The following is a 115,343-nucleotide window of genomic DNA, read 5'->3' on the forward strand; positions in this document are numbered from 1 at the left end:
CACGCTCTGCTCGACATGCTCGCGGGCGCGATGAAGATGGCGACCTACGGGCCGGTGCTGCGGGTGGGCAGGCTGGCAGGCCAGTTCGGTAAGCCCCGTTCCAACGCGACGGAGCTGGTCGGCGGCATCGAGCTCCCGGTCTATCGCGGCCACATGGTCAACGCCCCTGACCCGGATGCCGAGAGCAGGAGAGCGGACCCGCTGCGGCTGCTGACCGGGTATATGGCAGCCAACGACATCGTGGAGCACCTGGGATGGCGGCGTACCGCCGCGCGGCGATGTATGGAGCCGCCCGTGTGGACGAGCCACGAGGCCCTGCTGCTGGATTACGAGATCCCCATGATCCGCACCGACGGCAACGGGAGCAGGCTGCTGACCTCGACGCACTGGCCGTGGGTCGGTGAGCGTACACGCGAGGTCGACGGAGCGCACGTGTCGCTGCTCGCGGGCATCGACAACCCGGTCGCCTGCAAGCTCGGCCCGAAGGCCGAGGTCGACGACGTGCTCGGGCTGTGCGAGCGGCTGGATCCGGATCGCGATCCCGGCCGCCTGACCTTCATCGTTCGGATGGGCGCCCGCAGTGTCGCCGAACGGTTGCCGGATCTGGTGAGCGCCGTACGGCAGGCGGGCCATCCGGTGATCTGGCTGTGCGATCCGATGCACGGCAACACCGTCACGACGACCAGCGGCTGGAAGACCCGCTATGTGACCGAGATGGTGCTCGAGGTTGAGGCCTTCCTGGACGCGGTCCGATCGTCGGGCGGCGTGGCAGGCGGCATGCACCTGGAGACGACGCCCGACCCGGTGACGGAATGCGTCGCCGACGAGTCGGAGACCGACCGGGTCGGCACGTACTACACGAGCTTCTGCGATCCGCGACTGAACCCGGACCAGGCCGTGCGCGTGGTGTCGGCCTGGCGGAGGTGACCGGACGAGGCGTGCCCGCGAGCGCGGCCGGGCCGCGCGTACCAGCACGACAAGGGAGGGCCTGACCCATGGACAATACGGTTGCGCTGGTGACGGGTGCCGCAGGGGGGATCGGCATCGCGATCTCCAGGGCACTCGGGCAGCGCGGTTCGACCGTAGCCGCGGTCGACAGGGAACCCGGCGCGCTCAGGGACGCGGTCGACAAGCTGAACGCGGACGGGTTGCACGTCGAGGCGTTCCCTACCGACGTGTCCAACTCCGCCGAGGTCGAGGGAACCGTAGCGGCGGTAGAGCACGGCATGGGCCCGCTCGACTTCCTGGTCAACGCCGCCGGTGTGCTTCGCCTCGGGGAGGCGAGGAGCCTGACGGACGAGGACTGGGAGACGACGTTCGCGGTGAACGTCAACGGTGTGTTCCACATGTCGCGGGCGGCGGTCAATCGCATGATCCCGAGAGAGCGGGGAGCGATCGTGACGGTCACGTCCAATGCGGCCGGAACGCCTCGCACGGAGATGGCCGCCTACGGAGCATCCAAGGCAGCAGCAACCATGTTCACCAAGAGCCTCGGCCTCGAGGTTGCCAGGTACGGCATCCGCTGCAATGTGGTAGCACCGGGATCGACGGCGACCCCGATGCTGCGTTCCATGTGGCAGGACGAGTCCGGCGAGCAGGCAACGATCAAGGGAATCCCGGAGGCGTACAAAGTCGGGATCCCACTTGGGAAGATCGCCCGTCCGTCCGATGTGGCAGAAGCCGTGGTCTTCCTGCTTTCCAGTGAGGCCGGTCATATCACGCTCCACGCACTCACGGTTGATGGTGGGGCGAGCCTCGGTAGTTAATCGGCAGCCGAACCGTATCGAGAGGAAGGCAATCCATGTCGTCGATCCCGCAGATCGAGCAGTACGCGATGCCGACCGCAGCCGAGCTGCCGGGCAACGTTGCCCGGTGGGAGCTCGACCCGGACAGGGCGGTGCTGCTCATCCACGACATGCAGGAGTACTTCCTGCGCCCGTTCGATCCGGTGCCGCCGTTGCGTGACGCGCTGGTGCGGCACATCGCACGGTTGCGGGCGCGGTGCGCCGCGCTCGGGGTGCCGATCGCCTACACCGTCCAGCCCGGTGGCATGACCCGTACCCAGCGGGGGCTCCTGCACGACTTCTGGGGCCCCGGCATGGGCGTGAGCAGCGAGGACAGGAGGGTGATCGACGCGCTGACGCCGGGCCCCGATGACTGGATCTTCACGAAGTGGCGGTACAGCGCGTTCTACCACTCGGACCTGGCGCGACGGATCCGCGAGGAAGATAGGGATCAGATCGTTGTCTGCGGCGTGTACGCGCACGTCGGCGTGCTCATGACCACCCTCGATGCGTTCACCAGGGACATCCAGCCGTTTCTCGCTGCCGACGGGATCGCCGACTTCACCGCCGAGTACCACCGCTTGGCGCTGTGGTACGCGGCGCAGCGCTGCGCCGTGGTGGGCACCACCGACGGGCTGCTCGGCCAGCTCGCCGCGGTCGGCACGGCAGACAACGCGGCCACGGCTGGTATGGCAGGCAGGATCGAGGAGCACCGCAGTGCGGGAAGGATCGCGGTATGAGGGCGGCCGGGAGTAACGCAGCGAGTCGCGAGGACCTGCTCGAACGTGTCGCGGGCGGGCACGTGCCCGCGTTTGCCGTACTCCACCGTCCGGAAACCGTGGGCACCACTGCGGTGGAGGTGCTGGTCTGCGAGACCCTCGAGGTGGCGAGCCTGGCCGACATCCCGGTGCCCGAGGACCTCCGGCCGACCGGGCAGGCCAGGCACGACGTGCTCGCCATCCTGCCGTATCACCAGATCGCCGAGCGCGGCTTCGCCTGCGTCGACGACGGTACCCCGTTGCTGGCGCTGCCCGTGACCGAGCAGCGGACGGTGCCGCTGGCTACTGCGCTGGCTGCGCTGCCGGACGAGCCGATCGCGCTGTCCGGCGGACACTTCGACATCGACGACGACGGCTACGCCGGGATCGTGCGCAGCGTGCTCGCCGACGCGATCGGCGAGGGGGACGGGGCTAACTTCGTCATCAAGCGGTCGTTCGTCGCCGACATCGGCAACTACGGACCGCGCACCGCCCTGGCGCTGTTCCGGCGGCTGCTGCAGCAGGAGACGGGCGCCTACTGGACCTTCATCGTGCACACCGGCGAGCGCACCCTGGTAGGGGCGAGCCCGGAACGGCACATCAGCCTGCACCGGTCGGTCGCGGTGATGAACCCGATCAGCGGCACTTACCGGTATCCCGCTTGTGGACCCAGCCTCGACGAGATCATGGATTTCCTCGCCGACCGGAAGGAGGCCGAGGAACTCTACATGGTGTTGGACGAGGAACTCAAGATGATGGCCAGGGTGTGCGAGGGTGGCGGCCGGGTGGTCGGGCCCTACCTGAAGGAGATGGCGCGCCTTGCCCACACCGAGTACTTCATCGAAGGCCGCAGTACCCGCGATCCCAGGGAGATCCTGCGCGAGACGATGTTCGCCCCCACCGTGACCGGGAGTCCCCTGGAGAGCGCCTCGCGGGTGATCGCGCGGTACGAGCCAGCGGGGCGCGGGTACTACAGCGGTGCGCTCGCCACGATCGGCAGGGATGAGCTGGGCAGACGCACCATGGATTCCGCGATCCTGATCCGTACCGCGGATATCGACCGCTCGGGCAAGCTGACTCTCGGCGTTGGTGCCACGCTGGTCCGTCATTCGGATCCTACGTCCGAAGTGGAGGAAACTCGTGCGAAGGCCGCGGGTATGCTTGCGGCGCTGGGTTCTGGCGGGGGCAGCCGCTTCGCGGAGCATCCGAGCGTGCGCGAGGCGCTCGAGCAGCGCAATGTGCCGATCGCGGACTTCTGGCTGTCCGGAGCCGGGCGTTCCGGGCCCGATCCGGCCCTGGCGGGTCGGGGCGTGCTGGTCATCGACGCCGAGGACACCTTCACCGCGATGCTGGACCAGCAGCTCCGGTCGCTGGGACTGGCGGTGACGGTGCGGCGGTTCGACGAGAGCTACACCCTGGTTGGCGACGACCTGGTGGTGCTCGGCCCCGGCCCAGGGGATCCGCGTGAGGATGCGCATCCCAAGATAGCTCACCTGCGCCAGGCGGTGCGCTCGCTGCTTGTCGAGCAACGGCCGTTCCTCGCGGTGTGCCTGAGCCACCAGGTGCTCGCCAGGGAGCTCGGGCTGGAGGTGGTGCGCAGGACGGTGCCCAACCAGGGGATTCAGCGAGAAGTCGAGGTGTTCGGTAGGCGGGAGCGGGTGGGTTTCTACAACACGTTCGCCGCGCGCTGCGACACCGGCTCCTTCCACCACGATGTCGCGGGACCCATTGAGGTGAGCAGGGATCCCGCCACCGGGGAAGTGCACGCCCTGCGCGGCAGGAACGTCGCGTCCTTCCAGTTCCACGCCGAGTCCGTGCTGTCGCTGGACGGTGTCCGCATCCTCGGCACGGCGCTGCGGGGGCTGCTGGACGGCTCGACGTACCGGGAGCTGCCGAGGGCGTCCTGACACGACATCACGCCCAGCGGGCGGTTCCGGGTGGCGCGCCGGGCCACGGCGTCGCGTCCGCCGTGGCCCGGCGGCTCGTTCAGTGCCCGGCCTCCGGGGCGTGCCGGGTAGCGGTGGCCTCGGTTGCGGGGGTGCGGAGCACGACGCGGGTGCCGTGCAGCTCACCGCGTTCCATCCGGTCGTGCGTCTCCCGCGCGGCGCTCAGCGGGCGCTGCTCGACCGCGCGAGGCCGCAGGGTGCCGTCGGCGAGCAGCTGGTTGATCACGCGAGCCGCTGCGGCAAGCTCCGCGGTGGTGGCGTGCGAGATGACGAATCCCCGGATGGAGCTGTCGTTCATGTAGAGCCTGCCAACCGGCAGCACCGGCTCCGCGCGCACGCCTGCGAGCAACACGATCCTGCCGCGCGGCGCGAGCAGCGTGATCGCCCGGTCCAGGTCGTTGTTGCCAGACGTGTCGAGGTAGAGGTCCGCCCCTCGCGGACAGGCGGCGCCGAGTAGCCGGGCGGAGTCCGGGTCGCGGTAGTCGATGACCTCGTCGGCGCCGAGCGCCTTGCAGTAGAGGTGATCGGCAGCGCTCGCGGTTGCGACCACGCGGGCGCCCGCCCGCAGCGCCATCGTGACGATGGCGCTGCCCACGTTGCCAGCGGCGCCCTCGACGACCACGGTCTCGCCCGCCGACAGCCCGCCGTGCGGGAACAGCGCCAGGTACGCGGTGCCCGCGGGGTGGGCCACGGCCACCGCGTCCTCGGCCGTGGCCCCGGCAGGCAGGTGGTACAGCCGGTCGGCTGGCACCACGGCGCGTTCGGCCGCCGCTCCCTGGCGGCCGCCGTGGCCGAGGCTGTTGCACCAGACCGCGTCCCCTTCGCGGAAACCGGCCGCTCCCGGCCCGGCTTCGGCCACGGTGCCCACCAGGTCCCGTCCGATGACGAACGGGAACTCGACCGGTGTGCGGTACAGGCCGGAACGCACGAACGTGTCGACCGGGTTGACGGTGGTGGCGGCCACGTCGACGAGGACATCGGTGGGACCAGGCCGGGGATCCGGCACCGGCCCGTACTGGATGTTCTCCGGTGGGCCGAGCTGTTCGATGTAGGCTGCGCGCATCATGACACCTTTTCGTCGCTGACTCGCGGCTGACTCGCAGCGGATCGGTGGTGGCGCGATCGCGAGGCGTGCCGCGATCGGAAAGCGCCGTCGCTCACGCGAATAATGTACCGTGACCGTGCGGTCTCGTGGTGTTCTCTCCAGAATGATTCGACCGTCGTTCGAGCGGTTCTCGGAGTGGCATTCGAGCGCTTCTCCAACCTGACATATCCTGGATTTTCTCGTTGACCTCCAGAATTGCTCGGTGCGATGGTTCCGGTATGACCGAATCAGTACTCACCAAGAGCCCGATTTTTGCAATGAGCGCCGACATCTACATTTCAGCCACCCCGCGCGAGGTGTATTCGGTGGTCAGCGACCTGCCGCGTAGCGGGGAGTGGAGCCCGGAAACCATGGGCGGCGAGTGGGTCTCCGGCGAGCCCGCGGAGGTCGGGTCCGTCTTCCGTGGCGAGAACCTGCGTAGCGAGGACGTGGTGGCCTGGGCCCCGCTCGTGCGCGGCACCTGGTACACCGAGGCACGGGTGATCGCCGCGGAGCCCGGACGGACGTTCCGCTGGGCCATGCTCACCCACGCAGGCGAGAATCAGAACAGCGTGTGGGGATTCGACATGACGCCGTCGGGGTCGGGATGCGTGCTCACTCACCATTTCCGGATGGACACCCCGACCGAAGGGATCCACAAGATCGTATCCGGGATGGACGAGGCGGAGAAGCAGCGATTCTTCGACGAGTGGGGCGAGAAGTTGCGGGGTGACCTCGACGTCACGCTGCAACGAATCAAGAAGGTCATCGAGGGCCGTTGAGGGAGGGCGACCGACCGTGTTTCTGCAACGGATAGGAAATCGGGGTATCCGGTTGGGTACCTTGCTCGACCGGGCCGCGGCACGGCACCCAGGCAACACGATCACCCTCGACCACGATCTGGACGTCGCGCCCGAGCTCGGTAGGCAGCTGCGGGTGACAGACGCCGCCGAACTCGTGGCCGAGCTGGCCTCGCGGCTATGGGCATGCGGGGTCCGGCCGAGGCAGCGGGTGCTGGTGCACAAGAGCGACGGCTTCGACATCACGCTGCTCGCCTGCGCCGTTGTTCGTATCGGCGCGGTCCCCGCGTTGCTGTCGCCGAAGCTGGACGGCGAGACGGTGGCAGAGCTACTGCGCCGCGTGGACCGGCCGTACCTGCTCACCGACGGTGCCAAGCTGGAGACGAGCCTGCCCGCGACGGTGTTCGACCTGGCCGAGCGGGTGGTGCTGGCATCGGGCAGCCACCCGGACGCCGTCTCGCTCGACTCGTTGCGCGGGGTGGAGCGCGTGTCCCCGGTGACTATGCCTGCCGACCACCCCACGCTGATCACCCACACCTCGGGCACCACCGGCACGCCGAAGTTGGCGGTGCACACCGGGTTCACCCTGCAGGCCCGCTACCGTCCGCAGGCCGCGCTGTTCCGCCTTGTCCGCAAGCGGCAGACCGTCGCGGTCCACGTGTCCTTCGTGCACTCCAGGATGTTCACCGCACTGAGCGTGCCGGTACTGCGCGGATTCCCGCTGCTGGTGCTGGCCGATTCGGACCCGGAGAACGTCGCGAGTACGTTCGAGTCGGCCAGGCCCGGCTTCATCGAAGCCCACCCCAACTCGTTCATGGAGTGGGAAGAGCTGGCCGACGACCCGCGTGAGCCGATGGCGAACGTGGGCTGTTTCAGCAGCACTTTCGACGCCATCCATCCCAGGACGGTGCAGCGGTTGCTGCGGTCCTCGCGCAGGCGCTTCCCCGTTTTCTGGCAGATCTACGGCCAGAGCGAGTGCGGACCGCTCATCGGCCGCGGCTACACCAGGCCGCGGGCGCACAAGATGAACGGGCGCTGCGTCGGCTACCCGTTCCCCGGCATGACCGGGATGCGGGTGGTCAGCAGGGACGGTAAGCGACCGACGGAGGATTCGCCCGGCTACATCGAAGTACGCACCGATGGCCGTATCGTGACCTACCTCGGCGAGCAGGAACGCTACGACAAGCAGCGCAACGGTGGCTGGTGGCGTATGGGCGACCTCGGCTACCGCACCCGCTGGGGATGCCTGCACCTGCTGGACCGCGAGGTGGACGAGATCCCCGGCTTCGGCAGCACACTCGCGGTCGAGGACGCGCTGTTCGTGCGGCTCGACGAGCTCGCCGAGGTCATCATCGTGCCTGCCACCGACGGTCCGCCCATCCCGGTGGTGTGCACCAAGGACGACCGCCCACTGGATCGGGACGCCTGGCGGGCAGCCGTGGCCGACCTGCCCGCGATGGCCGACCCGGTGCAGTGGCGCAACGGCCGGTTGCCGCAAACCGCCACGACCAAGATCAAGCGGCTCGAGCTCGCGCGGCGGATCGAGCGGGGTGAGCGGGAGACGGTGAGCGGTTGATCGGAACCGGCTCTGCCCGTTGACGGGGCGCGCCGACCGGCGGTGATGTACCGCATCGAGCTGGTCGGCGCGCCGCTGTCGCGCGTGGCCTCCAGGTACCGCAGCGGAGGACAGCGGGGATCTCGAAACGCGGTGTTGCCACGCCGCCCGTACGGAAGGGGTTGCCGAGGGTGAAGCCACGGACGCGCGTACCGTGCCGCTGGGTGCGGGAGTGGGATCCGGAGGACGGTGAGTTCTGGGACCGCAGCGGCAAGCTGATCGCGCGGCGGAACCTCGTCGTGTCGATCGTGACCGAGCACGTCGGCTTCTCGATCTGGAGCATTTGGTCGGTCCTGGTGTTGTTCCTGTCGCCGGAGATCGGGTTCGACTTCACCGCAGGGGAGAAGTTCCTCCTCGTGCTGGTACCCACCCTGGTGGGCGCGGTACTGCGGCTGCCGTACAGCTACGCGGTGATCCGCTGGGGCGGGCGCACGTGGACCGTGTTCAGCACCGCGATCCTCCTCGTCCCGACCTTGCTCGCCTGGTATTTCGTGCAACAGCCCGGCACACCGATGTGGGTGTTCGTACTCATCGGCGCGCTGACCGGTCTCGGCGGGGGGTGTTTCGCCTCCTCGATGACAAACGTCGCGCACCTTTACCCGCGGCGGCACCAGGGATGGGCGCTTGGCCTCAACGCGGGCGGCGGCAACATCGGGGTAGCGGTCGTACACGTGGTGGGGCTGCTGGTGATCGCCACAGTAGGCGACACCCATCCCGCGTACGTGGCGGGGATCTACCTGCCGGTCATCGTGCTCGCCACGGTGCTGGCAGCGCTGTTCATGGACAACGTCGACCCGGTCGACCGGTCCGCGGGTGGTCGAGGTGCACTCCGTGAGGCGCTGGCCTACCGCCACACCTGGCTGATCTCCGCGCTCTACGTCGGCACGTTCGGCTCGTTCATCGGCTACAGCTTCGCGTTCGGCCTGGTTCTGCAGCACCAGCTCGGCGCGACGGCGTTCGAGGCAGCCTCGTACACCTTTCTCGGACCGCTGTTGGGCTCGCTGGCACGCCCCGTCGGGGGGCGGCTGGCCGACCGGCTGGGTGGCGCGGTGGTCACGTCCTGGGTGTTCCTCGGCATGGCGGCCAGCGTCGCCCTGCTGGTGCTGGTGACGCCGCTGGATTCGCTGGGGCTGTTCGTCACCGGGTTCGTGCTGCTGTTCGTACTCAGCGGGCTGGGGAACGGCTCGACATACAAGATGATCCCCACCGCCTTCGCCGACCAGGTCGGCACACCCCGGCACGGCGCGGTCGCGGCGCGGGTGCGGCGGTTGACCGGCGCCACCGTGGCCATCGCGGGCGCGATCGGCGCGCTCGGCGGTGTGCTGATCAACCTCGCCTTCCGCGCATCCTTCGACGGGGCAGGTAGCAGCGGGGTGGCGGCCTTCGCCGGGTTCCTGGCGTACTACCTGCTGTGCCTGCTGATCCTGCACCGCGGGTACCTGCGTACTACCGAGGTACGCGCGGAGCAAGCGAGCCGGAGCCAACGGGAGGGCGTTCGTGTCTGAGGTCGCGAGTGGACAGCACGAGGTAGCCACCCACTGCCCGTACTGCGCGCTGCAATGCGGTATGCGGCTACGCTCGGCGGACAGCCGGGTGTCGGTGCGCCCATCGGACTTCTCCGTCAACGAGGGCGGCCTCTGCCGCAAGGGGTGGACCGCGCCGGCGCTGCTCGACGGGGACCGGCTGCGCACCCCGCTGCTGCGGACCGCTCGCGGCGACCTGGTCCCCGCGAGCTGGGAAGCGGCGCTCGACCGCGTGGCCAGCGGGATCGACCGCGTGCGGCGCCGGTACGGGCGTGACGCTGTCGGAGTGTTCGGTGGTGGCGGGTTGACCAACGAGAAGGCCTACATGCTTGGCAAGTTCGCCCGCGTCGCGCTGGGCACCAGCCGGGTGGATTACAACGGGCGGTTCTGCATGTCGTCCGCCGCGGCGGCGGGAATCGCCGCGTTCGGCGTCGACCGGGGGTTGCCGTTCCCGGTGACCGACCTCGCTGGCGCGGACGTGGTGCTGCTCGCGGGCAGCAACGTGGCCGAGACGATGCCCCCGCTGCTGCGGCACCTCTCCGGCGCCGAGCTGGTGGTGATCGATCCACGCCGTTCGGAGACCGCGGAGCTGGCCGGGCTGCACCTGCAGCCACGGCCCGGCACGGACCTGGCGCTGGTGCTCGGCCTGCTGCATCTGTGCGTCGTGGACGGTTGGTGCGATGACGACTACATCCGTACCCGCACCAGCGGCTTCGCCGAGGCCCGGCGAGCGGCGATGGCGTGGTGGCCGGAGCGTGTCGAGCGGGTCACCGGCGTTCCGGTGAGCGAGCAGCGTGCCGCGGTGCGCCTGCTGGCCACCGCACGCAGCGCCTACGTGCTGACCGGGCGGGGGGTGGAGCAGCACAGCACGGGCACCGACACCGCGTCGGGCTTCATCAACCTCGCGCTCGCGCTCGGGTTGCCTGGCAGACGCGGCAGCGGGTACGGGTGCCTGACCGGGCAGGGCAACGGGCAGGGCGGTCGCGAGCACGGCCAGAAGGCCGATCAGCTGCCCGGCTACCGCATGATCACCGACCCGGCGGCGCGCGAGCACCTCGCCGGGGTGTGGCAGGTCGCCGTCGACGACATCCCCGGTCCCGGTCCCAGCGCCTACGAGCTGCTCGACGGGCTCGGCACCCCGGCGGGCGCCAGGGCGCTGCTGGTGTTCGGCTCGAATCCCGCCGTGTCGGCGCCGAGGGCGCGGCACGTGACCGACCGGCTCGCGGAGCTGGACCTGCTCGTCGTGTCGGACTTCGTGCTGTCGGAGACGGCGCGGCTGGCGGATGTGGTGCTGCCGGTCACCCAGTGGGCGGAGGAGGAAGGGACGGTGACCAACCTGGAGGGCCGGGTGCTGCGGCGCAGGCGGCTGCGCGAACCACCACCGGGCACGCGCGGCGACCTGGAGGTGCTGCGGGGCATCGCCACGCGGCTTGGTGAACCGGCGTGGCGCTACCCGACAGCGGCCCGCGCGGTGTTCGATGAGCTGCGCCACGCCTCGCGCGGCGGGATCGCCGACTACTCCGGAATCTCCTACGAGCGGCTCGACGCGGGGCAGGCGCTGCACTGGCCGTGCCCGGCAGCGGACCCGCCGCACCCGGGCACGCCGCGGCTGTTCCTCGACGGCTTCGCACACGACGACGGCAGGGCGCGGTTCCGTGCCGTCGATTACACCGAGGGTGGCGAGGCGGTGAGCGGCTCGTTCCCGCTGCACGCCACGACGGGCAGGGTACTGGTGCAGTACCAGTCGGGGGCGCAGACGCGCCGGATCGGCGAGCTCAACGACATCGATCCCGAGGCGTTCGTGCAGATCCACCCCGATACCGCCCACCGATTGGGCCTCGCGGACGGCGAGCTAGCCAGGGTAATGTCCGCGCGCGGGACGGCGGTCGCGCGGGTGCGGGTGAGCGGAGCGATCCGCACCGACACCGTGTTCCTGCCGTTCCACTTCCCCGGAGACGGTAGCGCGAACCGGATCACGAGCGCCGAGCTCGACCCGCGCAGTAAGATGCCCGCCTTCAAGCTGTGCGCGGTGCGGGTCGAGCCGTTGCCCTCGACCTCGCAGGGAGTGGCCGCATGAGTGACGTGGTGATCGTCGGGTACGGACCCGCCGCGCAGTATCTCGTCGAGCGGCTGCGCCACGAAGGCTACGGCGGCGAGATCACCGTGATCGACGCCGACGGGCGGGCTGGCTACCACCGCGCGCTGCTGACCTCGGTCCTCGGTGGTGAACTGGAGCCGGAGGCGATCACGGTGCCGCGTGCCGGGCCAGGGGTGCGGCTGCGGCCCGGTGTGATGGTCGAGCGCATCGACACGCGGCGGCGGCTGGTTCATACCCGGACCACCGGGACGGGCACGCCTGAGCGTGGCACGCTCGGCTACGGACACCTGGTGCTGGCCACCGGCGCGCGGCCGCGCGTGCCCGCGATCCCCGGGTTACGCGCGGCGACGGGAGAGCTCGCGAGCGGCGTGACCACGCTGCGCACCCTCGACGACTGCCTGCGCGTCCGAGGCGAGCGGGTGGCGTTGCTCGGCGCGGGCGTGCTCGGTGTCGAGTCGGCGCTCGCGCTGGCCCGGCGAGGCTGCCGGGTGAGCCTGGTGCACCGCCACCCGTACCCGATGAACCGGCAGCTCGATCCGGCCGCGGGCGAGCTGCTCGCGGATCGGCTGCGCGAGTGCGGCATCGAGCTGCTGGCCGACCGGCAGGCGGTGGCCTACCGGGACGGGCACCTCGTCCTGGACGGTGGTACCCGGGTGCCTGCTGCTTTTCTGGTGCTGTGCACGGGCGTGGTGCCCGTGACGGATCCGGCGCGGCAGGCGGGCCTGGCCACCCGTGGCGGCGTGCTCGTCGACGACCGTCTCCGGACCAGTGACCCGCACATCTCGGCGCTCGGCGACTGCGCGGAACACGCCTCCGGTATGCCGGCGCAGCTCGGCCCGGCGCGGGACCAGGCGGCGTCGCTGGCGGCGGTGTTGGCGGGCCGCCACGCGCGGTACCGCGGATCCCGGGTGCTCACCAGGCTCAAGGCTCGCGAGGTCGACGTGGCCTGCCTGGGAGCGGGCACGGCTGCGGTGGATCCCGTCGCGGTCCCCGGGTGTGGTGCGGGTGGGGAGTTGGTGACCCTGGCCGACCGCGCCCGCCGCCGGTACGCCTCGATGACGTTGCGCGACGACCGGGTGGCAGGCGCGGTGCTGCTCGGGCTGCCGCGGGCCATCGCGACGGTCACCCAGCTCTATGACGACCGGCGGCCGGTGCCGTCCGACCGGCTGGGGGTGCTGCTCGGCACCGGTACGGCCGACACGGAGTCCACGGTGGACCTACCGGACGACGCGGTGGTGTGCCGATGCAGTGTGGTGACCAAGCGGGCGCTGATCGAGGCGTGGCACGAAGGGGCGCGAACCGTGCCCGAGCTCGCCGAGGCCACCCGCGCCACCTCCGGATGCGGCAGCTGCACCGACGAGGTACGGCGGATCTGTGAGGCGCAGCAGGGCACCGACGTGGCCGTCGCGCGGCCACCGGCGGGATCCGCGCAGCAGCGTCACGCGGGGGTGTAGGGAGATGGCGCGCACCGTGGTGGTCGTCGGGCACGGCATGGTCGGCCACCGGCTGGCCGAGGAGATCAGCTCGCGCGACCGGGACGGGACCTGGCGCACGGTACTGCTGACCGACGAAGCCAGACCCGCCTACGACCGGGTGACGCTGTCGTCCTACCTGCACGGCAGCAGCGCCGACGAGCTCCGGCTCGCCGGTGAGCGGTTCAGCGCCAACCCGAACGTGGAGGTGCGGCGGCGCACCAGGGTGGCAGGCATCGACCGCGACGCGTGCCGGGTGATCACCGAGGGCGGCGAGCGCATCGGCTACGACGCGCTGGTGCTGGCCACCGGTGCCCGGCCGATCGTGCCGCCGGTCGCCGGAGCCGGTGCGGGAGGGTGTTTCGTGTACCGCACCCTCGACGACCTCGAAGCCATACGGCAGACGGCCACACCCGGCGGTGCCGGGGTGGTGGTCGGTGGCGGGCTGCTCGGTCTGGAGGCCGCGAACGCGCTGCGCATCCTCGGCATGCGGGTCAGCGTGGTTGAGCGCGCGCCGTGGCTGTTGCCGTTGCAGGTTGACCGGCGTGGTGGCGCGCTGCTGCGGCGGCTGGTGGCCGAGCGTGGTATCGAGGCGCACTGCGGGACCGAGCTCGCCGCGATCGAGGCAGGTGACGACGGCCGGGTACGCGGTGTGGTGACCACGGCGGGCGAGTGCCTGCCCGCGGAGCTGGTCATCTTCTCGGTGGGGGTGTCGCCCCGTGACGAGCTCGCCCGTGCCGCGGGCCTCGCCGTCGCCGAGGGCGGCGGGATCCTGGTCGACGACCGCTGCCGCACCGGGGATCCGCGTATCTGGGCGGTGGGCGATTGCGCCGCGGTCAACGGCCGCTGCTACCCGCTGGTGGCGCCCGGCTACCGCATGGCCGAGACGGTGGCCCAGCAGCTGCTCGGCGACCGTGGCCGGGCGTTTCCCGGTGCGGACACCTCGACCAGGCTCAAGATGCTTGGCGTCGAGGTCGCCAGTTTCGGTGACGCGCACGCAGAGACGGACGGGGCGGTCGAGCTGTCGTATGCCACCGAGGGTAGCTACGCCAAGCTGGTCCTCGGCCCGGATACCAGGACCCTGCTCGGCGGCGTGCTCGCCGGGGACGCCAGTGCCTACCCGGTGCTCCATCCGCTGGTCGGGCACGAGTTGCCCGCCCAGCCGGAACGGTTACTGGCAAGCCGGTGACCCCCGTGCCAGCAACCCAGTCACCGGGTCCAGTCATCTGACCGAAGCCATCAGGGGTGGCCGAACCGTAACGTCTGTGCCATGGCGGAGAACGAGGTACGAGGGGCGAGCGGAACGGCCGGACCGGCCGGTGACGGTGATGCGGCGCCGCTGAAGGCAGGCAGGCGGGAATGGATCGGGTTGGCGGTGCTGGCGCTGCCGACCCTGCTGCTGGCGCTGGATATCAGCGTGCTGTTTCTTGCGCTGCCACAGCTGGGAGCCGACCTGCAGCCGAGCGGCACACAGCAACTGTGGATTATGGACATCTACGGCTTCATGATCGCCGGATTCCTGGTCACCATGGGCACGCTCGGCGATCGCGTCGGAAGGCGCAAGCTGCTGATGATCGGCGCCTTCGCTTTCGGGCTCGCGTCGGTGTTCGCGGCGTTTTCCACATCGGCCGAGATGCTGATCGTGGCGCGCGCCCTGCTCGGTATCGCCGGCGCGACGCTGATGCCGTCCACCCTGTCCCTGATCAGCAACATGTTCCGCGACCCACGGCAGCGCGCCGTGGGGATCGGGGTCTGGATGACCTGCTTCTCGGTCGGCACCGCGATCGGGCCGGTCGTCGGCGGCATCATGCTGGAGTTCTTCTGGTGGGGTTCGGTCTTCCTGCTCGGCGTGCCGGTGATGGTGATCCTGCTGGTGCTGGCGCCGGTGTTGCTTCCCGAGTACCGCAACCCGAACGCGGGCAGGCTGGACTTCACCAGCGTCGGGCTGTCGCTGGCGGCCGCGCTGCCGGTGGTCTACGGGCTGAAGCAGCTCGCCAAGTACGGGCTGGACGCGACGCCCCTGCTGGCGGTGCTGATCGGGTTCGCTTTCGGTGTGGCGTTCGTGCGCAGGCAGCGGCGGCTTACCGACCCGTTGCTCGACCTGCAGCTGTTCTCCAACCGGGCGTTCAGCGGGGCGCTGTGCGTGCTCATGCTCGGCGCGATGACGCTGGGCGGCGCCAACCTGCTCGTACCGCAGTACCTCCAATCGGTGTTGGGGATGTCGCCGCTGCAGGCCGCGTTCTGGATCGTGCCCTCGGCGTTGGGCATCGTCACCGGGTCCATGCTGGCCCCTGCTATCGCGCGCCGCGTGCGGCCGGGGTTCGTGGTCGGTGCCGGACTGTTGATCTCGGCCAGCGGCTACCTGATGTTCACCCAGGTCGCGGCCACTGGCGGGCTCGCCGTGCTGGTCACCGGGTTCACCGTCGCCTTCTTCGGGTTGAGCCCGATGCTGGTGCTGTCCACGGACCTGATCGTCGGTTCGGCCCCCAAGGAGAAGGCGGGATCGGCCTCGGCGATGTCGGAAACCAGCGGCGAGTTCGGTGTCGCGCTCGGTGTGGCGACGATGGGCAGCGTCGCCACTGCGGTGTACCGCACCGAGGTGACGGGTTCGGTGCCCGACGCGGTGCCCGGTGAGGTGAGCCGCGCGGTGAGCGACACGTTGCCCGGCGCGATCTCGGCGGTGGAGGCGCTGCCCGCGCAGCTGGCGGCCGAGGTGCTCGAACCGGCACGGGAGTCGTTCACCCAGGGGCTGAACGCGGTCGGGCTGGTGAGCGCGCTGCTGGCTGCGGGGCTGGCGGTCACGGCGGCCGTGCTGCTGCGTCACGTGCGGCCGAGCGCGGAGCGGGCCGCCGAGCAGGCCGCGGCCGAGACCGAGCCGGTCGCGAGCGGAGCGGGGCAGCGCTGATGGTGATCACACGAGGCAGCGACGGCCCCGGCGACTCAGTCGGCCGTTCAGTCGGCCAGGTCGAGCTGGCCGAGCTCCACACGCGAGCTGACGCCGAGTTTGGGGTAGGCGTTGTACAGGTGGTAGCCGACGGTGCGCGGGCTGAGGAACAGCTGGGCGGCGATCTCCCTGTTGCTCAGCCCCGTCGCGGCCAGCCGCACCACCTGCAGCTCCTGGGGAGTGAGCTTGTCGAGAAGGTCACGGCCGTTGCCTCGGGAGTTGACGGTCTCGCCGGTAGCGCGCAGCTCGGAGGTGGTGCGCTCGATCCACGGGGCCGCGCCGAGGCGCTGGAAGATCGCCAGCGCGGAACGCAGCTGTTCCCGAGCCTCGCCGCGGGCGCGGTTGCGGCGCAGCCACTCGCCGAAGAGCAGCTCGGTCCGTGCCCGCTCGAACGGCCGCCCCGGCGACTGCCGGTGCAGTTCCGTCGCGGTGGTGAAGTGCTCCCTCGCGCCGTCGGAGTCACCGGCCAGCAGCGCCTGGCAGCGGGCGGCGACGGCACACGCCCAGCTGTTTCCACTGTGCTCGGCCCACGCGCGGTACCAAGCGAGGGGTTCGGTGGCGCGTTCCGGCTGTTCCGCGCGCACCGCCGCCTCGATCAGGTACGGCAGATAGAACTGCGAGAAGGTGCGGTTGAGCCCGGTGCCGAGCTCGGCCAGCCTGCCGAGGATCGCCTCGTACCGGCCGAGACCGAGGTCGAGCACGCTCAGCGAGCAGGCAACGAGCACGTTGTCTGGCTGCTGCCCCCGGGCAACCGACTCCGCTGTCAGCGAGGTGACCAGCTCCCCGTCACCCTGGATCGCGGCGAGGTCGGCCAGCGCGCTGGTCAGGTAGCTGCCGCTGAGGGACTGCCCGGTGTCCTCGGCGATGCGCAGCCCTTCCATGCCGCTGGCGAGCGCGTCGTGGTGATGACCGAGGTAGAGCTGGGCGCGGGTGAGCACGGACAGCGCCAGCGGCAGTACCCCGATCGCGCCCTCGTCGCGGCATCGCTGGGTGAGTTCTCCCGCCACGGTGAGGGCGTCCTCGTCGTCGCCGAGCATCAGCTGCCAGCCGGGAACCAGCGGGGCGTCGCGCAGTGGCAGCTCGTGCAGCCGGGGACGCTCCGCCGAGACCAGCTCGCGCAGCGCGGCCACGCCCTGCCCCACGGTGCCCGCGTCGGTGCTGTGGAAACCGGCCGCGACGGTGGCCATGGCGGCGGCGCGGCTGGGGTGATCGAGCGGCAGCGGGGCGGAGCGGCGGGCGACGTCGGTGACCGCGTCGATGTCGCAGGCGGCCATCGCCGAGTCCACCGACCGGTACAGCAGGGCGTCGGCTGCTTTCGGGTCGTGTCGTGCGACGGCGACCCCGGCGGTGGCGAGCAGCTGGTGCGCCCGGTCCGGCTGGTGGCGCTCCTCGGCGATGGTAGCGCGGATGGACGCCAGCCGTGCCCCGGCGACCGGGTCGTCGAGATGTTCGGATGCCTGGCTCGCCAGCGTGTCGGCGCGTTCCAGCTGCCCGGCGTCGGCGGCTGCGGCGGCCGCGGCAAGCAGCCTGTTGGCCCGCTGGTGAGCGTCGGTGCTGAGCATGGCGGCGCGTTCGTAGGCTGCGGCGACCGCGCCGTAGCCCGCGCGGGCCCGTGCGTGCTCGGCGGTGGCGTCCAGCTCGGCGGCGACTTCCTCGTCGGGTCCGGTGCTCACCGCGGCCCGGTGCCACGCCCGCCGGTCGGCCTGCTCCGGCTGACGCAGCGCGTCGGCAAGCGCCCGGTGCGCCTCCAATCTGCGCCGCAACGGGGCGTGCTGATAGGCGGCGGTGCGGATCAGCGGGTGCCGGAATGCGAGGGAGCCGTCGACGTAGTGCATGAGATGCTTGCGCTCGGCCGGTTCGAGGTCCTCGAGCGACGCGCCGAACGCTGCGGCGGCGGGCAGGATCACCGACGGGTCGCCGGTGTCGTCGGCTGCGGCGACGGTCAGCAGCGCCTGGGTGGCCTCGGGCAGCGACCGGATCCGCTCCGCGAAGGTGTGCTGGATCCGGCTGCGCGGTGCCTGCGGGCGCACCGCGGGGGAGTACGGCGTGAGCTGTCCCTCCCGCTGCGCGGCAGGCAGTTCCAGCAACGCGAGCGGGTTGCCGTGGGCCTCCTGCAGGATGTGGCTGCGCGCGTGGTGCGGCAGGTCGCCCGCGCACTCGTCCAGCAGCGCCGAGGCCGCGTCCCCGTCCAGTTCGGTGAGCCGGAGTTCGGGCAGCCCGTGCGCGGGGAACGCGGGGGCGTGGAGGTCTCGCGCGGCGAACAGCAGCACGATGCCGTCGGCGTGCAGCCGTCGCGCGGTGAACATCAACGCCTCGGCGGAGGCGTGGTCGAGCCAGTGCGCGTCGTCGATCAGGCACAGCAGCGGTTGTTCCTCTGCGATGTCGGCCAGCAGCGTGAGCACCGCCAGACCGATGAGGAACCGGTCGCTGCCTGCGACCGGCGCCATGCCGAGCGCGCCCCGCAGAGCCTGTGCTTGCTTGTCGGGGAGGGCGTCGAGCCGGTCGAGGTGGCCGCTCAGTAGCAGATGCAGCCCGGCGAACGGCAGCTCGCTCTCGGACTCGACCCCGGCGCCGCGCAGCACCCGCATGTCGCTGGCGGTGTGGGCGGCGTAGTCGAGGAGGGCGGATTTGCCGATCCCGGCGTCGCCTCGGATGACGAGCGTGGCGCTGTGCCCGTTGCGGGCGCTGGTCAGCATCGCGTCGATCGTGGCCTGTTCCCGGGAACGTCCGTGGAGCATGGTGGACAGGGTATCGAGGATGATGTCCCGGTACGGGTCGTTCAGCGGATTCGTCTCGGTGTGGACGTCGGCGAGCATGTCTCGGGTCACCTCGTGTTCTCGGTAGGGTTGCGGTCCCGGTCGATGCGGTTGTGGCACGCGGCGCGCCACCGGGGTCAGCGGGTGGTCAGCAGCGGCGCGCGGGTGCGCTGCCACCAGTCGCGGTTCTCGCGGTACCAGGCGACGGTCTCGGCGAGGCCACGAGTGAACGGCACGCGAGGGGCGTATCCGAGCTCGGTGCGGATCTTGGTGGTGTCGACGGCGTAGCGGCGGTCGTGGCCCGGGCGGTCCGGCACCGGGGTCACCATGGACCAGTCCGCGCCGACGCTGTGCAGGATGTGTTCGGTGAGTTCCCGGTTGCTCAACTCGGTGCCGCCGCCGATGTTGTACACCTCGCCCGGCCTGCCGCGCTCGACGACGAGCTGGATCCCCGCGCAGTGGTCGTCCACATGGAGCCAGTCGCGGATGTTGCCGCCGTCGCCGTACAGCGGGACCGGGTGCCCGTCCAGCAGGTTGGTGATGAACAGCGGGATGATCTTTTCGGGGTACTGGTACGGCCCGTAGTTGTTGGAGCAGCGGGTGATGCACACCGGGAGCCCATGGGTGCGGTGGAAGGCGCGGGCGAGCAGGTCGGAGCTGGCTTTGGAGGCCGAGTAGGGGGAGTTCGGCTCCAGCGGGTGGTCCTCTGGCCAATGCCCCTCGTCGAGGCTGCCGTAGACTTCGTCGGTGGAGACGTGGACGAACTTGCTCACCCCGGAATCGAGCGCGGCGCTGAGTAACGTGTGCGTACCGACGACGTTGGTCGTCACGAAATCCGCCGACCCGGTGATGGATCGGTCTACATGGGACTCGGCGGCGAAGTGGACGACGATGTCAGCCTCGCGCACCAGCGGCGCCACGGTGCCCGGGTCGCGGATGTCGCCGTGTACGAAGCGCAGCCGCCCGTCACCGGCCACCGGGTCGAGGTTGGCGGGGTTACCCGCGTAGGTCAGCGCGTCCAACACGGTGACGGTCGCGCCGGACGCGGCTGGGTAGGCACCGCTGAGCAGCTGCCGCACGTAGTGCGATCCGATGAATCCCGCGGCTCCGGTGACGAGTAGGTGCATGCGACGGTGTCCTCCTCAGCTGGCCAGGCGTAGTTCCGGTTGGGCGGACAGCTCCATGACGTAGCGTCCGTATCCCGACTTGGCGAGCCGCTCGCCGAGTCGGTAGCACTGCTCGTTGTCGATGAAGCCCATGCGCAGCGCGATCTCTTCGAGGCAGGCGATCCGCACCCCCTGACGGTGTTCGAGGATCTGCACGAACTGGGTGGCTTCCACCAGCGAGTCGTGGGTTCCGGTGTCCAGCCAGGCGAAGCCGCGGCCGAGGTCGACGAGCCGCGCCTTGCCACGCTCCAGGTAGGTCCGGTTGATGTCGGTGATTTCCAGCTCGCCGCGCGCCGATGGCCGGAGGTGGCGGGCGATGTCGACCACGTCGTTGTCGTAGAAGTACAGCCCGGTGATCGCGCGGTTGGAGCGCGGCCGTGACGGTTTCTCGTCCAGCGCGATGAGCCGTCCGCTGTCGTCGGTCACCCCCACGCCGTACCGCTCGGGGTCGGGTACCGGGTAGCCGAACAGCACGCAGCCGTCGAGGTCGCGGGCGCTGTCGAGCAGCAGCGAGGAGAACCCGTGGCCGTGGAAGATGTTGTCGCCCAGCACCAGCGCGACAGGGTCGGATCCGATGTGGTCGGCGCCGATGCGGAACGCGTCGGCCAGCCCGCGCGGCTCGTCCTGCTCGGCGTAGTCGATGGAGAGGCCGAGCCATGCGCCGTCGCCGAGCAGCCTGCGGTAGCCGGGCAGGTCGTCGGGGGAGGAGATCACCAGGATGTCGCGGATCCCGGTCAGCATCAGCACCGACAGCGGGTAGTAGATCATCGGCTTGTCGTACACCGGAAGGAGCTGCTTGGACACGCCGAGCGTGATCGGGTGCAGCCGCGTGCCGTTACCCCCGGCCAGGATGATGCCCTTCATGGCGGTTCCTCCAGCCATAACGAAAGGAAGTGCTGGCAGCAGACTCGTGGGGGGCGATCGAGTCGCGGTCGAGCCCGGCTGTGGCGTGGGGAACCGGTGGGGCTCGTCGATCAGCACGTCGTGATCACTCGTTGGTATGACTTCGGCTGTCCCGGTGCTGTGCCCGGAATACGCTGATCTTCGTGCGATGATCACCGGTCTCGCTGGGCGCTCGCGCGTGCGGCCGAGGGGACCGCCACCTGGGGTGGCGTCTGATGAGGAGGTACAGCGATGACAACTCCGACCACATCGACGTCCCCGCCACCGGCTGGCGAGGGCACGAGCACGACGCGGGTCGCACGGTCCGGGCGGGTGGTGGCGGGCAGTGTCCTGGCCGGGCTCGTGCTGGCCGTGCTGTGGTCCCATGTGTTCGTCGACCAGGTGATCGCGGGCGGTATCGCGAACCCGGTGTTCGGCGGTGACATCGCCGAGATCGCGATCACCGGCACGGGCATGGCGGTGGCTTTCGCGTTCATGACCGGGGTGGCTGGCATGTTCACCGCGTGCAACATCGCGGTGTTCAGCGCGCTGGCGCCGATGAGCGCGTCGCGGCAATCCGCAGCGCACCGCGTCGCGGTGCTGTTGCGACCGATGGGCTGGCTGCTGCTCGGCGCGGTGCTCGTCGCAGGGCTGTACGGCGCGGTCGGTGTGTTCGTCGGTGACGTTTCGCCGCAGCTGTCCGAGGCCAGGCTCGGCGATCCGGAGACCGGGCTGCCGGTGCGCCTGGTGCAGGCCGCGGTCGTGTTCGGGCTGATCGGCGCGATCATGGTGTGGCGGGGGCTCGCCTATGTCGGCAGGGCACCGAACCCGCTGGCCGGGGTGTTCGCCAGGCGCCCGGCTGCCGAGATGCTCTTCCTCGGCGGGCTGATCGGCGCGTTCCTGATCGGCAGGCCGTTCCCGCCGTTTCGCACCTTGTACGCCTACGCGGCCGAGACCAGTAACCCGTTGCTGGGTTTCGTGACGTTCGCGTTGCAGTCGGCGGGCAACGTCCTCGGCGTGGCGGTGATCTTCCTGCTCGTGGTGGTGGCGTCCCGGGGGCGGTTCCAGAACTGGCTGATGGCGACGCCAGGGCGTGCCGAGCGCTTCGCGGCGGCTGCGTTCCTGGTGGTCGGTACCTTCTTCCTCGCCTACTGGGTGCTCAAGATGGGCTACCGCGCGGATGTGATGTGGTGGCCCACGTTGCCGTACCACTGAGTGTGTCCGTCCGGCGGCGCGGTGGCGTGCTAGTCGATCAGCACGCCGGGGTTGAGCACCCCGCGCGGGTCGAGCGCGTGCTTGGCCGAGCGGAGCGCGGAGGCGAACGGTTCGGGGCGCTGCCGGTCGTACCACCGCCGGTGGTCCCTGCCGACGGCGTGGTGGTGGGTGATGGTGGCACGGTGGGCGTGCAGGATGTCGCCAGCGGCGGCCTTGATCTCGTCCCACATGGCGACCTCGGATCCCCGGCGGCCAGCGGCGATCACTGTGAAGTACGGGGCGGGGCCGTCCGGGTAGACGTGGGTGAGCCGGCAGGTGATCAGCCCGTCGGCGCCGGTGACGTCCCGGATCGCCGCGCCCAGCTGGGAGCGCACGGCCTCGTAGAGCGGCAGCGCGGCGTTCCAGGTGCAGGCCGTTTCGAAGGTCTCCACGATGGCGCTCATCCTGGCCAGCCCGTCCCGCAGGTAGGGCATGCGCAGGAACGCCGAGCGCCACGACCGCACGGCGGCGTCACCGTCCTCGCCGTCGCTGGACTGTCGCCCGGTCCCGCCTGCCGGGTGGGGTGTCCCGCCGTGCTCAGTGGCCAGTGCCACGGCGGCCGCCAGCGTGTCGTCCACCGGGTAGTGGGCGGATTCGCAGCCGAGCACCAGCACGCTGGCCGAGCCGTCGGATGCGCTGGACAGCTGGGCTTCTGCGGGGTCGAGCAGCCGGCAGTTGCTGGGGTGTAATCCGGATTGGGCGATGGCGCGCACCGCCCGCAGCGCGCGGTCGAACTCGCCGAACATCACCGACGTCGACGCCGTATACTGTGGACGGTCCTGGATGCGCATCCAAGCTTCGGTGATCACGCCGAGCGCGCCCTCCGAGCCAAGGAACAACCGGTCAGGGGAAGGGCCCGCGCCGGAGGCGGGCAACCGCCACGACTCCCCGGTCCCCGAGGGCGTGACCACCCGCATCGACTGGACGAAGTCGTCGATGTGCGTGTGCAGCGTGGCGTAGTGCCCGCCTGCGCGGGTGGCCAGCCAGCCGCCGAGGGTGGAGAACTCGAAGCTCTGCGGGAAGTGGCGCAGCGTGTAGCCGTGGGGGCGCAGCTGGTCCTCCAGCTCGGGGCCGAACGCCCCGCCCTGGATGCGGGCGGCGCGGCTGACCGGGTCGATCTCCAGCACCCGGTCGAGCGCGGAGGTGTCCAGCGAGATCACCGCGCTGTGCCCCCGGTCGCGGTACTCCACACCGCCGACCACCGAGGTGCCGCCGCCGTAGGGGATGACCGCGTAGCCGTTGGACATGGCCCAGTCCAGCAGCTCGACGACATCGAACTCGGTGCGGGGGAACGCCACCAGGTCGGGTGGGTGGTCGAGGCGGCGGTGCAGCGCCCGCATCACGTCCCGGTAGGCCTGCCCGTAGGTGTGGGCGGCACGCGCCTCCGGATCGGCCGAGCACAGGTGTTCCAGCGAGGTGGGTGGCCGGATCCGGCTCGGCGGCAGCTGCAGTTCGGCGACCTCCGGCACTGGGATGGGAGATTCCGGCAGGCCCGGGACCAGGGAGGCCAGCTCGACACACTCGACGTTCGACAGCGCCTCGTCGCGCCAGCCCCAGCCCCACCAGGTTCGTTCGCGTGCGCTCACCCGGGCAACGGTATCGCGTGTCGGCGCTCGGCACAGCTCGCTCGCGCCGTCACCGTAGCCGCTGCGCGGGCCCGGCAGGCTCGGCAAGCAGGAACCGCGGCCGGTGCCAGTCGCGCGCGGTGAACGCCTCGTCGACGGCCACCGCCACATCCGACAGGTGATCGTCGTCGACCAGCGCGATCGCCGACCCGCCGAACCCGCCGCCGGTCATGCGCGCGCCGTCGGCGCCTGCCTCGCGCGCGGCGGCCACGGCGGTGTCGAGCTCGGCGCAGGACACGGCGAAGTCCTCGCGCAGCGAGGTGTGCGAGGCGTCCAGCAGCTCCCCGAGGGTGAACCAGTCGCCGGTGACCAGCACCTGCCGGGCCTGGTCGGTGCGGTGCTGCTCGGTGGCCACGTGCCGCAGCCTGCCGCGCAGGCCGGTGTCACCGAGGGTGGGCAACGCCGTGCCAAGATCGGTGACCTCCCGCAGGCGGGTGACGCCGAGCTCAGCCGCGACGGCGTCGCACTCCTCCCGCCTGCTGCTATACCGCCCGTCGATCAGCGCGTGCCGCACTCGCGTGTCGATCACCAGTAGCCTGCGGTCGCCGGGCGGCCACGGCAGCGGCGTGGCGGTGCCCGACGCGCAATCCAGGTGCAGCACCGAGCCCGCCTCGGCCAACAACGCCACCGTCTGGTCCATCCCCCCGGTCGGCGCGCCCGCCACCTCCTGCTCGGCGCGGACGCACGCCTGGGCCAGCCGCCGCCTGCCGTCGCTGTCGGTGGGAAGGTGCAACACCTCGGCCAGCGCCAGCGCGAGAGCGGTTTCCAGCGCGGCCGAGCTGGCCAGACCCGCGCCGGTGGGCACCCGGCTGTCGATGAGGACGTCGACGCCGGGCACATCGTTGGCCTCCGCGCCCAGCGCCCACAGCACACCGGCGGCGTAGGCGGGCCAGCCCCGCACCTCACCAGGGCGGCAGTGGTCCAGCGTGCCGAACCACGGCTCCGGCCGCTGCTTGCTGGACAGCTGCACCGTGTCGTCGTCACGCGGGCGCAACGCGACGAACGTGCGGTGCGGCAACGCCAGCGGCAGACAACACCCGCCGTTGTAATCCAGGTGCTCACCGATGAGGTTCACCCGGCCAGGAGCGGCGTGCACCGACACGGGCGGATCGCCGAACCGGCTGGTGAAGTCGTCAACCAGCTCGGCAGCCAAGGTGTCGGGATCGCCCGGCGCGAGCCACGAGACCGCGGCAGCAGTCGCAGGAGGTGGGCGTTGCTGCTCAGCGGTCATGGCGGACAGTGTCGCAGGGATCATGCGAAAGGGGGAGGGGTGAGCGAGCGGCGGAGGAATCGGTGGTGCGGCGCGGCGGGCGACACGACTGAGCATCGCCTGTAGTCGAGTACCGTGGTGCTACGCCGTATGGATGGGGTCGAGGTCATGCGCAACACCGAAGGAATCGATTCAGCACCGTGCTTGCCGTATGCGAGCGGTGAAGTTCAGGCTCTCACCCCGGGGAGCGCTCGCATGCAGGTCACAGCCATACGCGCCGGTGTGCGCAGGGTGGAGAAGCGGACTCGGCACCGGCGGCATGGCCACCGCTCGCAGGATGCTGTATTCTTGCAGGTCACACGGCCCGCATTTGGCGAGCCGTGACTCCCGCCTTCCCGGCGGGACTCCATTGCGGCTGTTTGAACGCCGCGAACCACTGCGCGATCACTCGATTGTGACTCCCGCCTTCCCGGCGGGACTCCATTGCGGCCAGCGCGACAGAGGTTGCAAGGCAACGCTGGAGAATCGTGACTCCCGCCTTCCCGGCGGGACTCCATTGCGGCACCTCCGAGTCCGAGGCGTCGTCGTCGCCGGTCGGGGTGACTCCCGCCTTCCCGGCGGGACTCCATTGCGGCCTTCGGTGGGCGGAGGACTACAGCCCCCAACTGGCTGAGGTGACTCCCGCCTTCCCGGCGGGACTCCATTGCGGCTCCGGTACCATCCGCAGGCTCCGGACGGTCTGGACTAGTGACTCCCGCCTTCCCGGCGGGACTCCATTGCGGCATCCCGCTCGATCGCCGCTAAGAGCAGGTCCCGGTAGGTGACTCCCGCCTTCCCGGCGGGACTCCATTGCGGCGTCACAGCTGACCTGTAGGCATCCACATCCGCCTCGTGACTCCCGCCTTCCCGGCGGGACTCCATTGCGGCGGTAGAACCCTGAAAGGGTTCACGATTTTCCCGGAAAGTGACTCCCGCCTTCCCGGCGGGACTCCATTGCGGCCAATTGGCGGTCTACGCGGAGGGGGTCAGGGATAACCTTGTGACTCCCGCCTTCCCGGCGGGACTCCATTGCGGCCTTTTCTTCTAGACGTACCTGGAGCTGACGCCACTCCTCGTGACTCCCGCCTTCCCGGCGGGACTCCATTGCGGCCGCGAGACAGCACGTTTCTTATTTGCTCAAGGTGCTCTTGTGACTCCCGCCTTCCCGGCGGGACTCCATTGCGGCCGGCCATCAGGCCCTGGAGCTGACAGAGGATGAGGCCACGTGACTCCCGCCTTCCCGGCGGGACTCCATTGCGGCCCCGGACACGTGCTTACTCGGGCAGGTATACGGCGACGTGACTCCCGCCTTCCCGGCGGGACTCCATTGCGGCCGGGAGACAGCGGACGTGGTGCAGGCCGCCGAGGCTGTCGGGTGACTCCCGCCTTCCCGGCGGGACTCCATTGCGGCCTTTGAGTCTCGTACCGAGCGCACGCGCTTTCGGAGCCGTGACTCCCGCCTTCCCGGCGGGACTCCATTGCGGCGCGCCGTCCAGCCACGCTTCCTCAGCCTCACCGATCGGTGACTCCCGCCTTCCCGGCGGGACTCCATTGCGGCAGCAACGGCACCGAGGGGTACGCGTGGATGGCGAACGTGACTCCCGCCTTCCCGGCGGGACTCCATTGCGGCATGTTTAATGTAGACTCACGCGCTCGGAGCAGAAAACGTGACTCCCGCCTTCCCGGCGGGACTCCATTGCGGCATGTTGGATCAGGGTCACCCACCTGTACATCTTCAAGTGACTCCCGCCTTCCCGGCGGGACTCCATTGCGGCAATCTCGCTGTCGATCCCGAGCACGCGAGCGATGCGTGTGACTCCCGCCTTCCCGGCGGGACTCCATTGCGGCCGTAGCGCGCTGTGGGTGACGCGGTAGCCGCTGTCGTGGAGGTGACTCCCGCCTTCCCGGCGGGACTCCATTGCGGCATCTGCCACATGACCTGGCACCGGTAGTAGACGGGGTGACTCCCGCCTTCCCGGCGGGACTCCATTGTGGCCGCCACAGTTGCTGCACACAGTTCGTCCGGTGGGTTCTTGTAATTCCCGTCATCCCGGTGTGAGTCGAGTCCGGCAAGTCGCCTAGGATGCCTTATCGGGATCGCAGTGGTCTACGCGACGACTGCGTAATGGCGGAAGCACCACTAGGGGTTCGGCCTGCTGCGAATGGTCGATCGTGTTCGACCCGAAGTGAAGCGACTAGAGGCTTCTCGGAGTGGTCTCCGATTGAGATTCTAGACTATCCGATTGCGCTGTGGTTTTATTTCTGTGGATCGAATCAATGTTTCACGGCTGGTTCGATAGGATAGCTGATGGGGAGTGCTATTCCCTCGGGCGAAATAATACGGGCGCCAAGACCATACCGTGTCGTCTCTGTCACTGTTGTCGTTCAGGTCTGAAGAGTGTCAGGTTGATTCGCGCGGACGCGTAGCGGTATGTAGCGACCCTTTTCCTGGTCGTAGTGCATCAGGTGGGTGCGCTCGAACAGTTTGACGTTGTGTTGGATGAGGATCCAGCCGATTGCCAGCGCAACCACTTTGGGCATCATGGCAAAAATGATAAATTGCTTTGACGGATTGTCGCGTGCCAGGCTTATGAGCGTGTCTGCCACCTGTAGTGCCTGCGCTCGTAGCTGCGTGTCGCAGTAATCGAGGTTCGGATCGGAGAGAGGACTGTGTTTCGTGTCAACTGGCTTGATTTTATAAATCTCTCCGACAGAAAAACTATTTATGTGGTCGATAGTAAGTTTGTCTGAGTTCCTCGTGAGGGCGATGTGTACCGCTATGTCGTCGTGTGAAGGATCCTCGAATTCCTTATTGATCGTCAATTTGCACGGATCGATGTCTCGAGAAGATAGGTTAATACTGTCGCCGCTATCGTACTGCGGGAGCGTGAGTAGAGCGTTCTTCTTGGGGGAATCGGGATGTAGCTCGAGGGCGTGCAACTTACGGCTTGCCGGAAGGTTCGCGCCTAGGGCCACGGTGGCTGGCCAGAACATGTTTGGCGCGATGGTGTGCCCTGTGTCGTCCGGGCCTGAGTTGATCATCTGTTCGAGTGCTGTGCTGACGCTCTCACAGGAATCGACGAGGTGTATAATTCCGTTCTCCTGGTAATGTTCGAGGTCAACCCAGCGCGTGATGGATCGTACAGAGATGCTGCGACGGATGGCTTCTTTGCGAGACGCTGTCCGCCAATCCCGCATGCCTTCGTCGAGGAGCTGGACACAATAGAGGGTTCCCGGTTGCTGTTTGACGCGACTACGAAGCCAGAGCAAGACTCCCAGCAGAATCGCCGCCACAGCGGTCGCTGCCACAAGGACCCGCCACGAGGAGACGAACAGCGCGTCAAGGGTCACCGCGAGCATGGCTGTTGTCAAAGCGACAGCGATGCCGATGCCCCATTCGAGCCACGTAATGCGGTTCGAACCTGCAAACATGATTCCGCGCAGGTCGCGCCAGCGGGGCTTGTTCATCGACGGGGACCTTCCTTGTGCCTGTCGGTGCCGCTGTGTAACGTAACGCAACGCTGTCGAGACGTACAGACACGAGTGGGAAGTGGTCCAGACGGCTCCGGGAGGTCGGCCGTGCCGGAGAAGTTTATCAACCCGTATACGTTCGTCCCGCTGCCAGGGGCGTCACCTCGACGGGGGCGGCCGCACGGACATTGCGGGGATCCCGCGCTGTTGTCGGGAATCCTGCGTGTGAAGATCAGTGCCGTGATGCCGCTGCTCATTCGTTCTGTTACGGCGAGCGGCGAGGGTGAGGGGCCAACGGGTCTTCCGGCGCGCCCGGACGGCACGACGATCATTCCGGGATCGACGCTCAAGGGAGCGCTGCGCTCACTGCACGAGACTGTGGCGGGTGGGTGCTTCCGGGTCTTCGACGACGGTTTCGTTCCTGTGTACCGCCAGTTGACGAGCGCGGGTTCGGGCAAGAGGTTACGGCTTGCCGTGGTGACGCGTCACAACGATGTGAACGAGCCACCCGCTGTGCAGTTGTGCGACTCAAATGGCCGGAAGGTGCCACAGCACCTCCTCATGTCGCATCATGGTCCGCCCGGCATGCCGTGGCGTTCGGGGCACCGCGTGAGACCGAGCTTCGGCAAGAAGGGGAAGGTCACCGCGATCCAATATGATCCGAACGGCGAATGGGTTCTGTATCTAAGTGATCCAGGTGGGCGAAACCGCGACAGCGAGAAACCGGCGCCGTACCGAGGCTATATTGCCAAGCTCACGGGCCAATCCGCCGACGTCCCGGCTCATGTGTGGGAACAGTACCGAGCTGCTCTCAGGGGCGCCGACGACCTCCGGCCCGGAAAGCAACCGGACGATACCGAAGACAAACGGTTCGTCGACGTCATGATCCCAGCGATCTCGCAGGGCGGAGACAAAAGTCCGATCCGGATCGGCCAACGGTACCGGGCCAGCGAAGAGCTCGACATCGGACAACCGGTCTGGGTGCGCACGGATGAGCACGATCAGATCCGGGAGTTGCGACTCGCGCAGATCTGGCGTGAGAGGCCGGATACGGCTGCGGCCGGGGAACGTGTCGGTGCATTCACCCCGTGTGACACCTACGAGAGCCTGTGCCCGAGTTGCCAGCTCTTCGGTGCGGTCGACCCGGTCGGGGAGCACGAGGCCGCGGAGCAACGCGCCTACCAGGGGCACGTCCGCTTCGGGGACGCACACGCTACCGGTCCGGTCGCCACATGTGAGGTCACACTGCCCCCGATGGGCACGCCCCATCCGGGGGCGGGCCAGTTCTACCTGGAGAACGACGCGCTGGTTCGGGGAAACGCCGATCGCCACCCGCTGGCCCGTTGGGGATCACCCGCCGATAAGCCACAACCTCGGCGTCTGCGTGGACGCAAGTACTACTGGCATACGCCGACAGACGACGGGAAACCGACTTGCCGCGGGCAGGCACGCTGTCACCAGCACGAATCTGGTAGTGAGATGGTATCGGCAGCCTCGGTGCTGCCCGCAGGCACCGTGTTGACCTCCGAGATCACGTTTACCGACGTGAGCCCCGCGCAGCTCGGCGGGTTGCTGGCCGTTCTCGAACCGGACACGCTGCTGGAGGGCGACGGTCTGCTGCACCACATCGGCGGTGGTAAACCGTTGGGTTACGGAAGCTGCCGTATCGCGATCGACCAGGAACGAAGCCGAATCTGGTACTCCGGCACGCGATACGGTGCGGGCGGCCAGGCGACCGGCGTGCCGAGCCGCGATGAGCTCGTGGCAGCCTTTCGAGAATCCACCGAACATGGCGTCCGCGAGCAGTGGGTCAACGTTCGCCGGGCGCTCGATCCGGCGAGTGTGGACCAGAACCTGGTGTGGTACCCACCGGGTGCTTCCTGGGACGACCAAGGCACAGCGACGTTCGACCAGGGATTCCCGTTCTGGAAACATACCTCCGGCGAAGAAGTCAAGGAGGAGAAAGGGAAGGAAACTGCGGCGAAGAACGACCAGCCGCGTAGAGATCACCCGCTGATCCCGCTACCCCAGATCAGCGAATCCGAGCAGACGCTGCCGATCGTGGCCGAGGCGACGGATCTAGAGCCACAGCAACCACTGGACGGTGGTTCCCCGTGACCATCACTTACCTGGATGTCGCTGTGGTACACATCCAATCGTGGCTGTCACGGACACCGCTGCTGCGCGGGCGTCGCGGTGCCTCGGCGATGGTCGGCGAGGCCACCAAACGCGCCACGGTGGATCAGCTGCTTTCGACGCGTCAGTTGACCGCGCTCGCGGAATGGAACGAGGCCGCAGGAGAGGTGGACGGGGTGATCTCACTGCGGCTCCATACGGACGACGCCGGCGACCGTGAGCGAGTCGAACGCGATATCGTGCGCCATTTACGTGAGTCCCTACCTGCCGCGTCCTTCCGGTCACAGTGGTGGAGTGGGGAGAGCTACGCTCACGCCCTCAGCGAGGGATCACCCGCAGGCGAACGCCGGTGGCCTGAGCTCGTGGCCGAGTGGCCTCCCGGCTGGCCCTGCGCGTGGTGCCAACGCTGGCCAGCTACAGATGAGCTACCGGTGCCCCTGCACGAGCAGGATAATGACGAGTCGCAGCAACAGACCCAGCGCCGGGGTCTGTGCGCGGACTGCGTCCGGCGTGCGAAGGCCGCGGGTTACGCCACAAGCCACGGCAAGCAGCCACCGGCTGAGCGGCGCCTCGCCGAGTACCTCGACAGCCGGGGCGATGATGGCGACATCGACGTCCCGGACACGTTCGAGGCGCTCGCACTGCTCGATAGGGGCGAGGACCGTACGCACGTGGCCACCATCGCCGCCGACGGAAACGGGCTCGGCGACTTCATGCGCAGGGTGCGGGACCACGCCCCCACCGACAGCGGCGACCTGCCACGGCGGATCAACCAGGCCACCTGGCGCGCCTTGGTGGATGCCATCGACGCTGTTTCCCGGCCGGAAGTGAAACAGCTGCCGCTCGTACCGCATTTCATCGGCGGCGACGACGTTCTCGTCAGCGTGCCGGCCCACGACGCCTGGCGGTTCACATGCCGGCTGCAGGAGCGTTTCACGGACCGTCTCCGCGCTGAGCTGGGGGAGATGGTGGGCAACCTCGACCCCCCGACCATGTCGGCGGGCGTGGTGATCCACCACCGCACCGTGCCGATCTTCGTCGTCGTGGAGTTGGCGGAGGCGCTGCTGAGCCGGAGCAAATCCGAGTGGCGCGGCGAACTAGCAGCGCTGGCCTGGCACGACATCACGAACGAAGGTCCGGAGCCCACAAGGCGTGGGAGCATCTCGCTGGATGGTCTGCGCACCCACTGGGAGGAGCTGAATCAACTCCGCAGTTTGCCGGCATCCGCTCGACACCGGCTCGTAAGACTTGCCGCCGGTGAGGCCGACGCCGCTGAACTCGACGAACACCTCGATCGGTTGCAGCTGCGCGACTATGTGGAACCGTTCCTCCGCAGCGACCAGATCAACTTGGTCGACGCGCTCAGGATGGTGCGGTGGTGGTTGGGATGAACACGGTGGAATTCACGATGACCTTCCACACCCCGTTCCGGGTGTCCTCCGGGAAAGCGCGCGACGGGGTGAACGAAACGGTGGACCCGATTGATGCGCTGCCGGCCACCAGCCTGAAGGGTGTGATGCGGGCGAGCGCCGCCACGCTCCTCGGCAGCGACAACGCCCACGTCAGCTCGGTGTTCGGTTCCGGAACGGCACCGTCTCCGTGGCGGTGGAGCGCCGCACGGCCGGAGGACGGTTCCTGGGAGACTCCCCGACCTGTTGCGCGCATCGCGATCGACAGCGACACCCAGACCGCCCGCCGCGACATGCTGGCCTTTGCCGAGCAGACCGGCGCCCTGCGCGCGACGTTCACCGTGAGCCAGTTGGGCTATCTCGACGAGCACGAGCGGCGGCGTCACGAGCTGGTTCTCGCCGTTTGTGGCCAGGCCACCCGTTCGATCGGTGCGCAGCGGCGGCGTGGTTTGGGATGGGTCGGCATTCGCTGCACCAGCCATACCGTGGACGCTGACGCTGTCGCCGAGTTCGTGGAGTTGATGCGGACGTGACCGACATGGCCCACGTGACCGTGGAGTTGAAGGAGCCCGTCGCCGCGGTGCGCCACATCCGTTCCGATTTTCGACAGGACGTGCACGAGTACGTCCCCGGCACGGTGCTACGAGGCGCGTTGGCGGCGGCATGGATCCGCGACAACGGCCCACCGTCTCCTGAGGACGGCGAGTTTCTCAGCGTGTTCGAGGGCGACGGCAGCTTCGGCCCGCTGCACCACCGGAACGGCCTGAGCTTGCCGGTTCCGCTGAGCGTCAAGGTACACAAGTACCGGCCGCGGGAGGACTGCACGCAATTGTGGTGGGACGAGGCGATGGGGGAGCACGACAGCGTGTGCCCGAACTGCGGCGGGCGGCTGGAGCACAGCAAGGGCCAGGCGATGGGCCAGGTTGAACTGGCCACGCGGACGCGTGTGGCGTTGGACGAACACGGTGTCGCGAGGGACGGGAACCTGTTCAGCCAGAACATGCTTCCCGCCGGTATGCGGCTGACCGGCTGGCTGTATGGTCCGGCGGTGCGCGCGGTGACATCGGGCACCGACTCGCCGGGAACCGTGCTTCTCGGAGCCGGCCGCAGCGTGCGAGGTCGAGCGGACCTCACGATCGACGCTCGGCACAGCCCGGAACCGGTAGAGGTCGACAACCGCGACGGAGTCCCGGTCGTCGTCCTGCGGCTGTCCTCGCCGGGTATCTTCGTGGACGCCTACGGGCTTCCCTGCGAGTCGCCCAGCCGGGACGAGCTGTCCGAGGTACTCGGCGTGGAGGTCCAGGACGTCCGGGAAAGGGAACGCTGGACGCGGTGGACCGAGGCTGGCGGCTGGCATGCAGCCAGCGGGCTGCCGAAACCCACCGAGCGTGCCGTCGCGCCCGGCTCTACCTACCTGGTGCGTTGTGCGGAAGCCCCCGACGAGAACGCGCTGCGCACGCTGCGAGCGAGGGGGATCGGCCTCCGTCGCCGTGAAGGGTTCGGCGCGCTTTACCGGGCCGAGCCGCCACGCGGATCGAACGGGCTTCACGGGGCGGTCGCACCGCTCCGGGCGCGGAGCCAGTTGCTGAGCGGGCTTCTTCCCCGGTTGAGGGAGCGTTCTCGGAACCTGCGGTACGGCAGTCAAGACGACACCGAGTTCGCCAGAGCCATGGATCCTGACGTCAGTGGCGAGGAGATCGCTCGCGCGTTCCGCACGCTACTCACCATCGCCGATGTCGACCGCTACATGGATCTGCTGATGTATTTGGAGTCCCCACAGTGAAGGTCACGTTGTGCACGGTCCGGCTGCGAATGCTGTCCCCCGGGGGCGTCGGCGGCACGGAGTCCTCGGAGAACTCCCGGAATGTGCTCCGGCTCCACAGGGATCCGTGGGGACGTCCCCACCTCCCGGGCACCACGGTTGCCGGGAACCTGCGCGCGCACTGTCGCCGCACCGACACGCGGCTGAACGACGTGTTCGGCAGTGCTGGGGACGGAGACACGCGCCGGGGCTCCGAGATCCAGGTACTCGGCACCGTCCTTCGGGGCAGCGCCGAGACCGGCATGGACACGGTGATACATACCCGCACCGCGATCGACCGCTACCGCGGCGCGGCGCGCAATACCTCGCTGCACCAGGTGGAGCAGCTTCCGGAAGGAACCGAGTTCGATGTGGTGCTGCGTTGGAACGACCCGCCATCGGAGCAACGGGGCGCCCTCCTGGAAGCGATCCGCACGTGGCAACCGCGATTCGGTCGGGGAGTCACCTATGGCGCCGGCCGTTGTGTCGTCGTAGGGCTGGGGGTCGTCGACTATGACTTAACCACCCGTGACGGTCTCCATGCGTGGTTGCAGCATACGGAAACCATGCCGTACCCGGAACCGGAGCCGATCGACGCAGCGAGCTCGGCACCGACCTGGGTGATGGATGTCGACTTGGAGATCGTCGACGGACTGCACATCGGTACCGGCGTCGCGTCCGAGGCCGAGGGGCACGACGGCGGCACGATCGCCCGGGTGAAACGTGACCCGCACGGGCAGCCGGTGGTACCCGGTTCGAGCTTGAAGGGAGTCCTGCGCTCACGGGCCGAGTACATCTGCCGTGTCGTCGGTGCCCCACTGTGTGGCGACACTGCGGAGGAGAACGAACGCGGCGAACCGTGCCGACCGTGCCGGATCTTCGGCTACACCGCCGGGCCGGACGCCGCGCGGCGCGCGGCGATCGCGGTACATGACGCACCGATCATGGATGCGGTGGTCGAGGTACGGAACCACGTGGCGATCGATCGCTTCACCGGCGGAGCTCGCGATCAACTGCTGTACCGCACGGAGCTGGTTGTGGCGGGGCGGTTCCGCATCCGCGTCGAGGAGCTTCAACGACTTGATGACACCGACCGGCTGTTACTGCACGCGGTCGTGGCCGACCTCCACGACGGTCTGATCGGCATCGGTGCTCGCACCACTGCGGGACAGGGAACGGTGCGCGTGGCCGATTCTGCGTGGCAGCGCCCTGATCTCGCGAGCCTGGCCAGCCGGCTCGGAGGGGAGGAGGCGGCATGAGCCAGGAGTACTACCTGTACGGCAGCGGACGGCACCCTGCCGAGGACTGGCCGGCGTTGCACGAGTCGGCCGAAGGATGGACGGCGGCCTGGGCCGATGTCGAGGGATTCCACTTCACCGTGCTGCCGGAGCGAATGCCGGTGACGACGCACCTGTGGGCGTGGAAGCCGGATCGCTGGTTGCGTGTCCGCATCGACGGCCAGCACTGGTGGGCGTCTTTGCTGGTTCACGGCACCGACCATCCCCGACCGGACTGGGCTGGTTACTCGGAAACGGTCGAGGTGACGTCCATGCCGATGCTGCACTGGCCGACCGCTGACCGCCGCGTGCAGCAGTTCCGCCAAGCCCCGAACAGCCAGAACGTGCTGGAGATGACCGAGTTGTTCCAGCTGACACCGTTGCGGCAATCCGCGTCGGGCATGTTCATCGGCGCGGGCCCGATGAGCCCTGAGTCTGCATCGCCAACCCTCCGCGGTAATGGCTCATCATAGCCTTTGCCGGAGGCTGTGGCAGCGTCCTGGGGAAAGACCTCAGGCGGCGTTGTTGGAGCCCGAGGAGCATTTCGACGACACTAGTGTTTGCCGAGGCAATAGCCGAGGAAGTGGGCCCGACTCTTCTCCGGACGGTGAGGGGTCGGGTTTCGCGTATCAGGGGGCAAGGATCGCGGTCGTGAGCCGCCGTCTCCACTCGCCACCAGCTCCTACCGGCCAAGCGACAGCGTCGGCGATCCACAGCAACGGCTCGTCCCGGTGGTCGACATGTCGGTAGTCCAGCGTGTGCAGTGCGCCGCACGGACTGCGCCATTCGTGTGTTATGTGTACCACTCAGGGAGCGAGTAGTGGTTTCATGCCTTTGATGAGTTTTGGGGAGTTCGTTGCGCGCGCAGCAGGGGGCGCAACGCCGTATCACTACCAGCAGCGACTTGCCGACAACGGTCTGCCGGATGTGTTGCAGGTGCCGACGGGGGCGGGTAAGACACTCGCTGCCGTGTTGCCGTGGCTATATCGCCGCAGGGCGCATCCGGATGAGGCCGTGCGGGCTGATACGCCGCGTTGGTTGGTGGTGGTGCTTCCCCAGCGGGCGCTCGTCGAGCAGACCGCGGAGGTGATCAGCGGGTGGCTGGATAGCCTTGGCGTATCGGTCCCGGTGCATCTGCTCATGGGCGGCGAGGACAGCGGGCAGCGGGAGTGGAAAGCGAGTCCGCAGCAGGAGCGCATCTTCGTCGGCACGCAGGATATGGTGCTCTCCCGCCTGCTGATGCGGGGTTTCGCCGAATCCCGCTCGGCGTGGCCTGCGAGTTTCGGTCTGCTGCACAACGGGGTGCAGTTCGTCTTCGACGAAGTCCAGCTCATGGGGCCAGGGCTGCCGACCTCGCTCCAGCTTCAGGGGCTGCGTGAGCACTACCGCACAGCGTTGCCGACCCGGTCGATGTGGATGTCCGCGACGATCGACCCCGGCTCCTGGGCGTTCCCCGATTTCCCGAACCGCGAGCTCACCGTCGAGACGCTGGACGACGCCGACTACACGGGTGCGCTGCGGCAGCGACTCGATGCGACCCGAACCGTCCAGTCAGTCGATCTCGGCGACGTCGACACGAAACAGTACCCGCGTGTGCTGGCCGATCGCGTGCTGGACGAGCACCGGACAGGTACGCGCACGCTGGTCGTCGTCAACACCGTCGACCGGGCGATGGACGTCTACGGCGAGCTCACCCGCGCCGAGCCCGATGTGTCGCTGGTACTGCTGCATTCACGGTTCCGTCCGGCAGAGCGGCAGCGAAACCTGGTCGCCGCACGTGCGGCACCTGCCGATACCGGTTCGATCGTTGTGGCCACCCAAGTACTCGAAGCCGGGATCGACCTCACCTCCGAAACGCTGATCACCGAGCTAGCACCGTGGACGTCGCTGGTACAACGGGCGGGCCGATGCAACCGGGACGGCCGCGCCACCGGCGCGCGCCTACTATGGGCCGCACCGCCCTCGGGGCGCGACTCCCACCTGCCGTACGAGGCTGAGGACCTGGAGAACGCTGCGGAGTATCTGCGGCGGACCGAGGGCCGCGCGGTGACAGCGACCGACCTCGCCTCGGCGCACGTCACCGAGGTCCCACGCATCCACCCGGTGCTGCGCCGCCGGGACCTCCTCGGGTTGTTCGACACCGCGCCCGACCTGTCCGGCAACGACGTCGACGTCGGCCCGTTCATCCGCGACGCCGATCAACACACGGTGTCGGTGGCCTGGCGCGAACCGGTAGGTGGCGAGGGCGACGAGACCATGCCGCTTCCGCAGCGACACGAGCTCTGTCCCGCACCCATCCAGCAGGTGCGCAAGCTCGTCGGCGGGAACACCGCGCAGGTCTACGATCAGCGCGACGGCCGGTGGCGGACCGCGTGGCCCGATGACGTGCGGCCGACCGCGCTGTTGGTGCTGAACGCCCCCGATGGTGGCTACCGCACCGACATCGGATTCGACCCGAGAAGTAAACAGCCCGTGCCGCCAGCGGAAGAGCCGAGTGCCGGGCGTGACAGGCAGGTCCCGGTCGCCCCTGAGGCGATGGCGAACGATCCGGGCTCGGCCGGGGACGCGTGGGTGCCGCTGGCGCAGCATCTCGACGAGACCGAACAGGCCGCTCGCGAGCTGCTGCGGACTCTCGGTGTCGAACTCACGGCTGAGCAGCGCGAAGCGGTGGCGGTGGCCGCCCGGTATCACGATCTCGGGAAAGCGCACCCCACCTTCGTGGCCTCGCTGGAGAAGGCGAATCCCGATCATCCGCCCCCGGATGGGGATACGGTCTGGGCGAAATCACCCAGCAAGGCCCCGTTGCGCCACGATCCGCCGTACTTCCGGCACGAGTTGGTCAGTGCCCTGCTCCTGCTGGATGAGGACACCGGGTTGCTCGAAGGACTCGCCGAGCCCGACCTGGCCACTTACCTGGCGCTGGCGCACCACGGCAAGGTTCGGCTCTCGGTGCGGGGACGCCCCGAGGAGGCGGCGAACACCGTTCTGGGCGTGCGCGACGGCTCGGTGACACTGGCAACTGAGCTCCCCGGCGGTGTGCGGCTAGGTGAGCACACCTTGACGCTGGAGCCGACCACGCTCGGGGTCGGCTCGCTCGCCGATCGCGCGCTTCGACTGCGGGACCGAGCTGATCTCGGCCCGTTCCGGCTGGCGTTCTGCGAAGCGCTCGTCCGCGCTGCCGACGCGCGAGCGTCGGCAGCGGCCGTCCACGGGGGTGACCATGCCTGAACTGGTCCTGCCGGGCTGCGGGACGACACCGCTCAGCGACTACCTGACCGGGCTGGGGGTGCTGCGCAGCGTCACCCGGCTGTTCGACCGTGACGCCACGGGCAGCTGGCGAGGCCAGCGGTTCGTGCTGGACTCGACGTTCACGACTCTCGACGAGCTGGTAGAGGCGCTGCACGAACGGTTCGAGCCGGAGGCGATCGTCTCGCCGTGGAACGCGGGATCGGGTTTCGCGGGCAACGGCAAGAACGTCACCGCTGAGAAGGCCCTGGAGTGGGTCCGGCGGTCCGCGGACGAGCGGCTCGTGACGTTGCGCTCCGGCGTCGAGGCAGGCGACGAAGTGGTGCGGCAGGGCCGGGAGCTCGGCTGGGGCGGCACGGGCAGCGAACTGTGGCAACCGGATCGCAAGCGCGACGTGCTCATGCTGTGCCGCAACTCGTTCCCGGACGAAGCGCTCGCGTGGCTGGATGCTGCCAACGTGCTCACCGGTGACGGCGACGTCGCGATCAACCGGTTGCTGGGCACGGGCGGCAACTTCGGCAGGCAGGACCTCTCGGCTACGTATATCAGCAGGGTCCGGTCCGCGTTCACCGATGACCGCAGCAAGGACTGGCTGCACGCGCTGCTGTCCGGGCACGAGAACGTCAGCTACCTCCGCAGCACGGTCGGCCAGTTCGACCCCGGCCGTGCAGGTGGGGTGCAGTCGTCCCCGCTGGAGAAAGCCGACTCGGAGGGGTTCGCGAACCCTTGGGGATTCCTCCTCACCGTCGAAGGGGCGTTACTGTTCGCGGCCGCGGTGGTGCGCAGACACGGCGCAGGCTACAGTGACGCCTCAGTCCCGTTCCAGGTGCGCGGTGCCACTAGCGGGCACGCCACCGCCGCACCCGACGAGCGGGCACTGGGTGAATTGTGGACACCGGAATGGTTCGTTCCAGCCAGGCTGGACGAGATCGTTCAACTGCTCAGTGAGGGACGTGCCGAGTGGCGCGACCGGCCTGCCCGTTCCGGGCTGGATTTCGCCAGGGCGGTGGCCAGCCTCGGGGTGGATCGTGGGATCGCGGCGTTCGAGCGGTATGTGTTCGTGGACCGTCTCGGGCAGAACCCGCTGGCCGTGCCTGCCGATCGTATCCCGGTGCGGCGTCGGGAGAGCGTGCGACTCCTGTCCGAGCTCGACAGGTGGCTGAACCCGCTGCGGGAACGTGCCACCGGCACCGTGTCGGCACGGGTCCGCGACGTCGACGAGGCGTTGTTCGCCCACGCGCGCACCGGCGAGCAGGCGGATTTCGTGGCGGTTCTGGCCGCGATCGGCCGGGCACACGAAGCGGTCGCCGTATCCGGTACCGCCCGGCGGATCGTCCCGCCGCTGGTGCTCGGCGGGGGGTGGGCTATCGCGTCTGAACTATTCAGCGTGGCTCAGGAGGATCCGGAGCTGCGCATCGCCCTGGCGCTGGCCACTGCCCGCGATGATCAACCCGAGGGCGAGCGCCGCCTGCCCACGCTGCACGGCCTGCGGCCGCTGCTGAGCCCGGTCACCAGGCACGACTACTTCCCCGCCTGGACAGATCGGCCGACCCCGTGCCCACTGCGGGCGGGGCTGTGTCGGGCGCTGACTACGGCCGTCCGGCGCAGAGGCATGCCGCGGCCGGACGACGAGGGCCATGAGGAGATGTTGCCCGCGGTGCGCGGACCCAGGATCACGTTCCGTCACGGCATGCGGATCGGCGCCGGCGATATGCAGGCGTTACTCGACGGTGTGCTCGACGAACGGCGCATTGCCGAATTGCTCGCGGGCCTTCTCACTGTCGACTGGGCGACGGTCGCGGTCGAGTCCCGCGAGAAGCCGCCGTGGAATCTGCATGGCCCACGTGCGCATGATGTGAGCCTCGATCTGCTGGTGCCGTTCGGCATCGCCGAGCCGTTCACGTTACCGCGAGAAGACGACTCCGAACACCGCATCCTGCTCCGGCCGGGCGCTCACTGGCCTGCCATGCTGGCCGCGAACCGTGCTGGCGAGGTGCTCGATGACGCTGCGCGTCGGCTGCGTCTCGGGGGCGTGCCGCATGTGGTCCGCCCACGTCATCACGTCACGCGCAGCGAAGCACTCGCCGTCGCGCTCCTCGCCCGTGCTCGCGACAGCGACGTGCAGTACGCCCTGCGCCGGGTTGGAGTCCTTCCCGACATCACCGAAGCCGACAAGGAGTCCGCATGACACGCCGTGTGATCTATGACGCCGACCTCGCTCCCGTGCCCGGTAGCACGTTCCAGCCCACCGGGTTCCCGGACATCGGCGCGGCTACGTTCACCCGCTATGACGGGGACGGCAATCAGGTCGACTCGCTGCTGGTCGAATCCGTGCAGTCGATGGCGAATCGGCTCGAATCCACCGCGTGGGACGCTGCCGGCCAGCGGCCCGTCGAGACCGTGCGGGGCCTGCCGTGGGTGCGAGTGGTGCGCGACGGCACAGGCGAGTTCCTGACCTCAAGCCGACTTGAAGCTCACCGCCTGGCGTCGCCGTTCGTGCACAAGGCCAGTCTGGATGGGCGTTCCATGTTCGACGAGATCCGCGAGCGCCTTGGACTGGCCCAGGACACCCCGCTGAACCGTACCGCGATGGCACGCGCCGTCGCCGAACTCGACCCGTTCTGCCTGATCCACGGGGTGTTCTTCTCGCAGAAGGAATGGTGGGGTCAACCCAAGTTCTCGCGTGCGGTATCGGCAGTGATCGAGGCACACCATGTCATGCGTGTCGACAGTGGAGGTCGCAAGGCCGATCACGTACGCCACCAACTCTCGGATGACTTCGGGGGGACTCAGGAAGGGTATGGCTCGGTGCCGTTCCCGCGCACCGAGTGGACCGCCCGCGCCATCGTCGCCTCGTTCGCGGTGGATCGGGAGCTGCTCTATTCCTACGGGCTCCCGGATCAGGTCACCGAGCTGCTGGAGACCGTGGCGCTCTGGGAGATCCGCTCACTGCTCGAGGGCGGATTGCGGCTGCGCACCGCATGTGACCTGGAGGTGCTCGGGGAGGTGAAGGCGCGTCGAGGACCGGAACTCCCGACGCTGGAGACGCTGACGGAGCGGATTCGTGAGCTGCTGCCCCAATGCACTGACGTGTTCGGCAACGGCGAGCCACTCTCCGTGCAGTGGGCAGATAAGGGCAAGGACAAGGGTAAGAAGGGTGCCCGTAAGTGACCACCACGCTCGCATTCAGCTTCCCGTGGGGGCGATACCACGCGACGCCGTGGGGTCGACATGTCAACGAAGGCGCCGTCGAGTTGCCGCCGTCGCCCTGGCGACTGCTACGTGCACTGTATACGGTGTGGCACACCCGCGTGCCCGACCTGGATACTGACACCGTGCATGCCCTGCTCGGCACGCTCGCCGTACCGCCGATGGTGCACGTGCCGCCGCACACGATCGCGCACACCCGGCACTACTATCCCGACACCCAGCACACCGAGATCAACCTGAGCGTCGATCAGACACTCGACACCTTCGCGGTGTTCGATCGCCACGCGGAACTGGCTGTGCAGTGGCCACAGACGTTGCCGGAGACGCAGTTCGACGCGTTGTCCAAACTGGCGACATCGATGCCGTATCTCGGCAGGGCCGATAGCGTGTGCGAGGCGCGCGTCGCGAAGGAATGGCAGCCCGATCGGCACGATACGTGGGTTCCGGTGGATGTCGCCGAAACCGTCCACCCTGAGGCGGAGGCGACCACCGTCCTCGCGCCGGAACTGCCGCTGGTCACCGAGTCCCTCGTCGCGCGACCGATGGATGTGCGCAAGGGCGGGCTCCTGTTTCCCGCGGGCACCAGGTTCGTCGGCTACCAGCGTGCCCGAAGCGCACCGAAGCCGCGCCCCCGTCGACCGGCGCGGAAGCACAGCGTCACCACCGTGCGGTTCGATGTCGCGCAGCCGGCGGCGCCCAAGCAAACGGAAGCGCTGGCATACACCGACTTACTGCGGCAAGCCGCGTTGAGCCAGCTCGGTGCTCGCCGAGAGCGGCCCGAAGCTACCGTTCTGGGTGGCAAGCACGCCGACGCGCGAGCCTCGAGGACCGACCACCGCCATGCCCACTATCTCCCGATCACCAAGGCAGGGCGCCTCACTGGATTGGTGGTGTGGGCGCCGGACGGTGTGGGTGGCGAGGAGCTTGATGCCGTGTCCGCGATTCGCTCGTTGCGTAGCGGTATGCGCAAGCGGCAGTCGCACGACGAGGGCAACGACGAGGACGTCGGGAGCGAACGGTGGCGCCTCACGGTGCGTGTCGCGGGCACCGGGCCGGTCGAGACGGTCGCCCCCGAGCTGGCCGGAACGTCCCGAATCTGGTGCTCGCTGACCCCGTTCACGCCGTCTCGTTACGCCAAGAAGCGACACGACTGGCAGCGGTTCCTCCGAGCCGAGGTCGAACGTGAGCTCAGCTATCGCGGCATCGACGCCCGACCCCAGGTTGAACTTGTCGATGGGAACTGGGCCGCGTACCGGCGATACCGGCCTTCCGCACGGATGCGCCAGGACCGCGTTCATGGACAAGCCACCCGACCGTCGGCATTCCTCCGTATCCACTTCGACCGAGCTATCGGAGGTCCACTGGCCCTAGGGCACCTGAGCCATTTCGGGCTAGGTCTATTCGTCCCCGAGTGAGGTGAACCATGTCCGGCGACCTGCTTCCTGCTCGCATGGTGAACGAGTACGTCTACTGCCCGCGCTTGTTCTACCTGGAATGGGTGGAAGCACGCTTCGCCGACAACGACGACACCAAGCTCGGCAAGCAGGTCCACCGGAAAGTGGATGCGGAGACCGGTTCCGCGCCCTTACCCGAGGACGGCGACCTGCGCGCGGCCCGGTCGGTGACCTTGTCCTCCGAACAGCTCGGGGTGATCGCCAAACTCGACCTCATCGAAGGCCACGGTGGCACCGTCGTTCCCGTCGATTACAAGAAGGGTTCACCACGAGACGACGACACGCCGTGGCCGTCCGACGAGGTGCAGGTGTGCCTGCAGGCGTTGGTGCTCATCGAACACGGATACCGAGTTGACTACGCAGAGCTGTACTACGCGACACCCCGTCGCCGGGTGCGGGTGGAGCTCACCGACCAGCGACTGTCCTGGGCCCGGGATGTGGTTGCTGAAACCTGGAACGTCGCCGACCAGGCGGCCGCACCGCTGCCGCTGGTGGACAGCCCCAAGTGCACGAGATGCTCGCTGGTCGGGCTGTGTCTACCCGACGAGACGAACGCGCTCCTTGCGCGCCGCGAGCAGCCGCCGCGCAGACTGGTGCCGAAGGATCCCGACCAGCGCCCGGTGTATGTCACCGAACCGGGTGCGTTCGTGGGTGTGCGCAGCGGTCGCTTGGAGGTCACCAGAGACAAGGAGAAGATCGCGACGTTCCGGTTGCTCGACACCGCACAGCTCGTGGTCTTCGGGAAGGTCCAGGTCAGCACCCAAGCCTTGCAGGCATGCTTCGCCCGGGGAATCCCTGTGCTGTGGCTGAGTAGCGGCGGATGGCTGCACGGGTTCGCCCAGGGGCAGATGTCGAAGTACGTGGAGTTGCGGCGGAGGCAGACCGCCGTGCACGCGCAAGGTGGGGCAGGCCTCGCGCAACGCATCATCGCGGGGAAGATCCTCAACTGCCGGACACTGCTGCGTCGCAACGCACGTGGAAACGTCACCGAGACGTTGGCTTCATTGAAGCGGCTCGCCGATCAGGCACGACACACGGAGAGCTTCTCGTCCTTGCTAGGTGTCGAGGGAACAGCGGCTCGCCTGTACTTCGCCGCGTTTCCCAGCATGATCTCCAGCGAGGCAGCCGACCTCGCGGCTGATTTCTCCGCGAAGGGACGCAACCGGCGACCTCCGCCGGATCCGTTGAACGCGCTGCTGTCGTTCTGCTACGCCATGCTGACCAAAGACCTGGTCGCGATCACCCTGGGCGTCGGCTTGGATCCGTACCTCGGGATCTACCACCGTTCCCGATACGGCAGACCCGCCATGGCGCTCGACCTGGCCGAAGAGTTCCGACCGCTGGTCGCCGATTCTGTGGTTGTCGGTCTCCTCAACAACGGCGAGGTTCGGCCCGCGGATTTCCTCCGGCGCGCCAACGCCGTCGCGTTGACCGACGATGCGCGCCGGACGGTACTGCGCGCGTACGAACGCAGGCTCGACACCGAGATTCGCCACCCGAGCTTCGGGTATCGCATCACCTACCGGCGGGTAATGGACGTTCAGGCCAGGCTGCTCGGCGCGGTACTGGTCGGCGAGATCCCGGAATACACACCTATGGTGACCAGGTGACGATCATGGCTCGACGACGCTACCTCATGGCATACGACATCGCCGACCCGTCGCGTCTGCGGCGGGTATGCAACCTGATGGAGGACCATGGTCAACGCTTGCAGTACTCGGTGTTCCTGTGCGACCTCTCGCTGGGAGAGCGCGCCGACTTGGAAACCTCGGTGGCGGAGGTGATGGACCTTACCGAAGACAGCGTCGTGGAGATCGACCTCGGTCCCGCCAACAGGCCGGCTGCTGTTCGCTGCTTGGGCCGCCCACGGGCGCTACCAGAATCCGGCCCGCAGATTGTGTGACAACCCCTGGCTGCGGCGTATTCGTGCGAATCATGAGATGTGGCGGAACGTTGTTCGGCCGATGCGCTACTCCGACACTGACGGTCGCGGCGTCCGATCGGGTGCGCGTCGCTTCCAGCCGGGTGCAATGAACGTCGGCTGGCGTCCGTTCGAGATCTCGGTGAGGGGCGCCGACCGCAGCAGGGGTGTTCCGGTGTCGGTACTCGCCATACCGCGCGGTAGGGCGTCGCCAGAGGTCCTCGGTAGCCGTCCTAAGGATCGATCGAGCTCAGCTTTGCCGGGATCCAAGATAACCGTCCCGATTTCGAAATGCGGAAGGCGTATCGAGCCAGTGGTGGCGCTGGCGCGTGCGAGCGGTGAAGTACGGCCCCGAACCCCGGGGAGTGCTCGCATGCAGCTCAGGGGCTGTTACCGGGCGTGTGGATCACCGTTGAAGGCTGTCGAAGGGGGTGTGGATGGCGACCGCTCGCATGGTGCGGTATCGTCGCTGGTCACAGCTCATGGATTTCAGGAGCTGTGACTCCCGCCTACGCGGCGGGACTCCATTGCGGCACTCACGGGTTGCGTGCAGTTAACGTATGTCCACTCTGGTGACTCCCGCCTACGCGGCGGGACTCCATTGCGGCACCGTGTCGCGGGCGTCGTCGCTCCATATCACCGGTGACTCCCGCCTACGCGGCGGGACTCCATTGCGGCCAGTGGTGGTCGGACGTGTGGGCGTCTCCGATGGCGCGTGACTCCCGCCTACGCGGCGGGACTCCATTGCGGCGGCCTTCGTGTAGCGCTGCTCGCTCCACTTGCGACCAGTGACTCCCGCCTACGCGGCGGGACTCCATTGCGGCCGCCAAACTGGTCGACCGCGACCACGACCAGTGCGACTGTGACTCCCGCCTACGCGGCGGGACTCCATTGCGGCTGCGCGCATGCGCGAAATCGAAATCACGCCGCATCCGTGACTCCCGCCTACGCGGCGGGACTCCATTGCGGCCTCGACGACGATCAGGACGCCACCGACGCGCAGGATGTGACTCCCGCCTACGCGGCGGGACTCCATTGCGGCACTGGCCAACATTCATCGCACATATAGCCGCCCGGCCGGTGACTCCCGCCTACGCGGCGGGACTCCATTGCGGCCAGACGATGGAGATGTAGGGCGCGCCAAACATGGCGAGTGACTCCCGCCTACGCGGCGGGACTCCATTGCGGCTGAGCCGATCACGAATGTGGGCGGGGTGCGTGGGGATGGGGGTGACTCCCGCCTACGCGGCGGGACTCCATTGCGGCGTCCATGACGAGCAGGATGTAAGCGTGTACAGGGACGGTGACTCCCGCCTACGCGGCGGGACTCCATTGGACTGGGAGCTGATGTGGGTTACTCTACGTCCGACTCGTCGCGCATCTATTCCGCGTTATCGATATCAGGAACCGAAGCTGGCCGATTCGATCTGGCGACACGGTTGTGGCGGTCTATGGACGGGTGCTAGGTGAGCCGCCGCGTGCTGCGGTTGTCTCTGTAGTCAGGGCGTGACTCCGGCACTCGGGCGCAGCGTACTCACCGTCGATGGTGGTCGTTTCGACCGTGGCCGTCGCGCGCTGGGCTCGGCGGGTGAACTCCTCACCGATCGCGGTGTACTCCTTGCCGATCCATGCGGCAGTTTCCGGCGATAGAGAGCCGTCGGCGAGAGCGAAGAACGATTCAGAGACTGTCCGGTGCACCCGGGAGATTCTGGCGAGGAAATCCCGATCTTCAGCCAGCATGGGTGGCCTCCTCCTGAGGTGGCTGTACATTGTGGTTGCGGGTGAGGGAGAGAACAAGCGACGTGGCGGGTCGTCCCCGTCGCTGGTAGGTGAACGTCGCTGGGCAGTGGATGCGTACCCGCCGCACCGGGGTCCGTGTCCAGCTCGCCGTGGAGGGGGCGATCGCGCTGAGCGCGGGAACCGCCCACTGGGGCCGCAGGTCGGCACCGGCGATCGTGGTGATGGCCGCACGGGCCCGGTCGGTCACCAGGCCGTGCGGTACTGCCTCGCCTGCCGGTGAGGCGGGCATGGTAATCGCATCGATATGGCCGCTGACAACCAGCTGGGCCTGCCGGTGTGCGGTGTCTAGCACGATCGGCCAGCGGGACACCTCCGCGTAGTAAACGCAGGCGGCACGGAGCAACACGGCGTCACGCCGCCCGGCTGGCACCGTCGAGATCCCGGCTCGGCCAGCGGTGGATCGGTTCGGTGTCCGTGTGATCATCATTGTTCTTGTCGTCGGTGCTGCCGGTGGCTCCTGCCGGGGGTGGCTGTGGTGGCGTCGGCGAGTCGCCCTCACCGCAGCCGGTGGAGGTTCCGGACCGCCGAACACCATCCGAACGCGCTCCGGCATCCCGGGGCGGTGACCTCCGGTGGGCGCGTCGGCGCGGCCGACGGGACGATCCGGTGATCGGGCGTGGGTGCGGAGCTGGAACCTGAACCGCGGCAGGGCTGTGGCCGCCAATCCCAGGGACACCTGGAGCTGTTCGGCCTGCCTGCGAGACGGCACGACGTCGCTGGTCGGTGAACTGAGCACCACCCCGCCGGGACACGCCCACACAGTCACCGGAACCCGGTAACCGTGCGCGTCCCGGCCCCACACTGTCGAACGCGGCCGCACTCGCCGACGTCGCCATTGCGCCAGCCAGCCCCACCAGCTACGCCGTAACCGATGTCGACCGGACACCGCGATCACGTGAATGGCCGAGGAGTCAGCTTGGGGCGGCTGCTTCGTTCGTGATTCCGCCACGTTGGTGTATGGATGGCGTGAGCGAGTCGATTCGCGTCGAGTAGCAAGTGCAGCATGTCGTTCCGTAGGTTCATCGCAACGTCCTGGTTGTTGTCGGTTGCGGCGGTCGGGGCCATACCGCAACCGACAACAACCATGGAATCGTGTCGTGCGCGGTCAGCGATAGATGACATTCCATGACATAGCCGGGGAGAAGTAGTGATAAGCGCAGTCAGTGACGATCACCGGTACGAGGAGCACCAGCGGTGTCGATGATGCCGACTTGTGGGAGCTGTTCTGCGGCTACGTGCAACCGTTCACTGCCGACGGAGTGATGTTCTATCTCGGCGGCGCGGTCGGAATCGATACGATCGCACTGCACTGGCTGGCAGAGAATTCGAACGTTGCCATCACCGTTGTGGTGCCCTGTGCGGTGGTTCATCAGCCGTCTGCCGCCGCAGATGCGATCGCCTCGTGGAACGAGGGTGGCAGGGTTTCCGCCGTGGTCGAGCTGGGAGCGCAACAGTTGGACACGGCTGCCTATCATGCTCGTAACCGGTGGATGGTCGATCGCATCGAGTTGGTGATCGGATTTCCCCGTGGCCGTGATTCCACCAGCGGAACCCGGTACACGCTGAACTATGCTGAGGAACGAGGCGCTGCTCGACTGGTGGTGCCGCTGTAGCTGGAGTCCAGGGGGTATGCCGTGGCCGCAAGTAAAGCCGTGACCGCTGGAGACCAGTTGCGACGGCTCCGCGAGTCACGTGGCTGGTCTTGGTCCGAACTCGCGCGTGCACTACGAGAATGCGCTCAAGAGCTGGGGGTGAACACCTTGCGCGGGCGGCAGCTGGCTAGCATCGAGCGCACTGTCGCTCGTTGGGAAAGCCCGCGAGCGACGACCGCTCCTGGCGAGCGGTACCAGATCCTGCTCGCCCATCTCTACGCACGCGACCGATTCGGAGTTCCCCGGCTGGGTTCCGAGTCGGATTTCGCCGTCCTCATGGATTCCCTGCGTGGTTTCGGAGTGCCGGAACGCCGCATCGATCAGCTGACGACGATGGTCGCAACCCGCACAGAGCCACCTTCGTGGCTCCGATCCGAGCTGTCGGGCGCCCGGCACGGATCCATGGACCAGCTCGACAGGCAGCTCGCGGAGCCCGGTAGGCCCGACGAGCATGCCGATGAGCCGGTGAGCTGCGCCTTGCGGCATCCCGGCAGTGTCGACGTGTTGGCAGTCGCTCGACTGCGGGAACGGGTACGCCAGCTCGATCAGCGCTACGACACGGCCGCCTCTACGTCCCTACTCGCCGACGTCGGGCAGTGTCTCGGGCAGGTGTCGTTCCTACGAGCACATGCCGACTCCGACCGAATCCGGCGTGAGCTGTTCGCGGTTGAAGCGGAAGCTGCGACACTGATGGGCAAATCAGTATGGGACGCCTCGCAGCGACGCGACCACACGACGGCCCGAACGTACCTGAAGCAGGCGATAACAGCCGCCCGGCAGGTCCATGCGCCCAACACCGAAGCGCTAGCGCTACTACGGATGAGCTTCGTCGCGCTCTACGGGGAGAAAAGCCCGCGATCCGGGCTTGACCTGGCGATGCTGACCGCCGCGACCGCCCGCCATAGTAGCCAGGTCTTGGCCGGGCTCGGTGTCCTGCACGCTGCCGAGGCGCACGCCATGCTCGGCCAGCGGCCAGAATGCGAGCAAGCATTGGGTGCCGCCGAACAGCACTTCGAGCAGATCAGTGTGTGCGACACAGCAGCGGATTCGCTCCTCCCCACGCAACACGGCCGATTGGCCGGATCCTGCTACCTGTTCCTCGGCAATGCCGAGCACGCCCAAACCATCCTGGAACGTACGGCCGTCGAGCTGCGTGGCCGATCGAAGTCGCGGGCCATCGTGTTCGGCAACCTGGCGCTGGCGTGCATCCGGCAGCAGAAGCTCGATGAGGCGGCAGGCGCGCTGCACAGCGCGATCGACGATGTCGAACAGACATGGAGCGGTGGTGGACTGAACGTGGTTTTCAGCGCCGGGCAAGAGCTACGACCCTGGCGACACGTGGCCGACGTTCAGGATGTGTACGATCGGCTGCTCGCGCTCATGGCCGCAGCGTGAGGGAGCACTATGACCAGCGTGGAGCAGGACCAGGACAAGAACGCCATCCGTGACCGGGTATGGACGTTGCTGGAACGGGAACGAGCCGTTCCGGCAGGTGTGCACGGCCGCATCCCTGCCTTCTACGGTGCAGAGGCTGCAGCTGGGCGCTTGGCCGAGCTGTGTGTGTGGAGGAACGCGCGAGTAGTCAAGGCAGTGCCGGACAAGGCGCAGCTACCGGCACGGGCGCGGGCGCTTTCCGAAGACAAGCTCGTCTACATGGCCGTGCCGAAGCTAGCCGATGTGCAGCCCTTCTACCTCCTGGACCCGGCAACGCTCACCGTCCCGCCTGGCGAAGCCGCGTCGAGCAAGGTGGCCGCGTCTGTGGCGCGCAAGATCGACGTCGAAGACATGCGGCCAGTTGACCTCATCCTGTGCGGCAGCGTGGCTGTAAACCGGCACGGCGTACGACTCGGCAAGGGTTCCGGGTACTCCGACATCGAGTTCGCTCTCCTGCAAGAGGCGGGCCTGGTCGGGCCGAACACCACAGTCGTTACCACCGTGCACTCCCTACAGGTCGTTGACAACGAGCTACCCGAGACCGAGCACGACTTCAGCGTGGACGTGATCGTCACCCCCGAGGATGTCATTGAGTGCGGCCCGTCACGCCGCCCAGGCGGGCTGATCTGGGAACACTTAGATCAGGAAACGATCAAGGCAGTTCCGGTCCTGGCCGATCGTGCTGGCAGGGCAACTCGGGACAGCTAGCTGTCGCGGGGCGTGAGGCTGTTGACGGTGGGGTGGGAAGCTAGGCGAGCCGCGAGACGCGGTCCAACGGGGAATCGTCAGCGCGCATCTCGCGGAGAGTCGACTGCTCCTCGGCGATGTAGCTCGCAGTGTCGCCATCCTTCACGACGTGATTGAGCTGGCGGCCATGACGGGAGGTCGCGTCGCCGCGCAGCGGATTCGCAATGTGCCGCGAACTGTGCGTACCTACGGGAACGCGACTGCGGTGTCGCCGCTCGATGCCCACATCTGCGAGCGCCTCCTCGGGCAGCGAGTCGCGGCAGGGTCCATGTAGGCCGAACTTGGGCCGAGCCGCGTGGGATAGGCGCCGATCACCGTAGTTGTGATCCGTTCGGAAGAATGCTGCTAGGTCGTGCTCACCAGGAGGGCAGCGTCAACCGAACACCGCCCAGATCCCGTGGCAACTACTCTGCCGGATGACACCATGAACTCCGTGACTCCTTCACCCTTGTGCGTACGCGATGTCCTGGCCGCTGCAGGAGAGCGTGCCGGGTTCGACGCCGCTCGTGCGGAACTCGTCCGCGACGGATCCAACGTGTTGTTCCGGCTGCCCGGCGGAGTAGTGGCGCGGGTCGGGAGGGAAGATACATACGAGAATGCTGAGCGGCAGGTCGAGCTCTCCCGCTGGTTGCTCTCCGCTGGCGTCCCCACAGTGCGTGCGCTGGAAGGCGTTCCCCAGCCAACTGTGGTTCATCACCGGCCGGTCACCTGGTGGGAGGAGCTCCCCGAGCACCGCCCCGCAACGCCCGGTGAGCTCGGCGCAGTTCTGCGGTCACTCCATGCCCTGAAGCTCCCGGCTCAAGTCCCTCTTCCCGAGCTCGACCCGCTTGCTGGGATCGCGGAACGGATCAGCTCCGCACTCCACCTTCACGACGAAGACCGAGCGTGGCTCACTCACCGCGTGACCGCTCTGCGCGAGCAGTACAACGAGCTGCCAGGTGAGCAAGAGATCTGCGTTGTCCACGGAGATGCATGGCAAGGCAACTTCGCGGTGAGCGACGCCCGGTCGCCTGTCGTGCTGGATCTGGAACGCGTCGCCCAGGGGCACGCGGACTGGGACTTGATACCGCTCGCTGCTGACTACGCGGATTTCGCGCGATTAACCGAAGACGACTATCGCCAGTTTGTCTTGGCGTACGGCGGATACGATGTGCTCACCAGTGCACGTTTCCGGGTTCTCGCAGATATCCAGGAGCTGCGGTGGGCAACGTTCGTGCTCGGTAGGGCAACCGCAAGTCCGGGTGCTGCGCGAGAAGCACAGCATCGGCTTGCCTGCTTGCGTGGTTGCGTTCCTCGCCCTTGGAAGTGGACCGCGTTGTGAACGTTGCCTGCGACTACCTGCCTCGGCAGTCAGACGTCCGTCAACACGGAGTCACCAGTTGCCCACGCCGAGCGGGTGTAGTGTGTCGTCGATGAGCAGATACGTGCCGCAGTCGAGGACGGTGACGAAGCTGCCCAGTATCTTCGACATTCCGCGCCGGGTTCACCGATGAACGTGCCCTCCAGTGCCGATCATACTCCGTGACAGTCAGTTCTAACCGGCAGGAGCACAGCATGGGTCCCCACATCATCGCTTCATCCGGCGGCACTGGTGGTATCTGCCCGTTCCCGCTCCAGCGCTACGCGCGGCAGCGCACGGTCGAGTGCCCGTGGCAGCCACCAGGCGCGGCGGCCCAGCAGCTGCATGATGGCGGGCAGGGTGGTGAACCGGACGATCGCGGCGTCGACCAGGATCGCGACGGCCAGGCCCAGACCGAATTGCACGATCATCCGATCCGGGCTGAGCATGAACGCCCCGAAGACCACCACCATGATCGCTGCGGCGGCCGCCACGATCCGGCCGGTGTTGGCGAGCCCTTCCCGGATCGCGCGCGAGGCGTCGTGGTGGTGCTGCCATTCCTCGTGCATGCGGGACAGCAGGAACATCTCGTAGTCCATCGAGAGCCCGAACACGATCGCGAAGATCATCACAGGAAGGAACGCCTCGACCGGGCCCGGCTGAATACCGAGCGCACCGGCCATCACCCCGTTCTGGAAGACGAGGGTGAGCACGCCCAGCGAGGCACCGACACTGAGCAGGTTAAGCACCGCCGCCTTCAACGGGATCAGCACCGAGCGGAACACCATCATCAGCAGCAGCGCCGACAGGCCGAGCACCACTATGACGAACACGAGCAGGCGCTCGGCGACGGCGTCGGCGAAGTCGATCGCGGCGGCGGTGGTGCCGCCAACCAGATAGGTGGCGCCGGTCTCGTCCGCCACCGGCGGTAGGACGTCCTCCCGCAGCAGGGTCACCAGCTCGGCCGTCTCCTCGTCCTGTGGCGCGTGCTCCGGCACGGCGATCACCGTCGTCACCCCCGCGCCGTCGGGTGGCGGTCCCGCCGGGAACGCATCCGCCACGCCCGGGGCGGCATCGAGCGCACCCAGCGCCGCACCGACGGCCTCCCGGTCGCCGTCCACGACCACCGCCAATGGCCCGTTGAACCCCGGGCCGAACCCCTCGGCGAGCAGGTCGTACGACTGGCGGCTGGTGGTCGACGGGTCATCGGTGCCCGCGTCGGCGAAACCCAGCCGCATGCCCAGTGCGGGTGCGGCGAGCGCGAGCAGCGCGCCGACCGTCAGCAGCGTGGCCAGCCACGGCGACCGCTGCACCAGGCTCACCCAGCGCCGCCATACGCCGCCATCCGGCCCGGCACCCCGCGCCTCCCGGCGGGCTCGGCGTCGCGTGCGGCGGCGCACCGCGCGTTCCACCCGCCGCCCGACGATGGCGAGCAGCGCGGGCAGCAGCGTCAGCGAGGCGACCATCGTCATCAACACGGTCAGCGCCACCGCGACCGCAACCCCCTGCAACGCCCCCAGCCCCAGCGCGACCAGCCCGAACAGGGCGATCACCGTGGTGCAGGCGGCGAAGAACACGGTACGGCCCGCCGTGTCCAGGGCATGGCGCGCCGCCTCGTCCCGCTCGGCGCCTGCGATCAGTTCCCCCCGGTACCGGGCGAAGATCAGGAGCGCGTAGTCGATGCCGACGCCGAGACCCACCAGCATCATCAGCGGGGGTGTGAAGTCGGCGATGGTCGCCAGGTGCGAGGCCAGCACGATCAGGCCCAGCGTGCTCACCACCGCGACCACCGCGATGATGATCGGCAGGCTCGCCGCCAGCAGGGAACCGAACAGCAGCACCAGAATCAGCAGTGCCGCCAGCAGCCCCACCATCTCACCGGGAGGACCGTCGCCCTCCTCCGCGGCGCGTACCGGGTCGCCACCCAGCTCCACCCGCAGGTCGTCACCGGCGTGCGCCTGGGCCGTGTCGATCAGGGTCCGGACGTGATCGCTGGGCACGTCCGGCGACTCGCCGTCGAGAGTGACCGTGGCGTAACCGATCGTGCCGTCCGGCGAGACGGTCGCCTCGCTGGCGTACGGGCTCGCCACGTCGCGTACCGACGGGACGTCGGTGAGCTCGGCGAGCATCCCCGCCACCCGCTCGCGGGTGGGCGCCGCCGCCAGCCCGTCCGGGTGCTGCAACACCACCTGCACGGTGGCGTCCGCGTCGGCGGGCGCGTCCGCGCGCAGCGTGTCGATCGCCTCCTGGGACTCGGTGCCGGGCAGGGTGAAGTCGTTGTAGTAGTCGCTGCCCACGGCCTGCCCGCCGACCGTGACGCCGATCATGACGGTGAGCCACGCCAGCAGCGCCCACCAGCGCAGCCGGTAGGACCGTTCGGCCAGGCGCACGAACACGCTCGACCGGGTGCGGGTCGGTGTCTCGGTGAGCTGGGCCATGGCCGCGCTCCTCCTTCGCATCGGTAACCAGGAAGCGGACATCTCCGGGGCGGAGTGACGCACCCGCGAGAAGCGATCAGGATGGGGTACGGGGAGTTAGATGACCTCGATGTTGGCCATCATCATCATGTCCTCGTGCTCCAGGTTGTGGCAGTGGAACACGTACTTGCCGCGGTAGCCGTCGAACCGCACCAGCAGCTCGGCGCGCTCGCCATTGTCGAGATCGACAGTGTCCTTCCAGCCCCTGTCGGTGCGGCGCGGGCCGTTGCCATCACGGCTGAGCACTTGCGACTGTGCGAGATGGATATGGATCGGGTGCGCCACGTTCAACCCGTGCAGCCGCCACAGCTCCACCGCACCCAGCCGCGGGTTGGCGTCGATCCGGTCCGGGTCGAACTCCTCACCGTTGATGGTCCACAGCGTGACACCGTGCGCGGACGACCCGCCTCGGGCGAAGGTGAACGCCCGCTCGACCGTCGCGTCGGACCTGGTCAGCGGCCGCACGTCCGCGAGGGTGGACGGGACCTGGCTGTCCTCGTTCCCGCGCCGGGCCACCACGAACCGCATCACCTGCCCGGTGCCGCCGTCGCCGAGCTCGTTGACCAGCGTCACCTGCTCGCCCACCCGGTAGGCCGAGAAGTCCACCACCACGTCGAACCGTTCCGCCTGCGCCAGCTGGATCCGGTTGTGGCCGAGCGGCTCGGACAGCAACCCCAGGTCACTGCCGATCTGGACGAACGACGGGCCCTCCGGCGGGGGCGGATCGAGGGCGAGCCGGTAGCGCCGGGCATTGGAGGCGTTCAGCAGCCGGAACCGGTACCGCGTGTTGGTCACCTCCAGTACCGGCCAGGGCGCGCCGTTGACCAGGATGCAGTCGCCCAGCATCCCGCTGATCGCGTCACCCTCAACGCCGGGCTCGCCGAGCAGTGAGTGATCCTTCGACGGGTAGCGGAACGACCCGTCCTCGGCGAACGAACGGTCAGCGATCATCAGCGGGATCTCCCGCTCGCCAGACGGCAGTCCCAGCGACTCCTCCTCGTCGTCCCGGATCAGGTGAAAACCAGCCAGCCCGCGGTAGACCTTCGGCCCGGTGAAATCCATCGAGTGGTCGTGGTACCAGAGGGTGGCGGCCTGCTGGTCGGCCGGATACTCGTACGCCCACTCGCCGTCGGCGAAGAAGCCGTCGTGCTCGCCGCGCTCCACGTGGCCGCTGTGCCGGTGCCCCCCGCCTGCCGGTAGCACCAGGTCGGTCGGGTAGCCGTCGTGCTCAGGTGGGGTCTTGCCGCCGTGCAGGTGCACCACGGTCGGCACCTCCAGCTCGTTGCGATGGCGCACCACGGTGCGCCGCCCGCGCCGGGACACGATCGTCGGCCCGGGAAAGGTCCCGTTGTAGCCCCAGATCTCGGTGGACAGTCCGGGCAGGATCTCCATACGGGCAGCCTGCTGGGTGAGCTCGAAGTAGTCGCCCTGCCCGTCGCTGCGCACCGGGTCGAGCTCCGGAGGGAGCGGCAACGGCACCGTGAACGGCTCCGGCAACGGGGCGTCGCTGCGCAGCACCGCGCCCGCACTGCCCTCGGCGCTGGAGTTGGCGCCGCCGCGCGGGAAGATGCCGCCGGGTTGGAGACCGCATCCGGCGAGACCGGACGCCAGCATGCCCGCGCCTGCGGCCGTGCCCAGCCGGAGCGCCCGGCGCCGCGAGTACCGGCGGCTCACAGCAGCCCCTCGACGATCCGGTAGGCGATGTGCCCCAGCGTCGCCGCCAGCGCGATCATGCCGCACACCAGGCCCGCGGTGGCCTGGCCGCGATTGCCTGCCTCACCCCGGTTGGCCCGCCCGATACCGGTCGCCCCGAGCACGATCGCCGCGACACCCAGCGGGATTCCGAAGTAGATGAAGAGGAACAACGGGATCCCCAGGATCCCGAAGATCAGTGATAGTCGCCCGGCGGTGTTGTTGTGCGCCGTGCTGTTCTGGTGCGCGTTCGAGGTCATGAGGGTCTGCTCCCTGCTCTGCGCCCGCGGGCTATGGTCGGGCTCGTCCTGTTCGCCGGTGCTGCCAGCCCGGCGCTGTGCACGTATCGACGGTAGGAACGCGGCAGTACCCGGGGCGACGCTCCGCGGGAGGATCTTTGTCTACCCCGGTGGGGGGACGCGGGATCCCTCCGGAACGTGATTCGCGCGCCCGCTGCCCCGATTAGGCTCAGGGTTGTGACCCGGAGAGACCTCGTGATCGACACTGCGCTGGCGCTGGTGGCGTGCGGGCTGACGCTGGCCATCCTGTTCGGCGGTGGCCTCGGAACCCCGTCGCCCGGCGCCCGAGCCGCGGACGCGACCAGCGTCGGGTTGGTGCTGCTCGCCACGCTGCCGCTGGTGCTGCGCAGGCGCTTTCCGCTGGCCGCCTACGGGGTGATGACCGCGGCCACCCTGCTGCTGTTCGGCCTGAACTACCCTGTCGACGTGCCCATCGGGCCGCTCCTCGGCGTGTACGCGCTCGCGGTGAACCACGGCGGCGCGCCACCCGTCCGGCGGCTCGCCGCCGCAGCGGCGGCGGCCGGTTTCGTTCCCGCCACCGCCGTTGCCTACCTGGCCACCGGCGCTGACGTGCGGGCGATCCTGGTGCCCGAGCTGCTGTGGATAGCCTTGCTCTTCGCCGGGGCGTGGATCGCGGGCGACCGGGCGCAGCTGCGGCGGGCCCACATCACCGAGCTCGAGGAGCGAGCGCGCCGCGCCGAGAACGACGTCGAGCGGGAACGGCGGATCGCGGTCGCCGAGGAACGTACCCGGATCGCGCGCGAGCTGCACGACTCGGCAGGGCACGCGCTCAACGTGGTCCTGATGCAGGCAGGTGCCGCCCGGCTGCTCCAGGAACGCGACCCGGAGGGCTCCCGTGGCGCGATCAGCACCATCGAGCAGGTCGCCCGAGCCACCATCGGCGAGATCGACCGTCTGGTCCGGGTGCTGCGCACCGGGGAAGCAGCCGATCCGCCGCGGGCCGGGCCCGGCGAGATCGAGGACCTGGTGGAACGCCACCGCGCCAGCGGCCTGCGGATCACCGCCGACGTCCGCGGATCGCGGACGTCGCTCCCGGACAGCCTCGCCTGGGCCACCTACCGGCTGCTGCAAGAGGCCCTGACCAACGCCGCCCGGCACGGCGACGGCAGCGCCGAGGTGACGCTACGGTTCGCTGACGACGCGGTGGAGCTCACCGTCACCAACCCGTACCGCGCCGACGACGTCGTACCCGGGTCCGGTCACGGGATCGTGGGAATGCGGGAGCGGGTCTCCCTGCTGGCAGGCACGCTGGACGTGGACGGCGATCACGGGACCTTCCGGGTGCACGCCCGGCTCCCCCGAACCGAGGCGGTTGCGCGATGAGCGACACGACGTCGCTGACGGTACTGATCGCTGACGACGACGACCTGATGCGGGCCGGGATCCGGGCGGTGCTCTCCACCGACGAGACCGTCACCGTGGCGGGCGAAGCCGAGGACGGCAGGCAAGCGGTCGACCAGACCCGCCTGCTGTGCCCGGACGTGGTGCTGATGGACGTCCGCATGCCCCATCTGGACGGGATCGCCGCCACCAGGGAGATCGTCGCCGCCGCGCCTGCGACCCGGATCCTGGTGCTCACCACCTTCGAGGACGACAGCTACGTGGTCGGGTCGCTGTCGGCAGGCGCGTCCGGCTTCCTGCTCAAACGCACACAGCCGGAGGAACTTATCAGCGCGATCCACACCGTCGCCGCTGGCGAGGCGCTGCTGTCCCCTTCGGTCACCCGCACCGTCATCGACCGCATGCTCGGTGGCGCACCGCCCGATCCGGCGCGGTCCGAGCGGTTGAGCGAGCTGACCGCCCGCGAACGCGACGTGTTGCAGCTGGTGGGCCGCGGCCTGTCCAACATCGAGATCGCGGCCGCCCTCGTGGTCGAGGAATCGACCGTCAAGACCCACGTGAAGCGGATCCTGGCCAAACTCGACCTGCGTGACCGGGTGCAGGCCGTGATCCTCGCCTACGAGACCGGCCTGGTCACCCCCGGCGCGGGATGATCACGGGGCAGGGCGAAGCACCGAGCTCGTGTGCTACGACTCGCGGCGCCGAACCATGTGTGTGGGTTCGACGACAGCCCCGAAGAGTCTCGATGCGAGGATGCGTGAACTAGCCCGGCTAGATCCCATGTCGGTAACTGGCATACCGCGAGCACGGAACAGCAGGTCGTATAGAGCGGTCGACACGCGCGTGGAAGTGAAGCGTGTCCGACTGTAGCGTGTGTGTGCCTTATGTGGCCCCTGTGCACGTCATGGTGAATCGCCGAATGACCAAACTTATCGCGGATGCATTATGTTGACACTATGTGTATCATGGTAGCATCAATGGGTGGTGTGAGTGGTCACTTTGTTTCATTGGTAAGCCTACGAGAGTCGAGAAAGACGGTTCTCGCAAAGGAATGGGGGTCGTGCATACTTGTCGATAGTTACAGCCGCTTCTTGTCTCGTGAGTGGTCGGCGTGCTCGCTGGATATAATTATTCGAGACTGGATGGTTGACCGGTGCTGTGGCAATATGCCAGTTCATAAAGGGAGGAAACGATGTCCGAGGGTGGGCATGGGGTCGATGCAGATGAGTTGCGCGCGCTCAAGAGTACGTTGGATGACGCGAGTGACTCGTTGGGTATGAAGAATTTTGCTGAAGAGGCGTCACTCGAAGGATTTCTGACGACCCAGAGTGGCGTTAGCCCATACGAGAACGTCGATGAAACTGTCGAAGAGACGGTTCTTGCGTTGACCGAGTTCGTCGATCAGAATTATCCTGCCGCTGTCGATGCGATGCACGACTTCATTGTCAGGACACATGTGACGATAACGAATCTGGCTGACGGTGTCGCGCAGGCGGGTGAGGACTACGAAATTACTGAGGATCAAATCACTGAGTGGCTGGAAGACCACGATATTAGTTAGTGCTCCAGCGGGGCCGAGTCGATCTTCGGAGGTTCATTGTGAGTCTTAGGGACATGATAGACGAATCCTTGCTCGCTGATGCGCGGGAAATAGACGCATTCATCGCCGGAGAAGGCGAATCGCTGCCGTCGCTGGAGAATACCCTCCGGCTTGTTCGTGACGTTGACACCGATCGCCTGCGTGAGGTTGGGAAGGATGTTTGGGGAACTGGGGGATCAGACGGAGGCAATTTGGTCGGCAGTTCATTCGACGAATGTATCATAGATCTGAATAAGGCTATGAACCAGGCGGCATCCTGGACCGGAGATGCAAATAATGCGTACACGAACCGAGTTGACAGAACTAAGGGCGCGATTAATGAAATGCGCGATCCCGCAGTGGATGTTGGTAACGCCCTAGTCAATATCGCTGATGCGTGGGACGAGAACTTCGGTCACTCTGTGGCTGATATTCTCACGATAGTTGGTTTTGTTATTGCCGCTATCGGTGTCGTCGTGGCGGCAGTAACGAGCTTTACAGGTGTCGGTGCGATTGTAGGTCTTGTCGTGGCGATTATTGGACTCCTGATATCTGCTGCTTCGATCGCGTGGGGTATCTATGAAACGGAGAGGACCAAGGTCGACGCTTTGGAGAGTGCAGGCCAGGCAGCGCGCGAGACGATGACCTCTGCGGAGGGCCGCGAGCCGTGATACTCCGACCTTCTGGCTCTGATCAGTAACTCGAGAACTTGAGAAAGGCAAGGTATACTGTGACTTCGCCGAATCGGGATGTAAATGAGGCAATCGAAGCTGGTAAGGCCAAGATCGAGAAGATAAAGCGAGATCCGGAGCGTGCTCTTTTCAGTAACTTTGCAGGAAAGTCCGGTAGTCGTGCAGTCACGGTTGAGGTTGATCTCATGGGTCGACTGAAGCGGATTCATATCGAGCCAGATACGCTCTATGAAGGAGCGGAATCGTGGATCGCTACTGAGATTAGCGCCGCATACGAAGCGGCGAGAAAAGCAGCCGACTTTCTCGACTTCGACCTCGCTTCATTCGCGAGCGAATTGGAGAATGCGCCTACTGTGCAGCAGCGTCTGACTGATAAGGTTGAGCGGGAACGCGAGGAACGTGAGAAACAAGCTGTCGATGATGAGGATGACGACGATTACTTTAGACGGCCACTCGGCCGTTGATGGGTCTCGAGGATCTCGGGAACGTCGAGGATCTTGACTGTGTACGCGGTTGTGGCGGGACCGCTCGACGGCGCTCGGCGTAGCGCTCGACGATGGGCGGTATGGGACCGGTGAACGCTGCGCGGGATGCGAGACGACTGTTCGCAGTGCTCAGCTTGCTGGCTGGTGTGCTGTTTACGCTGCTCGTTGGGCTCGGTGTTGCGGGGATCCTGGATGCAAGGAGTGCATGCGAGCGGTCCGGCGACGTACGGTGGTCGACGCTGGGTTCTGTATCCTGTGATCTTGAGGGGACAACGGTCACGATGACGACCCAGGCATCCTTCCTGACCGTCATGTGGGCTGGCTTTGGACTGGTGAGCACGTTAGCAGTCGTGATAGCTATGGTGATCGTCCGTCGTCGCGAAGGACGGTGAGTGGGTGAGTCACAGCAGGACGCCGTGATGAGGGCCGTCGGCATACTCGAGAGTTTCGTGAAAAGCAGGGACAGCGACTCGGGGAAGCTGGTATGTATCAGGCGCTCCCGTTGTGCTGGTAAATGTACTGCATGGAAGTGACCGAGGCGTCTTGTTAGGTATAGGTACGGGCGCTGACGTGCTTCTTGGCGTATAGAACGCTGACAGCAGCGAGCTTTGCGCTCATTCGGCTGAAGTTGGCGATGCTGGACACGCCTCAGTTACCGGTCACATGGGCAGAGCTGGTCTACCACACATGGGGAGCGGAACTGCCCCGCCGAATGTGCCCGCCCACCGTACGCCGCCCTCGACCCTACAAGTACTCCGCCGTGTAGAACGCGAAGTCCCGTTCCAGTTCCTGCTCGGTGAGCCCGTAGTCCTCGGCGGTGTAGGAGTGCGCGGCGTGGCGTTGCTGCCGATCGCGTTCCATGTATTCCTCGAACGCCGCTTTGTCGGCCTCATCGGGAACGAGGCCGAGCTCGTCGAGTACGCGCAGGGCTTGGTTCACCGGCTCCCGCAGCATCGCCTGGTACGGCACGTCCACGAACCGCTCCGGGCGCTGCTCCCGTACGGTGGCGAAGTTCCGCAACGCACTGGCGAAGCGGTCCCTCCAGTAGGGACCGATCGTGTGCGGGTCGGTGGCGTCGCTGTACTGCGCGAAGAGGTTGTGCACCATCGACGCGTACGACGGCACCGCACGCGCAGGGGAGCGGTGGGTCATGACGATGGTGCAGCCGTCGAAGGTGTCCAGCAGGGTTCCGGTGGCGGTGAGGTGGTGCGGCGACTTCAGCGCCCACCGCTTGCCGTCCCGCTCGGGTTGCTGCCATTGCAGGATCTGTAGCCACTGGCGAAGCTCGGCGTAGGCCTTGCTTTGGTCAGCCGCGCGCAGCCAGTCGCCGTAGCTGGGGACGTGGTAGAACGACTCGAAGCTCATCGACGTGAACGTCCGGTCCATGAGGATCACGTCCTCCTCCGGGCCGTCCCACTCGATGGTGTGGATGTCGCCGAAGTCGGGGGAGTACTCCAGGAACATCCGCATGCGGTCCTGCGCGCGTCGCTTGCGTTCGGGAGCGTCCGGCCCCTCCCCGGGAAACGGGATCGGATACGAGGTCTCCCAGGACAGCGTGGAGGTCAGCTTCGGCGACGACGCCAGCAGGCGCTGTAGCAGCGTGGATCCGGTGCGTGGCAGGCCGCAGATCTCGGCGGCCACGGCCGGTTCGACGTCGAGGATCTCCGGGTGCTGGCGTTGCAGGGCGCGCATGCGCAGCCGGTCTCCGAGCAACGCCACGAGCCTGCGCCGTGTCATCTCCAGCCCCGGCTCGGACAGCCGCGCCTCGTCGTTGAGAGCGCTGATCAGCACGCCGAGCGGTTCGAGGAACCAGTCATCGCCGAACTCGGTCAGCCCGACCTTGTCGCGGGCTGCGGTGAGTAGGTCATCCACCCGCAGGGCGGTGGTCGTCGACGTCATGGTGCCTCCTCAAACAGTCAGCGAGTCGAGGGTCACGATCCGGCACGTGGGGACGGGGTGGGTGTCCGCGCTGAGCCAACGCAGCAGCGCCGTCCCGCTGCTGTGCCCGCAGGTGTCGATCCAGTTGCCCACGCCGGGGTCGGATTCGGCGACGACGATGCGCAGTGTGCCGTCGCCGTCGAGGCGGGCGGTGTGCTTGTTGACCGTGATCCGCCTGCTGTTGTCGAGTGACTCCATCCACCAGTTGTCCAGCTGGAAGTTCCAGTAGCGGCAGTCGGGTACCTCGGTCTCGATCAGCCACGCCTGACCGGGTTCCAGCGCCCAGTAACCGTGCAGGTAGCAGATCTCCGGGTCGCCGCCCGCGCGCTGGAACATGTCCTGGCCGAAGTCGACCAGCTCGTTGGGGCGGGCCATGAACATCTCGGTCCAGCCCGCGAACGTGCCCGCGGTGCCGTGCACCGCGAGCGCGGTTCGCTGCAACGCTTTGGCGATAAATTCCGGGGTGAGTTCGCCCGGCTGGTCGGGCCCACCGATCCGTTCGATGTCCCAGTGGCCGGGCGTCTCGTGTGCCCGGTCCAGGTAGGTCTGGCGCACCACCAGGCCCGTCGAGTCGGGCGCCAGGGGCAGCCAGTTCCGCCCCTGCCGTGCCTGGCTGGCGATGATCTCGATGGTGCCGTCCGGCTCGGGAACCAGGTCGGCGTCGCTCAACTCGCCGGTGGAAGCCATGGTGCCGTCGGTGGCGTAGCGGTTGGCCTTGGAGCCGATGGAGAAATACGCGATCGTGCCGCGCGTGCCGGTGATCCGGTAGTCGCGGTCACCGCGGATGTTCGCCGACAGGTACACGTTGTCCGGGTTGTCCGCGCCGATCTTCACCAGGTCGAGCTGGTGCAGCCGGGGGAAGTCGGGGTCGGCGTTGTCCACGCAGGAGTACAGCATCTCGCGGGTCAGCCTGGTCAGGTAGCGAACCCCCTCCGCTCGGTCCAGCGGGGTGCGCGGGGCGGATTCGGAGTGCAGCACCTCCCCGGCCCTCTCCAGCGCCCGGCAGAACTCGGACCAGGCCTGCACGGGATCGGTCACGACGCTCCTTCCATAGGTGTAACATGTTCTACTTCATTACGGTAGCGGAACCCGGGCACCGTTCACGACCCCCGGAGCACCCCCGTCTCCCGCAGCCGCGCCAGCACCTCCTCGGCAGCTTGCTCGGCCGTGAGCGCGGTGGTGTCCAAGCGGATCTCGGGCCGTTCCGGCGGTTCGTACGGCGAGTCGATCCCGGTGAAGTTGGCCAGTTCCCCGCGACGTGCCCTGGCGTAGAGTCCCTTCGGGTCGCGGCGTTCGACGTGCTCCAGTGGCGCATCCACGTGCACCTCGCAGAACTCGCCCGGTTCGACGAGCCCCCGTGCGAGCGCCCGCTCCTGGCGGAACGGCGAGATGAACGAGGCCAGCACGATCAATCCGGCATCCACCATCAGCGCGGCCACCTCGCCGATCCGGCGGATGTTCTCCACCCGGTCGGCGTCGGTGAAACCGAGATCCTTGTTCAACCCGTGCCGCACGTTGTCCCCGTCCAGCAGGAACGTGTGCCTGCCCTGCGCGTGCAGCGCCTTCTCCACCAGATCGGCGATCGTGGACTTGCCAGCGCCGGACAGGCCGGTGAACCACACCACACACGGGCGGTGTCCGTTGCGGGCGCTGCGAGCGTTCTTGTCCACCGTGACTGACTGCCAGCGCACGGTCGCCGACCGCCGCAGCGCGAAATCGATCATCCCGGCGCCCGCCGTGGCGTTGCCGAGCCGGTCCAGCACGATGAACGAGCCGAGCTCGCTCGCGGTCCGGTACGGCTCGTAGGCCACCTCGGTGTCTAGGTGCACGTTCGCCACCGCGATCTCGTCGCGTCGCAGCGTCCGTGCCGGGAGGTGGTTGCCGGAATCGACGTCGACGCGGTACTTCGGCGTCTCCACGGTGAGCCCGACGGTGCTCGCCCCCAGCTTGGCCAGGTACTGCCTGCCGGGCAGCATCTCGCGCTCGTCCAGCCATACCAGGTGTGCCTGGAAGGCGGTCGCGGTATCCACCGGATCCCCGGCCGCCGCCAGCACATCACCCCGGCTGACGTCGACGTCATCGTCCAGCATCACGGTCGTCGCCATGCCGCGGGTGGCCTCGTCCAGATCACCGTCCATGGTGACTATTCGGCCCACAGTGGCCTCGATGTTGCCAGGGGCGACGCGGACGCGGTCGCCCCGTCGCAGGCGTCCGCGCACCACCTGCCCGGAGTATCCCCGGAACCCGGGTTCCGGGCGGTTCACCCACTGCACAAGGAACCGCGCAGGCCCGCCGGAAGCGGCGGCAGGCTCCACCGACTCCAGCCAGCCGAGCAGGGTCGGACCGCCGTACCAGGGTGTCGCGTCGCTGCGCGCGGTCACGTTGTCGCCGTGCACGGCCGAGGTCGGGATGCAGGTGACGTCGTCGAGCCCGATGCCCGCTGCGAACTCCCGGAACTGGCCGCTGATCTTTTCGAACACCGATCGGGAGTAGCCGACCAGGTCCAGTTTGTTCACCGCGAGCGCAACATGCCGGATACCGAGCAACGCGAGCAGCCGGGCGTGCCTGCGGGTCTGCGTCAGCACACCAGTGCGGGCATCGAGCAGCACGACGGCGGCCTCGGCGTTCGACGCGCCGGTCACCATGTTGCGGGTGTACTGCTCGTGCCCCGGCGTGTCGGCGACGACGAACCGCCTGCGTTCGGTGGCGAAGAACCGGTAGGCCACGTCGATGGTGATGCCCTGCTCGCGCTCGGCCGCCAGCCCGTCCACCAGCAGTGCGAAATCCAGCTCGCCGCCGCGGGTGCCCGCCCGCCGGGAATCGGCCTCCAGCGCGGCGAGGTGGTCGCTGGGCAGCAGCTTCGATTCGTACAGCAACCTGCCGATCAGGGTGCTCTTGCCGTCGTCGACGCTGCCGCAGGTGAGGAACCGGAGCTCGTCGGTGTGGTGCTGCCGTCGTGTGCGCGCGGCCGCCGGTGTGGATGCCGTCATCAGAAGTACCCTTCCTGCTTCTTGCGCTCCATCGAGCCGGCCCGGTCGTGATCGATCACGCGGCCGTGCCGCTCGGAGGTGGTGGTGGCGCGCATCTCCGCGATGATCTCGGGCACGGTGGTGGCGTCGCTGCATACCGCCCCGGTCAGCGGGTAGCAGCCGAGCGTGCGGAACCGGACGGTGCGTAGCTGGGGTTCCTCTCCGGCGTCCAGCGGCATCCGGTCGTCGTCGACCATGATCAGCACCCCGTCCCGCTCCACCACCGGGCGCTCGGCGGCGAAGTACAGCGGCACGATCGGGATCCGCTCGCGCTCGATGTAGTACCACACGTCCAGCTCGGTCCAGTTGGACAACGGGAACACGCGGATGCTCTCGCCCGGCCCGGTGCGCGCGTTGTACAGCCGCCACAGTTCCGGTCGCTGGTGGCGCGCGTCCCACCGGTGACCTGCGTTGCGGAAGGAGAACACGCGCTCCTTGGCCCGGGAGGCCTCCTCATCCCGGCGCGCGCCGCCGAAGGCGAGATCGAAACGGTGCTCCTCCATCGCCTGCCGCAGCCCCTGCGTCTTCCACAGATCGGTGTGCGTAGCCGAGCCGTGGTCGAACGGGTTGATACCCGCCGCGACGCATTCCGGGTTCCGGTGAACGATCAGTTCCATGCCCATATTCCGCGCGGTGGCGTCCCGGAAGACGATCATCTCCCGGAACTTCCAAGTGGTGTCCACATGCAACAGGGGAAACGGCGGCAGGCTCGGGTAGAAGGCCTTGCGCGCCAGGTGCAGCAGCACCGAGCTGTCCTTGCCGATGGAGTAGAGCAGCACCGGACGCTCGCTCTCGGCGGCCGCCTCGCGGAAGATGTCGATGCTCTCGGCCTCCAGCCGATCCAGGTGCGCGCGCCTCATGCCGCCCTCGCGAGCTCGTCGAGCAGCGTCGAAGCCAGCTCAGGGCGGCAGACCAGCAGGTCCGGGAGGGTGGGGTCGGGGTTGTTGTAGGTCAGCGCGCTGCCGTCGAGCCGGGAGGTGTGCAGGCCCGCGGCGCGGGCGACCGCCACCGGGGCCGCGGAGTCCCACTCGTACTGGCCACCGCCGTGCACGTACGCGTCGGCCGCGCCGCGCAGGACGGCCGCCACCTTGGCACCCGCGCTGCCCATCGGCACCAGCTCGGCGCCCAGCGCGGCAGCCAGCCGGTGGGCCCGCGCGGGCGGTCGGGTGCGGCTGACGGCAATGCGCACCGCGCCGTTACGCGCCGGGGGATAGACCGGAGGTGCGTGCGTGGTGTAGGTGCGTCGCAGGTCGGGCAGCGCCACCGCACCCGCAACCAGTTCGCCCGCCTGCCACAGGGCCACGTGAACCGCCCAGTCGGAGCGCCCCGGCTCACCGAACTCGCGCGTGCCGTCCAGCGGGTCGACGATCCAGACCCGCTCGGCGGTATGGCGGGCATCGCCGTCCGGCTCCTCCTCCGACAGCAGCGCATCGGCCGGCCTGCGGCGGCGCAGCTCGCGGGTGAGCAACCGGGCGGCCGCGCGGTCGCCGCGGCCCCCCAGCCGTTCGGGGTCACGCGTGGTGGCCCGGATTCCGAGCAGCACCCGACCCGCCCGTCTCGCGAGGCGCCGGGCGAGCGCGGCATCCGGTCCGTTCATGAGCGCAACCGTAGCGGCAAACTGAACAATGTTCAATACCTGTACTGAACAGTGTTCGGCGAGCTGAGATAGGGTGTTCGGCATGGAGGGGACGACCGGAAGGGCCACCACGGCCTGGGGTGACGCGCAGGGACGCAGGCGCGACATCCTGGCCTCGGCCGAACGCCTGCTGGAACAGTCCGGATACGCGGGCCTGACCATGCGTGCGATCGCCGCGGGCGCGGGTGTCAGCTCCGGAACCGTGTACCAGTACTTCAGCGGCAAGGAGGACGTGTTCGTCGCGCTGACGACCCGGCGGCTCGAACAGCTCCAGGCCACGCTGGCTGGCGCGGACCGCCACGCCGGTGTCTCCGGCGTGCTGCGCGAGATCGTGCCGCAGGTCACCGAGCTGTGGCGGCGGCTAGGTCGCTCGGCCTCGCAGTGGGAGGCGAGCGCGCTGGCAGGTGGCGAGGACAGCCGGGGCGTGGTGACCTCGGCGGCGGCCTACCAGGACACGCTGCGAGCGCTCGCGGATGCGCTGCGCGAGGCGGCGGAGGCATCCGGGCAGCAACTCGTCGACGATCCCGCGCTGCCGCACTGGGTGTGGGACTCGCTCATCGGCCTCGCGGACGACCTGCTGCTCGGCGGGGCCCGGCAGAACAACATCAGCCGTAGGCGCCTGATCGAGTTCGCCAGCAACGCGATCGAACGCGGCATCGTGGCGCAGCCGTCGCGCTGAGTCGTTCCGGAAAGGGTAGCCAAGGGTGGCATCGCGATCGAGAACATGTTCTTGTCGCCGCCCCGCCGGTGCGAGAAGGTGGGTGCATGGACCTGACGACCCTGGAAGAGATCCGCAGCCTGAAGTACCGCTACTTGCGCTGCGTGGACCTGAAACGCTGGGACGAGCTCGCCGAGGTGTTCACCGCCGACGCCGTGGCCAACTACGGAACGAGGGCGGTCGGCGAGCCGATCGCGCTGACCGGCCGCGACGAGATCCTCGGCTACCTGCGGGAGAACCTCGGCCCGGAGATCACCACGGTGCACTTCGCCGGACACCCGGAAATCACCGTGGACGGGGATACGGCCAGCGGCCGGTGGTGCTTCGAAGATACCGTCATCGCCGCCGAGTACCGCATGCTCATCCGAGGTGCGGCGTACTATGAGGACACCTACCGGCGGTGCACCGACGGGGCGTGGCGTATCGCGAGCACCGGATACGAGCGGATCTACGAGTACATGCACTCGCTGGACGACCTGCCGAGCCTGCGCTTCACGACCACCCGGTGGACCGCTCCCGCGGCGACGTGACCACGCCGTTCGATTGACCCCTGCTAGAACCAGTTCTAGCATGCTGGTCGGCAGTGGAACCGTGCCCCGAGGAGCCGCGCATGATGCTGAACGGGAAAGTTGTGGTGATCTCCGGCGTCGGACCGGGCCTCGGGCGCGGTATCGCGATGCAGTGCGCGCGAGCTGGTGCCGACGTCGTGCTCGCGGCCCGCACCGAGTCCCGGTTGTCCGATGTGGCCAAAGAGGTATCGGCGACCGGCCGGCGAGCTGTCACCGTGCCCACCGACATTACCGATGACACCGCTTGCGAGCACCTGGTCGCGGCCAGCCTCGACGCGTTCGGTCGGATCGACGGGCTGGTCAACAACGCGTTCGCGATGCCGCCGCTGACCGACCTGGCCACCGTCGAGCTGGACGAGGTGCGCCGGTCATTCGAGACCAATGTGGTCGCCGCGTTGCGGCTCACCCGGCTGTTCGCCCCAGAATTGTCCGGCGCCGCCGGGTCGGTCGTGATGATCAACTCGGCGGTGCTGCGGCACTCGCGGCGCACCTTCGGCGCGTACAAGATGGCCAAGGCCAGCCTGCTCGCGCTCGCGCAGAGCCTGTCCACCGAGCTCGGCCCGCGCGGCGTGCGGGTGAACTCGGTCGCCCCTGGCTACATCTGGGCCGACAACCTCGAGTGGTATTTCGACTATCTCGCTGGCCAGCGCGGGGTGTCACCCGCCGAGATCTACGAGGAAGCCGCCAGTACCGTGGACCTGCGCAGGTTGCCGGAGCCCGGGGAGATCGCCGACGCGGTGACGTTCCTGCTGTCGCCGATGGCACGCGCGATCACCGGCCAGTGCCTCGACGTCAACGGCGGCGAGTACCACCACTGACCGGCACCGACGGCACCAGTGGACTCCGGCCGCGATCACCCCGCGGTGTCGCTGCCGTGCGGTCAGACCGATTCCTTGCGGTCGAGCCGCATCGGGATCAGGTGCGTTCGCGGGGCGAGGTCGTTGTCCAGCAGCAGGTTCACCGCCGCCTTGCCGAGCTCGTAGTGCGGCAGGACCACCGAGCTCAGCGGCGGGCGTAGCCAGGAGGCCAGTGCCGAGTCGTCGAACGACACCACGGCCACGTCACCGGGAACGCGCCTGCCGCGTTCCTGTAGCGCCTGGTAGGCGCCGAAGGCCACCCGGTCGTTGGCGCAGATGAGCGATCCCGGGTGCTGTCCGGAATCCAGCAGGTTCGCCACCGCCTCGTAGCCGTACTCCGGCTCCCAAGCGCACTCGACGTACCCGGTGATCCCGGCCCCGGCCGCCGCGAGGACCTCCTCAGCGCCGTCCATGCGCAGGCACCCGGCGTAGATGCCGTCCGGGGCGTCTGGTGTGCGGTGGCGGGCACCGATCGCGTAGACCCTCTCGGTGCGCCCGGCCTCGACCAGCGCGCGGGCCGCCTCGCGGCCGCCCTCCAGTTCGTCCGGCAGTACCACGGGGCCCTCGAAACTGTCGTTGATGCAGTTGAGCAGCACCACGGGGCAGCTGCCGAGGTTCGGCGGCAGCCGCGCCTGTCGCGTGTACATCACGGCGTACACCAGCGCGTCTACCTGCCGGTCCAACATCTCGTCGATCAGCTGACTCTCGACGTCCGGGTTCCCCGCGGTCTCGGCCACGAACAACAACCGGCCACCTGCGTGTGCAGCCTCGATGGCGCCACGGATGACTTGACCGGCGTACTGGGTGGTGGCGATCGTGTCGGAGACCAGCCCGATGGTGTTGGTGACCTGGGTGCGCAGGCTCCGTGCCGTGATGTTGGGTCGGTAGCCGAGCCGTTCGGCGGCGTCCAGCACCCGGTGCTGCGCGTCTGTCGAGATCCGCATGTCGGTGCGGCCGGACAGCACGAACGACGCCGTCGTGCGGGAGACACCGGCGGTGCGCGCGACCTCGGCGAGGGTGACGCGTGCGGTAGCCATGCGCTCTCCTTTGCCTGGCCGGATGGGATCGACACTCGCCAATCCCCGGCGGGTCGTCAAGTCGATTCTCACTCCAGGGGTTGACACCGGTGTGAGTGAGGGCACATCCTTTGTGCTAATTCGGTTTAGCAACGAAGGTACACCGTGGTGATCCACCCAGCCGGGGGATGGGGTGCGCGGGCCGCTCCGGCGTGCCTTCGCGGTGTCGGTGCTGGTGAAAGGACCGCGTTCATGGCCATCGTGAGCTACGACAAGGTGACCCGGACCTACCCTGGTGCGGATCGCCCCGCGGTGGACGGCCTCCACCTCGATATCGACGACGGCGAGTTCCTCGTCCTCGTCGGCCCCTCCGGCTGCGGCAAGTCCACCAGCCTGCGCATGCTCGCCGGGTTGGAGGACGTCGACGCCGGAACGATCTTCATCGGCGACACCGATGTCACGGACCTGCCACCTAAGGATCGCGACATCGCCATGGTGTTCCAGAATTATGCGCTCTACCCGCACATGTCGGTGGCCGACAACATGGGATTCGCGCTCAAGATCGCCAAAGTGCCCACCGAGGAGCGTCACCGCCGCGTCCTCGAGGCGGCGAGGCTGCTCGACCTGGAGGACTACCTGGACCGCAAACCCAAGGCGCTGTCCGGCGGGCAGCGGCAACGGGTCGCGATGGGTAGGGCGATCGTCCGCCAACCACGGGTTTTCCTGATGGACGAGCCGCTGTCCAACCTGGATGCGAAGCTGCGGGTGCAGACTAGGACGCAGATCGCATCGCTGCAACGCCGACTGGCAGTCACCACGGTCTACGTCACCCACGACCAGGTGGAGGCGATGACCATGGGCGACCGGGTTGCGGTGCTCGACGACGGGGTGCTGCAACAGTGCGCCCCGCCGCGGGAGCTGTACGACCGGCCGGCGAACGTGTTCGTGGCCGGGTTCATCGGCTCACCCCGGATGAACCTCGGGCAGTTCCGCCTCACTGGCGACGTCGCCGAGCGTGGCGCCGCCCGGGTCCCGATCGGCAGGGTGGCGAGGCACGCGGCGGCCGCAGAGGGCGCCACGACCGTGACCGTGGGCGTGCGCCCCGAGGCGCTGGAGCTCACCGGCTCGGGCGACGGGGCGTTCCCTGCCGAGGTGACCCTGGTGGAGGAGCTCGGCTCGGACGCCTACTGTCACGCCGTCCTCGACGACCCGGCCGAGCCGATGGAGCTCATCGCCCGGCTCGATCCCCGTGCCGTACCGGCCGCTGGGCAACGGGTGCACCTGCGGATACGCCCTGAGGAGGTGCACGTGTTCTCCCCGACCACAGGGGACCGCCTCGGCGGCTGACGGCCCCGCGCATCGCACGGGCCGCGGGTACGCGACCACGCCCGCACGCGCCCGATACCCGCCCCACCGCGCGCATCCGCGGGGATGCGCGCCCGACGTAAGGAGACATCGGTGATCAGCAGGACATTCCGGCGAACCGCGGGCGCGGTGACAGCGACGCTGGCGGTCACACTGGCGGCCTGCGGCCCAGCTGGCGAGGGCGGTAACGGCGACGGCCAGCCGGAGGCAGGGGAGTTCGAGGGCCGTGGCCCGATCAACTACGTGGCAGGCCGGGACGTGACCGGCACGATGCAGGACATCATCGACGAGTGGAACGCCGAGAACCCCGACGAGGAGGTCACCTACGTCGAGCTGCCCGAGGACCCGGATTCGCAGCGGCAACAGATCATCCAGAACGCCCAGACACAAGCCGACACCTACGGCGTGATCAACGTCGACAATGTCTGGACCGCCGAGTTCGCCGCCAACCAGTGGCTCGAACCGCTGCCGGAGGACGAGTTCCCGGTCGACGAGATGCTCGAACCGGTGGCCGAGACCGCCCGCTACCAGGACCAGATGTACACCGTCCCGTTCTGGACCGACGCCGGGTTGCTGTACTACCGCACCGATCTGCTCGACGAGGCAGGTATCGACGAGCCACCGGCGACCTGGACCGAGCTCGAGCAGCAGTGCGATCAGGTGCTGCGACTTCCCGAAGCCGACGGCGTTTCCTGCTACGCCGGGCAGTTCGAGAAGTACGAAGGGCTGACGGTGAACTTCGCCGAGGCCGTGCAGTCCGCGGGTGGCGCCGTCACCGGTGAGGACGGCACCCCCACGGTGGACACCGCCGAGGCGAGGGAAGGCTTGCGGTTCCTCGTCGAAGGGTTCGAATCCGGACTGATCCCCGAAGCCGCGATCACTTACCAGGAAGAGGAAGGGCGGCAGGCATTCCAGGACGGCAACCTGTTGTTCCACCGCCAGTGGCCGTACCAGTACGCGCTGGCCAGCGCCGACGACGGCTCCAGCGACGTCGCGGGGGCGTTCGATGTCGCCCCGTTGCCCGGCGCAGACGGCCCCGGCTCGTCCAGCCTGGGCGGCTGGAACCTCGGCGTCTCGGTGTTCGCCGAGAACAAGGCCACTGCGCTGGACTTCGTCAAGTACATGACCAGCAAGGAGAACCAGCGGCGCAACCTCGAGGACGCCACGTTGGCCCCGGCCTACGCCGAGCTGTATGAGGACCCCGAGCTGGTCGAGGAGTTCCCCTACCTGCCGGAGCTGCGGGAATCCATCGAGAGCGCGGTGCCGCGGCCGAAGGTGGTGCGCTACGGCGACGCCACCGCCGCCATCCAGGACTACGCCTATGCCGCGATCACCGGTGACGCCGACCCGGAGCAGGCCCTTTCCGGCTTGCAGGAGCGGCTCGAGGAGATCACCGGTGGGCAGTGAGACGACCGTACGGCGGCCTCACCCGGCCCGGACGGCCGAACCGTCCGGGCCGGGTGAACCGGGGCGCACCGCGCGCAAGCGCCGGTCGGAGTCGATGCGGCTCGGCACCCTCCTGATCGCTCCCACTGTGCTGGTGCTGGCGGTCGTGGTGGCTTTCCCCACCCTGGACGCGATCCGGATGTCGCTGTTCGGCCAACCAGGGCTGGACCCCGACACCGGGTTCGTCAGCGACACCGAGCCGTTCGTCGGCCTCGATAACTACGCGACGATCCTGACCGACGCGGGCGCGCGCTTCTGGAACGCCTTCGCCAACACGGTGTTCTTCACCATCACCTCCGTGGCGCTGGAGGCGGTGATCGGGGTGTGCATGGCGCTGATCATGCATCAGGCGCTGCGTGGCCGCGCGCTGGTGCGGGCCAGCATCCTCATCCCGTGGGCCATCCCCACCGCGATCGTCGCGCTGCTGTGGCGGTGGATCTTCAACGCCGACGGGATCGCCAACGCGCTGCTGCCTGGCCGCGTGCTGTGGACCACCGAAGGGATCCAGGCCATGGTGGCGGTGATCGTCGCCGACGTCTGGAAGACCGCGCCGTTCGTAGGGCTGCTGGTGCTCGCCGGGTTGCAGCTCATCCCGAGGGAGACACACGAGGCGGCCAAGGTCGACGGGGCTGGTGCCTGGCGGCGCTTCTGGAGCATCACCCTGCCGCTGGTGAAGCCCGCCCTGCTGGTGGCGTTGCTGTTCCGCATCCTCGACGCGCTACGCGTGTTCGACATGCCGTACGTCCTTATCGGACCGAGAAAGTCTTCCGTCGAGACGCTGTCCATGCTTGCCCACGACGAGGCATCCAACGTGCGGTTCGGTTCCGGCGCAGCCTACGCGGTGCTGTTGTTCCTGTTCGTGGTCCTGGTGGCTTTCGCGTTCGTCAAGCTGCTCGGCGCCGATGTGGTCGGTGACGCCGAGCCGAGGCCGACCAGGCGCGCCCGAAGGAAGGCACGCGCCCCGCGGCGGGCAGAAGGGAGCGAGCCATGACGATGCTCGCCCGACCCGAGACGCCCCGGCACGCCCCGACAAGCGCGCCCGTCCCGAACAGGAGGCGGAAGCAGCGACGGTGGCCGCTGCGGCTCGCGGTGACCGGGGTGGTGGTGTTCTGTCTCGCCCCGTTCTTCTGGATGGTGGTCTCCAGCCTGCGGCGTTCGGCCGACATCTTCGACAAGACGCCGGTCCCCACACCGGTGTCGCTGGAGAACTACGCGGCGGTGTTGCACCCCTCGCAGGGGTTCCTGCGGTCGCTGCTGAACAGCCTGATCGTGGCGGGAACCACCACCGTGCTGGCGCTGGTGATCGCCACGCTCACGGCGTATGCGATGGCGCGGCTGGACTTTCCGTTCAAGCGGCTCGTGCTCACCGCGATTATCGCGACCTGCATGTTCCCGGTGGTCTCGATCGTGGTTCCGCTGCTGAAGCTATTCACCAGCTGGGGCTGGATCAACACCTACCAGGCGCTGATCGTGCCCAGCATGTCGTTCGCGTTGCCGCTGGCGGTGTGGATCCTGACGGCGTTCTTCCGGCAGATCCCCGCCGAGCTCGAACAGGCGGCGATGATCGACGGCTGCACCCGGAGCCAGGCCTTCCGGAAGGTGATCTTGCCGCTGGCCGCGCCCGGGGTGTTCACCACCGCGATCATCACGTTCATCACCGCGTGGAACGAGTTCATCATCGCGCTGACCATGACCAACCGCGCGTCGATGGAGACCGCCCCGGTGGCGATCTCGAAGTTCGTCGGGGCGACCGAGTTCGAGATCCCCTTCGGCAGCCAGATGGCCGCCGGCGTGGTGGTCACCGTCCCCCTCGTCGTGCTGGTGGTGGTGTTCCAGCGCCGGATCGTCGACGGGCTGACGGCGGGTGCGGTCAAGTAATCCGGATCCGTGCCGAGCAGGCACGGCAGTCAAGGAAGGAAACACGTGTCCATGGAGCACAGCGCGCCCGACGGCGTGACGCGGTCACCGTGGTGGCGTACCGCGGTCGTTTACCAGGTGTATCTGCGCAGCTTCGCCGACGCCGACGGCGACGGCATCGGCGACCTGGCTGGGCTGCGGTCCCGGCTGGACCACCTCGCCGACCTCGGTGTGGACGGGATCTGGCTTAACCCCTGCTACCCCTCCCCGCAGGTGGATCACGGCTACGACGTGGCCGACTACACCGGCATCGACCCGGTCTACGGGGACCTGGCGGAGTTCGACGAGCTGGTGGCCGCCGCCCACCGGCGCGGGCTGGCGGTGCTGATGGACCTCGTCCCGAACCATTGCTCGACCGAGCACCCGTGGTTCCGCGAGGCATTGGCTGCCGGTCCCGGATCGGCCGAGCGGGAGCGGTTCCTGTTCCGCGACGGCAAGGGCGAGCGCGGCGAACTGCCGCCGAACAACTGGCAATCCTGCTTCGGCGGTCCGGCGTGGACGCGGGTGACCGAGCCGGACGGTAGTCCCGGCCAGTGGTACCTGAACTTCTTCGACTCCACGCAGGCGGATTTCAACTGGCGTCACCCGGATGTGGTGGCGCTGTTCGACGAGGTGTTGCGGTTCTGGTTCGACCGCGGTGTGGACGGGTTCCGGATCGACGTGGCACACGGGCTCGTCAAACATCCCGCGTTGCCGGACTGGCACGGCACCGGCTACAACACGCTCGGTTGGGACCGGCCCGAGGTGCACGAGATCCACCGCCGGTGGCGGCGGATCACCGAGTCCTACGCGCCCGAGCGGGAGCTGACGCTGGTCGGGGAGGTGTGGGTGCCCACGGTGGAGGCGCTGGCCGCCTACCTGCGCCCCGACGAGCTGCCGCAGGCGTTCTTCTTCGACCTGCTCGAACAGCCGTGGCACGCGGTTGCCTGGCGTGGCTCGATCGACAGGGCCTTCACCGAGATCGGCGCCACCGGCGCCACCATCACCTGGACGCTGGCCAGCCACGACGTGCACCGGGCGGTGACCCGCTACGGCATCGTGCGTCCCGAGGAGCTGCCGGAGGGTGTCGACCCGAACGTCGAACGGATCCGGCCGAAGGGCGATGTGGACACAGTCCTCGGTGAGCGTCGGGCGCGGGCGGCGGCCCTGGTGCTGCTGGCGCTGCCCGGCTCGCAGTACCTGTACCAGGGCGAGGAGCTGGGGCTTCCTGAGGTGTCGGATCTGCCTGAGCACGCTCGGCAGGACCCCGGCTGGATCCGCACCGGCGGGGCGGATCCGGGCAGGGACGGCTGCCGGGTTCCGCTGCCGTGGACCGCGGAGGCGCCCAGCTTCGGGTTCTCCCCGCCTGCGGCGGCCGAGCCGTGGCTGCCGCAACCGGAGTGGTTCGCCAAGTACGCCGTGTCCGAGCAGCTGGGTGATGCGAACTCCACCCTGGAGCTGCACCGCGCGGCGCTGCGGCTGCGGCGAGGGATCCCCGGCTTCACCGGCGACGAGTTCCGCTGGATGGATGCGCCAAGGGACGTGTTGTTCTTCGCGCGTGGCGGCGATGTGGCCTGCGCGCTCAACTTCGGCGGTGAGTCGTTCCCGCTGCCGCCCGGCGCCGAGGTGTTGCTCTCCAGCGCGCCGGTGCGTGAGGGGCACCTGCCTGCGGATACCGCCGTATGGCTTCGGATGGAGATGATGACGAAGGGTGGTGGATGATGTCGACACGACGACGATCGATCGCCGCGGCGCTGGCAGCGCTGCTGGCGACGCTGCTGGTGATGTTGCTGGCGCCTGCGGGATCCCTTGGAGCGCCCGATTCGGACAGTCCCGCGCTGGAACGTTCGCGAGCCAACGATCACCAGGTGCGGGCGTGGTCGAAGGACGCGGTGATCTACGAGGTGAACGTCCGGCAGTACACCGAGGAAGGCACGTTCGAGGCCTTCGCCGAGCACCTGCCCCGGTTGGAGGAGCTCGGTGTGGACATCCTGTGGTTCATGCCGATCCATCCCATCGGGGAGGAGAACCGCAAGGGCACGCTGGGGTCGTACTACTCGGTGCGGGACTACCGGGGCGTCAACCCCGAATTCGGTACCAAGGAAGACTTCGGTGACCTCGTCGAGCAGGCCAAGGACAGGGGTTTCAAGGTCATGATGGACTTCGTGCCCAACCACACGGCGTGGGACCACCCGTGGGTGGCGGAGAACCCTGACTGGTACATGCAGGACGAGGCCGGCGAGATCGTCCACCCGCCGGGTACCGACTGGACCGACGTCGCCCAGGTGGACTGGGACAACCGCGAACTGCGCGCGGCGCTGATCGACGCCATGCGCTACTGGGTTCGGGAGTTCGACATCGACGGCTACCGGGTGGACTTCGTCGGCGGGGTGCCGGACGACTTCTCGCGGCAGGCGCGCAAGGCGCTCGACCGGATCAAGCCGGTGTTCATGCTGGCCGAGGACGAGCAGAAGACCCACCTGCTCAAGCGCGACTACCACGCGAACTACGCGTGGTGGCTGTTCCACACCATGACGCAGGTGGCAGGCGGTGAGGCCAGCGCGGGCGACGTGCGGGAGTACGTCGACTGGATGCAGGACACCTACCCGAAGGGTGGCTACCCGATGACGTTCACCAGCAACCACGACGAGAACTCGTGGAACGGCACGACCAGGGAACTGTTCGGTGAGGCCGAGCACACCATGGCGGTGCTGACGTTCGCGTTGCCGGGGATGCCACTGATCTACTCGGGGCAGGAAGCGGGGCTCGACCACCGCCTCGAGTTCTTCGAGAAGGACGAGATCTCCTGGGACGACCTGTCGATGCAGGACTTCTACGAGCAGCTGGTCGACCTGAAGAAGGGCAACGAGGCGCTGTGGAACGGCATCGACGGCGGACCGGCGGAGTTCCTGCCCGCCTCGGACCCGGACACGCTGGCGTTCCAGCGGGAGAAGGGCGACAACCGGGTCGTGGTGGTGATGAACCTGTCCGGCGAGGCCTCCTCGTCGACCGTGCGGGCCGCCGACGCCGCCGGATACTACGAGGACTACTTCGCGGGTGAGCCGTTCCAACTCGGAGCCGAGCACAGCTTCGAGTTGGACGCCTGGGAGTACCGGGTATTGGTCCGGTAGCCGGATATCCCCGGGGGAGGGGAGGCCCCCGGGGTCACCGGTCTCAGTGCAGCGCGTCCTCCAACGGGGTGTAGGTCAGTGCGTGCGCGGTGGCGACGGGTTCGTTGACCAGCGCGCCCTGGTGGGTGTTGAGGCCTTTGGCGAGGTTGGCGTCGGCGCGGCACGCGGTGTGCCAGCCGTGCTCGGCGATCTGGATGACGTACGGCAGGGTCACGTTGGTCAGCCCGTAGGTGGAGGTGCGCGGTACGGCGCCTGGCATGTTCGCCACGCAGTAGAACACCGAGTTGTGCACCCGGTAGGTGGGCTCGTCGTGGGTGGTCGGTCGGGAGTCGGCGAAGCAGCCGCCCTGGTCGATGGAGATGTCGACGAGCACGCTGCCCGGCTTCATCCGCTCGACCAGCTCGTTGCTGATCAACTTCGGTGCCTTCGCGCCAGGTACCAGGACCGCGCCGACCACCATGTCGGCTTCCAGCGCGGCCTGCTCCAGCGCCAGCGAGTTGGAGGTCACGGTGCGGATGCGGCCGCCGAACTCGTGGTCGATCTCGCGGAGCTTATCCACGTTGGTGTCCAGGATCTCCACGTCGGCACCGAGTCCCAGCGCCATGCGGGCGGCGTTGAGGCCCGCCACGCCGCCGCCGATGACCACGACCCGGGCCGGGTGCACGCCGGGGATCCCGCCGGGCAGGATGCCGCGCCCGCCGCTGGGCCGCATCAGGGCGTGCGCCCCGACCTGCGGGGCGAGCCTGCCAGCCACCTCCGACATCGGGGCGAGCAGCGGCAATGCCCCGGACGGTAGCTGCACCGTCTCGTAGGCGATCGCGGTGGTGCCCGCGTCGAGCAGCCGCTCCGTCAGCGCGCGGTCGGCGGCGAGGTGCAGGTAGGTGAACAGCACCTGGTCGCTGCGCAGCAGGGGGTACTCGTCGGCGATCGGTTCCTTCACCTTCAGGACCAGCTCGCCCACCGACCAGGTCTCTTCCGCGGTGGCCAGGACCTTGGCCCCTGCTGCCAGGTACTCGTCGTCGGCGATGGACGAGCCGAGCCCGGCCTCGCACTGGACGAACACCTCGTGACCGCGTTCGGTCAGCTCGCGGACCCCGGCCGGGGTCAGCGCGACCCGGTACTCGTGCTTCTTCGTCTCGCGGGGAACGGCGATGCGCACAACGATCTCCCAAGTTCGTTCCGTGGTGTACTTGACACCACGATGAACCTGCCCAGGCCCCGTGTCATCGTGTTGCCTCGACAATGTTCACCGTGATCGGTGGTTGTGACGGAACAATACGGTCCCCGGGATGGTGATCAGGACCAGCGCAGCGTGATCAGCTGCACCAGCAGCGCCAGCCGGGTGTCGGCGTCGGCGAGGTCCAGCTCCGTCAGGGCCAGTAGTTTGCGCATCCGGTATCGCAGGGTGTTCGGGTGGATGCTCAGGTCGCGGGCGGCGGCGCGGGGATCGCCCTGGTGGCGCAGCCAGGCGTAGAGGGTGTCGACGTAGTCGGTGTTCCTGCTCGCGTCGTGTTCGCGCAGCACCTGCAGCGGGCCAAGCGCCACCGCCCCCGTGCCTGCCGTGGCGGTACCGGCGCGGTGCAGCGCCAGCGCGGTCCACACGTCCTCGAAACCGGTCACCGCGTCGGCGACCAGCCCGGCCCGTACCAGGCCGAGCGCTTCCTCGGCCTCGGCTCGCGAGCGCGCCAGCTCGCCGACCGCTGCCGCGGTGCCCGCCGCCGCGTGCAGCCACCCTTGCGCGCAGCCGGGCTCGGCGGCCAGCTCCTCCCGCAGCGCCGCCCAGCCACCCGCGCCGCCGGTGTCGGGCACTACCAGGTACAGCAGCCCGCCGAACTCGGTCGCCCTACTCTGGTTGCCGATCCCCGAGGACAGCCGCTCCAGCAGCGCCAGCCGCAGCCCTTCGGCGTCGAGCTCCCGGTCGGCGTCCTCGTGGCTGCCGCCGGTGGCCACCGCCACCACGCGGTGGTCCACCTCGGCCAGCCCCAGTTCGGCCAGCGCCCGGCGCGGGCTGGCCCTGCCCTCCAGCACCGCCCGCAGCAGTTCGGCGTTGGCGTGCCGCTGGGTGTTGGCGTGGGCGCGCCTGCGCAGCAGGTGCACCGCGACCACAGGTGCGGCGTCGGCGAAGGCCGCCGCGCGCTCCTCGGAGACCGGCCCGTCGACCACCGCCCACATGGAGCCGAGCAGCTCGCCGCCCATCCGGATCGGCACGATCAGCCTGGGCAGCGTGCCGTCCTTCTGTTCGGGCACGTAAATGGTCTGCCTGCCCCTCGACAGTTCCCGGAACACCCCGCGGGAGCGGAACCGGGCCAGCACGTCGTCCGGGATGCGGCGCCCCATGATCGTCGACACCCGCGCGGGGTCGGTCAGGTCCTGCCGCGCCGAGTAGGCCAGCACCCGCGAGTTGATGTCCTCGATGGTGACCGGTGCGTCCACCACCGAGGCCGCCGCGTCGGCCAGCCTGAACAGGTCCGCCGCCTCCGGCTGGTGGTCCTCGCCCGCGTCGACCTCGTCAGCGATGGCGTCGAGCACGGTGCGCAGCAGCCACACCAGCTGGGCCCACGAGGTGTCGGTGTGCACCTCGATCAGCCCGATCCCTGCGGCCCGCACCGCCTTGCGCACCTCGGCGTCCTGGGCCAGCCGTGGCTTGCACAGCACCGCGGCCGCGTCGTGGTCGCCGCACGCGTGGATCAGCTGGACGGCCTCGTCCACCGCGTCGCCCAGCACCGCCAGCACCAGGTCGCCCGCGGCCACCCTGGTGTGCGGGGCGCTCTCGGCGATCACCACATCCCCCACCGGGCGGTCCTCGTCCGGCAGGGTGATGGCGTGCAGCAGTGTTGGCCCGACGCGGTTGACCACGCTTCGCACCGAGAACACCGGCTACACCTCCCGTGGCGCGCGCGCCTGGATCTCGTCGGGGGTGAGTTGCTCGCGTTTGGTGGCCAGCGCCCACCGGTAGCCGAACGGGTCGACGACGCGCCCGTACCGCTCCCCGAAGAACATCTCCTGCACGGGGCTTTCCACGGTCGCGCCCGCGAACACCGCGCGGCGCGCGAGGTCGTCCGGGTCCTCGGTCTCCAGGGTCAGCAGCATCGGGGCGCCGCCGAGCGTGGTCGCCGACAGCGCGTCCAGTTCCGGGATCTCCTCGCTGATCATCAGGCGGGCATCGCCTGCGGCGAGCTCGACGAACAGCACCGTGCCGTCGGGCAGCCTGTTGCGGAACAGCTCTACCGCGCCGAAGGCGGCGCGGTAGAACTCCAGCGCCGCGGCGATGTCACCGACGAAGAGGTGTGGCGTGAGGCCGAGGGGGCGTGCCGGTGGGTTCATGCGGAGCGGTCCTTCCACTGCCCGGTGCCGTCGAGGAGCCCGGCGTCCGCGGCGGCCTGCGCTAGCCGCGCGTGCAGCGCGGCCTCGCGGCGTGCCACCTGCCAGCCCTGCTCGGTGAGGCGGTAGTAGCGGCGGCGCGCGTCGTGCGGGGCGTCGCCGGGGTCCTCGGGCCCCGGCGCCTGTTCGACGAGCCCATCGGCGACCAGCCTGCCGAGTGTGCGGTACAGCGTGCCCGGCCCGATCTGCACCGAGCCACCGGTGAGCTCACTAATGAAGCCCATGATGCGGTACCCGTGTGCTTGCCCGCTCGCGAGGGCGAGCAGGACCTGGAACGCCGCCGGTGTCACGGGCGGGGCGTTGCGGGTTCCCATGCCCCGAGCGTACACTCCGCGCTAGATATATCCGGTGTGGATATATCCGGATTCGATAGGAGAAGCGGCATGGCGATCAACGGGGTCAGCAAGGTGGTCATCGGCGTGGCCGACCAGGACCGGGCCGTCGCGTTCTGGACGGGCACGCTCGGGTTCCGGATGAAGGTCGACATGCCGTACGACGACGAGGGGCGCCGGTGGATCGAGGTCACCTCCCCGGACGGCGCGACCGAACTGGTGCTCAGTGCCGCCCCGGAGGACCGGCCACGTCCCGCGGCCCGTGAGGAGCTGCCGACCTCCAACGTGTTCTTCTACGCCGACGACATCGAGCGGACCTACCGGGAACTGTCGGAGCTCGGCGTGGACTTCCCCGCGCCGCCGACCCGGCAGCCGTGGGGCTGGTGGGCGATGTTCGCCGACGGGGAGGGCAACCGGTTCGCGCTCGGTGAGCGGGGTGACTGACCGGGCCGCGAGACGGCTCACCGGTGGGCATGCTCACAGACCATCGGTATCCCGGAGGGCTCCGCGCGATACTCGCCACGGACGGCATATCCGGGAGGGGATCGATGGTGACTGGCGTGACGACGGACGGGACCGAGGCGCCGCACGTGTTCCACTGCCCGCTGCGGTGGTCCGATATGGACGCGGCGGGACACGTGCACAACGTGGCGTTCCTCCGGTACCTCGAGGAAGCGCGCATCGACATGCTCGGCGTGTGCGCGGGCAAGCTGGGGGCGGAGTCGCTGGTGACCGGTGCCGTCGTGGCGCAGTTGCGGATCGACTACCGGCGCCCGCTGGCCTACCGGCCCGACCCGGTACGCATCGACGGCTGGGTGTCCCGCATCGGCAACTCCTCCTACGATCTCGTGCACGACATCGTCGATGGCGAGGCGCACTACGCGCACTCCACGGCCACCATCGTGGCCTACGACCTCACCGAGGGGCGGCCACGCAGGCTGTCCGAGCGGGAGCGGGCCGCGCTGGGCGAGCTCGGTCACCCCGGTGCCGGTGAGCAGGCCACCGGCCACGCACGGGCCGCGCGGCCCCGCGGCGACGACGCGGTAGCGGCCGAGGCGGCTGGGGCGGCACCGCACCGCCACCGGATCCAGCTGCGCCGCGCCGACATGGACGCCTACGGGCATGTCAACAACGTCGTCTACCTGACCTACATCGACGAAGCCCGCCAGGAGATGCTCGCCGGTCTCGGCCAGTCGGGGGACCTCAGCGAGAAGCTCGTCGTCGCCGACCACACCATCACCTACCTCACCCCGCTGGTGTACCGGCCGGGGCAAGTGGAGGTCACCTCGACCGTGCAGCGGATCGGGGAGTCGTCGTTCACCCTGCAACACGAGGTGCGCGACGAGACGACGAGCTACTGCCGCGCCACCTCGGTGCTGGTCGCCTTCGACCCCGTCGCGGGCATCTCGCGGGCCATCACCCCCGCCGAACGTGCCGAACTCACCCGGCTGAGCTGACGGCGCACCCGGCTGGGGTGGGGGGTGGGGCTGAACGTGACGTTCAGCGCCGTAGACGGAACGGACGCCACGTTCGGCTCGCGGGCGATCACCGATGCGGAACGTGCGGTGCTCGCCCGGGTGCGCTGACCGGCACTTCAGGCTGGTTGCGCCTCGAAGGCCGGCATCACCTGGTCGTGGATCAGCTGCAGCTGCTCGCTCATGGTCAGCACGCCGGGCAGCTCCATCCCGGAGAACGCCTTGACCAGGGCGGTGTCGGTGATCGCCAGGATCAGGTGGTTGACCCCGGTCGAGATGATCTCTGACCTGATCTTGTCGGCGCACTCCTCCGGTGTGCCAGCCACCGAGAGCCGGTCGGCCAGCTCCGGCGGGGTGAGCTCGAAGGCCCTGGCGATCTCGCCCTGCCCGACGGCGGTGACGATGTCCACCAGCTCGCTGGGGTTCACATTGTTGCGCTCGAGCTGCTCGACCGGCATGGCCGAGGCGTAGAGGCCCACCATCGCCCTCGCGGCGTCCTTCGCCGCCTGCGAGTCGGGTCCCGTGGCGAACACGATCCACGCACCGAGGTCCAGCGAGTCGGCGTCGCGACCGGCGCGCTCGGCACCGGCGCGCACGTTGTCCACCATGTACTGGTAGGCCTGCTTGGTGTAGCTGAGCGCGTGATGTACGCCGTCGCTGATCTCCCCGGCCACCTGGAAGGACTTCGGCCCGCGCATGGCGCCCAGCTTCACCGGTACCCGCTGCTGAACCGGGCGGGCGAAGCTGAACAGGCCGCTGTAGGTGAAGAACTCGCCGTCATAGGTGATCGCACCGTTGTCGAGCATGGTCCGCACCACGTGGTGCGCTTCCTTCAACCTGCTCAGCGGTTTGGTCTTGGCCCAATTGATGCCGTACTGGGCCAACAAGCCGAAATTGCCCGAACCGAGCACGCACTCGGCGCGGCCGCCGGTCAGCTCGTCCAGGGTCGCGGTGGCTTGGGCGATCAGTGTGGGCTCGCGCAACGTGATCGGCGACAGGCTCGGCCCGAAGCGGATGTCCGTGGTCTCGCGGGCCGCTGCCGCGAAGAGCAGCCACAGATCCTTGTGCCAGGTCTCGTCGGCGGCGTAGCAGGCGTAGTACCCGAGCCTGTCGGCGAGTTTGATCGATTCGATCGTCTCGTCGAGCGGGTAATCGGGCAGCATCACGTAACTGAACTTCATGGCTGCTCACCTTCAGTGTTCTCGCTATGATTCTAAATTGGACATGACATGCTTGACTCGGGTGTAGTCCTCCAGCCCGTACATCGACAGGTCCTTGCCGTAGCCGGAATGCTTGAACCCGCCGTGCGGCATCTCACCTACCAGGGGGATGTGCGTGTTGATCCACACGCAGCCGAAGTCGAGCCCCTTCGACATCCGCAACGCCCGGCCGTGATCGGTGGTCCACACCGACGACGCCAGGCCGTACTCGACGTCGTTCGCCCATCGCAGCGCCTCGTCCTCGTCGGTGAACCGTTGCACGCTGATGACGGGGCCGAAGATCTCCTGCTGCACCGCCTCGTCGTGCTGCTGCAGCCCGGAAATCACCGTCGGGCCGTAGAAGTAGCCGCGATCACCGACGCGCCCGCCACCGTGGTGCAGCCTCGCGTGGTCGGGGAGCCGGTCGATGAAACCTGCGACCTTCGCCAGCTGGTCGGCGTTGTTCAGCGGACCGTAGTCCACATCGGGCTCCGCACCGGTAGACGTTCCCGCGGCCTGCTCGGTCAGCGCCGCGACGAGGTCGTCGTGCACGCGTGGGCCGGCGAGTACCCGGCTCGCCGCGGTGCAATCTTGCCCGGCGTTGAAGAAGCCCGCCGCCGCGATCCCCTCGGCCGCGTCAGCGAGATCGGCGTCGTCGAACACGATCACCGGGGCCTTCCCGCCGAGTTCCAGGTGCACCCGCTTGAGGTCCTCTGCCGCGGCGCGCGCGACCTCCCGACCGGCCCGCACGCTGCCGGTGATCGAGGCCATGTCGGGTATGCGGTGCGAGAGCAACGCCGCGCCGGTGTCGCGGTCACCACAGATCACATTGAACACCCCGGGCGGCAGGAACTCCGCGGCCAGCTCGGCCATGAACACCGTGGACACCGGCGTGGTATCGGACGGCTTGAGCACCACCGTGTTGCCCGCCGCCAGCGCGGGAGCGAACTTCCACAGCGCCATCAACGCCGGGTAGTTCCACGGGGTGACCTGTGCGCATACCCCGACCGGCTCGCGGCGCACCCACGAGGTCAGCCCCGCCATGTACTCGCCTGCCGCCCGGCCCTCCAGCACCCTGGCAGCCCCCGCGAAGAACCGCAGCTGCTCGAGCAGCATCGGCAGCTCCTCCTGGCGGGTGAGCTCCAGTGGCTTGCCGGTGTTCTCGCATTCCAGGCTCAACAGCTCGTCCTGGCGCGATTCGATCGCATCGGCGAGCCGGTTCAGTGCGAGCTGGCGCTCGGCCGGGGTGGTCTCCCGCCACGTCTCGAACGCAGCTCGCGCGGTGGTCAGTGCCTTGTCGACATCCTCCTGGCCGGATACCGGTGCGGTGCCGAACGGCTCGCCGGTGACCGGGCTGATCAGGTCTGCCGTCTTGCCGCTGGCCGCGTCGACGTGCTCGCCGCCGACGAAGTTGCGTACCGTCCGCGTTGTCGTGGTCGTCGTGGAGGCCATCGCCCCTCCCGTGGTCGTGGGTGTCCTCAGCCGGGTTGCCCGGCGTCGAGCTCGTCGAGCAGTTCCTGACCCGAGATGACCTCGTAGGTCCAGTGCCGGTGCATCCACTCGAGGTGATCGGTGCGCGAGGCCGCGATCCGCAGCGTGTCCCAGTTGGGGAACAGCTGCTGGGCGACGTGGACGCTCATCAACCTCGGATCCACCTCGAAGATGTGCTCGAAGCGTTCCACGGCCACATCGCTCACCTGCCGTGCCGGCGGTGGGCTGTGCTGCTCCTGGTAGCGGTAGCCGGCCACGTCCATCACCTCGTCCCGTACGCCCGGTCCAGCAAGTACTTGCCGGGATTCATGATGTTGTTGGGGTCTACAGCCCGCTTGACGTCGAGCATCACGTCGAAGGCGTCGCCGAGCTCGACCGGCACCAGGTCGACCTCGCCTTCACGGCAGGCACCGTGGCAGGCGCTGATCGACCCGCCATAGCGCACAGCTACCTCGGCGATGTCGCGCTTGGCCTTCACCCAGGCCGCCCACGACTCGTCGTCGAGTTCCTGCTCCCAGATGCCGACATCGATCTCGGTCAGGTAGTCCACACCGGTGGCGGCGCTGGTGTAGGCGAAGATCCCCCAGTCGTCGAACATGTCGAACCGCTCCCGCAGGTCGTCGATGATGCGGTGCCACTCCAGCCGCACCTGCGGCAGCTCCGTCCAGTTGATCGCGGCGTCCTCGCAGTGCCAGCTCATCGGCACCACCTGCCCGGAGCGCACCCGGCCGTGCAGCGGGGTGGCGTAACGGTCATGCCGCGCCGCCCAGTCGCCGTGCGAGATCTCGTCGCCGAGGTATCGGCCGCCTGCGTCGCGCACGATCCGCATCAGCCGCTTGCCACCGGCGCGCACCTCGTCGGCGTTGCCGTAGGCCACGGTGCACACCAGCGCCCGCACGTCCGCAGGTTGCGGGATGTAGGCCTCGTCGTCCCGGCGCAGGTAGTCGACCTTCCACTCGTCGAACAGCACCGCGCCGGCGAAGGTGGCGACCCCGGCGTGAGCCGCTTGCCGTACCGCGCGGTGGGCGGAGTCGTAATCGGGAAACGCCCAGAACGGTGAGAGCTCCGCCTCCGGCTTCGGGAACAGCTTCAGCGTGGCCTCTGTGGCGATGCCGAGCGTGCCCTGGTGGCCCATGAACAGCTGCTTGAGGTGGAACCCGGTCGAGCTCTTCGACACCTTCGGCCCGCCGCCATCGCCGAGCCGGATGATCTTGCCGGTCGGCAGCACGAACGTGAAGCTGAGCACCAGGTCACGGGTGTGCCCGTAGCGGGAACCGATCAGCGACCAGCCGCTGGTGCCGATGCGCCCGCCGACCAGCGAGCACGGGTACGACGCCGGATCGTCCGGGTACAGCAGCCCGTACGGCGCCAGCACCTCGTTGAGTTTGAGCATGTTGATGCCTGCGCCAACGGTGCAGGTGCGGTTGTCGGTGTCGATCTCCTTGACGTCGTTCATCCGCTTGACGTCGATGACGATGCCGCCCCGCTCCGGGACGGCGCCGTCGGTCAGCCCCGTGCCGCCGTCCCGCGGTACGACCGGGACGCGGTGCGCGTTCGCGATCCGCACCACCGCGGCGACCTCCTCGGTGCTGCGCGGGGTCACCACCAGGCCGGGGACGCGTTCGGACCACCGGTGAACCGGGAACGGAGCAGGAACCCGGCACCGGTTGTAGCGGGCAGTTCTCGATGTCAGCACGGATTCCGCGCCGATGGCGTCGACCAGTTCGGACAGCACGCGGTCCGGCAGTTCGGGGGCGATGGTCATGAGTGCGTCCTCCCGCCGACCTCGATGCCGAGCGACTCGGCGAGCAACTCGTGGATGTCGACCACGTCGATCGAGCGTTCCTGCCCTGCCTCGGACAGCGGTCGCTCAGACCACGGGCACGCCGACACCAGCGTGTCCACCTCGAGCGCTGCGGCCTTGTCGAGGCGGTTCTGGCTGATCTTGGCGGCGATATCGGGGCGCTCGATCGGCAACCCGCCGCCCGCGCCGGAGCAGTAGGACCACTGCGTCACCCGGTCGACATCGTGGAAGGTCAGCCCCGGGATCGCGCGCAGGATCTGGCGCGGCTCTTGCCAGATCCCCTTGCGCTTGTTCAGCCGGCATGGGTCGTGGTAGGTCACGGTGCGCTCAACCGGTACCGAGGGGGTGAGCGTCCCCTCGGCGATCAGCTCGGCCAGCAGCTCGATCACCAGCACGACCTCGATGTCGAAGTCCTCACCGAAGAATGCCGGGTAGTCTTCGGTGAAGGTGATGTAGTCGTGCGGGTCCAGCACCAGCACCCGCCGCACCCCTGCGGCGCGCCAGTCGGCGAGGTTGTGCTCGGCGAACCGCCGTGCCTGCTCCCGGTAGCCCATCTCCGCGGCCGGTCCGCCGCAGCACCACTGTTCGGTCATCAGACCGAACTCGTAATCAGCGCGCTGCAGCAGCTGTGCGACCGCGCGCGGCACTGAGGTGCGGTAGAAGGCTGCCTCGCAATCGACGAACAGGATGGTCTCGCCGCCGATGGGCAGGTTCAGTCCCTCGGCCCAGTCACGCACGTGCTCCTGGCTGACCGGGACCTCGCCGAGCACCGGTTCGTGGCTGCGCTCGTCGGTGAGCTCGTTCCAGCGATGGTAGCCGGGCTGCTGCACGCCGTTGTCCACCGCGAGCGCTCGCATCTGCTTGACCAGGTCGACGGTGCGCACGCGGAACCGGTAGAAGTCGCCGGTAAACAGCGTGTTCGGGCAGCGCAGCTCGCAGGCCCCGCACTGGGTGCAGTGCACGTAGTCCTCGGCGACGTCGGAGATCGTGAGGTTGCCCTGTTCCATCGCCACGACGTTGGCGTGGAAGGCGGTAGGGGTATGGTTCTCGTTGCGCGTCACCTGCATCACTGGACAGACTTCACGGCAGAACTTGTGGCCTGAGGAGAAGCAGTTGTACGCAGCGTTGCGCCACTCGGAGAGGAACTCGAGGGTGACTGGGGAGTGTCCATTTCCCTCCTGATGAGCCGGTTCGGTGGTGGGTCCGTTATCCCGTTGCGGGACCTCGGTCATGGTCTGCCTCCAGGACGGTGGGGGCTGCGCGCTGGGCACCGCCTCGTGCGGCAGCGGGATGGTGGCCGGTGATGTAATCTACGTCACAACATTAAACATATGGTTTTATATCTCAAGAGGCAAGGGATTGTTCGGGTGAACGACAGCAGCGCCACCACCGGTCCCGGGCGGCACGTGATCTTCGCGCCGGTTGCCGGGGGCGCCAGGGTGGACGTCGTCGCTCGCCGGATCAGCGAGGCCATCGCGCTGGGCCTCCTCGCAGACGGCGAGCAGCTGCCGAGCGAATCCGAACTCGCGGTGGCGCTGAACGTCTCAACGGTGACGCTGCGCGAGGCGCTGTCCTCGCTGCGGCAGCAAGGATTGGTGGAAACCCGGCGGGGGCGCGGTGGCGGCAGCTTCGTGCGGGCCCCAGCTGATGCCTCCATCGCCAGGCTTCGCCGGATGCTGCGCGAGTACGGCGTGCACGAGCTACGCGAGATTGGCGACCACCACGTCGCCATCGCAGGCACCGCCGCGCGACTGGCAGCCGAGCGCGCCTCGGCCGATCACCTGACACGGCTGGAGGCGCTGATCAGCGAGCTCGCCGATGCCGGGTCCGTCGGTGACCGCAGGCGAGCGGACGGCCGGTTCCACATCGAGATCGCCGCCGCAGCGCAGTCGACCCGGCTGACGCGGCAGGAGATCGATCTGCAAGGTGAGATCGGCGAGCTGCTCTGGCTCCCGTTCGGCGAGGCCGTGCAGCGCGAGGAGGTGGTCGCGCAGCACAAGGAGATCCTCGCGGCGATCGCCAGCGGCGACGGCAAGCGGGCACGGGAGTGCACCGAGCACCACATCGAGCAGGCGATCGCGCGACTTATCCACTTTCACCTTCAGCTTGCCAAGCGTTGACCGCTACCCTGTGAGGGATACGTATGTGGTGACAGAGATCACAGTTCCGGGTCGGGTTCGTAGCGTGAGCAACCAGCGGGGTAGTCGTGGGCAACGTTCAGCCTGTCGATCAGCGAGACACCGTCGAGCGGGTGAGCTCGGTGATCGATGCGGTGTTCGCCGGGGTCGACGCGCTGCGGAGGCTCACCGTGGAGGTGCATGAGCGCGCCGCAGGCGAAGGGCGGCTGCCAGGTACCGCGGACTTGGCCTCGATCCGGCCCACCGTGTTCCAGCACCTGGCCAGCGGTGTGCCGGTGATCTCCGGGACCGGGGTCATCGCGGCGCCGGGTTCGCTGGCCGACCGCCCCCGCTGGCTCGAATGGTGGCGCACGCCACGGGGTTCGGCGGCACCGCGGCCACTGACCGTCGATCTCGACCCACACCACATCGGTGGCTACGAGTACACGTCGACGACCTGGTTCGACAAACCACGGCGCACCGGGCAGCGCGTGGTGGTGGGGCCGTATGTCGACTACGCGGGTACCGACGAGTACATCCTGACGTTCTCCTGCCCGATCCGGAGCGCGGAGCGCTTCCTCGGCGTGGCCGCCGCGGACGTTCGCACCTCGGATCTCGAGGCGATGATGTTGCCGCTACTCGACGCGGTGGCTCCGGTGTGCCTGCTGGTCAACGCGACGGGCCGGGTGATCACCTCCAATACCGTCGACGCGATCGCGGGTGCGCTGGTTCCGGAGCGGCTGCGCCGTAGCAGCCGGATTCCGGTGGCCCAGGACGGGACGCCGTGCGAGGGACTGCCGTGGTATCTGATCTGGATCAATGGTGAATGAACGTGCCGTTCACTCCGTCTACGGCGCCGGACGTCACGTTGAGCTCCCACGCCTGCCTGCCTACCGGCGCAGGGCGTCGACGATCCAGGGGGCGATCTCGATGTCGCGGTCGAGGCATTCGTCGGCGAGCCTGCTGGTCCAGCGCAGAGCCTGCAGGACGAGGCTACTGATCTCCTCGGGTGCGGCGTTGGCCAGGGCGATCTCCACCTGCTCCTTGGCGTCGGCCGGTTTGCCGTGCACCTCGGCGAGCAGCGTGCGCACGGCGGTGCGGATCGGCGGGTCGGCGGCGTCGATCGACACCTCGGTGCCTGCCTCGTCGAACACCTGGACCCGCACGGGAGTGGCGCCACCGTCGCCCAGGGCGGCGACCATGGCGCTGCACTCGGCGAAGAGCAGCGTCACCAGATCGCGGGTGCACTCCGCATCGACCTGTGTCAGCGCGTCGGTGTCCGTTCCGGCCCTGATGGCGACCAGCGCGCGCTGCGCCTGGTCCACGAGATGGGAGCGACCGGGATGATCAGCGTTCACGAGTCCTATCAAACACGAGGTTCGGTACGGATGGGTAGGGGCAGGGAGGTTATTCACCTTCCGATCGACATCCCGCGCGCACCACGGGCACGATCAACCCTCCCGCGCAGCGTACAGCGCCCCCATCGCGAGCTGGTACAGGAGTTCGGCGAGCTCGTCGCTGCCGAGGTAGCGGTTGTGTGGTGTCGAGTTGAGCAGCCCGAACACCGCATGCGCCGCCGACCGCGCGCGCTGCTCGGTCAGCCCAGGTACGGCGTCGGCGATCGCGTCGACCCATATCTCGACGTATCGCCGCTGTAGCGTGCGTACTCGCTTGCGGTCCTCGTCCCGCAGGTTGCCGAGGTTGCGTTCCTGCACCGTGATCAGCGCCGGGTTCTCCAGCGCGAAGTTGGTGTGGAACACGACGAGCTCGGACAGCACCTTGCTGGGATCCGCGGCCGCCGCTGCCCGGTCCCTGCCGCCTTCGAGTAGGCCCTCGCTGATGGACACCAGCATCTCGCCGAGCATGGCGTCCTTGCTCCGGAAGTGCCGGTACAGTGCGGGCCCCGAGATGCCCACGGCCGCGCCGATATCGTCGATTCCCACCCCGTGGAAGCCATGTGTGGCGAACAGTTCCGCCGCCGCGTCCAGGATCTGCTCCCGGCGCGTCAGCGTGCGCTGGTCGCTGGTCACCCGGATCACCTGCATCACCTCGTGCGCGTGTCCTACCCGCCCACCCGGCGAGCGCTGTGGTGCGCGCCCGCCTCGCCTGCGGGACACTCGCGGGTGCGCGCTGCCCCTGCCGATGAGGGCTGGACCTACTCGGTTAGTGGATACTAACATCGGTAGCGCGGTTAACGGTTACTAACGAAGATCACGCGGTAGGGACCTCTGGACCGAGGGGATCGCACGATGGACGCAGTCACACTGGGCACCGCGGCTGACCCCGCATCCCAGGCCTACCAGCGCAATGCGGCGGAGCAGACCGCGCTGGTGGCGGATTTGACCGAACGGCTCGAACGGGTGCGGCAGGGTGGTTCGGAGAAGGCGCGGACCCGCCATGTCGAGCGGGGCAAGCTGCTGCCCCGCGACCGGGTGGACGCGCTGCTGGACACCGGCTCGCCGTTCCTGGAGCTGGCCCCGCTGGCCGCGGAGGGCCTCTACGACGGCGAGGCGCCGTCGGCGGGCATCATCACCGGCGTCGGCCGGGTCAGCGGCCGCGAGTGCGTGATCGTGGCCAACGATGCCACCGTCAAGGGCGGTACCTACTACCCGATGACGGTGAAGAAGCACCTGCGCGCCCAGGAGATCGCGCTGCACAACAATCTGCCCTGCCTCTACCTGGTGGACTCGGGCGGGGCCTACCTGCCCGCGCAGGACGAGGTGTTCCCCGACCGCGAGCATTTCGGCCGGATCTTCTACAACCAGGCAACCATGTCCTCCCGTGGCATCCCGCAGATCGCCGCGGTGCTCGGCTCTTGCACCGCTGGCGGGGCCTACGTCCCCGCGATGAGCGACGAGGCGGTGATCGTGCGCAACCAGGGCACGATCTTCCTCGGCGGGCCGCCGCTGGTGAAGGCCGCCACCGGGGAAGAGGTCACCGCGGAGGAACTCGGCGGGGGCGACGTGCACGCCGGCTCCTCCGGGGTCACCGACCACCTCGCCGTCGACGACGGCGACGCGCTGCGCACGGTGCGCTCGATCGTGGCCACGTTCGGCCCCGCAGAGCAGTCGCCGTGGGAAGTCGCACCCACCGAGGAACCGGCCGCCGACCCCGGCGAGCTCTACGGCATCGTGCCGACCGACCCGCGAACCCCCTACGACGTGCGGGAGGTCATCGCGCGGGTCGTCGACGGCAGCAGGTTCACCGAGTTCAAGAAAGAGTACGGCACCACGCTGGTCACCGGCTTCGCCCGAGTGCACGGCCACCCGGTGGGCATCATCGCCAACAACGGCGTGCTGTTCTCCGAATCGGCCGCCAAGGGCGCGCACTTCATCGAGCTGTGCGACCGGCGCCGCATCCCGTTGCTGTTCCTGCAGAACATCACCGGTTTCATGGTGGGAAAGGCCTACGAGGCGGGCGGTATCGCCAAGCACGGCGCCAAGATGGTCACCGCGGTGGCCTGCGCCAGGGTGCCGAAACTGACGGTGATCATCGGCGGTTCCTACGGTGCCGGTAACTACTCGATGTGCGGGCGCGCCTACTCGCCCCGGTTCCTGTGGATGTGGCCCAACGCGCGCATCTCGGTGATGGGCGGCGAGCAGGCCGCCTCGGTGCTGGCGACGGTGCGCCGCGACGCCGTCGAAGCACGCGGCGAGCAGTGGTCGGCCGAGGACGAGGAGGCGTTCAAGGAACCCATCAGGCAGCAGTACGAGCAGCAGGGGCACCCGTACTACTCCACCGCGCGGCTGTGGGACGACGGGGTGATCGACCCCGCCGACACCCGCACGATGGTCGGCCTGGCCCTGTCGGCTGCGGCCAATGCCCCCCTTGACCCTGTCGGCTACGGCGTATTCCGGATGTGACCATGACAGACTTCGGTTCCCCAGCAGGGACCCTTCGCCGGGGCGAGACGCTGCACACGGTGCTGGTCGCCAACCGTGGCGAGATCGCGGTGCGCGTCATCCGGACGCTGCGCCGGATGGGCATCCGCTCCGTCGCGGTGTACAGCGACGCCGACGCGCACGCCAGGCACGTGCACGAGGCCGATGTCGCGGTGCGGGTCGGCCCGGCGGAGGCCCGCAAGAGCTACCTGTCCATTCCGGACATCGTGCGCGCCGCCGAGTCCACCGGCGCGCAGGCGGTGCATCCCGGCTACGGCTTCCTCTCCGAGAACCCCGCCTTCGCCCGCGCCTGCCGCGAGGCGGGGCTGGTGTTCGTCGGCCCGCCCCCCGAGGCCATTGAGACCATGGGGGACAAGATCACCGCGAAGGCCACCGTCTCGGCCGCGGGCGTTCCGGTGGTGCCCGGCATCGCGGGCACCCCGGAGGAGCTGCTCGACCGCGCCGCTGCCGAGGTCGGCTGTCCGATGCTGCTCAAGCCATCGGCCGGTGGCGGTGGCAAGGGCATGCGGGTGGTGCACGAGGCAGGCGAGTTGGCCGAGGCCATCGCCTCGGCGCAGCGGGAGGCGCGCGCCGCCTTCGGCGACGACTCCCTGCTGGCCGAGCGCTTCGTCAGCACCCCACGGCACATCGAGGTGCAGGTGCTGGCCGACGCCCACGGCACGACCGTCCACCTCGGCGAGCGCGAGTGCAGCCTGCAGCGGCGGCACCAGAAGATCATCGAGGAGGCGCCGTCGGCGTTGCTGGACGCCGATACGCGTGAGCGGATGGGCGCGGCCGCGGTGGAGGCGGTGCGCGCGGTGGGCTACGTCGGTGCGGGCACTGTGGAGTTCATCACCTCCGGCGACGCTCCGGGCGGCTCGGGGGACGGCGGGGCTGGCGAGTTCTTCTTCATGGAGACCAACACGCGGCTCCAGGTGGAGCACCCGGTGACCGAGCTGGTGACCGGCATCGACCTGGTGGAGTGGCAGCTCCGGGTGGCCGCGGGGGAGCGGCTGCCGTTCACCTCGGCCGATATCGCCATGACCGGTCACGCCGTGGAAGCCCGGATCTACGCCGAGGACCCGGCACGGGGCTTCGTGCCCACCGGCGGCACCGTGCTGGCCGTGGCCGAACCGCAGGGGACCGGTGTCCGGGTGGATTCCGGGATCGACGCGGGCACCGTGGTCGGCTCGGACTACGACCCTATGCTGGCCAAGGTCATCGCCACGGGCCCGGACCGCACCACCGCGCTGCACCGGCTGGACCGCGCGCTGGCTGACACCGCCGTGCTCGGGGTGGGCACCAACGTGCCGTTCCTGCGCGGGTTGCTGGCCATACCCGAGGTCCAGTCGGGCGAGCTGGACACCGGCCTGGTGGAGCGGGTACTCGACGAGGTCACCGCTCCCGCCACCCGCGAGGCTCCGGCGGAGTTCTTCGCCGCGGCCGCGTTGGACCGGCTACTGCAACTGTGGCCCGCTGGCGGTGTGGTCGACCCGTGGACGATCCCGACCGGCTGGCGACTGGGCGGGGCGGGCGGCACCACGTTCCTGCTGCGCTCCGGCGAGATCGAAGCAGAGGTGCACGTGCGGGGCGAGCCGGCCGACGCGCTGGTGAGGGTCGGCGACGGCGAGGCGGTGGTCGCCCGCGCGTTCTGGAACGGCTGGCGCGCGGATGAACCCGGGATTCTCGAACTGCGCTACGCCGGGCAGGTGCAGCGCTACCGCCGCGCCCTCGGCCCGGAAGGCAGGTTGTGGCTGGCCCGCGAGGGGCGGTGCGTGCCCTTCGACGACCGCCCGCGACTGGCCGTGGCCCACGCGGGCGGCCCGGAGGCAGGTCCGGTCAGCAGCCCGATGCCCGGCACCGTCATCGCGGTCAAGACCGAGCTCGGCGCGCCGGTCACTGCCGGTGAGGCGCTGATGATCGTGGAGGCGATGAAGATGGAGCACACCATCACCGCCCCGGTCGACGGGGTGGTCAGCGAACTGCACGTCACCGCGGGGCAACAGGTGGCGCTGGATGAGCCGCTGGCGCTGGTGACACCGGACGGTGAGGCAGGCGGCGACATCCCCGGCGAGACGTGACGAGGCGTGAGGAGGAACGGATGATCGATTTCCGGTTGGACGAGGAGTACGAGGACCTGCGCAAGACGGTGGCGGACTTCGCCGCCTCCGAGGTCTCGCCGGTGATCGGGGAGCTGTACGAGCGGGAGGAGTTCCCGTACGGGATCGTGGCGCGGATGGGGCGGATGGGCCTGTTCGGGCTGCCGTTCCCGGAGAGCCACGGCGGTATGGGTGGGGACTACTTCGCGCTGTGCGTGGTGCTGGAGGAGCTGGCGCGGGTCGATTCCTCGGTGGCGATCACGCTCGAGGCGGCGGTCTCCCTCGGCGCGATGCCGATCTACCGGTTCGGCACCGACGAGCAGCGCCAGCGGTGGTTGCCCCGGCTGTGCCGTGGGGAGGCGCTCGGCGCGTTCGGCCTCACCGAGCCGGGCGGTGGCTCCGACGCCGGGGCGACCGCCACCACGGCCGTGTTGCGCGACGGGGAGTGGGTGATCAACGGGAGCAAGGCGTTCATCACCAACTCCGGCACCGACATCACCGACTTCGTCACGGTCACCGCTGTCACCGGGACCAAGCCCGATGGTGGTAAGGAGATCTCCACGATCGTCGTGCCATCGGGCACGCCGGGCTTCACAGTGGAGGCCAAGTACTCCAAGGTGGGATGGAACTGCTCAGACACCCACGGGCTGGCCTTCGACGACGTGCGGGTACCGGAGGAGAACCTGCTCGGCGAGCGCGGTAAGGGATACGCGCAGTTCCTGTCCATTCTGGACGAGGGAAGGATCGCGATCGCGGCGTTGAGCGTGGGGCTTGCGCAGGGTTGTGTCGACGAGTGCCTGCGTTATGTGCGGGAGCGGGAGGCCTTCGGCCAGCAGATCGGGCAGTTCCAGGCGATCCAGTTCAAGGTCGCCGACATGGAGGCGCGCACCCACACCGCTCGGCTGGCCTACTACGCTGCGGCGTCGAAGATGCTGCGCGGCGAGCCGTTCAAGCGCGAGGCCGCGATCGCCAAGCTGGTCTCCTCCAACGCCGCGATGGACAACGCCCGCGAGGCCACCCAGATCTTCGGTGGCTACGGCTTCATGAACGAGTTCCCGGTCGGCCGCTTCTACCGCGACGCCAAGATCCTGGAGATCGGCGAGGGCACCAGCGAGGTGCAGCGCATGCTCATCGCCCGCGACCTCGGCCTGTAACCCCGTGTTCAGGCCTGCGGCACCCCGTGTTGGGGCCTGCGGCACCCCGTGTCGAGCTTGCTGGCACGCCGTGTTGGGGGATGATCCGCGATGTGTCGTAGCTCTCCGGTGACCGCCTCTGGAACTCTGTGTCCCCGCTCACGTACGTACCGTAGACAAGCGTGTGTGGACGGGAAGCGACGCAGGGACATCGGCTGCGAGAGAGGCCGGACCCGCCGGGGCCGGGTAGGTACGGGGCGCAGGCATGAGCTCGCTGGCGATGAGCGTGGCCGCCGCCACGTCGAACCTGCTCCGCAAGGTGCTTGGCGACGGGGTCGCCGACTTGCGCCCAATGCCACGGGTCCTCATCGACCAGGGGCCGCTGCGGGCTGTCTACCGCTACACCTCCCGTGACCCGGAACTCGCGGGCCCGCCGGTGCTGCTGGTCCCACCGTTGGCCGCCCCAGCCGACTGCTTCGACCTGCGTAGGGGGTGCAGCCTCGCCGAGCACCTGCTGTCCACAGGGCGCCGCACCTACCTGGTCGACTACGGCGATGTGTCGTTCTCGGACCGCAATCTCGGGGTGGAGCACTGGATCGACGAGGTGCTGCCCCGTGCGATCCGGCGGGTCAGCGAGGACGCGGGCGACCAGGAGGTGCACCTGGTCTCGTGGTGCCTCGGCGGCATCTTCTCGCTGCTGACCGCAGCCGACGCTGCCGACGCTGCCGACCTGCCGGTCGCCTCGATCACCTCGGTGGCCGCGCCCTTCGACTTCACCGCCATCCCGCTGGTGGCGCCGTTCCGGCCGCTGGTCGATATCACCGGCGGGCACATTCTGACCCCGCTGTACCGCGCGGCAGGCGGGGCACCCGCAGCCGTTGTCAGCAGGGTGTTCCGGCTGACCGGTTTGGACAAGGAGCTCACCAAGCCACTGGCGAAGCTGAAGAACCTAGACGATCGCGACTACCTCGCCCAGATCGAGGCCGTGGACCACTTCATGGACAACATGCTCGCCTACCCCGGCCGCACGTTCGGGCAGCTCTACCACCGGTTCTTCCGGACCAACGATCTCGCCGAGGGCAGCGTCGACCTGGGTGGCAGGGAGATCACGCTGTCGTCGGTCACCGTGCCCGCGCTGATCATCGCGGGTGAGGGTGACGGGATCGCGCCGCGCGCTGCCGTGGAGCGTGTGGTGGGGCTGCTGGACAACGCGCCGTTGGTGCGATTCGAGACGGCGCCGGGCGGCCACCTCGGCGTGATCACAGGCCGCGCCGCCAGGGGGACGACCTGGCGCTACATCGACGAGTTCCTAGCCGAGCAGGCCCCGCTGCAGCCGCGCGGGTAACCCGTTCCGGCAGCGCGACCACCCCGGACTGTCGTACCCCCTGGCTAGGCTCCGGTCAGCGGGGCGTCACGGCGGCCGCCGCCGCGCATGATACGAAGCCGCCCGTCCTAGAAGAGGCAGCCATGGTCGCAGCGATTCCGGAGAACTACCCGAGGGTTAGTCCCCATCTGACCGTCGACGGCGCCACCGAGGCGATCGCGTACTACAGCGAGGTTTTCGGTGCCACCCAGCGCGGTGACCTCTTCACCATGCCCGACGGCAGCGTCGGCCACGCCGAGCTGCAGATCGGGGACTCGGTCATCATGCTCGCCGACGAGAACCCGCAGTTCGGCAACAAGGGCCCACGCACCGTCGGCGGTACGCCGGTGACGATCATGATATACGTCGCCGATGCCGACGCCACCGTGGAGCTCGCCCAGCGCAAGGGGGCCACGGTGGATCAGCCGGTCAGTGATCAGTTCTACGGCGACCGTGTCGGGGTCGTCACCGATCCCTTCGGGCATATCTGGCACATCGCCACGCACGTCGAGGACGTCACCAGCGAGGAGATGGCCCGCCGTTCCGCCGAGATGTTCGCGAGCTGAGCGGCTCCCATGCCGGTGTCGTTGCAGTGTCCGACGGCCCGGCATGCGACGGCCCGCGAGTCCCCCAGTGACTCGCGGGCCGGTGCCCTTCTCCCCTCCGGAGAGTTACTTCAGTTCTGCGCTGCTCTTGCCGAGCAGCTTGCGGGCGACGATGAGCTGTTGGATCTGCTGGGTGCCCTCGAAGATGTCGAGGATCTTGCTGTCGCGCGCCCACTTCTCCAGCAGCGTCTGCTCGCTGTAGCCGAGCGAGCCGCACAGCTCCACGCAGCGCAGCGTGATGTCCACAACGGAACGTCCCGCCTTGGCTTTGGACATCGAGGCCTCCAGCGAGTTCGGCTTGCGGTTGTCTGCCATCCACGCCGCGCTCATGGTGATCAGGTAGGCGGCCTCGAAGTCGGATTCCAGCTGTAGGTAGGTCGCCGCGGCGGCGTGCTGGGTGTTGGCGGGCCGGTCGTAGTCGATCTCGACGCCCGCTTCGGCCAGCAGCCGGGCGGTTTCCTCCAGGGCGGCCTTGGCCAGGCCCACACCCATGGCCGCGACAAGCGGCCGGGTGTTGTCGAAGGTCTCCATGACCCCCGCGAAGCCCTTCTTGGTGTCGATCTCCGGACTGCCGAGCAGGTTCTCCTTTGGCACGCGGCAGTTCTCCAGCCGGATCACCGCGGTGTCGGAGGCTTTGATGCCGAGCTTGTGCTCGAGGCGCTCCACGCGGATGCCGGGTCGGGACTTCTCCACCACGAAGGACTTGATAGCCGCGCGGCCCTTGTTCTTGTCCAGAGTGGCCCAGACCACCACCGAGTCCGCGCGTTCGCCCGCGGTGACGAAGATCTTCTCGCCGTTGAGCACGTACTCATCGCCGTCGAGCTCGGCGGTGGTTGACACCGCGGCCGAGTCGGAGCCGAAGTGCGGCTCCGTGATGGCCATGGCGGCCCAGGTACCTGCGAACCGCTCGAGCTGTTCCTGGTCGGCCACCGACGCGATGGCGGCGTTACCCAGGCCCTGCCGGGGCATGGACAACAGCAGCGCCACATCGCCCCAGCACATCTCGATAGTGCCGAGGACGGTGCGCAGGTTGGTGCCGTTGACGTTGCCGCCGCTGTCGCCGTTGTCGTCGCGGCGCACGCCGGAGGCTCCCGCGCCACCCTCCCCGGACGAGTTCAACCCGTCGATGAGGGAGGCGAGCATGTCCAGCTCTTTCGGGTAGCTGTGCTCGGCGCGGTCGTACTTGCGAGAGATGGGACGGAAGACCTCGGCCGCGGCCTGGTATGCCTGGTTGACCAGCGCTTCGGCTTTCTTCGGGACCTCAAGGTTGATCATCGGTGTGTCTCCTGAAGCGTGACGGGTGGTGCGGGCTCGGTTGGCGCGAACCGGGACGCCCCGGCGTCCTGCGCCGCAGGCGGGTTAGACCAGGACCGCGCCCTCGGCGAGGCCCACGGCGCGCAGGTCGCGGTACCAGCGCTCCACGGGGTGTTCCTTGGTGTAGCCGTGGCCGCCCAGCAGCTGGACGCCCGCGTTACCGATGAACATGCCCTTGTCCGTGGCGAGCTTGCGGGCCAGCGCCACCTCGCGGGCGTAGCTGTGCCCCTGCTCCGCCCGCGAGGCAGCGCGCAGCGTCGTCAACCGGATGCTCTCCAGCTCGATGGCGATGTCGGAGACCTGGAACGCGACGCCCTGGCGGTGGCTGATCGGCTCACCGAAAGCGTGCCGCTCGTTGACGTAGGGGATCACGTAGTCGAGCACCGCCTTGCCGGTGCCCGCGGCCAGCGCGCACCACCCGAGTCGGGACAGCCGCACCGCCTCGGTGATGACCTGCGGATCCCCGCCGCCGAGCAGCGCGCCCGCGGGCAGCGACACCTTGTCCAGGTGCACGGTCGCGGTCGCCGCGCCCCGTAGCCCCATCGCGGGGTCGGCCTCGACCGACACCCCCGAGGTGGTGGCTTCCACGAGGAACAGCGCGGGGCGGCTGCTCTGCGGGCCCTCCAGGTCGGCGGAGATCACGAACAGCTCGGCCGAGGCCCCGCGCGGTACCAGCGCCTTCGCCCCGGTCACCTGGTAGCCGCCCGGGGTGCGCTTGGCGCGGGTGCGCGGGCGCAGCGGGTCGAACAGCGGGGCGTGCTCGGCGAGCGCGAGCGCGGCCACGGGCGGGTTCTCGCCGGTGAACGCCGGGAGGTAGGTGGACTGCTGCTCGGCGTCGCCCCACTGCACCAGGGCGGTGCTGACGGCCGACGGGGCGAGGGTGGCCACGGCCAGTCCCATGTCGCCGTGCGCCAGCGCTTCGGCCACCAGCACGTTGGTGACCACGTCACGCTCGGTGCCGAAACCGCCGACCTCGTCGGGGATGCTGGTCAGCCCGATCCCCAGCTCGCTCGCCCGGGAGAGCAGGCCCTCAGGTGGGTGGCAGGCGGCGTCGGCGTCGTCGGCGGCGGGCCGCAGCTGCTCGGCGGCGAACTCCTGCACCGTCTCGGTGATCATCCGCTGCTCGTCGTTTGGTTCGAGATCGAACAGGTCCCGCTGGCGCGCGGGACCGAGCCGGGCAGGCTTGCCGAGCTTGGTGGTCGCGGTGAACGTGCGTCCCGCGGCGCCGACCGCACGGAACCCGTGCTTGGTGGAGCTGTGCACGACGTTCTCCAGCGGTTTGCGCAGCCCGACTCTGTCGAGCATGCGCGCGCTGGCGAGCTTGTTCAGCGCTGCCAGGCCGAGGCCCATGGCGTCACGCTTCTTCGGCGGCGGACCGACCCGTTGTCCGTTCGTGGTGGGTGCGGCTTCAGACACGGTCACTCTCCCATCGGCCTCGGGCGGCCGTCACGACAAAACCTACTCGTGAGTAAAGTAAACCCTCCGAGTCGGCTCGCGCCAGTGGGGTGCGTCACGTGCTCCGTTCGGGCGAAGAAAAGTTGTCCGTTCTGTTACCGGCTGCGTAGGTCGGGGACGCGGGATCGGGCAGCCCGAGCGCGGTGGCCATCAGGGTCACGAGCTCGGCACGCACCCAGGGCCGCGCCGTGACCCGCCGCGCGCGCAGCAGGTCGTTGGCGATGGTCAGCGCCGCGTGGACGACGACCCGGTTCGCGCTGGTGTCCCGTTCGGGACGCACCGTGCCCAGTAGCCGTACCCACTCGCCGACGTAATCCCGCTGGATCCGGCGTAGCTCGGCGCGCTCGGCCTCGGACAGCGCGCTCATCTGCTGCCCGACCGCCAGCAGATCCGCGTGATTGACCATGGTGTCGACGTACGAGGCGGCCAGCCCGCGCAACGCGTCAGCCTCGTCGGCCGCGGTGTGCGAGACCTGCTGCCTGCCGTGTTCCAGCCGGTCGGCCACCCGTTGCGATACGGCCATGAACAGCGCGGCCTTGCTCGGGAAGTGCCGGTAGACACTGGGGCCGCTGATGCCTGCAGCCGCGCCGATCTCGTCCATGTTGACCTCGTGGAACCCGCGCTCTTGGAACAGCCGCCCCGCCTCGGTGATCAGTTGCTCGCGCCGCGAGGCGCGCAGCACCTGGGGTTCGGCGTCGAGTCCGGTGGCGGCTCCGGTAAGGGTGCCGGCATCCACCGGCGGTAGCTCGCAGTGCAGCACCGCGCGGGCACGCTCGGCCAGCAGCGACTGGAAGCGCCCCTTGGCGATGCGGGTGGCGTGCACCGACGCGCTGCCGAAGACGCTCATCGCCGCGAAGCACAGTAGCTCGGCCTCCGAATCGGCCAGCTCGGGCCGCAGCGTGCGGAGTGTCTGCGTCCAGGTGCGGTACAGCAGCGTGGCACGCTCTCGGAGCGCGGCGTGGTCCTCCTGCCGGAGGTGACGGCGCTGGGTGCGCCACAGCGCGGTGAGCTCTCGCCGCTCCACGGCCAGTCGGGCCAGCGTGGCCAGCAGCGCGTCGACGCGTTCGGGGGAGGGGGTGCCGCCCGTCGCCAGCACCTCGTCGGTGGCCTCGACCAGCTCGTCGAGGCCGCACAGCACGATGTGGCCGAGCATGTCCTGCTTGTCGGAGAAGTGCCGGTAGATCGCGGGTCCGGTCACCCCTGCCGCGGCGGCGATGTCGGTCACGCCGACCTCGTGGTAGCCGCGCGCACGGAACAACTCGGCCGCCACAGCCGCCAGTTGTGCCTTGCGGTTGCCGCGTTTGCCTGGCTTGCCCGCGGTCGTCCTGGTGCCGGTCATAGTAAACACACTCTAGCGCGAGTTGAATAAGTGACAACCCATTGACAACTGGGCATTCGCGCGGATTATGTTAGTCAGTATTAGCGCCACGAGGCAGCCAAGCTAGCTAGCAGTGCCAGCGAACAATGATGCCTGCATCAGGAAGGACATGTTGGCGTGAGCAATGAGGCGTTCATCTACGAGGCGATCCGCACGCCTCGGGGTAAGGGCAAGAAGGGATCCCTGCACGGGATCAAACCGATCGATCTGGTCGTCGGGCTGATCGAGGAGATCAAGCGCCGCCATCCGGGGCTGGACCCGGCCGTCATCGACGACATCGTCCTCGGCATCGTCTCGCCCATCGGTGACCAGGGTGGTGTGCTGCCGCGTGCCGCGGCGATGGCCTCCGGCCTGCCGGAATCCGTCGCGGGCGTACAGCTGAACCGGTTCTGCGCTTCCGGGCTGGAGGCCGTCAACCAGGCTTCGCAGAAGGTCCGCGCGGGCTGGGACAACTTGCTGCTGGCCGGTGGCGTCGAGTCGATGTCGCGGGTGCCGATGGGCTCCGACGGCGGGGCGATGTTCCTCGACCCGGCGACGAACTACGACACCTACTTCGTCCCGCAGGGCATCGGCGCCGATCTGATCGCGACCATCGAGGGATTCTCCCGCGAGGACGTGGACGCGTTCGCGGTGCGCTCGCAGGAGAGGGCCGAGGCAGCGTGGTCCGGCGGGTACTTCTCCAAGTCCGTCGTCCCGGTCACCGACATGAACGGCGTGACCGTGCTCGACCACGACGAGCACCGCCGTCCCGGCACCACTGTGGAGGATCTCGGCAAGCTCAACCCGTCGTTCGCAGGCATCGGCGATATGGGCGGCTTCGACGCGGTGGCACTGCAGAAGTACCACGACGTCGAGAAGATCGACCACGTCCACACGCCGGGCAACTCGTCCGGCATCGTCGACGGTGCCGCGCTGGTCCTCGTCGGCAACGAGCAGGTGGGCAAGGACTTCGGTCTGGCCCCGCGTGCCCGCGTGGTCGCCTCCGCGGTGACCGGTTCGGACCCGACGATCATGCTGACCGGCCCGACCCCTGCGACACGGAAGGTGCTCGACACGGCGGGTCTGACGGTCGACGACATCGATCTGTTCGAGCTCAACGAGGCGTTCGCCTCGGTGGTGCTGAAGTACCAGCGGGACCTGAACATTCCCGACGAGAAGCTCAACGTCAACGGCGGCGCCATCGCCATGGGACACCCGCTCGGCGCCACCGGAGCGATGATCCTCGGCACCATGGTCGACGAGTTGGAGCGCCGTAACGCCCGCCGCGCGCTCGTCACGCTGTGCATCGGCGGCGGCATGGGCCTGGCCACCATCATCGAGCGGGTCTGACGGCACTGTGTCAGAGAGCAGGAGAGCGATGACCGAGAACAAGACCATCCGTTGGGAGCAGGACTCCGACGGCATCGTGGTGCTGACGCTTGACGACCCCAAGCAGTCGGCCAACACGATGAACGCCGACTACATTGATTCGATGCTGGCGATCCTCGATCGCCTCGAGGCCGAGAAGGACTCCATCACCGGTGTCGTGATCACCTCGGCGAAGAAGACCTTCTTTGCGGGCGGTGACCTCAACGACCTGATCCAGGCCCGGCCGGAACACGCCGAGCAGCTGACCACGATGGCCAACCACCGGCTCAAAGCGCCGCTGCGCAGGCTGGAGACGCTGGGCAAGCCGGTGGTCGCCGCGATCAACGGTGCCGCGCTCGGCGGTGGCCTGGAGATTGCCCTAGCGTGTCACCACCGTATCGCGGCCGACGTCAAGGGCAGCCAGATCGGCCTGCCTGAAGTCACCCTCGGGTTGCTGCCCGGTGCGGGTGGCGTCACCCGCACGGTCCGCATGCTGGGCATTCAGGACGCGGTGCTGAACGTGCTGGTCGAGGGCCAGCGGCACAAGCCGCGCAAGGCGCAGGAGGTCGGCATCGTCGACGAGGTCGTCGACTCGGTCGACGAGCTGCTGCCCAAGGCCAAAGAGTGGATCAAGGCCAACGCCGACAATCCCGATGCCTGCGTGCAGCCCTGGGACCAGAAGGGATTCAAGATCCCTGGCGGCACGCCGTCGAACCCGGGCTTCGCGGCGAACCTGCCCGCTTTCCCGGCGAACCTGCGCAAGCAGATCAAGGGCGCGCCGATGCCCGCCCCGCGGGCCATCCTGGCCGCCGCGGTCGAGGGTTCCCAGGTGGACTTCGATACCGCTTCGGAGATCGAGACCCGGTACTTCGTGCACCTGGCCACCGGGCAGGTGTCGAAGAACATGACCCAGGCGTTCTTCTTCGACCTCGAAGCCATCAACAACGGTGAGAGCCGTCCCTCCGGGTACGACAAGCGCACTCCGCGCAAGGTCGGCGTGCTCGGCGGCGGCATGATGGGCGCGGGTATCGCCTACGTATCGGCCAAGGCCGGTATGGAGGTCGTGCTCAAGGACATCAGCAAGGAGAACGCCGAGAAGGGCAAGGACTACTCCCGCAAGCTTGAGGAGAAGGCCCTGTCGCGTGGCAAGACCACCCAGGAGCGCTCCGACGCACTGCTCGGCCGTATCACTCCGACGGACTCGGCGTCCGACATGGAAGGTGTCGACTTCGTCATCGAGGCGGTGTTCGAGGACCAGGCGCTGAAGCACAAGGTCTTCCAGGAGATCGAGGACATCGTCGATGCAGACGCGGTGCTCGGCTCCAACACCTCCACGCTGCCGATCACCGGGCTTGCCCAGGGCGTCAAGCGGCAGGAGGACTTCATCGGGATCCACTTCTTCTCACCGGTGGACAAGATGCCGCTCGTGGAGATCATCTGCGGGGAGAAGACCTCCGATGCCACGCTGGCGAGGGTGTTCGATTACGTGCAGGCGATCAACAAGACGCCGATCGTGGTCAACGACAGCCGCGGCTTCTTCACCAGCCGCGTGATCGGCACCTTCATCAACGAGGCCATCTCCGCGGTCGGCGAGGGTGTGGAGCCTGCGACTATCGAGCAGGCAGGCAGCCAGGCCGGCTTCCCGGCACCGCCGCTGCAGCTGTCGGATGAGCTCACGCTCACGCTGATGCAGAAGATCCGCAAGGAGACCAAGGCGGGCGTGGAAGCCGCGGGTGGCACCTGGACGCCGCACGGTGCGGACGCCGTGGTCGACCGGATGGTCGACGAGTTCGACCGGCCGAGCAAGGCGGCGGGCGCCGGGTTCTATGAGTACGACGAGAACGGCAAGCGGGCCGGGCTGTGGCCGGGGCTGCGCGAGGCGTTCAACTCCGGCAGTGCCGACGTGCCGTTCGAGGACCTGAAGGAGCGGATGCTGTTCGTCCAGGCCGTCGAGACGGTGCGCTGCTTCGACGAGGGCGTGCTGAACACGGTGCCGGACGCCAACATCGGGTCCATCTTCGGCATCGGCTTCCCGCCGTGGACCGGTGGGGTCGTCCAGTACATCAAGCAGTACCCGGGCGGCTTGTCCGGCTTCGTGGAGCGCGCCCGCGAGCTCGCCGCGAAGTACGGCTCGCAGTTCGAGCCGCCGCAGTCGCTTGTGGACAAGGCGGCCAAGGGCGAGACCTTCGCCTGACCCCGGTACGCACGTGGCCCCCGCGGGACGAACCCGCGGGGGCCATATGCGTGTCCAGCGCTCCAGCCCCCCGTGTTCGGCGCTGTGACACGCCGTGTCGTGCGCCCGGTGTCAGCAGGAGTCGACCGGCTCGGCCCCGGCGAAACGCTTGTCCAGCCAGCTGATCGCGAGCGGGCCACCCGCCATCACCCCGGTGATGTGCTCGGCCAGCGGGATCGGTTGCCAGTGCACCTCCGCGCCGAGCTCGCAGTACCGGTCACGGAGCTCGCGCCCCACCTGGTAGGGGATGAGCTGGTCCTTGGTGCCGTGGTATAGGAACAGCGGCGCTTCCGGGGCGTGCTGACCCGCGCGGTTCTCCGCCAGACGCGCCTGCCACTCAGGGTGGGACAGCGGGTCGTCCAGTGTGGTGTACTGGTCGAAGGTGCCGAACGGCGCGGCCGCGCCGAGCTCGGCGGTACAGGCCTCGGAGATGCGCTCGACCGTCCGCTCGCCGCGCTCGGTGAGGATCTCCTCGAAGGGCACATCCGGGTAGGCCGTTGCCAGCCCAAGCGCGGCCCCGAGCACTAGGCCGAAGGCGGGTCCGCCCTCGTTGAACTCCGCCACGTCGGTGAGGTCGGCTGGTACCCCGCCGGGCGCCACGCCGACGATGTCGAGCTCGGGGGCGTAGTCGGGATGGAGCTCGGCGGCGAAGGCTGCGGACTGGCCGCCCTGCGAGTAGCCGAGTACCCCGACCGGCCCGTCGCCGGTCAGCTCGGCCTGCTCGAGGTGCGTGGCCGCCCGCGCGGCGTCCAGCACCGCTCTGCCTTGCGACTGACCGGTGGCGTAGGTGTGCACACCGGGGGTTCCGAGCCCTTCATAGTCGGTGACCACGACGGCCCAGCCCCGCGAGAGCGCCGAGGCCAGCAGGGCGACCTCCTGCTCGGTTCCGGTGCGCATCGCGTACGAGGGGGCGCAGTGATCGCCGATGCCGTGTGTGCCGACGGCGTAGCTCACTAGCGGCCGCTCGCCCTCGCCCTGCCACTCGACGTCGGGTACCAGCAGCGTGCCGGAGACCGCATTGGCCTCACCGGTGGCCGAAGTGGAGCGGTACAGCAGCTGCCAGGATCGCACTGGTACTTCCAGCAGGCGCAGCGGCTCGGCGTGCACCTCGACCTCGCGCTCGTCCAGCAGCTGACCCGGCTCGCCGGGCGGTAACGGGTCGGGCGGGGTGTAGAAGGGATCCTCGGAAGGGGGTGGGGGTTTGCTACCGGTGGTGGCCGTCGCGGGTGCCGCCAGGCCGAGTGTCATGGCGAGTGCCATGGTTGCCGCCGCCACCCCGCGGAGTCCGCGTCGCATGGATTCCCCGCCTTTCGCTAGACTGGTAACTGCGATTTTCGAAATATAGCCCGGCAGGGGTGCCTACGGCAATGGTTGTGACCAGCAGTCGACTGGAGCGCGCGTGACCGACGAGGTGACCACGACCCGGCGTGCCTACCGGGGCCTTGACCACGACGAGCGCCGGGCGGCGCGGCGGGAACGGCTGCTCGACGCCGCGCTGGAGCTGTTCACCGCCGAGGGATACCAGCGGGTGAAGATCGTGCGGATCTGCACGCTTGCCGGGGTATCGACGCGGAACTTCTACGAGGAGTTCGAGGGCAAGGAAGAGGTGCTGCGCGAGCTGCATGAGCGCATCAACGCCGCGGGGATGGAACGAGTCACGACCGCGCTCGCGGGGGCACCGGACGGGGAGCCGGGCGCTCGGATCGCGACGCTGCTCGACGCCTTCCTGTCCGGGGTCACCGCAGACCCCCGGCTGCCCCGCCTGGCCTACGTGGAAGCTGTCGGGGTCAGCCCGGCCATGGAACGCCAGCACCAGCGCTGGGTCGAGCGGTGGGCGACGTTCATCGAGGAGGAGGCCAACCGTGCCGCCAGGCTCGAGCAGGCGCCGCGGCGCGACTTCCGGCTCACCGCGCTCGGGCTGGTCGGCGCCATCACGGGGTTGCTGCGCGCCTGGCAGTCCGGCACCGCGCACGCCTCGACCGACGAGGTCGCCGCCGAGATCCGGGGGCTGATGCTCGCGGCCATCATGCGCTGATCCGGCACGCGTCCCCTGCCGGACCGGGGCGAGGTGTGCGGCTCAGCCGCCTGCTCGGGGTGTCACGCCGGCGCGCAACCCGCCGAACATGGCCCGCAGCAGCGCCGCGCACTCGTCACGGACCTCGCGTTTGCGTTCGGGTGGGGTCTCGGCCAGCCGCAGCCCGGCGCCGCCAAGCATGTGGAAGCACAGCCACGTCATGGTCGGTAGATCCCGTGGCGGCAGGTAATTGGCCTCGCGGAGGCTGCGTACCAACTGCTCGACGAGCCCGAAGGCGTACTTCTCCTCGCACTCCCGCCACTGGGTCCAGCCGAGTGCGGCAGGACCTTCCTGCCAGACCACTCGACCGTAGGTGGGATCGCAACACTCATCGAGGAAGGTGTCCAGCGCGGTCAGTGCCGCCTGCCACGGGTCGTCCACGTCCGCAGCGCTGGCGGCGATGCGCTCGATGGCGGCCAGTTCGAGCTCCTCGAGCACGGCCTGGAACAGCGCCCGCTTCCCGTCGAAGTGGTGGTACACCGCACCGCGGGTGACCTGCGCGGCGACCGCGACGTCAGCCAGCGAGGTAGCCGTGTAACCGCGTTCGGCGAACAGCGTGGCTGCCTGCTCGAGTACGGCGGCGCGGGTGGCCTCGGCGTACATATCGCGGCGGCTCTTGACATGTGGCATACGCTAAGTGTAACGACATACTCTGTGTATGTGACATTCAGGGAGTAGGTGAAGGTCATGTCCGGGTGGGAGCAGTACCGGCGACGGCACCGCCTCGTTGTCGCGGTGGCCGACGACGTCTCGCGGCACGGAGTCGACTCGCTGGATTCCTGGCGCGCCGCGATCGACGTGGAGTTCGGTGACCTCGGCGCGTTCCTGCAGGACGTGCAACGGCACTGGCATACGGCGGTCGACGCCCACCTGGATGGGCTGCTGGAGACCGCCCCCTCGTCCCGGCCGGTCGGCTACGGCTCCGTCGCGGCGGTACTGGCCACCGCGGCACGCGCGAACCCCCAGCTGGTGGCGGTGCTCGACGAGTACGTGGATCACCCGGCGCTGACCGGCGGCAGGCAGCGACTGCGGCGTACGTTGCTCGCTGCGACGGGTGTGGACATCGGCGCGTCGGTGCGGGACGTGCCAGCCGAGGTGGGCTGAGCGGCGCCGGTGCCCTGTGCCTGGCAGGCGACAGGCACTGCCGCGTGCGGCGGGGAGCGTTCACGCCAGCGGTGGGACCATCGCCTCGATGAGGTGCGGTCCCGGCTCGCTGGTGGCCCTGCGGAACTGGTCGGCGAGCTCCTCGGCCGTGGTGGCGCGGGAAGCCGGCACACCCATACCGGAAGCCATCGCGGTGAAGTCGATATCCGGTGTGGATAGGTCGAACAAGGACTTCGCCGCCGCGCCCGACGGTTCGGCGCCGACCCGGCCCAGCTCCATGCGCAGGATCGCGTAGGCGCGGTTGTTCAGCACCACGGTGGTGACGTCGAGCTGCTCGCGGGCCTGCGTCCACAGCGCCGGCAGGGTGTACATGGCGCTGCCGTCGGCCTCCAGGTTGATCACCGGCCGGTCGCGCGCGGCGATGGCCGCGCCGGTGGCCACGGGCATCCCCTGGCCGATCGCGCCGCCGGTGAGGGTGAGCAGGTCGTGCCGCGGTGCCCCAGCTGTGGCCTGCGGAAGCAGCAGCCCCGAGGTGTTGGACTCGTCGGCGACGATCGCGTTGTCCGGCAGCAGCGCGCCGATGACCTCCACCCAGTTCTGCACCGTCAGCGCGCCGCCGGGCAGCGTGGGACGTGCCTGCTCGGCCAGCAGCGGCGCGTACTCTGGCGCCACCCGCCCGGCCAGGTCCTCCAGCGCGCGAGTGGCGTCGTGCTCGCGCCCTGCCAGCTGATGCACCCGCGCGCCCTCGGGGACCAGGTCGCTCGCGTGATCCGGGTAGCCGAAGAACGTCGCGGGTGACCGGGCGCCTGCCAGCACGAGCCGTTGGGTGCCGTCGAGCTGGCCAGCCGCCTGCTCGGGAAGGTAGCCCAGCCGATCGAAGGACGGCAGCCCGGCACCCCGCGGCAACCGGGCGGGAAAGGTCTCCACCAGTACCCGCGCGCCGGTCGCCCGCGCGATCCGGCTCGCCGCACGCAGCCCGGCCTCGGTGCAGGCGGGACCGCCGAGCAGCAGGGTGGTCGGCTCGTCGTCGCGCAGCGCCCCCGCGGCTGCCGCGATCGCGGCCTCGCCCGGCAGGCGCGGTGCCTTGGGCGGGATCGGCTCCACGGGCACACCGCCATCGCCCCAGGACACGTCGCCGGGCAGCAGCAGGCTCGCCACGCGCCCCGGCGGATCCATCGCGGCGGCCACCGCCGCGGCGGTGTCGGCGCCGGCGTCGGCGGCGTGGGAGCTGCGCCGTACCCAGCCGCGCAGCGGGTCGGCAAGCGACTCGATATCCGATTCCAACGGCGCATCGAAACGCTTGTGGTAAGTGGCGTGATCACCCACGATCGCGACGACCGGGCTGCCCGCGCGGCGCGCGTTGTGTAGGTTCGCCCACCCGTTGGCCAGGCCCGGTCCCAGGTGCAGCAGTGCCGCGGCCGGGGTGCCGGTGATCCGGGCGTAGCCGTCGGCCGCCCCGGTGACCACACCCTCCGACAGCCCGAGCACCGCCCGCATCGCCGGGAACGCGTCGAGGGCGGCCACCAGGTGCATCTCCGAGGTGCCCGGGTTGGCGAAACAGACGTCCACACCCGCGTCCAGCAGCGTGCGCAGCACTGACTGTGCCCCGTTCATCCACGCTCCCTTCGCCGAGGTCGGTGTCGTGTCCGCTAGTCGCTACACCGCGTCCGCGAGCGCGCGGCCCGCCTGCCTTCCGGAGAACAGGCACCCGCCGAGGAACGTGCCCTCCAGCGCCCGGTAACCGTGCACCCCACCACCGCCGAAGCCTGCGGCCTCGCCTGCGGCGTAGAGGCCGGGCAGCGGTTGCCCGTCCGGCCGCAGGACCCGGCCGGACAGGTCCGTTTCCAGGCCGCCGAGCGTCTTGCGGCTGATGACGCTCAGCCGTACCGCGATCAGCGGGCCCGCCTTGGGGTCGAGCAGCCGGTGTGGGGAGGCGACCCGCACCAGCCGGTCACCCAGGAACCGCCGTGTCCCGTGGATCGCGGTGACCTGCATGTCCTTGGCGTAGGGGTTGCTCATCTCCCGGTCGCGGGCGACGATCTCGGCTTCCACGGTGGCGGGATCCAACAACGGCTCACTGGTCAGCGCGTTCATCCCGGACACCAGCTCGGCCACGGAATCGGCGGTGACGAAGTCCTCGCCCTTGCGCAGGAAGGCCTCCACCGGCCCCGGCGGCCCCGGCAACGCTCGTCGCAACGTGTCACGCACGCTCTTGCCGGTCATGTCGGGGTTCTGCTCCGAACCGGACAGCGCGAACTCGCGCTCGATGATCCTGTGGGTGAGTACGAACCACGAGTGGTCGTAGCCGGTGGTGCGTAGGTGCGCCAGCGTGCCGAGGGTGTCGAACCCGGGATACAGCGGTCCCGGCAGGCGGTTGCCGCGTGCGTCCAGCCACAGCGAGGAGGGTCCCGGCAGGATGCGGATGCCGTGCTGTGGCCAGATCGGCTCGTAGTTGGTGATGCCCTCGACGTAGTGCCACATGCGGTCGGAGTTGATCAGGCGCGCGCCCGCGGCCTCGCTGATCCCCAGCATCCGGCCGTCGACGTGCGCGGGAACCCCGGACAACAGGTTGGTGGGTGGTTCGCCGAGACGTGCTGGCCAGTTGGCGCGGATCAGCTCCGGGTTGCCGCCGATGCCGCCGGAGGAGACCAGCACCGCCTGCGCCCGTAGCGAGAACCGGTCGACCACCTCGCGCGAGCTCGCCTGCCCGCGGGCGACCGAGCTCGGTTCGAGCACCGAGCCTGCGACGCCGTCCACGGCGCCGCCGGAGGTGGTCAGCTCGTCCACCCGGTGGCGGAACCTTAGCTCGATGAGGCCGCGCTCGGCCGCAGCGCGGACCCGGCGGACGAACGGTTCCAGTACGCCGGGTCCGGTGCCCCAGGTGATGTGGAAGCGCGGCACCGAGTTGCCGGGGCCCGTCGCGCCGTAGCCACCGCGCTCGGCCCAGCCGACGACGGGGAAGATCCGTAGCCCGAGTCCGTGCAACCACGCCCGCTTCTCCCCAGCGGCGAAGTCCACGTAAGCCTCCGCCCACCGGCGGGGCCAGTGGTCCTCTTCGCGGTCGAAACCCGCCGTACCGAGCCAGTCCTGCCAGGCGAGTTCGGCGGAGTCGCGGATGCGCAACCGGCGTTGTTCGGGACTGTTCACCAGGAACAGCCCGCCGAGTGACCAGTGTGCCTGCCCGCCGAGCGAGGCCTCGGGCTCCTGCTCGACGATGACGACACGCTTGCCCGCCTGGGCCAGCGCGTCCGCGGCCACCAGCCCGGCGAGCCCGGCGCCCACCACGATCACGTCCGCGTCCATAGGCCCTCCGATCGGCACGGCGATACGTGATTACTCACGAGTACGGACGCTATCGCGTCACACGGGGACGCGCGAGGGTCTGGTGGTGCGGAGCTGAACGTGACGTTCAGTTCCGTAGACGGAACGAAGGCCACGTTCAGCTCCCGCATCCCGCTCGAGGGTCAAGGCACTGAACGTGACGTTCGGGCCATAGAGGGCGCCGAACGTCACGTTCAGCTCTCCTTCCTGCGGAAGGTGAGGGTCTCGCCCTCCACGCCGCGGAACCACAGGTCGTGGCAGGCGGCGGCCATCTCGTCAAGGCCGTCGGTGATGGTGGCGAAGACGTTGCCGGGGACCCACCCTGCGTCGCCGTTGATGAGCAGGTTGTTGCGCCCGTAGAAGATCGCCAGGTCCGTCGCCCCCGTCGCGCTGTGCGCCTGGCTGCCTTCCTCGTAACCGTAGGCTGGGTTACCGATCTCCCACGGCTCGAACGCGAAGTAGACGACATCGCCAGGGATGGGGGTCACGGTGGGGTTCTCCCTACCGGGTTCCGGGTCGGCGAACGGCGGAACCAGCGTGTACACCTCGTTGCGCGCGTACTTGGCGTGGTAGGCCTGGTCGCCTTGCGGCAGGGCGTCCCATACCGCACGGCAGGTGCGAGGGGCCTCCTCGGTCAGCAGCCGCGCGCGGCAGGACACGCCACGCTTGTCCAAGCTGATGGAGATGTAGCGGGCCACCGTGGCGACACCCCTCTCACCGGTTGGTGGCCGCGGCCACGGCCTCAGACCAGATCCGCAGCGCCTCGTCCACCTGCTCACCGCCGACCACCAGCGCGGGGATCATGCGGACGGTGTTCATCCAGGCACCGCACATCAGCAGCAGCAGCCCCCGCTCGGCGGCTGCTTGCTGCGCGACCTTGGCGGTTTCCGGGTCGGGCGAGCCGTCGGCTGTGACGAACTCGGAGCCGACCATCAGGCCGAGACCGCGGACATCACCGATCGCCCGGTGCCGCTCGGCGACCTCGCGCGCGCCCTCGAGCAGCCGCTTGCCCTGAGTGGCAGCGTTGTCGACCAGCCCTTCCTCCTGGATCACGTCCAGTGTGGCCAGCGCGGCGGCGCAGGCGACGGCGTTGCCACCGTAGGTGCCACCCTGCGAGCCCGGCCAGGCCTTGCTCATCAGCTCGGCGGGGGCGGCCATAGCCGATAGCGGGAAGCCACTGGCCAAGCCCTTGGCGGTGATGAGCACATCCGGGTTGACGCCGAAGTGGTCCATACCCCAGAAGGTGCCGGTGCGCCCGAACCCGGTCTGCACCTCGTCGGCGACCAGCAGGATGCCGTGCCGGTCGGCACGCTCCCGCAGGCCGGCGACGAACTCCGCGTTGGCGGGCACGTAACCACCCTCGCCGAGTACCGGCTCAACGAAGAACGCCGCGGTGTCGTCCGGTGAGGACAGGGTGGCGAACAGGTAATCCAGCTCCTGCAATGCGAACCGGGTGGCCTCGGCCTCGCTCCAGCCGTAGCGGTAGGCGAAGGGGAACGGCGCCACGTGCACCCCACCCATCAGCGGGGCGTAGCCCGCGCTGAACCGGGTGCCCGACGTGGTCAGCGAGGCCGCGCCCACGGTACGGCCGTGGAACGAGCCATGGAACACGATCACGTTGGGCCTGCCGGTGGCCTGGCGGACCAGCCGTAGCGCCGACTCCACCGCCTCACTGCCAGAATTGGCGAAGAACACCGAGTCCAGACCGGGGGGTAGCACCTCGCCGAGGCGCTCGGAGAGCCTGCGTAGCGGTTCGTGCATGACGGTGGTGTACTGGCCGTGGATCAGCCGACCGACCTGTTCCTTGGCGGCGGCTACCACCTTGGGGTGACAGTGGCCGGTGCTGGTCACACCGATGCCCGCCGTGAAGTCGAGGTGGCGCCTACCGTCGCGGTCGTAGAGGTACACCCCCTCCCCGTAGTCGACCTCGACCGGTGTGGCCTGCTTCAGCAGTGGTGAGAGCTGCGACATGGCGAGCGTGACTCCTTCGCGTGCGTGGTGAGCGGACATCCCCTGTTGTCGATTGTTGACAATCTATCTAGCATGGTGCCGACGGCCTGCTCGATTCCTGCCGCCGCGCGGCGCCCTGCTCATGGTCGGGTATCCGACGATAGGTCAGAGCGGCGCCGAGCGCGACACACGGGTGGTGACTGCGCGGGCAGGCCGATGCGGCCTAGTGTGGCGCGCAGCGCGCGCG

At 68.6% G+C, this 115,343-nt stretch carries 94 protein-coding genes and 2 CRISPR repeat arrays (1 of these 96 cut by a window edge); of the genes, 55 read left to right on the plus strand and 39 right to left on the minus strand.

What is annotated here, in order from left to right; all coding sequences use genetic code 11:
* The 4 genes from F8178_RS03930 to F8178_RS03945 all read left to right on the plus strand — a co-directional run.
* Positions 1-927, plus strand: partial view of a 3-deoxy-7-phosphoheptulonate synthase gene (locus F8178_RS03930; RefSeq protein ID WP_317493241.1) — the 3' portion only. Its footprint begins 246 nt before the window's first position; 927 of the gene's 1,173 nt are visible here — the last part of the coding sequence; the start codon falls outside the window, past its left edge; its stop codon occupies positions 925-927.
* A 68-nt stretch (positions 928-995) separates the two neighbouring features.
* A complete protein-coding gene (locus F8178_RS03935) occupies positions 996-1,766 on the plus strand; it encodes a 2,3-dihydro-2,3-dihydroxybenzoate dehydrogenase (protein ID WP_317493242.1) in 771 nt (256 codons plus the stop codon).
* Between the two features lie 35 nt (positions 1,767-1,801).
* On the plus strand, positions 1,802-2,524 hold the full coding sequence (locus tag F8178_RS03940) for an isochorismatase family protein (protein ID WP_317493243.1): 723 nt from the start codon (positions 1,802-1,804) through the stop codon (positions 2,522-2,524).
* The gene (locus F8178_RS03945) at positions 2,521-4,449 is read left to right on the plus strand and encodes a chorismate-binding protein (RefSeq protein ID WP_317493244.1); all 1,929 of its coding nucleotides are present in this window, start codon (positions 2,521-2,523) and stop codon (positions 4,447-4,449) included. Before F8178_RS03940 ends, F8178_RS03945 begins: the two co-directional genes overlap by 4 nt.
* A 79-nt stretch (positions 4,450-4,528) precedes the next feature.
* Here F8178_RS03945 and F8178_RS03950 read toward each other — a convergent pair whose 3' ends face one another.
* On the minus strand, positions 4,529-5,554 hold the full coding sequence (locus F8178_RS03950) for an NADPH:quinone reductase (protein ID WP_317493245.1): 1,026 nt from the start codon (positions 5,552-5,554) through the stop codon (positions 4,529-4,531).
* 257 nt (positions 5,555-5,811) lie between these two features.
* On the opposite strand from F8178_RS03950, the gene F8178_RS03955 reads away from it, so the two are divergent.
* The 7 genes from F8178_RS03955 (at position 5,812) to F8178_RS03985 (ending at position 15,985) form a co-directional block, all read left to right on the plus strand.
* Entirely contained in the window at positions 5,812-6,354 is a 543-nt protein-coding gene (locus F8178_RS03955) for an SRPBCC family protein (RefSeq protein ID WP_317493246.1), read from the plus strand.
* 52 nt (positions 6,355-6,406) lie between these two features.
* Positions 6,407-7,948 (plus strand): class I adenylate-forming enzyme family protein, encoded by a 1,542-nt coding sequence (locus tag F8178_RS03960; RefSeq protein ID WP_317493247.1) that lies wholly within the window; start codon positions 6,407-6,409, stop codon positions 7,946-7,948.
* Positions 7,949-8,151: 203 nt separating this feature from the next.
* The gene (locus F8178_RS03965; protein WP_317493248.1) at positions 8,152-9,492 is read left to right on the plus strand and encodes a nitrate/nitrite transporter; all 1,341 of its coding nucleotides are present in this window, start codon (positions 8,152-8,154) and stop codon (positions 9,490-9,492) included.
* Positions 9,485-11,587 (plus strand): molybdopterin oxidoreductase family protein, encoded by a 2,103-nt coding sequence (locus F8178_RS03970; protein WP_317493249.1) that lies wholly within the window; start codon positions 9,485-9,487, stop codon positions 11,585-11,587. Before F8178_RS03965 ends, F8178_RS03970 begins: the two co-directional genes overlap by 8 nt.
* The gene (locus tag F8178_RS03975) at positions 11,584-13,062 is read left to right on the plus strand and encodes an FAD-dependent oxidoreductase (RefSeq protein ID WP_317493250.1); all 1,479 of its coding nucleotides are present in this window, start codon (positions 11,584-11,586) and stop codon (positions 13,060-13,062) included. Before F8178_RS03970 ends, F8178_RS03975 begins: the two co-directional genes overlap by 4 nt.
* Before the next feature lie 4 nt (positions 13,063-13,066).
* Positions 13,067-14,269, plus strand: a complete 1,203-nt coding sequence (locus tag F8178_RS03980; RefSeq protein ID WP_317493251.1) for an FAD-dependent oxidoreductase — start codon at positions 13,067-13,069, stop codon at positions 14,267-14,269.
* Between the two features lie 81 nt (positions 14,270-14,350).
* Positions 14,351-15,985: an MFS transporter gene (locus F8178_RS03985; protein ID WP_317493252.1), complete on the plus strand. Its 1,635-nt coding sequence runs from the start codon at positions 14,351-14,353 to the stop codon at positions 15,983-15,985.
* A gap of 47 nt (positions 15,986-16,032) precedes the next feature.
* Here the strand turns inward: F8178_RS03985 and F8178_RS03990 are convergent, their stop codons facing one another.
* From F8178_RS03990 to rfbA, 3 genes are all read right to left on the minus strand, one after another.
* On the minus strand, positions 16,033-18,840 hold the full coding sequence (locus F8178_RS03990; protein ID WP_317493253.1) for a LuxR C-terminal-related transcriptional regulator: 2,808 nt from the start codon (positions 18,838-18,840) through the stop codon (positions 16,033-16,035).
* 77 nt (positions 18,841-18,917) lie between these two features.
* On the minus strand, positions 18,918-19,907 hold the full coding sequence (gene rfbB / locus F8178_RS03995) for a dTDP-glucose 4,6-dehydratase (RefSeq protein ID WP_317493254.1): 990 nt from the start codon (positions 19,905-19,907) through the stop codon (positions 18,918-18,920).
* A gap of 15 nt (positions 19,908-19,922) precedes the next feature.
* Positions 19,923-20,810 (minus strand): glucose-1-phosphate thymidylyltransferase RfbA, encoded by an 888-nt coding sequence (gene rfbA, locus F8178_RS04000; protein ID WP_317493255.1) that lies wholly within the window; start codon positions 20,808-20,810, stop codon positions 19,923-19,925.
* 270 nt (positions 20,811-21,080) lie between these two features.
* Here rfbA and F8178_RS04005 point away from each other — a divergent pair, with 270 nt between their 5' ends.
* Positions 21,081-22,043 (plus strand): hypothetical protein, encoded by a 963-nt coding sequence (locus F8178_RS04005; RefSeq protein WP_317493256.1) that lies wholly within the window; start codon positions 21,081-21,083, stop codon positions 22,041-22,043.
* Positions 22,044-22,072: 29 nt separating this feature from the next.
* Here the strand turns inward: F8178_RS04005 and F8178_RS04010 are convergent, their stop codons facing one another.
* The 3 genes from F8178_RS04010 to F8178_RS04020 form a co-directional block, all read right to left on the minus strand.
* On the minus strand, positions 22,073-23,668 hold the full coding sequence (locus F8178_RS04010; protein WP_317493257.1) for an FAD-binding oxidoreductase: 1,596 nt from the start codon (positions 23,666-23,668) through the stop codon (positions 22,073-22,075).
* 49 nt (positions 23,669-23,717) lie between these two features.
* Complete coding sequence (gene galK / locus F8178_RS04015) at positions 23,718-24,938, minus strand: galactokinase (protein WP_317493258.1); 1,221 nt, start codon at positions 24,936-24,938, stop codon at positions 23,718-23,720.
* Positions 24,939-25,297: 359 nt separating this feature from the next.
* Positions 25,298-26,952: direct repeats of the CRISPR family, unit length 36 nt; unit sequence GTGACTCCCGCCTTCCCGGCGGGACTCCATTGCGGC.
* A gap of 389 nt (positions 26,953-27,341) precedes the next feature.
* Complete coding sequence (locus F8178_RS04020) at positions 27,342-28,424, minus strand: hypothetical protein (RefSeq protein WP_317493259.1); 1,083 nt, start codon at positions 28,422-28,424, stop codon at positions 27,342-27,344.
* Between the two features lie 111 nt (positions 28,425-28,535).
* On the opposite strand from F8178_RS04020, the gene F8178_RS04025 reads away from it, so the two are divergent.
* A complete protein-coding gene (locus F8178_RS04025; RefSeq protein WP_317493260.1) occupies positions 28,536-30,545 on the plus strand; it encodes a TIGR03986 family CRISPR-associated RAMP protein in 2,010 nt (669 codons plus the stop codon).
* Positions 30,546-30,988: 443 nt separating this feature from the next.
* Here F8178_RS04025 and F8178_RS04030 read toward each other — a convergent pair whose 3' ends face one another.
* The gene (locus F8178_RS04030; protein WP_317493261.1) at positions 30,989-31,234 is read right to left on the minus strand and encodes a hypothetical protein; all 246 of its coding nucleotides are present in this window, start codon (positions 31,232-31,234) and stop codon (positions 30,989-30,991) included.
* On the opposite strand from F8178_RS04030, the gene F8178_RS04035 reads away from it, so the two are divergent.
* The 11 genes from F8178_RS04035 (at position 31,235) to cas2 (ending at position 44,863) form a co-directional block, all read left to right on the plus strand.
* Complete coding sequence (locus F8178_RS04035; protein ID WP_317493262.1) at positions 31,235-31,954, plus strand: Cas10/Cmr2 second palm domain-containing protein; 720 nt, start codon at positions 31,235-31,237, stop codon at positions 31,952-31,954.
* Complete coding sequence (locus F8178_RS04040; protein ID WP_317493263.1) at positions 31,951-32,505, plus strand: RAMP superfamily CRISPR-associated protein; 555 nt, start codon at positions 31,951-31,953, stop codon at positions 32,503-32,505. Before F8178_RS04035 ends, F8178_RS04040 begins: the two co-directional genes overlap by 4 nt.
* A gap of 5 nt (positions 32,506-32,510) precedes the next feature.
* Positions 32,511-33,755 (plus strand): type III-B CRISPR module-associated Cmr3 family protein, encoded by a 1,245-nt coding sequence (locus F8178_RS04045; protein ID WP_317493492.1) that lies wholly within the window; start codon positions 32,511-32,513, stop codon positions 33,753-33,755.
* Positions 33,752-35,032, plus strand: coding sequence for an RAMP superfamily CRISPR-associated protein (locus tag F8178_RS04050; protein ID WP_317493264.1), 1,281 nt, complete (start codon positions 33,752-33,754; stop codon positions 35,030-35,032). Before F8178_RS04045 ends, F8178_RS04050 begins: the two co-directional genes overlap by 4 nt.
* Positions 35,029-35,523, plus strand: coding sequence for a hypothetical protein (locus tag F8178_RS04055; RefSeq protein WP_317493265.1), 495 nt, complete (start codon positions 35,029-35,031; stop codon positions 35,521-35,523). The genes F8178_RS04050 and F8178_RS04055 overlap by 4 nt, the downstream gene beginning before the upstream one ends.
* A 364-nt stretch (positions 35,524-35,887) precedes the next feature.
* Complete coding sequence (cas3, locus tag F8178_RS04060) at positions 35,888-38,278, plus strand: CRISPR-associated helicase Cas3' (RefSeq protein ID WP_317493266.1); 2,391 nt, start codon at positions 35,888-35,890, stop codon at positions 38,276-38,278.
* Positions 38,271-40,484, plus strand: coding sequence for a type I-U CRISPR-associated protein Csx17 (gene csx17, locus F8178_RS04065; RefSeq protein ID WP_317493267.1), 2,214 nt, complete (start codon positions 38,271-38,273; stop codon positions 40,482-40,484). Before cas3 ends, csx17 begins: the two co-directional genes overlap by 8 nt.
* Entirely contained in the window at positions 40,481-41,467 is a 987-nt protein-coding gene (cas7u, locus tag F8178_RS04070) for a type I-U CRISPR-associated RAMP protein Csb1/Cas7u (RefSeq protein WP_317493268.1), read from the plus strand. Before csx17 ends, cas7u begins: the two co-directional genes overlap by 4 nt.
* Positions 41,464-42,921, plus strand: a complete 1,458-nt coding sequence (gene csb2 / locus F8178_RS04075; RefSeq protein ID WP_317493269.1) for a type I-U CRISPR-associated protein Csb2 — start codon at positions 41,464-41,466, stop codon at positions 42,919-42,921. Before cas7u ends, csb2 begins: the two co-directional genes overlap by 4 nt.
* 8 nt (positions 42,922-42,929) lie before the next feature.
* Positions 42,930-44,570, plus strand: coding sequence for a CRISPR-associated endonuclease Cas1 (gene cas1, locus F8178_RS04080; RefSeq protein ID WP_317493270.1), 1,641 nt, complete (start codon positions 42,930-42,932; stop codon positions 44,568-44,570).
* Between the two features lie 5 nt (positions 44,571-44,575).
* Positions 44,576-44,863 carry a CRISPR-associated endonuclease Cas2 gene (gene cas2 / locus F8178_RS04085; RefSeq protein ID WP_317493493.1) on the plus strand — a complete coding sequence of 96 codons (288 nt, stop codon included), beginning with the start codon at positions 44,576-44,578 and terminating at the stop codon, positions 44,861-44,863.
* A gap of 516 nt (positions 44,864-45,379) precedes the next feature.
* Positions 45,380-46,220: direct repeats of the CRISPR family, unit length 36 nt; unit sequence GTGACTCCCGCCTACGCGGCGGGACTCCATTGCGGC.
* A gap of 110 nt (positions 46,221-46,330) precedes the next feature.
* Here the strand turns inward: cas2 and F8178_RS04090 are convergent.
* The gene (locus F8178_RS04090; RefSeq protein WP_317493271.1) at positions 46,331-46,621 is read right to left on the minus strand and encodes a hypothetical protein; all 291 of its coding nucleotides are present in this window, start codon (positions 46,619-46,621) and stop codon (positions 46,331-46,333) included.
* A complete protein-coding gene (locus tag F8178_RS04095) occupies positions 46,611-47,051 on the minus strand; it encodes a hypothetical protein (RefSeq protein WP_317493272.1) in 441 nt (146 codons plus the stop codon). The genes F8178_RS04090 and F8178_RS04095 overlap by 11 nt, the downstream gene beginning before the upstream one ends.
* Positions 47,052-47,844: 793 nt before the next feature.
* On the opposite strand from F8178_RS04095, the gene F8178_RS04100 reads away from it, so the two are divergent.
* From F8178_RS04100 to F8178_RS04115, 4 genes are all read left to right on the plus strand, one after another.
* Positions 47,845-48,294: a hypothetical protein gene (locus F8178_RS04100; RefSeq protein ID WP_317493273.1), complete on the plus strand. Its 450-nt coding sequence runs from the start codon at positions 47,845-47,847 to the stop codon at positions 48,292-48,294.
* Positions 48,295-48,432: 138 nt separating this feature from the next.
* Positions 48,433-49,728, plus strand: a complete 1,296-nt coding sequence (locus F8178_RS04105) for a transcriptional regulator (RefSeq protein ID WP_317493274.1) — start codon at positions 48,433-48,435, stop codon at positions 49,726-49,728.
* 9 nt (positions 49,729-49,737) lie between these two features.
* Positions 49,738-50,475, plus strand: a complete 738-nt coding sequence (locus tag F8178_RS04110) for a 5-formyltetrahydrofolate cyclo-ligase (RefSeq protein WP_396344969.1) — start codon at positions 49,738-49,740, stop codon at positions 50,473-50,475.
* A gap of 463 nt (positions 50,476-50,938) precedes the next feature.
* A complete protein-coding gene (locus F8178_RS04115) occupies positions 50,939-51,835 on the plus strand; it encodes a phosphotransferase (protein WP_317493495.1) in 897 nt (298 codons plus the stop codon).
* Between the two features lie 254 nt (positions 51,836-52,089).
* On the opposite strand, the gene F8178_RS04120 is transcribed toward F8178_RS04115, so the two are convergent.
* The 3 genes from F8178_RS04120 to F8178_RS04130 all read right to left on the minus strand — a co-directional run bounded on the left by F8178_RS04120 (position 52,090) and on the right by F8178_RS04130 (position 56,282).
* A complete protein-coding gene (locus F8178_RS04120; protein ID WP_317493275.1) occupies positions 52,090-54,291 on the minus strand; it encodes an MMPL family transporter in 2,202 nt (733 codons plus the stop codon).
* A gap of 96 nt (positions 54,292-54,387) precedes the next feature.
* Positions 54,388-55,944, minus strand: a complete 1,557-nt coding sequence (locus tag F8178_RS04125; protein ID WP_317493496.1) for a multicopper oxidase family protein — start codon at positions 55,942-55,944, stop codon at positions 54,388-54,390.
* Between the two features lie 56 nt (positions 55,945-56,000).
* Positions 56,001-56,282: a DUF4190 domain-containing protein gene (locus F8178_RS04130; RefSeq protein ID WP_317493276.1), complete on the minus strand. Its 282-nt coding sequence runs from the start codon at positions 56,280-56,282 to the stop codon at positions 56,001-56,003.
* A gap of 216 nt (positions 56,283-56,498) precedes the next feature.
* Here F8178_RS04130 and F8178_RS04135 point away from each other — a divergent pair, with 216 nt between their 5' ends.
* The 5 genes from F8178_RS04135 (at position 56,499) to F8178_RS04155 (ending at position 60,418) form a co-directional block, all read left to right on the plus strand.
* Positions 56,499-57,665, plus strand: coding sequence for a histidine kinase (locus tag F8178_RS04135; protein ID WP_317493277.1), 1,167 nt, complete (start codon positions 56,499-56,501; stop codon positions 57,663-57,665).
* Entirely contained in the window at positions 57,662-58,336 is a 675-nt protein-coding gene (locus F8178_RS04140; RefSeq protein ID WP_317493278.1) for a response regulator transcription factor, read from the plus strand. Before F8178_RS04135 ends, F8178_RS04140 begins: the two co-directional genes overlap by 4 nt.
* A gap of 539 nt (positions 58,337-58,875) precedes the next feature.
* The gene (locus tag F8178_RS04145; RefSeq protein ID WP_317493279.1) at positions 58,876-59,244 is read left to right on the plus strand and encodes a hypothetical protein; all 369 of its coding nucleotides are present in this window, start codon (positions 58,876-58,878) and stop codon (positions 59,242-59,244) included.
* Positions 59,245-59,297: 53 nt separating this feature from the next.
* Entirely contained in the window at positions 59,298-59,933 is a 636-nt protein-coding gene (locus F8178_RS04150) for a hypothetical protein (RefSeq protein WP_317493280.1), read from the plus strand.
* Between the two features lie 59 nt (positions 59,934-59,992).
* Complete coding sequence (locus F8178_RS04155) at positions 59,993-60,418, plus strand: YbaB/EbfC family nucleoid-associated protein (protein ID WP_317493281.1); 426 nt, start codon at positions 59,993-59,995, stop codon at positions 60,416-60,418.
* 765 nt (positions 60,419-61,183) lie between these two features.
* Here the strand turns inward: F8178_RS04155 and F8178_RS04160 are convergent.
* The 5 genes from F8178_RS04160 to F8178_RS04180 form a co-directional block, all read right to left on the minus strand.
* A complete protein-coding gene (locus F8178_RS04160) occupies positions 61,184-62,338 on the minus strand; it encodes a sulfotransferase (protein ID WP_317493282.1) in 1,155 nt (384 codons plus the stop codon).
* 9 nt (positions 62,339-62,347) lie between these two features.
* A complete protein-coding gene (locus tag F8178_RS04165) occupies positions 62,348-63,415 on the minus strand; it encodes a DUF1214 domain-containing protein (protein WP_317493283.1) in 1,068 nt (355 codons plus the stop codon).
* A 62-nt stretch (positions 63,416-63,477) separates the two neighbouring features.
* Positions 63,478-65,367: an adenylyl-sulfate kinase gene (cysC, locus tag F8178_RS04170; RefSeq protein ID WP_317493284.1), complete on the minus strand. Its 1,890-nt coding sequence runs from the start codon at positions 65,365-65,367 to the stop codon at positions 63,478-63,480.
* Positions 65,367-66,266, minus strand: a complete 900-nt coding sequence (gene cysD / locus F8178_RS04175; RefSeq protein ID WP_317493285.1) for a sulfate adenylyltransferase subunit CysD — start codon at positions 66,264-66,266, stop codon at positions 65,367-65,369. The genes cysC and cysD overlap by 1 nt, the downstream gene beginning before the upstream one ends.
* Complete coding sequence (locus F8178_RS04180) at positions 66,263-67,003, minus strand: inositol monophosphatase family protein (RefSeq protein ID WP_317493286.1); 741 nt, start codon at positions 67,001-67,003, stop codon at positions 66,263-66,265. The genes cysD and F8178_RS04180 overlap by 4 nt, the downstream gene beginning before the upstream one ends.
* Before the next feature lie 82 nt (positions 67,004-67,085).
* On the opposite strand from F8178_RS04180, the gene F8178_RS04185 reads away from it, so the two are divergent.
* From F8178_RS04185 to F8178_RS04195, 3 genes are all read left to right on the plus strand, one after another.
* The gene (locus F8178_RS04185; protein WP_317493287.1) at positions 67,086-67,721 is read left to right on the plus strand and encodes a TetR/AcrR family transcriptional regulator; all 636 of its coding nucleotides are present in this window, start codon (positions 67,086-67,088) and stop codon (positions 67,719-67,721) included.
* 86 nt (positions 67,722-67,807) lie between these two features.
* Complete coding sequence (locus F8178_RS04190) at positions 67,808-68,290, plus strand: nuclear transport factor 2 family protein (RefSeq protein ID WP_317493288.1); 483 nt, start codon at positions 67,808-67,810, stop codon at positions 68,288-68,290.
* Between the two features lie 80 nt (positions 68,291-68,370).
* Positions 68,371-69,147, plus strand: coding sequence for an SDR family oxidoreductase (locus tag F8178_RS04195; protein ID WP_317493289.1), 777 nt, complete (start codon positions 68,371-68,373; stop codon positions 69,145-69,147).
* Positions 69,148-69,209: 62 nt separating this feature from the next.
* Here the strand turns inward: F8178_RS04195 and F8178_RS04200 are convergent, their stop codons facing one another.
* Positions 69,210-70,223 (minus strand): LacI family DNA-binding transcriptional regulator, encoded by a 1,014-nt coding sequence (locus F8178_RS04200; RefSeq protein ID WP_317493290.1) that lies wholly within the window; start codon positions 70,221-70,223, stop codon positions 69,210-69,212.
* A 231-nt stretch (positions 70,224-70,454) separates the two neighbouring features.
* On the opposite strand from F8178_RS04200, the gene F8178_RS04205 reads away from it, so the two are divergent.
* From F8178_RS04205 to F8178_RS04230, 6 genes are all read left to right on the plus strand, one after another.
* Positions 70,455-71,549, plus strand: coding sequence for a sn-glycerol-3-phosphate ABC transporter ATP-binding protein UgpC (locus F8178_RS04205; RefSeq protein WP_317493291.1), 1,095 nt, complete (start codon positions 70,455-70,457; stop codon positions 71,547-71,549).
* A gap of 111 nt (positions 71,550-71,660) precedes the next feature.
* Entirely contained in the window at positions 71,661-72,974 is a 1,314-nt protein-coding gene (locus tag F8178_RS04210; protein ID WP_317493292.1) for an ABC transporter substrate-binding protein, read from the plus strand.
* On the plus strand, positions 72,964-74,004 hold the full coding sequence (locus F8178_RS04215; RefSeq protein ID WP_317493293.1) for a sugar ABC transporter permease: 1,041 nt from the start codon (positions 72,964-72,966) through the stop codon (positions 74,002-74,004). Before F8178_RS04210 ends, F8178_RS04215 begins: the two co-directional genes overlap by 11 nt.
* Positions 74,001-74,891, plus strand: a complete 891-nt coding sequence (locus tag F8178_RS04220) for a carbohydrate ABC transporter permease (RefSeq protein WP_317493294.1) — start codon at positions 74,001-74,003, stop codon at positions 74,889-74,891. Before F8178_RS04215 ends, F8178_RS04220 begins: the two co-directional genes overlap by 4 nt.
* 51 nt (positions 74,892-74,942) lie before the next feature.
* Positions 74,943-76,631 (plus strand): glycoside hydrolase family 13 protein, encoded by a 1,689-nt coding sequence (locus F8178_RS04225; RefSeq protein WP_317493497.1) that lies wholly within the window; start codon positions 74,943-74,945, stop codon positions 76,629-76,631.
* A complete protein-coding gene (locus tag F8178_RS04230; RefSeq protein WP_317493295.1) occupies positions 76,628-78,040 on the plus strand; it encodes an alpha-amylase family glycosyl hydrolase in 1,413 nt (470 codons plus the stop codon). Before F8178_RS04225 ends, F8178_RS04230 begins: the two co-directional genes overlap by 4 nt.
* A 43-nt stretch (positions 78,041-78,083) precedes the next feature.
* On the opposite strand, the gene ald is transcribed toward F8178_RS04230, so the two are convergent.
* The 4 genes from ald to F8178_RS04250 all read right to left on the minus strand — a co-directional run bounded on the left by ald (position 78,084) and on the right by F8178_RS04250 (position 81,735).
* On the minus strand, positions 78,084-79,199 hold the full coding sequence (gene ald / locus F8178_RS04235; protein WP_317493296.1) for an alanine dehydrogenase: 1,116 nt from the start codon (positions 79,197-79,199) through the stop codon (positions 78,084-78,086).
* Between the two features lie 137 nt (positions 79,200-79,336).
* The gene (locus tag F8178_RS04240; RefSeq protein ID WP_317493297.1) at positions 79,337-80,914 is read right to left on the minus strand and encodes a helix-turn-helix domain-containing protein; all 1,578 of its coding nucleotides are present in this window, start codon (positions 80,912-80,914) and stop codon (positions 79,337-79,339) included.
* Between the two features lie 3 nt (positions 80,915-80,917).
* A complete protein-coding gene (locus F8178_RS04245) occupies positions 80,918-81,364 on the minus strand; it encodes a VOC family protein (RefSeq protein WP_317493298.1) in 447 nt (148 codons plus the stop codon).
* Positions 81,361-81,735 (minus strand): PadR family transcriptional regulator, encoded by a 375-nt coding sequence (locus tag F8178_RS04250; RefSeq protein WP_317493299.1) that lies wholly within the window; start codon positions 81,733-81,735, stop codon positions 81,361-81,363. The genes F8178_RS04245 and F8178_RS04250 overlap by 4 nt, the downstream gene beginning before the upstream one ends.
* Positions 81,736-81,804: 69 nt before the next feature.
* On the opposite strand from F8178_RS04250, the gene F8178_RS04255 reads away from it, so the two are divergent.
* Both F8178_RS04255 and F8178_RS04260 read left to right on the plus strand, forming a co-directional pair.
* Positions 81,805-82,197, plus strand: a complete 393-nt coding sequence (locus tag F8178_RS04255) for a VOC family protein (RefSeq protein ID WP_317493300.1) — start codon at positions 81,805-81,807, stop codon at positions 82,195-82,197.
* 116 nt (positions 82,198-82,313) lie between these two features.
* Positions 82,314-83,210 carry a thioesterase family protein gene (locus tag F8178_RS04260; RefSeq protein ID WP_317493301.1) on the plus strand — a complete coding sequence of 299 codons (897 nt, stop codon included), beginning with the start codon at positions 82,314-82,316 and terminating at the stop codon, positions 83,208-83,210.
* 137 nt (positions 83,211-83,347) lie between these two features.
* Here the strand turns inward: F8178_RS04260 and F8178_RS04265 are convergent, their stop codons facing one another.
* The 5 genes from F8178_RS04265 to F8178_RS04285 are packed head-to-tail and all read right to left on the minus strand — an operon-like array spanning position 83,348 to position 88,954.
* Positions 83,348-84,409 (minus strand): LLM class flavin-dependent oxidoreductase, encoded by a 1,062-nt coding sequence (locus F8178_RS04265; protein ID WP_317493302.1) that lies wholly within the window; start codon positions 84,407-84,409, stop codon positions 83,348-83,350.
* A 24-nt stretch (positions 84,410-84,433) separates the two neighbouring features.
* Complete coding sequence (locus F8178_RS04270; RefSeq protein WP_317493303.1) at positions 84,434-85,879, minus strand: aminobutyraldehyde dehydrogenase; 1,446 nt, start codon at positions 85,877-85,879, stop codon at positions 84,434-84,436.
* 26 nt (positions 85,880-85,905) lie between these two features.
* Positions 85,906-86,175: a hypothetical protein gene (locus tag F8178_RS04275; RefSeq protein WP_317493304.1), complete on the minus strand. Its 270-nt coding sequence runs from the start codon at positions 86,173-86,175 to the stop codon at positions 85,906-85,908.
* 5 nt (positions 86,176-86,180) lie between these two features.
* The gene (locus tag F8178_RS04280) at positions 86,181-87,683 is read right to left on the minus strand and encodes an FAD-binding oxidoreductase (RefSeq protein ID WP_317493305.1); all 1,503 of its coding nucleotides are present in this window, start codon (positions 87,681-87,683) and stop codon (positions 86,181-86,183) included.
* Complete coding sequence (locus F8178_RS04285) at positions 87,680-88,954, minus strand: (Fe-S)-binding protein (protein ID WP_317493306.1); 1,275 nt, start codon at positions 88,952-88,954, stop codon at positions 87,680-87,682. The genes F8178_RS04280 and F8178_RS04285 overlap by 4 nt, the downstream gene beginning before the upstream one ends.
* A gap of 135 nt (positions 88,955-89,089) precedes the next feature.
* Here F8178_RS04285 and F8178_RS04290 point away from each other — a divergent pair, with 135 nt between their 5' ends.
* Both F8178_RS04290 and F8178_RS04295 read left to right on the plus strand, forming a co-directional pair.
* Complete coding sequence (locus tag F8178_RS04290; RefSeq protein ID WP_317493307.1) at positions 89,090-89,842, plus strand: FCD domain-containing protein; 753 nt, start codon at positions 89,090-89,092, stop codon at positions 89,840-89,842.
* A gap of 131 nt (positions 89,843-89,973) precedes the next feature.
* Positions 89,974-90,669, plus strand: coding sequence for a hypothetical protein (locus F8178_RS04295; protein ID WP_317493308.1), 696 nt, complete (start codon positions 89,974-89,976; stop codon positions 90,667-90,669).
* A 60-nt stretch (positions 90,670-90,729) separates the two neighbouring features.
* Here the strand turns inward: F8178_RS04295 and F8178_RS04300 are convergent, their stop codons facing one another.
* On the minus strand, positions 90,730-91,206 hold the full coding sequence (locus F8178_RS04300; protein WP_396344974.1) for a hypothetical protein: 477 nt from the start codon (positions 91,204-91,206) through the stop codon (positions 90,730-90,732).
* Positions 91,207-91,290: 84 nt separating this feature from the next.
* Positions 91,291-91,869, minus strand: a complete 579-nt coding sequence (locus tag F8178_RS04305) for a TetR/AcrR family transcriptional regulator (protein ID WP_317493310.1) — start codon at positions 91,867-91,869, stop codon at positions 91,291-91,293.
* A gap of 219 nt (positions 91,870-92,088) precedes the next feature.
* Between F8178_RS04305 and F8178_RS04310 the strand changes: the two genes are divergently transcribed.
* The 5 genes from F8178_RS04310 (at position 92,089) to F8178_RS04330 (ending at position 98,881) form a co-directional block, all read left to right on the plus strand.
* Entirely contained in the window at positions 92,089-93,702 is a 1,614-nt protein-coding gene (locus F8178_RS04310; protein WP_317493311.1) for a carboxyl transferase domain-containing protein, read from the plus strand.
* A gap of 2 nt (positions 93,703-93,704) precedes the next feature.
* The gene (locus F8178_RS04315) at positions 93,705-95,801 is read left to right on the plus strand and encodes a biotin carboxylase N-terminal domain-containing protein (RefSeq protein ID WP_317493312.1); all 2,097 of its coding nucleotides are present in this window, start codon (positions 93,705-93,707) and stop codon (positions 95,799-95,801) included.
* A gap of 20 nt (positions 95,802-95,821) precedes the next feature.
* Entirely contained in the window at positions 95,822-96,973 is a 1,152-nt protein-coding gene (locus F8178_RS04320) for an acyl-CoA dehydrogenase family protein (RefSeq protein ID WP_317493313.1), read from the plus strand.
* Between the two features lie 244 nt (positions 96,974-97,217).
* Positions 97,218-98,297, plus strand: a complete 1,080-nt coding sequence (locus F8178_RS04325) for an alpha/beta fold hydrolase (RefSeq protein WP_317493314.1) — start codon at positions 97,218-97,220, stop codon at positions 98,295-98,297.
* Between the two features lie 122 nt (positions 98,298-98,419).
* Entirely contained in the window at positions 98,420-98,881 is a 462-nt protein-coding gene (locus F8178_RS04330; protein WP_317493315.1) for a VOC family protein, read from the plus strand.
* 105 nt (positions 98,882-98,986) lie between these two features.
* Here F8178_RS04330 and F8178_RS04335 read toward each other — a convergent pair whose 3' ends face one another.
* The 3 genes from F8178_RS04335 to F8178_RS04345 all read right to left on the minus strand — a co-directional run bounded on the left by F8178_RS04335 (position 98,987) and on the right by F8178_RS04345 (position 103,028).
* On the minus strand, positions 98,987-100,195 hold the full coding sequence (locus tag F8178_RS04335; RefSeq protein WP_317493316.1) for an acyl-CoA dehydrogenase family protein: 1,209 nt from the start codon (positions 100,193-100,195) through the stop codon (positions 98,987-98,989).
* Positions 100,196-100,279: 84 nt separating this feature from the next.
* Positions 100,280-101,584: an acyl-CoA dehydrogenase family protein gene (locus F8178_RS04340; protein WP_317493498.1), complete on the minus strand. Its 1,305-nt coding sequence runs from the start codon at positions 101,582-101,584 to the stop codon at positions 100,280-100,282.
* A gap of 160 nt (positions 101,585-101,744) precedes the next feature.
* Complete coding sequence (locus tag F8178_RS04345) at positions 101,745-103,028, minus strand: TetR/AcrR family transcriptional regulator (protein WP_317493317.1); 1,284 nt, start codon at positions 103,026-103,028, stop codon at positions 101,745-101,747.
* Positions 103,029-103,184: 156 nt separating this feature from the next.
* Here F8178_RS04345 and F8178_RS04350 point away from each other — a divergent pair, with 156 nt between their 5' ends.
* Entirely contained in the window at positions 103,185-104,396 is a 1,212-nt protein-coding gene (locus tag F8178_RS04350) for an acetyl-CoA C-acetyltransferase (RefSeq protein ID WP_317493318.1), read from the plus strand.
* Between the two features lie 28 nt (positions 104,397-104,424).
* Positions 104,425-106,608, plus strand: a complete 2,184-nt coding sequence (locus F8178_RS04355) for a 3-hydroxyacyl-CoA dehydrogenase NAD-binding domain-containing protein (protein ID WP_317493319.1) — start codon at positions 104,425-104,427, stop codon at positions 106,606-106,608.
* A 111-nt stretch (positions 106,609-106,719) separates the two neighbouring features.
* Here F8178_RS04355 and F8178_RS04360 read toward each other — a convergent pair whose 3' ends face one another.
* Complete coding sequence (locus tag F8178_RS04360; RefSeq protein WP_317493320.1) at positions 106,720-107,943, minus strand: alpha/beta fold hydrolase; 1,224 nt, start codon at positions 107,941-107,943, stop codon at positions 106,720-106,722.
* A 103-nt stretch (positions 107,944-108,046) separates the two neighbouring features.
* Here F8178_RS04360 and F8178_RS04365 point away from each other — a divergent pair, with 103 nt between their 5' ends.
* A complete protein-coding gene (locus F8178_RS04365) occupies positions 108,047-108,682 on the plus strand; it encodes a TetR/AcrR family transcriptional regulator (RefSeq protein ID WP_317493321.1) in 636 nt (211 codons plus the stop codon).
* Between the two features lie 42 nt (positions 108,683-108,724).
* On the opposite strand, the gene F8178_RS04370 is transcribed toward F8178_RS04365, so the two are convergent.
* On the minus strand, positions 108,725-109,351 hold the full coding sequence (locus F8178_RS04370) for a TetR/AcrR family transcriptional regulator (RefSeq protein WP_317493322.1): 627 nt from the start codon (positions 109,349-109,351) through the stop codon (positions 108,725-108,727).
* 57 nt (positions 109,352-109,408) lie between these two features.
* Here F8178_RS04370 and F8178_RS04375 point away from each other — a divergent pair, with 57 nt between their 5' ends.
* Positions 109,409-109,825, plus strand: a complete 417-nt coding sequence (locus tag F8178_RS04375) for a hypothetical protein (protein ID WP_317493323.1) — start codon at positions 109,409-109,411, stop codon at positions 109,823-109,825.
* Positions 109,826-109,885: 60 nt separating this feature from the next.
* Here the strand turns inward: F8178_RS04375 and F8178_RS04380 are convergent, their stop codons facing one another.
* The 4 genes from F8178_RS04380 to F8178_RS04395 all read right to left on the minus strand — a co-directional run bounded on the left by F8178_RS04380 (position 109,886) and on the right by F8178_RS04395 (position 115,117).
* Entirely contained in the window at positions 109,886-111,439 is a 1,554-nt protein-coding gene (locus F8178_RS04380) for an acetolactate synthase large subunit (RefSeq protein ID WP_317493324.1), read from the minus strand.
* Between the two features lie 42 nt (positions 111,440-111,481).
* Positions 111,482-113,128, minus strand: coding sequence for an FAD-binding dehydrogenase (locus tag F8178_RS04385; protein WP_317493325.1), 1,647 nt, complete (start codon positions 113,126-113,128; stop codon positions 111,482-111,484).
* Positions 113,129-113,340: 212 nt separating this feature from the next.
* The gene (locus F8178_RS04390) at positions 113,341-113,844 is read right to left on the minus strand and encodes a DUF3830 family protein (RefSeq protein ID WP_317493326.1); all 504 of its coding nucleotides are present in this window, start codon (positions 113,842-113,844) and stop codon (positions 113,341-113,343) included.
* Positions 113,845-113,860: 16 nt separating this feature from the next.
* Positions 113,861-115,117 carry an aminotransferase class III-fold pyridoxal phosphate-dependent enzyme gene (locus F8178_RS04395; protein ID WP_317493327.1) on the minus strand — a complete coding sequence of 419 codons (1,257 nt, stop codon included), beginning with the start codon at positions 115,115-115,117 and terminating at the stop codon, positions 113,861-113,863.
* Positions 115,118-115,343: the final 226 nt, after the last annotated feature.

It is taken from the genome of Haloechinothrix sp. LS1_15, from assembly GCF_033042135.1.
Taxonomy (GTDB): Bacteria; Actinomycetota; Actinomycetes; order Mycobacteriales; family Pseudonocardiaceae; genus Haloechinothrix.

What these genes read in the sequence shown, in the direction of transcription:
- F8178_RS04120 (WP_317493275.1), bottom strand. Translation starts at nt 54,291, where the DNA reads ATGGCCCAGCTCACCGAGACACCGACCCGCACCCGGTCGAGCGTGTTC.
- F8178_RS04265 (WP_317493302.1), bottom strand. Translation starts at nt 84,409, where the DNA reads ATGAAGTTCAGTTACGTGATGCTGCCCGATTACCCGCTCGACGAGACG.
- F8178_RS04190 (WP_317493288.1), top strand. Translation starts at nt 67,808, where the DNA reads ATGGACCTGACGACCCTGGAAGAGATCCGCAGCCTGAAGTACCGCTAC.
- F8178_RS04255 (WP_317493300.1), top strand. Translation starts at nt 81,805, where the DNA reads ATGGCGATCAACGGGGTCAGCAAGGTGGTCATCGGCGTGGCCGACCAG.
- F8178_RS04360 (WP_317493320.1), bottom strand. Translation starts at nt 107,943, where the DNA reads ATGCGACGCGGACTCCGCGGGGTGGCGGCGGCAACCATGGCACTCGCC.
- F8178_RS04270 (WP_317493303.1), bottom strand. Translation starts at nt 85,879, where the DNA reads ATGGCCTCCACGACGACCACGACAACGCGGACGGTACGCAACTTCGTC.
- F8178_RS03950 (WP_317493245.1), bottom strand. Translation starts at nt 5,554, where the DNA reads ATGATGCGCGCAGCCTACATCGAACAGCTCGGCCCACCGGAGAACATC.
- F8178_RS04325 (WP_317493314.1), top strand. Translation starts at nt 97,218, where the DNA reads ATGAGCTCGCTGGCGATGAGCGTGGCCGCCGCCACGTCGAACCTGCTC.
- F8178_RS04195 (WP_317493289.1), top strand. Translation starts at nt 68,371, where the DNA reads ATGATGCTGAACGGGAAAGTTGTGGTGATCTCCGGCGTCGGACCGGGC.
- F8178_RS04200 (WP_317493290.1), bottom strand. Translation starts at nt 70,223, where the DNA reads ATGGCTACCGCACGCGTCACCCTCGCCGAGGTCGCGCGCACCGCCGGT.
- F8178_RS04380 (WP_317493324.1), bottom strand. Translation starts at nt 111,439, where the DNA reads ATGAACGGGGCACAGTCAGTGCTGCGCACGCTGCTGGACGCGGGTGTG.
- F8178_RS04375 (WP_317493323.1), top strand. Translation starts at nt 109,409, where the DNA reads ATGTCCGGGTGGGAGCAGTACCGGCGACGGCACCGCCTCGTTGTCGCG.
- F8178_RS04285 (WP_317493306.1), bottom strand. Translation starts at nt 88,954, where the DNA reads ATGACCGAGGTCCCGCAACGGGATAACGGACCCACCACCGAACCGGCT.
- F8178_RS03940 (WP_317493243.1), top strand. Translation starts at nt 1,802, where the DNA reads ATGTCGTCGATCCCGCAGATCGAGCAGTACGCGATGCCGACCGCAGCC.
- F8178_RS04250 (WP_317493299.1), bottom strand. Translation starts at nt 81,735, where the DNA reads ATGGGAACCCGCAACGCCCCGCCCGTGACACCGGCGGCGTTCCAGGTC.
- cysC (WP_317493284.1), bottom strand. Translation starts at nt 65,367, where the DNA reads ATGACGGCATCCACACCGGCGGCCGCGCGCACACGACGGCAGCACCAC.
- F8178_RS04150 (WP_317493280.1), top strand. Translation starts at nt 59,298, where the DNA reads ATGATAGACGAATCCTTGCTCGCTGATGCGCGGGAAATAGACGCATTC.
- F8178_RS04145 (WP_317493279.1), top strand. Translation starts at nt 58,876, where the DNA reads ATGTCCGAGGGTGGGCATGGGGTCGATGCAGATGAGTTGCGCGCGCTC.
- F8178_RS04225 (WP_317493497.1), top strand. Translation starts at nt 74,943, where the DNA reads ATGGAGCACAGCGCGCCCGACGGCGTGACGCGGTCACCGTGGTGGCGT.
- F8178_RS04110 (WP_396344969.1), top strand. Translation starts at nt 49,738, where the DNA reads ATGACCAGCGTGGAGCAGGACCAGGACAAGAACGCCATCCGTGACCGG.
- F8178_RS04005 (WP_317493256.1), top strand. Translation starts at nt 21,081, where the DNA reads ATGACAACTCCGACCACATCGACGTCCCCGCCACCGGCTGGCGAGGGC.
- F8178_RS04345 (WP_317493317.1), bottom strand. Translation starts at nt 103,028, where the DNA reads ATGACCGGCACCAGGACGACCGCGGGCAAGCCAGGCAAACGCGGCAAC.
- F8178_RS04280 (WP_317493305.1), bottom strand. Translation starts at nt 87,683, where the DNA reads ATGACCATCGCCCCCGAACTGCCGGACCGCGTGCTGTCCGAACTGGTC.
- F8178_RS04340 (WP_317493498.1), bottom strand. Translation starts at nt 101,584, where the DNA reads ATGGGCCTCGGCCTGGCAGCGCTGAACAAGCTCGCCAGCGCGCGCATG.
- F8178_RS04385 (WP_317493325.1), bottom strand. Translation starts at nt 113,128, where the DNA reads ATGGACGCGGACGTGATCGTGGTGGGCGCCGGGCTCGCCGGGCTGGTG.
- cas7u (WP_317493268.1), top strand. Translation starts at nt 40,481, where the DNA reads ATGACACGCCGTGTGATCTATGACGCCGACCTCGCTCCCGTGCCCGGT.
- F8178_RS03980 (WP_317493251.1), top strand. Translation starts at nt 13,067, where the DNA reads ATGGCGCGCACCGTGGTGGTCGTCGGGCACGGCATGGTCGGCCACCGG.
- F8178_RS04205 (WP_317493291.1), top strand. Translation starts at nt 70,455, where the DNA reads ATGGCCATCGTGAGCTACGACAAGGTGACCCGGACCTACCCTGGTGCG.
- F8178_RS04320 (WP_317493313.1), top strand. Translation starts at nt 95,822, where the DNA reads ATGATCGATTTCCGGTTGGACGAGGAGTACGAGGACCTGCGCAAGACG.
- F8178_RS04160 (WP_317493282.1), bottom strand. Translation starts at nt 62,338, where the DNA reads ATGACGTCGACGACCACCGCCCTGCGGGTGGATGACCTACTCACCGCA.
- csx17 (WP_317493267.1), top strand. Translation starts at nt 38,271, where the DNA reads ATGCCTGAACTGGTCCTGCCGGGCTGCGGGACGACACCGCTCAGCGAC.
- cas2 (WP_317493493.1), top strand. Translation starts at nt 44,576, where the DNA reads ATGGCTCGACGACGCTACCTCATGGCATACGACATCGCCGACCCGTCG.
- F8178_RS04245 (WP_317493298.1), bottom strand. Translation starts at nt 81,364, where the DNA reads ATGAACCCACCGGCACGCCCCCTCGGCCTCACGCCACACCTCTTCGTC.
- rfbA (WP_317493255.1), bottom strand. Translation starts at nt 20,810, where the DNA reads ATGAAGGGCATCATCCTGGCCGGGGGTAACGGCACGCGGCTGCACCCG.
- F8178_RS04130 (WP_317493276.1), bottom strand. Translation starts at nt 56,282, where the DNA reads ATGACCTCGAACGCGCACCAGAACAGCACGGCGCACAACAACACCGCC.
- F8178_RS04220 (WP_317493294.1), top strand. Translation starts at nt 74,001, where the DNA reads ATGACGATGCTCGCCCGACCCGAGACGCCCCGGCACGCCCCGACAAGC.
- F8178_RS04140 (WP_317493278.1), top strand. Translation starts at nt 57,662, where the DNA reads ATGAGCGACACGACGTCGCTGACGGTACTGATCGCTGACGACGACGAC.
- F8178_RS04090 (WP_317493271.1), bottom strand. Translation starts at nt 46,621, where the DNA reads ATGCTGGCTGAAGATCGGGATTTCCTCGCCAGAATCTCCCGGGTGCAC.
- cas3 (WP_317493266.1), top strand. Translation starts at nt 35,888, where the DNA reads ATGAGTTTTGGGGAGTTCGTTGCGCGCGCAGCAGGGGGCGCAACGCCG.
- F8178_RS03945 (WP_317493244.1), top strand. Translation starts at nt 2,521, where the DNA reads ATGAGGGCGGCCGGGAGTAACGCAGCGAGTCGCGAGGACCTGCTCGAA.
- F8178_RS04370 (WP_317493322.1), bottom strand. Translation starts at nt 109,351, where the DNA reads ATGCCACATGTCAAGAGCCGCCGCGATATGTACGCCGAGGCCACCCGC.
- F8178_RS04395 (WP_317493327.1), bottom strand. Translation starts at nt 115,117, where the DNA reads ATGTCGCAGCTCTCACCACTGCTGAAGCAGGCCACACCGGTCGAGGTC.
- F8178_RS04310 (WP_317493311.1), top strand. Translation starts at nt 92,089, where the DNA reads ATGGACGCAGTCACACTGGGCACCGCGGCTGACCCCGCATCCCAGGCC.
- F8178_RS04230 (WP_317493295.1), top strand. Translation starts at nt 76,628, where the DNA reads ATGATGTCGACACGACGACGATCGATCGCCGCGGCGCTGGCAGCGCTG.
- F8178_RS04125 (WP_317493496.1), bottom strand. Translation starts at nt 55,944, where the DNA reads ATGCTGGCGTCCGGTCTCGCCGGATGCGGTCTCCAACCCGGCGGCATC.
- F8178_RS03935 (WP_317493242.1), top strand. Translation starts at nt 996, where the DNA reads ATGGACAATACGGTTGCGCTGGTGACGGGTGCCGCAGGGGGGATCGGC.
- F8178_RS04020 (WP_317493259.1), bottom strand. Translation starts at nt 28,424, where the DNA reads ATGAACAAGCCCCGCTGGCGCGACCTGCGCGGAATCATGTTTGCAGGT.
- F8178_RS04055 (WP_317493265.1), top strand. Translation starts at nt 35,029, where the DNA reads ATGAGCCAGGAGTACTACCTGTACGGCAGCGGACGGCACCCTGCCGAG.
- cas1 (WP_317493270.1), top strand. Translation starts at nt 42,930, where the DNA reads ATGTCCGGCGACCTGCTTCCTGCTCGCATGGTGAACGAGTACGTCTAC.
- F8178_RS04185 (WP_317493287.1), top strand. Translation starts at nt 67,086, where the DNA reads ATGGAGGGGACGACCGGAAGGGCCACCACGGCCTGGGGTGACGCGCAG.
- galK (WP_317493258.1), bottom strand. Translation starts at nt 24,938, where the DNA reads ATGACCGCTGAGCAGCAACGCCCACCTCCTGCGACTGCTGCCGCGGTC.
- F8178_RS04180 (WP_317493286.1), bottom strand. Translation starts at nt 67,003, where the DNA reads ATGAACGGACCGGATGCCGCGCTCGCCCGGCGCCTCGCGAGACGGGCG.
- F8178_RS03990 (WP_317493253.1), bottom strand. Translation starts at nt 18,840, where the DNA reads ATGCTCGCCGACGTCCACACCGAGACGAATCCGCTGAACGACCCGTAC.
- rfbB (WP_317493254.1), bottom strand. Translation starts at nt 19,907, where the DNA reads ATGCACCTACTCGTCACCGGAGCCGCGGGATTCATCGGATCGCACTAC.
- F8178_RS04315 (WP_317493312.1), top strand. Translation starts at nt 93,705, where the DNA reads ATGACAGACTTCGGTTCCCCAGCAGGGACCCTTCGCCGGGGCGAGACG.
- F8178_RS03985 (WP_317493252.1), top strand. Translation starts at nt 14,351, where the DNA reads ATGGCGGAGAACGAGGTACGAGGGGCGAGCGGAACGGCCGGACCGGCC.
- F8178_RS04330 (WP_317493315.1), top strand. Translation starts at nt 98,420, where the DNA reads ATGGTCGCAGCGATTCCGGAGAACTACCCGAGGGTTAGTCCCCATCTG.
- F8178_RS04045 (WP_317493492.1), top strand. Translation starts at nt 32,511, where the DNA reads ATGGCCCACGTGACCGTGGAGTTGAAGGAGCCCGTCGCCGCGGTGCGC.
- F8178_RS04355 (WP_317493319.1), top strand. Translation starts at nt 104,425, where the DNA reads ATGACCGAGAACAAGACCATCCGTTGGGAGCAGGACTCCGACGGCATC.
- F8178_RS03975 (WP_317493250.1), top strand. Translation starts at nt 11,584, where the DNA reads ATGAGTGACGTGGTGATCGTCGGGTACGGACCCGCCGCGCAGTATCTC.
- cysD (WP_317493285.1), bottom strand. Translation starts at nt 66,266, where the DNA reads ATGAGGCGCGCGCACCTGGATCGGCTGGAGGCCGAGAGCATCGACATC.
- F8178_RS04040 (WP_317493263.1), top strand. Translation starts at nt 31,951, where the DNA reads ATGAACACGGTGGAATTCACGATGACCTTCCACACCCCGTTCCGGGTG.
- F8178_RS04335 (WP_317493316.1), bottom strand. Translation starts at nt 100,195, where the DNA reads ATGATCAACCTTGAGGTCCCGAAGAAAGCCGAAGCGCTGGTCAACCAG.
- F8178_RS04115 (WP_317493495.1), top strand. Translation starts at nt 50,939, where the DNA reads ATGAACTCCGTGACTCCTTCACCCTTGTGCGTACGCGATGTCCTGGCC.
- F8178_RS03955 (WP_317493246.1), top strand. Translation starts at nt 5,812, where the DNA reads ATGACCGAATCAGTACTCACCAAGAGCCCGATTTTTGCAATGAGCGCC.